The sequence below is a fragment of the Pseudomonas sp. C11 genome (genome assembly GCF_034683865.1).
Classification (GTDB): Bacteria; Pseudomonadota; Gammaproteobacteria; order Pseudomonadales; family Pseudomonadaceae; genus Aquipseudomonas.
The window spans coordinates 1-113,218 of the sequence record NZ_JAWIIP010000005.1 but is presented as its reverse complement, the minus strand read 5'-3'; the positions used below and the strand labels follow the sequence as shown (position 1 = coordinate 113,218).

The window sequence follows — 113,218 nt, the reverse complement described above, 5'->3', positions numbered from 1 at the left end:
TCGCTTAGTTTGAAGCTGCAGGCTGCAAGCCACAAGCTGCAAGTAAAAGCGAAAGGCCGGGTGGACGTGGGTGGCTTCTGAGGCTTGCGGCGGCGCCGTCAATTGCTCGAGAGGCGGTCGCCGCGCTCGAAGCGCCAGGTGCGAATGATCTCCAGCCGGTCGATATCGGCCAGGTCACCGGTAAACGGGGCGTAGGGCGCAGCCAGGCGCACGATACGCTGGGCAGCCTGGTCGAGAACTGGCTGTCCGGAGGATTCCAGCACCTGTACTTCGTACAGCGAGCCATCACGGTTGATCGACACCAGTAGGCGCAGGCTGCCATAGATGCGCTGGCGGCGGGCTTCGTCCGGATAATTGAGGTTGCCGATGCGCTCGACCTTCTTGCGCCATTCGTCCTTGTACCAGGCGCCCTTGTCGCGCATGGTCGAGGCGGCGTTGAGGCGATGGATCTTCGGCCGCTTGGCGTAGGCCTGAACTTCCTGGGCCAGCTCGGCCTCCAGGCTGGCGATCTCAGCTGACAATTGTGCCGAGTCGAAGACCGGTGCTGGCGGTGTCTTGGGCGTGGGTTTGCTTTCCTCACGCTTGACTGGAGTTTTCTGTGGCTGCGGCGCGCGCGTGGCGACGGCGGCCTTGGGCGCTTCCTGCTTGGTCGCGGGTTGCTGTGGCGTGGCGGGCGGGGTGACCTTGCGCACCTCGCTGTCCTGGAAAATCGCCTGCTCGGTGGTCTTCGGCGCGGCGGCATGTTCGAGGGTGCCGCTACCTTGCTGGTTGTCCTGGGCGAGGAAGTCGGCTTCCTTGGGCTTCTCCTCGCTCTTGAAGGTCGACAGGGTGATTTCCAGCGTCTTGCTGATCTGCGGAGGCGGCTCCAGGGTGAAGCCCACGCCAAGAATCACCGCGACATGCAGCGCGGCCGCGATGAACAGCGTGAAGCCCAGACGATCCGCCGGGCGGACGGCGGCGGAGGGCGTGACGGGAGGCGTGGCTGCTGCGTTCATCGCGTATCGGGTCTGCTTTGGGTGACGCGCAGTCTGCGGCGCGGCGCTTCAGGCTGCAAGCCTGAAGCGCCAGGCTGTAACCTGCGTCAAGCTTTTGCGCCGAGTTTGCCGGCGATGCACTCCATCAGGCGTTCGCCGATGCGCGTGTCGAAGGCCGCATCGATCTCGCGGATGCAGGTCGGGCTGGTGACGTTGATTTCCGTCAGGTGCTCGCCGATCACATCCAGGCCGACGAAGATCAGCCCTTTCTCGCGCAGAGTCGGGCCTACGGCTGCCGCGATCTCCTTGTCGCGCTCGGTCAGCGGGCGTGCCTCGCCTCGGCCGCCGGCGGCCAGATTGCCGCGCGTCTCGCCTGCGGCGGGAATGCGCGCCAGGCAATAGGGGATCGGCTCGCCATCGATCATCAGGATGCGCTTGTCGCCATCCTTGATTGCCGGCAAATAACCCTGCGCCATGATCTGTTGTCTGCCATGCTGAGTGAGGGCTTCCAGAATCACCGAAAGGTTGGGGTCGCCTTCGCGGTGACGAAAGATCATCGAACCACCCATGCCATCCAGGGGTTTGAGAATGATGTCACGGTGCTCATCGGCAAATTGGCGCAGAATATCCGCTCGCCGACTGACCAGGGTTGGCGGCGTGTATTGGGCAAACTGGGTGGCGAAGAACTTCTCGTTGCAGTCACGCAGACTTTGCGGGCGGTTGACCACCAGCACACCATCGCGCTCTGCCTGCTCCAGCAGGTAGGTGGAATAGATGAACTCGTTATCGAAGGGTGGATCCTTGCGCATCAGGATCACGTCCAGTTCAGCAAGGGGGGCGTCCTGTTCGGCGTCCAGTTCGAACCAGCGCTGAGGGTCGTTGAAGACTTTCAGCGGGCGCATGCGGCCACGAGCCTGGCCACGCGCCTGATAGAGATCCTGCTGCTCCATGTAGAACAGTGACCAGCCGCGAGCCTGGGCCGCCAGCAGCATGGCCAGCGAGCTATCTTTCTTGAAGGTGATGTCTGCGATGGGATCCATGACGATCCCGAGACGAAGGCTCATGGGGTGACTCTCCGCGAGAAAAATACAGGCGTCGGCCGCATCGGCCGGGCCCAACAAGGGTTGTCAGGGTGGCGCCAGGCGGGGCCGTGGTCAAGGGCGAAAAGCCGCCGGGCGGGCTTATAGCTTGCATGTGGAGAGTGTGCTAAAAAGGCCCGACGGTGGGCCGCAGGCCTACCGGAAACTGGGCCTCAGGCATACTGATAACGCGTAAATAACGACTCACCGAGGCGATGGTAGGGCGAACATGGAACAGCATTCCGACGGTTTGAAAGTGATGGTGATCGACGATTCGAAAACGATTCGTCGCACCGCGGAAACTCTGCTGAAGAAGGTGGGTTGCGAAGTCATCACTGCGGTCGACGGCTTCGATGCCCTCGCCAAGATTGCCGACACTCATCCCCGCATCATCTTTGTCGACATCATGATGCCGCGTCTCGATGGCTATCAGACCTGTGCCCTGATCAAGAACAACAGTGCTTTCAAATCCACCCCGGTGATCATGCTGTCCTCCAAGGACGGCCTGTTCGACAAAGCCAAGGGCCGTATCGTGGGTTCCGATCAGTACCTGACCAAGCCTTTCAGCAAGGAAGAGCTGCTCGGGGCGATCAAGACCCATGTGCCGGACTTCACCCCGGTGGAACAAGCCTCCTGACGTCGTGGCCCTAGGGCTCCTACGCTTCTTCTGTATTGGGATAGACCATGGCTCGAATTCTGATTGTTGATGACTCCCCGACCGAGATGTACAAGCTGACCGCCATGCTGGAAAAGCACGGCCATCAGGTACTCAAGGCGGAAAATGGTGCCGATGGCGTCGCCTTGGCTCGCCAGGAAAAGCCCGATGCCGTGCTGATGGATATCGTCATGCCGGGCCTCAACGGTTTCCAGGCGACCCGTCAACTGACCAAGGACGCCGAAACCAGCCACATTCCGGTGATCATCGTCACCACCAAGGATCAAGAAACCGACAAGGTCTGGGGCAAGCGCCAGGGCGCCAAGGACTACCTGACCAAGCCGGTTGATGAAGACACGCTGCTGAAAACCCTCAATTCGGTTCTGGCCGGCTGACGCCGGGCTGTCCGCTTACTCGATAAGAAGAAGGCCACGGCGGCATGTCGGACGTACTGACTCCCTTCCAGATTCTCCGTGAGATCGACCAGCGCTGTCGTGCGCTGGCGGCCGGCCTGCCCTCTCAGCAGGCTGCGGTGCAAACCTGGAGTGGTATCGGTTTTCGCATGGGCGAGCGCCTGTTCGTGGCGCCGATGGGGGAGGTTGGCGAGGTGTTGCACGAGCCTCGCTACACGCAGTTGCCGGGGGTCAAGGGCTGGGTCAAGGGTGTGGCGAACGTACGCGGGCGCCTGCTGCCGGTCATGGATCTGTGTGGCTTCTTCGGCAATGAACTGTCGCCGCTGCGCAAGCTGCGGCGGGTTCTGGTGGTCGATCACCAGGACATCTTCGCTGGCCTGACGGTCGACGAAGTCTTCGGTATGCAACATTTCCCCGTGGATACCTTTTCCGAGCAGTTGCCGCCTCTCGAGGCGAGCATCGCGCCCTTCATCCACGGTGTATTTCAGCGTGAGCAACCCTGGCTGGTATTCAGCCCGCATGCCTTGACGCGGGATCAGGTGTTTCTCGATGTCGCTTATTAGAAGAATTTCGGTTGGGTCGGTTCTGCCGGCCCTTTGGCGTTATACGGGAACCGTAGTGCGGTCGGTCCAGGCGGGGGCCAGATAATGAAGAAACTCAATGCAAGCAATCTGTTGGGCGGGACACGTAGCAGCACGCTGATTGCGGGGCTGTTCGTCGTGCTGATCGTCTCCATCGTGTTGGAGTTCGCCAACTTCGCGTACATCAATACGCAATCGAACTACGACACCGAGTACATCAGTCACTCCGGTGAGCTGCGCGTACTGTCGCAGCGTATCGCCAAGAACGCCACGGAAGCCGCGACGGGCAAGGCAGAGGCCTTCGGCCTGCTGCGTGATGCGCGTAACGACTTCCAGCAGCGCTGGAGCTTCCTCACCGATGGTGACGCCAGCACCGGCCTGCCGCCGGCGCCCGAGGCGGTTCAGCCGCAGATGGCTGCCGTGCAGAAAGACTGGGATGGCTTGCGGCAAAACGCCGACGCCATTCTGGCCAGCGAGCAGACCGTACTGTCGTTGCACCAGGTAGCCGCCACTCTGGCCGAAACCATCCCGCAACTGCAGGTCGAGTACGAGGAAGTCGTCGACATCCTGCTGGAAAGCGGTGCGCCGGCCGCTCAGGTCGCCGTGGCCCAGCGTCAGTCGCTGCTGGCTGAGCGTATTCTGGGTTCGGTTAACAAGGTACTGGCCGGTGACGAAGACTCGGTGCAGGCCGCCGACATGTTCGGTCGCGATGCCAGCCTGTTCGGGCGTGTACTCAACGCCATGCTCGAAGGCAACGCCGCCATGGAAATCACCAAGGTGACCGACACCGAGGCGCTGGAGCGCCTGTCGGAGATTTCCGAGCTGTTCGAATTCGTATCCGGTTCCGTGGACGAGATTCTGGAAACCTCGCCGGAACTGTTCCAGGTGCGTGAGTCCGCCAACTCCATCTTCACCGTTTCGCAAACGCTGCTGGACAAGGCTTCCGCCCTGGCCGTCGGTTTCGAGGATCAGGCTGCCGGGCGTACCGTCAACACCCTGTTCGGTTATGTCCTCGGTGCTCTGGCATTGGCGTCGATCATCCTCATCGGTCTGGTAATGGTGCGTGAAACCAACCGCCGTCTGACCGAGACCGCCGAGAAGAACGAACGTAACCAGGCGGCGATTCTGCGACTGCTCGACGAAATCGCCGACCTCGCCGACGGTGACCTGACCGTGGCCGCGACGGTAACCGAAGACTTCACCGGTGCCATCGCCGACTCCATCAACTACTCCATCGACCAGCTGCGCGACCTGGTAGAAACCATCAACCAGACCGCCGTGCAGGTGGCCTCGGCTGCTCAGGAAACCCAGGCGACCGCCATGCACCTGGCCGAGGCTTCCGAGCACCAGGCGCAGGAAATTGCCGGCGCCTCTGCGGCGATCAACGAGATGGCCGTGTCGATTGACCAGGTATCGGCGAACGCCAGCGAATCGTCCGCGGTAGCGGAACGTTCCGTAGCCATCGCCAACAAGGGCAACGAAGTCGTACACAACACCATCACCGGCATGGATAACATCCGTGAGCAGATCCAGGACACTTCGAAGCGGATCAAGCGTCTCGGTGAATCGTCCCAGGAGATCGGTGACATCGTTAGCCTGATTAACGACATTGCCGACCAGACCAACATCCTCGCCCTGAACGCCGCGATCCAGGCATCCATGGCCGGTGATGCGGGCCGCGGCTTCGCCGTGGTAGCGGACGAGGTACAACGCCTCGCAGAACGTTCCTCGGCGGCGACCAAGCAGATCGAGGCGCTGGTAAAAACCATTCAGACCGACACCAACGAAGCCGTTATCTCCATGGAGCAGACGACTTCCGAAGTGGTGCGTGGTGCCCGTCTGGCGCAGGACGCCGGTGTGGCACTGGAAGAGATCGAGAAGGTATCCAAGACCCTCGCAGCCCTCATCCAGAACATTTCCAACGCCGCCCGCCAGCAGGCCTCCTCGGCCGGCCACATCTCCAACACCATGAACGTGATTCAGGAGATCACCTCGCAGACGTCCTCGGGTACCACCGCTACCGCACGCAGCATCGGTAACCTGGCCAAGATGGCCAGTGAGATGCGCAAGTCGGTGTCGGGCTTCACCCTCCCGGACAGCCGCGACCCGGTCTGATAGAGGAGTGCGGAGGTCGCTCGCGGCCTCCGCTGGATAGCCATGACTCAGGGCGAGGGGCAGGGTATGCAGGCAGCCGGCATCTGGGCGTTGACGCCTACGGCCGAGATGTCGCAGACGGACTTTCACGACTGGCAGACGCTCCTCGAAGAGCGTACCGGCGTGGTCGTCAGCGAACAGCGCCGGGCATTTCTGCAGACCAATCTGAGCGCGCGCATGCGCGAATTGGGCGTCACGGACTACGCCAGTTACTACCGTCAGGTGACCGATGGGCCACGTGGCGCGGTGGAGTGGTCGACCCTGCTGGATCGTCTGACCGTGCAGGAGACGCGTTTCTTCCGCCACCTGCCGTCGTTCGACGTGTTGAGCCGTTATCTGCAGGAGCGTCTGACGGCCGGGCTGGGTAAGCCCTGGGAATTCTGGAGCGTAGGGTGTTCCAGTGGCGAGGAGCCGTATTCGCTGGCCATCCTGGCCGCCGAAGCATTGCAGGGTAGCGAGTCGCCGGAACATTTCGCCGTGACCGGTACGGACATCAGTCAGGGCGCATTGAGCAAGGCCCGCGAGGGCTGTTACTCGACGCGAAGGCTGGAGCAGGTGAGTGACGAGCTGCGCGAGCGTTATTTCCTCGCCCAGGCCGATGGACGCTTCAAGGTGGTACCGAGCCTGGCTGCGCGCGTGTGCTGCGCCAGGCTCAATGTGCTGGAACTGGCCAAGGCGCCGATGTCCGGCATGGACGTGATTTTCTGTCAGAACTTGCTGATCTACTTCCGCCGCTGGCGCCGCCGCGACATCCTCAATCGCCTGGCCGAGAGCCTGGCACCGGGTGGCTTGCTGGTGGTGGGTGTGGGTGAAGTAGCCGGTTGGCAGCATCCGGAGCTGGTGCCGGTAGCCGACGAGCGTGTTCTGGCGTTTACCCGCAAGGGATAAGGCCAAGTTTATGAGTGGAGTGGCTATGGGTGATCGGCATGATTATGTCGCCCTGGAGTGGGTCAAAGGCGAGATCGCGGAAACCCTGAAGCAGGCGCGCCAGGCCCTGGAGGCGTTCGTCGAGAACCCGCAGGATCCGACGCGCATGCGCTTCTGCCTGACCTACGTGCACCAGGTGCATGGCACCTTGCAGATGGTCGAATTCTACGGCGCCGCTCTACTGGCCGAGGAAATGGAGCAACTGGCCAAGGCGCTGATGGAAGGCCGCGTGGCCAACCAGGGCGAGGCGCTGGAAGTGCTGATGCAGGCCATCCTGCAGTTGCCGGTGTACCTCGACCGTATCCAGACCGCGCGCCGCGACCTGCCGATGGTCGTGCTGCCGCTGCTCAACGACCTGCGTGCCGCCCGTGGCGAGAAGCTGCTGTCGGAAACCAGCCTGTTCTCGCCGGACATGTCCGTTCGCCAACCGGCGTTGCCGGAGGGTGGCCTGGAACGTCTGCGCACCGCCGAGCTGCCGGTGTTGCTGCGCAAGCTGCGGCAGATGCTGCAGATGGCGCTTGTCGGGGTGATCCGCAACCAGGATCTGGCCACCAATCTCGGTTACATGGCGCGGGTTTTCGCGCGCCTGGAAAACCTGTGCAAGGAGGCCCCGCTCGGTGGCCTGTGGCAGATTGCTTCCGGCATGGTCGAAGGCCTGGCCAATGGCAGCGTGGTCAACGGCACTTCGGTGCGAACCCTGCTGCGCCAGGTCGACAAGGAGCTCAAGCGTCTGGTCGAGCAGGGCGCCGACGGTATCAACCAGGCCGCGCCTGATGAATTGACCAAGAATCTGCTGTTCTACGTGGCCAAGGCGCCGGCGCAATCGCCGCGCATCCGCGCCCTGAAGGAACAATACCGCCTGGACGAGGCACTGCCGGACACCGAAGTGGTGGACGAGGAACGCGCCCGCCTGGCCGGTCCCGACCGCGATGCCATGCGCTCGGTGGTGGCCGCCCTATGCGAGGAGCTGGTGCGGGTCAAGGACAGCCTGGATCTGTTCGTGCGCAGCGACCGCAATCAGCCCAGCGAACTGGATGCCCTGCTGGCCCCGCTCAAGCAGATCGCCGATACCCTGGCCGTGCTGGGCTTCGGCCAGCCGCGCAAGGTGATCCTCGACCAGATCGATGTGATCCATGGCCTGTCTCTCGGTCAGCGCGAGCCAAACGATGCGGTGCTGATGGATGTTGCCGGCGCGCTGCTCTATGTCGAAGCGACGTTGGCCGGCATGGTTGGCCCGAGCGAGGACAGCCAGAGCGAGCAGAGCCGCCTGCCGACCACCGATGTCGGGCAGATTCACCAGTTGGTGATCAAGGAAGCGCGCAACGGCCTGGAGCAGGCCAAGGACGCGATCATCGAATTCATCGCTTCGCAGTGGAATCACGAGCACCTGGCGCGTGTGCCCGAGCTGCTGACCCAGGTGCGTGGCGGTCTTGCGATGATCCCTCTGCAGCGCGCTGCCGACCTGCTCAGCGCCTGCAATCGCTACATTCAGGAGCAACTGCTGGCACGCAAGGCGGTGCCTAACTGGCAGAGCCTCGACACCCTGGCCGATGCCATTACCAGCGTCGAGTACTACCTCGAGCGCCTGGCCGAAGATCACGGCACCCAGGGTGACCTGATTCTCGACGTCGCCGAGGAAAGCCTGGAGGCGCTTGGCTATCCGCTGCAGGAAAAACCTTCGATTCTCGACACTGTCGAACCGCCGCTGGAAACGCCGGCACCGCTTGCCGATCCGCTGCAGGAGATCGAGCTGCTCGGTGCCGAGGACAGCGAGCTGGAGCAGCCGCTGGATGAGCCACTGATCGACGAGGTCGAACCGACCACGCCAGTGGAGGACGAATGGCTGCTGGATGCCGAGCCGCTGGTCGAGCCGGCGAACTTCGAGGCGCTGCCGGCCGAAACCGTCACCTTCGATCTCGAACCCCTCGAAGACTTGCCTGCCGTGCAGCCGGTAGCGCCCGCTGCGGATGAGTACCGGCTCGACGAAATCGAGCTCGACCTCGACGAACAGGCCGCTGCGCCGCAATGGGACGAACTGGAACTGGCCGACCTGGATCTGCCCGAAGTCGAGCTGCCCAGCGCTGTAGAGCCGGAGCCCGTGGTTAACCCCGTCGAGGTGGACAAGCCGCTGTCCATGGCCGACGTCATGGCTGCACCGGTGCAGGCCATCAATCCACCTGCCGCCGACGTGCCGCCCAGTTTGCTACCGCCGCCTGCCGACGAAGAGCCGGTGGACGATGAGCTGCTCGAAGTCTTCATCGAGGAAGCCGGCGAGGTGCTGGAAACCATCGCCGAGTACCTGCCGAAGTGGCAGGCCAATACCGAGGACAAGGATGCGCTGATCGAGGTTCGTCGCGCTTTCCATACCCTCAAGGGCAGCGGGCGCATGGTGCGTGCGCTGGTGATCGGCGAGCTGGCCTGGTCGATCGAGAATCTGCTCAACCGCGTGCTCGAACGCAGTATCGAGCCCGGCGAGGCCGTGCAACAGGTGGTGGTGGACGTGGTCGCGCTGATGCCGGCGCTGGTCGACGAATTCGCTGCCAAGGCTCAGCGCCAACGCAATGATGTCGACCTGCTGGCGGCCACGGCGCATGCCCTGGCCAAGGGCCTGACGCCCCCAAAATCTGACGCCCCGGTCGCCGCACAGGTAGCCGAGTCCGTGGGCGACGCCGAGGCTACCGATAGCACCGTGCAAGACGAGCCGGCCGTCGAAGCCCTGGTCGAGGAAGTCGAGGTCGGCGCGCCGATCGGTGCTGAATCGCTCGATGACGAGCCTGGGGACAGCGAACCCCTCGATGGCGAGCCCCTCGACCCACAACTGCTGGAGATTTTCCGCAACGAGGCGGAAACCCACCTGGATACCCTGGTCGGTTTTCTCGCCGATTGCGCGCAGGAATTGCCGCAACCGGTGACCGATGACCTGCAGCGGGCGCTGCATACCCTCAAGGGCAGTGCATACATGGCCGGCATTCTGCCGGTGGCGGAAATCGCCGCGCCGCTGGAGAAGTTGGTCAAGGAGTTCAAGACCAACCTGATACCGGTCGATCTGGCTGCCGCCGAGCTGCTCAGTCAGGCCGAGAAACTCTTCCGCGCCGGCCTTGAGCAACTGGAAAGCCGGCCGCTGGCCCCCATCGACGGTGCCGAAGCCTTCCTGGCCCGCGTACAGACGCTGCATCAGGAGCGCCTCGAGCAGGCCGAAGGCGAACGCCACGGCGAACGCGGTGAAGTCCGTGATCCACAACTGATCGGCATCTTCCTCGCCGAGGGCATGGATATCCTGCTCGATGCCGAGGATCTGCTGCGCAAATGGCGCGAGCACCCCGCCGAGCGCCAGGAGCTGTCGGCCCTGCTGGACGAACTGACCACCCTGGGCCGTGGTGCCGAGATGGCCGAGCTGCCGCAGATCGACGAGCTGTGCGAAGCGTTGCTGGATCTTTATGGTGCGGTCGAAGAAGGCAGCCTGGCGGTCAGCGAGCGCTTCTTCGATGAGGCGGAAAAGGCTCACGAAGCGCTGATCGGCATGATGGATCAGGTGGCTGCCGCGCTGGAGGTCACGCCACAGCCCGAGCGGGTCGATGCCCTGCGCGCATTGCTCGACGAAGCGCTGGGTCCGGCCACGCTGGCCCTGCTGACACCTGGCGCCGAGGGTTTTGAAGTCCTCGATCTGGATGCTGCCACCGAAGCTCTGCAGGCCGATATTGAAGAGCCGTCAGGTGAGGACGAGCCGCTGCCACAGCCTGCCGAGCAGGCACCGGAACTCGCGGTTTCCTCGCAGGTGCTGGATGCCGATCTCGACGACGAGATGGTGGAGATCTTCCTCGAAGAGGCGGTGGATATCCTCGAGAGCGCCGGTCAGGCTCTGGAACGCTGGCTCAGCGAACCGGACAACACCCTGCCGCTGTCTTCCCTGCAGCGCGATCTGCACACCCTCAAGGGCGGCGCGCGCATGGCGGCGATTCGTCCTATCGGGGACCTCGGCCATGAGCTGGAGTCGCTCTACGAAGGCCTGGTGGATCGTCGCTACGCGTATTCCACGCAGCTCGGCGACCTGCTGCAGCGCAGTCATGACCGACTTGGGCTGATGCTCGACCAACTGCAGGCGCGCCAGCCGCTGACGCTGGGTGATGACCTTATCCAGGCGATTCGCCAGTTTCGCCAGGCCGGTGCCGGGCAGGGCCTGGCTCCGGCCGTCGTACAGCCCGAGTCGGTGATCGACGAGACTCCGGATGAAGAGCCTGCATTGGCTGGCGAAGAAATCGCCGAGTCCTTGCCAGCCTTGGCCGAGGTCGAGGAACTGCCCGATGCCCAGAGCGAGCCCGATGAACCCGGTATGGACATCGAGGCGCTGACGCTCGACACACTGCCGGTGGAGGACGATCCTGTTGCCGAGCCCGAGCCCGAGCCCGAGCCCGAGCCCGAGCCCGAGCCCGAGCCCGAAGTCGAGGCGCAGCCTCAGTCCGACTGGCATGACGAACGTGACCCCGAACTGGTGGAAATCTTCCTCGAGGAAGGTTTCGATATCATCGACAGCGCTGGGGCCGCCCTGCAGCGCTGGATGGCGGATGTCGACAACAGTCTGGAGCTCGAAGCCCTGCAGCGCGATCTGCACACCCTCAAGGGTGGTGCGCGCATGGCGGAGATTCGCGAGATCGGTGATCTCGCCCATGAACTCGAATTTCTCTACGAGGGCCTGGGTACCGGCCGAATGCGCGCCAGCCCGGAGCTTTTTACCCTCCTGCAAGCCTGCCATGACCGTCTGGCAGAGATGCTCGACGCGGTACGTGCCAGGCGCACCGTGCCGCAGGGCGACGCCCTGATCGAGGCGATCAAGCGCTTCCGCGCCAACCCGGACGAGCAGGTCAGCATTCCCTCTGCCATACAGCTCAAGGCAGTGGTCGAAAGTGGCGCTGACCACGAAGCTGACAGCGACATTCTGGAAATCTTCCTCGAGGAAGGTGACGACCTGCTGGAAGCGATGGAAGCCGCCATCGGGCGCTGGGAACAGCAGCGCGACGACGCCTCCGCCATCGACGAGATGCTGCGTATCCTGCACACCCTCAAGGGCGGTGCACGCCTGGCCGGGCAGAAGCGTCTCGGGGACATGAGCCACGCCCTGGAGCAGCACCTGAGCGAGGCCCTGCAGCAGGGCGCGCCCTGGCCGGAAAGCCTGTTCCTCGATGTGCAGTCCGGCTTCGAGGGGCTGCAGAAGGAACTCGATCAACTGCGCCTGCGTCTGGACGAAAGTCTGGAGGACGAAGCACCCGTCGAGACGGTCGCCGCGCCGGAGCCTGCGCGTGCCGCCTCGACCTCGATCGTGGCAGCCAGCGAGCAACCGGCGCAGGTGCAGGTCGACAAGATCCTGCCCTTCGTACAGCGTGCGCGCGAAGCCGCCGATGAGGCTGCCGCGCGCCGCGCACCGCAGGAACTGGTCAAGGTTCCGGCGGAACTGCTCGAAGGGCTGGTCAACCTGGCCGGCGAAACCTCGATCTTCCGTGGCCGTGTCGAGCAGCAGGTGAGCGATGTCAGCTTCACCCTGAGCGAGATGGAAGCGACCATCGACCGCGTGCGCGACCAGTTACGCCGCCTCGACACCGAAACCCAGGCGCAAATTCTCAGCCGCTACCAGGCCGAAGCCGAGCGTGCCGGCTACGAGGATTTCGACCCGCTGGAAATGGATCGCCACTCGCAACTGCAGCAGCTCTCGCGCGCGCTGTTCGAGTCGGCCTCCGACTTGCTCGACCTGAAGGAAACCCTGGCGGCGAAGAACCGCGACGCCGAGACGCTGCTGCTGCAGCAGGCGCGGGTCAATACCGAGCTGCAGGAAGGCCTGATGCGGACGCGCATGGTGCCGTTCGACCGCCTGGTGCCACGCCTGCGTCGGATCGTCCGGCAGGTGGCCGGTGAGCTGGGCAAGCAGGTGGAATTCCTCGTCGGCAACGCCGAGGGGGAAATGGATCGTACCGTGCTCGAACGTATCGTCGCGCCGCTGGAACACATGCTGCGCAACGCCGTCGACCATGGCATCGAGCCCGCCGAGGTGCGCCGCGCCGCAGGCAAGCCGGACACCGGCACCATCCGCCTCAATCTCGGCCGTGAGGGCGGCGATATCGTCCTCACCCTGGATGACGACGGGGGTGGCATTCGCCTCGATGCCGTACGGCGCAAGGCCATCGAACGTGGGCTGATGGACGAAGGCAGCGATCTCAGCGATCACGAGGTGCTGCAGTTCATTCTCGAAGCCGGCTTCTCCACCGCCGAGAAGGTCACGCAGATTTCCGGGCGTGGCGTCGGCATGGATGTGGTGCACTCGGAGGTCAAGCAGCTCGGCGGCTCGATGAGCATCGACTCGAACGTCGGCCAGGGCACGCGCTTCACCATTCGCCTGCCGTTCACCGTCTCGGTCAACCGTGCGCTGATGGTGTACTCCGGCGAAGACCTCTACGCCATTCCGCTCAATACCATCGAGGGTATCGTGCGCGTCTCGCCTTACGAACTGGAAGCCTACTACGCGCCTGATGCGCCGCGCTTCGAGTACGCCGGGCAGGCCTACGAGCTGAAGTACCTTGGCGACCTGCTGAACAACGGTCAGCATCCGAAGCTCGTTGGCCAAAGCCTGCCGCTGCCGGTGATCCTGGTGCGTTCCAGCGAGCACGCCGTGGCGGTGCAGGTCGACAGCCTGGCCGGTTCGCGCGAGATCGTGGTGAAGAGCCTGGGCCCGCAGTTCGCCGGGGTGCACGGTATTTCCGGTGCGACCATCCTCGGTGACGGTCGCGTGGTGGTGATTCTCGATCTGCTGGCGACCATCCGCACTCTGCATGCGCGCCTGCTCAACCAGCTCACGCCGCGTCAGCTGGGCCGCGCCGAGGTCGTCGCCGAAGAGGTCGAGGCCGTGCGCCCGACGCTGGTCATGGTGGTGGACGACTCGGTCACCGTGCGCAAGGTCACCAGCCGTCTGCTTGAGCGCAACGGCATGAACGTGATGACCGCCAAGGACGGGGTCGACGCCATCGCTCAGTTGCAGGAGCACAAGCCCGACATCATGCTGCTGGACATCGAGATGCCACGCATGGACGGCTTCGAGGTCGCGACCCTGGTGCGTCACGACGAAAATCTCAAGGATCTGCCGATCATCATGATCACCTCGCGTACCGGTGAGAAACACCGCGAGCGGGCCATGGCCATCGGCGTCAACCAGTACCTCGGCAAGCCTTATCAGGAGTCCCTGCTGCTCGACAGCATCACGCAACTGGTGAGTGGTCAGCGAGGGAATGAAGCATGACGGAAAGAACCGCAGCTCGTATCGCGGTCATCGCCGACACCTCGCTGCAGCGCCATGTGCTGCAGCAGGCACTGATCGGTGGCGGCTACAACGTGGTGCTCAACAGCGACCCGGCGCGCCTCGATGAAGACGCCCTGGCCGCCTGCGAGACCGATCTGTGGCTGGTGGATCTGGCCCAGTCCGAAGACTCGCCGCTGGTCGACAGCCTGCTCGAACACGCCAGTGCACCGGTGTTGTTCGGCGAAGGCCATGCTCCCGAGCGGCATTCGGAGAACTACCCGCGTTGGGAGCGCAGCCTGTTTGGCAAGCTCAAGCGTCTGGTTGGCGATCCAACCCAGGCGGTCGGCCCGAGCCTGCAGGCGCTGCTCGACGAAGGGCAGCGCCCGTCACGCCTGGAATTGCCCCAGGCGCTGGCCGATACGCCGCTGAAAGCCGGCGAGCCCGCGCGCCAGGTGTGGTTGCTGGCGGCTTCGCTGGGCGGGCCGGCGGCGGTCAAGGCCTTCCTCGATGCGCTGCCGGGCGGGCTGCCCATCGGCTTCATCTATGCCCAGCACATCGATGCCAGCTTCGAAGCGGCATTGCCGCAAGCGGTTGGCCGGCACAGCCAATGGCACGTCAACAGCGCCCGCCATGGTGACCCGGTACGCTGTGGCGAAGTGGTGGTCGCGCCGATCAACCATGAGCTGGGTTTTGCCGAAGACGGCACCATGCAGATCGCCGAGCGCGGTTGGCCCGAGCCTTACAGCCCCTCGATCGACCAGATGATGCTCAACCTGGCGCAGCAGTTTGGCGCCCAGTGCGGGGTCATCGTCTTCAGTGGCATGGGCAGCGATGGCAGCGCCGCCGCCGCCTACGTCAAACGCCAGGGCGGGGTGATCTGGACGCAGCGTGCCGACAGTTGCGCCAGCCCGAGCATGCCCGACAGCCTGCGCGAGGGTGGCTACAGCGTCTTCAGTGCCGATCCGCGCGAGCTGGCCGTGGCCCTGGTCAATCACATCGCCGAACATTGCAGTTAAGGACGTTTCCATGAGCCAAGCCGTTGCCACCCAGAACAGTGCCGCCAGCCTTACCGGCCTGCTGGTGCCGCTGGCCGACCGTACCCTGCTGCTGCCCAACGTCGCTGTCGCCGAGCTGATTCCCTACCGCGCACCGCAAGCGGGTGAGGGCATGCCGGACTGGTATCTCGGTCAGATCGCCTGGCGTGACCTGCGTCTGCCGCTGTTGTCGTTCGAGGCTGCCAGTGGCGCCCAGGCGCAACTCGGCGGCAGTGCCCGGGTAGCCGTGCTCAACGCCCTCGGTGGGCGTGCCAAGGTCAAGTTCATTGCCTTGCTGGTGCAGGGTATTCCGCGTTCGTTGAAGGTCGAGAGCGACCTGCCAGCCGCCGATGTGGCGTTGGCTCCGCTGGAACTGGGCGCAGCTCGGGTCGGTGAGGACGTGGTGCGTATTCCCGACCTGATCGGCCTCGAGCAGTTGCTCGAAGATGCCGGAATCATCTGACGGCCGCTTGCGCCTGGCGCGTCTGGGCGATCTCGAGGTCGCCAGTTGCGCGTCGTCTGGCCAGCACTTCGACAAGCACAGCCACGACGAATTCGTCATCAGCGCCAACCTGCTGGGCGAAGAGCAGGTGTGGCTGGATGGTCGTACCTTCACGGCTCCTGCCGGCTGCATCACCACCTACAATCCCGGCGAAATCCAGGGCGGCGGCGCAGCCGAGGGGCAGCCGTGGCGCTATGTCGGGGTCTATCTGCCGGTGGAGAGTCTGGCGGCCAGCCTGGGCTTGAGTGCCGTGCAGTTCGAGCGCCCCTGGCAGGATGATGCACTGCTGGCGAACGAGCTGGGTCGCGCCGTCGAGGCCTGCCTGAGTGAGGATATGCTCTGGCGCGAGCGCGGCGAGGAGCGCCTGACCCTGCTCCTGGCGCGGGTAGCCGCCGGTGCTGGTGTCGGTCTGGTGTCACGCCGCGAGGTAGGGCATGCCGCCGTGCGTCGCCTGCAGGAGTTGCTGGCTGCCAATCTGCAGCGCAGCCCTAGCCTCGAGGAAATGGCCAGCGAACTGGGTCTGTCGAAATTCCATCTGCTGCGCAGCTTCCAGAAACACACCGGCCTCAGCCCCAGGCAGTGGACCATGCAACTGCGCACGCGTCGTGCACAGGGGCTGTTGCGTCAGGGCAGGCCTGCCGGCGAAGTGGCTCATGCGCTGGGCTTTGCCGACCAGAGCCATCTGAACCGACACTTCCGCGCTGCCTACGGCATCAGCCCCGGGCGCTATCAGGCCTTGCTGCGCTGCTGAGCAATCCGGTTCAAGCGTCTCCCTTGGCGCCACGCCATAATCGGCGCCATCTTTAGAGGGGGAGTCGAGTCATGTTGACGGTCTTTATCGCTGCCGTGCTGTTCGGTCTGGCGTTCGTCATCTCGCCAGGGGCGGTATTCAGTGAAACCTTGCGTCGTGGTCTCAGTGGCGGCTATCGCCCGGCATTGCTGGTGCAGCTTGGCTCGTTGATCGGTGATGCGCTGTGGGCGTTGATCGGCCTGAGCGGCCTGGTGTTGCTGCTCGGCCAGGACAGCGTACGCGTGCCGTTGACGCTGGCCAGCGCCGCCTATCTGGCCTGGCTGGGCGTGCAGGGCCTGCGCGATGCCTGGCAGCCGCCACAACAGGAGGAAGAAGGCGACGCACAGGCTCGCAGCGCCTTTGCCGCTGGCGCGTTGCTGTCGCTATCCAACCCGAAGAACATCGTGTTCTGGGGCGCGTTGGGCAGTGCGCTGGCCGGGATCGTCGAGGGCACGCCGACGAGCGAACAGATGCTGGTGTTCTTCGCCGGCTTCATGCTCGCTTCGCTGGTCTGGTGTTTCGTTTGTGCGGCGCTGGTGGATTGGCTGCGGCGCAATACTTCGTTGCTCTGGCATCGTCTGAGTTATGCCGGGTGTGGGGTGTTGTTGCTGGCGCTGGCGGCGCTGACCTTGCGTGGGTTGGGGTGATTTTCAGGGAGATTCTTTGCGGGGTATCAAGCCAGCCATGCGGCGCTTCGATCCGCCCTACTGCTGCCGAGTGAAACCGATAGTTCCAGATGCAGGAAACCGCCTTACCCAATACACCAGAAACAAAAAATCCGATGCCGCCATGGCGACATCGGATTTCTAGGGTGCTGCCAGTGTCACCCAGGGCTCAGCCCGGGCGACTCTGTAGGCGCATCAGCGCTGCGATTGCTGCGCTTCTTCAGCCTTCTCGGCGGCGAGGTTGTCTTCCGAGGTGTGATTGCCCCAGTAGTCGGCATTCTTGATGCCGAGTTTCTCGGGGTGGAACACCGGATCCTTGCCCTGATCCTGCTGCTCTTCGTAATCCTTCAGACACTTGTAGGCAACCTTGTGCATCAGGATGATGGCGATGATGTTCAGCCAGGCCATCAGGCCCACGCCGAGGTCACCCAGATCCCAAGCGAAGGTGGCGCTGTGCACGGTACCGTAAACGGTCGCAGCGATGATGCCGAACTTCAGCAGCAGGGTGAGGATGGGGCGGTTCACCTTGCGGTTGATGTAGGCGATGTTGGTTTCGGCGATGTAGTAGTACGCCAGGATGGTGGTGAAGGCGAAGAAGAACAGGGCAATGGCGACGAAGGCGTTGCCGAAGCCGGGCATCATGTTCTCCATGGCCGTCTGCACGTAACCCGGGCCAGCGGCGACACCGGCGATACCGGTGAACAGCGCGCTACCGTCCGGCGCCTGCACGTTGTACTGACCAGTGATCAGCAGCATGAAGGCGGTGGCCGAGCAGACGAACAGGGTGTCGACATAGACCGAGAAGCCCTGCACCAGGCCCTGCTTGGCCGGGTGGCTTACAGCCGCGGCGGACGAGGCGTGCGGGCCGGTGCCCTGGCCAGCTTCGTTGGAGTAGACGCCGCGTTTCACGCCCCACTGGATGGCCATACCGAGAATGGCGCCGAAACCAGCGTCCATACCGAAGGCACTCTTGAAGATCAGCGCGAGCACATCCGGCAGTTGGCCGATGTTCAGCAGGATGATCACCAGGGCGACCAGGATGTAGCCCAGCGCCATGAACGGCACCACCACCTGGGTGAAGTGGGCGATGCGCTTGACGCCGCCGAAGATGATCAGGCCGATCAGCACGGCCAGTGCGGCTGCGGTGACGTTCGGGTCGATACCGAAGGCGGTGTTGGCGCTGGAGGCGATGGAGTTGGCCTGCACGCCCGGCAGCAGCAGGCCGCAGGCGAATACGGTGACGATGGCGAACAGCCAGGCGTACCACTTCAGACCCAGGCCGCGCTCGATGTAGAAGGCCGGGCCGCCGCGGTATTCACCGTTGAGCTTCTCCTTGTACACCTGGCCGAGGGTGGATTCGACGAATGCCGAGCTGGCGCCGAGGAAGGCGACCATCCACATCCAGAACACGGCGCCCGGGCCACCGAAGGTGATGGCGGTGGCCACACCGGCGATGTTGCCGGTACCGACGCGACCGGCGAGGGTCATGGTCAGTGCCTGGAACGAGGTGATGCCGTGTTCGTCGGTACGCCCGGCGAACATCAGGCGAATCATTTCCTTGAAGTGACGGACCTGGAGAAAGCGACCGCGCAGAGAGAAGTAGAGACCCACGCCGAGACAGAGGTAAATCAGCGCCGGGCTCCAGACCAGACCGTTGAGGGTCGAGACCAGTTCGTTCATGCAATGCTCCTGGGCTTGCGGTCGCCTTTTGGGCGGAGCCGTTACCCGTTGATTTGTTATTGGAAGAGGGGCGACGCAGCTCAGGCGCCGGCCTCAGCCGGGCGCAGGTTGCTGGTAAAGCAGGTCGCGCACGCGGCGCGCAGAGCATGACAAAGACTGCCCGGCTTGCAATCTCTTGAGGTCACATTTTGTTACGTCGAGGCGACATTTCCTGCCTACAAGTCGCCCCACAGCTGCTGTGCGATGCTAAGCGCCACCACGGGGGCGGTCTCCGTACGCAGGACGCGCGGCCCCAGGCGGGCGGCGTGGAAGTCTGCGCCCTTGGCCTGGTCGACTTCGGCATCGCTCAAGCCGCCTTCCGGGCCGATCAGAAACGCCAGTGAACGCGGCGGAACGTGACTGGCCCAGGGTTCTGCAACCGGGTGCAGCACCAGCTTCAAATCGGCCTCGACCTGTTGCAACCAGGCCGCCAGTTCCAGCGGCGGATGAATCACCGGCGGCACCGAGCGCCCGCACTGCTCGCAGGCGCTGATCGCCACCTGGCGCCAATGGGCCATGCGCTTGTCGGCGCGCTCGTCCTTCAGACGCACCTCGCAGCGCTCGGAAACGATCGGGGTGATCTCGCTGGCACCCAGCTCGGTGGCTTTCTGAATGGCCCAGTCCATCCGCTCGCCACGCGACAGGCCCTGGCCCAGATGGATGCGCAGTGGCGACTCGGCCAGGCCGGTGAACGCCTCGCGCAACTCGACCCTTACGTTCTTCTTGCCCACCTCGATCAGTTCGCCGAGGTATTCCTGGCCACTGCCATCGAACAGTTGCACGGCGTCGCCGACTGCATGGCGCAGCACGCGGCCGATGTAGTGGGCCTGAGCCTCGGGTAGTTCGTGTTGGCCGAGGGAGAGTGGAGCGTCGATGAAGAAACGGGATAGGCGCATAGGGCTTCAGGCTACAGGCAGCAGGCTTTAGGCGCGCAGTCTAACGCCTGCAGCGTACGGCCTGAAGCCTGTGGCCGTTTCAGCCCGGATCGCGATGATCGGGGTAGCGGTTGTCCACCGCCACGCTGATCGATTCGCGGGTAGCGATGTCGATGCCTTCGCTGGCCACCTCGGCGAGAAAGTCGATCTCTTGCGGGGTGATCACGTACGGTGGCAGGAAGTACACCACGCTGCCCAGCGGGCGCAGCAGCGCGCCGCGCGACAGGGCGTGCTGGTAAACCGCCAGGCCGCGGCGCTGCTGCCAGGGATAGGCGGTCTTGCTCGCCTTCTCGGCGACCATCTCGATGGCCAGGGCCATGCCGGTCTGGCGTACTTCGGCGACATGCGGGTGGTCGACCAGGTGCGCCGTTGCGCTGGCCATGCGCGCAGCCAGTGCCTTGTTGCGTTCGATCACATCGTCATCACGGAAGATGTCCAGGGTCGCCAGGGCAGCCGCGCAGGCCAGCGGATTGCCGGTGTAGGTGTGTGAATGGAGGAAGGCGCGCAGCGTGGCGTAGTCGTCGTAGAAGGCGCTGTAGACCTGATCGGTGGTGAGCACGGCGGCCATCGGCAGGTAACCGCCGGTCAGCGCCTTGGACAGCACCAGGAAATCCGGGGTGATGCCGGCCTGTTCGCAGGCGAACATCGTGCCGGTGCGACCGAAGCCAACGGCGATTTCGTCATGGATCAGGTGCACGCCATAGCGGTCGCAGGCCTCGCGCAGCAGCTTGAGGTAGATCGGGTGGTACATGCGCATGCCGCCCGCGCCCTGGATCAGCGGCTCGACGATCACGGCGGCGACTTCGTGGTGGTGTTCTGCCAGCGCCTGCTCCATATGGGCGAACATGACGCGCGAATGCTCCTCCCAGCTCACGCCCTCGGGGCGCAGATAGCAGTCCGGGCTGGGCACCTTGAGGGTATCGAGCAGCAGCGCCTTGTAGGTGTCGGTGAACAGCGACACGTCGCCGACCGACATGGCCGCCACCGTTTCGCCGTGGTAGCTGTTGCTCAGGGTGATGAAGCGCTTCTTGTTCGATTGGCCGCTGTTGAGCCAGTAGTGGAAGCTCATCTTCAGCGCCACTTCGATGCCCGAGGAGCCGTTGTCGGCGTAGAACACCTTGTTCAGCCCCTCCGGGGTGATCTGCACCAGGCGTTCGGACAGTTCGACCACGGGCTCATGGGTGAAGCCGGCGAGCATCACGTGCTCCAGGCTTTCCAGTTGCTCACGGATGCGTGCATTGATACGCGGGTTGCCGTGACCGAAGACATTGACCCACCAGGAGCTGACCGCATCGAGGTAGCGCTTGCCGTCGAAGTCTTCCAGCCACACGCCCTGGCCGCGTCGAATCGGGATCAGTGGCAGGCGTTCGTGATCCTTCATCTGGGTGCAGGGGTGCCACAGCACCTCGAGGTCGCGCTGCATCCACTGGTCGTTCAGGCTCATGACGGTTCTCCCAATTCTCGGCCGCACAGCCTAGCAGATGCTCGCCCGGTTTCACCCATTGCCACCCATCCCTCTAACCGAGCCGCCTGGCGGCAGGCGAGCAACTTTGTCATCCCGTTTGTCACTAACGAGGTCGCGCTGGAATGAGGCATTTAGTTATCGTATTTCTCGATATTTCCAAGCGAAAAATTCCCCTTTAATTCGATGCTTTTATCGATAACCTTTCTCCACTTCCTTATCAGGGATACATGGCATGCAGTGGCGCAACTCTCCCGCTCGTTATGGTCTGGTCAGCATTTCGCTGCACTGGCTGGTGGCTCTGGCGGTCTTCGGGCTTTTCGCCCTCGGTTACTGGATGGTGGGCTTGAGCTACTACGATCCGTGGCGGCAAGAGGCGCCCGACCTGCACAAGAGCATCGGCCTGCTGCTGTTCGGTCTGATGCTGCTGCGGGTGCTCTGGCGTCTGCTCAATCCCTCGCCGGCAGCGCTGGCCAGCCACGGTGCCATGACCCGTCTGGCCTCCAAGCTCGGCCACGGGCTGCTGTATCTGGGCCTGTTCGGCGTGATGATCACCGGTTACCTGATTTCCACCGCCGATGGCCGTGGCATCGAGGTGTTCGGCCTGTTCACCGTGCCCGCCACGTTCACCGGCATTCCCGACCAGGAAGACGTGGCTGGCGATATTCATCGCATTCTTGCCTGGGGCCTGGTGATCTTTGCCGGTGTCCACGGCCTGGCGGCGCTCAAACATCACTTCATCGACCGCGACAGCACGTTGCTGCGCATGTTCGGACGTTGAATCCATCTCGGGCAAACGGCTTGCCCCACTTTCGATACGACCTGCAAGGAGACTCAAGATGCTGAAGAAAACTCTCGCCGCGCTGGTGCTCGGTTCCGCTCTGATCGGCGCTCAGGCCATGGCTGCCGATTACGTGATCGACAAGAAGGGCCAGCACGCCTTCGTCAACTTCAAGATCAGCCACCTGGGCTACAGCTGGCTGTACGGTACCTTCAAGGATTTCGACGGCAAGTTCAGCTTCGATGCGGCCAAGCCCGAGGCCAGCAAGGTCAGCGTGACCCTGAAGACCGCCAGCGTCGACACCAACCACGCCGAGCGTGACAAGCACATCCGCAGCGCCGACTTCCTCAACGTCGCGGCCCACGACACCGCGACTTTCGAGTCCACCTCGGTCAAGTCCACCGGTGAAGGCACCGCTGACGTCACCGGTAACCTGACGCTGAACGGCGTGACCAAGCCGGTCGTATTCGCGGCCAAGTTCATCGGTGAAGGCAAGGATCCGTGGGGCGGCTACCGCGCCGGCTTCGAAGGCACCACCACCATCAAGATGAAGGACTTCGACATTTCCATGGATCTCGGCCCGGCTTCGGAAACCGTCGAGCTGATCATCTCCATCGAAGGTGTTCGTCAGTAAAGAAAGCGGCCGCTTGCGGCCTGGCTGATGACCCTCTCCCCCATATGGGAGAGGGCTATTCAGCCGTTCATCCGCTTGCCTCTGGCAATAACGAAAACGCCGCCCCTAGGGGCGGCGTTTTCGTTGCTGCTACGCGTGCTTATTCATCGCGGTTGCGCGTCAGCAGGGCCGGCTTCTCGCCACGCGGACGGCTGCTGGTGGCCAGTTCGTCGAGCTGTTCCGGCGTCGGGAAGCGATCCAGGCGCGAGCTCTTGTGCACGATGACCGGCTGACGTTCGCGCGGGTTGCGCACGGCTGCTTCAGAGCGTGGCAGCTCATCACGATCCAGCGAGGTAACGCGGCCATCGTGAGCGGGGCGACGTGCCCCACCGCCGTTGCGGCCCTGTCCGCCGCTGCCTGCGCCCTGGCGACGGTTCTTGCCACCCTGGCCTTGGCCTGCTGGCTTGGCGCCGCCATTGTTGCGCGGTGGTTTGTTGGCCGGGCGCGGAGCACCTTGGGCTGCACCCGCTGGGGCGCCGCCACGACGGCCACGCTGCGACTTGTTCTGGTTGGGGCTGACGTAGTCGACGCGGTTACCGAAGTTGTCGATCTCGTCGTCGAGAAACTCCTCCGGGTCACGGTTCGGCGGCAGTGCCGGCGCGGCCGGGCTGGCCGTTGCACCGTCGCTCTTGGGCGCGCGGCGCTTGCGGTCGCGGCGCGGTTTGGCTGGCTGCTCCTTGCCTGCGTCCTTACCCTTGTCCTTGCGGCCGCCATTGTCATGTTCGGCCTTGGCTTTGCCTTCGCCGCCGTTCTGGGCTTTCTGCGGTTTCTGGCCGCGTTGCCCGCCACGCGGCTGGCGTGGCTCGCGCACTTCCGGACGTTCCGCTTCCACGGCGCTGGCGTCGAAACCCAGCAGATCGCCGTCGGGGATCTTCTGCTTGGTCATCCGCTCGATGCTCTTGAGCAGTTTCTCCTCGTCCGGAGCGACCAGGGAAATGGCCTCACCGCTGCGGCCGGCACGACCGGTACGGCCGATGCGGTGTACGTAGTCTTCCTCGACGTTGGGCAGCTCGAAGTTGACCACATGCGGCAGTTGATCGATATCCAGGCCGCGTGCGGCGATATCGGTGGCGACGAGGATACGCACCTTGTTCGCCTTGAAGTCGGCCAGGGCCTTGGTGCGCGCGTTCTGGCTCTTGTTGCCGTGGATCGCGGCAGCCGGCAAACCGTGCTTGTCGAGGTATTCGGCCAGGCGGTTGGCGCCGTGCTTGGTACGGGTGAACACCAGCACCTGTTCCCAGGCGCCCTGGGTGATCAGGTGGGCGAGCAGCGCGCGCTTGTGGCTGGCTGCCAGACGGAACGCGCGCTGTTCGATGCGCTCGACCGTGGTGTTCGGCGGCGTGACCTCGATGCGTTCCGGGTTGTGCAGCAGCTTGCCGGCCAGGTCGGTGATGTCCTTGGAGAAGGTCGCCGAGAACAGCAGGTTCTGGCGCTGGGTGGGCAGCTTGGCCAGCACCTTCTTGACGTCGTGGATGAAGCCCATGTCGAGCATGCGGTCGGCTTCATCGAGCACGAGAATTTCTACATGCGACAGGTCGATGGCTTTCTGGTTGGCCAGGTCGAGCAGACGACCGGGGCAGGCGACGAGCACGTCGACGCCCTTGGCCAGGGCCTGCACCTGCGGGTTCATGCCGACACCGCCGAAGATGCAGGCGCTGACGAATTTCAGGTCACGGGCGTAGATCTTGAAGCTGTCGTGCACCTGGGCGGCCAGCTCGCGGGTCGGTGTCAGCACCAGTACGCGCGGTTGTTTCGGGCCGTGACGTTGTTCGCGATCCGGATGGCCGCCCGGGAACAGGCGCTCGAGGATCGGCAGGGCGAAGCCGCCCGTCTTACCTGTACCCGTCTGGGCCGCCACCATCAGGTCGCGACCTTGCAACACGGCGGGAATGGCCCGCTGTTGCACCGGAGTGGGTTGGGTGTAGCCGGCGGATTCGACCGCACGGACTAAAGCCTCGGAGAGACCGAGGGAGGCAAAGGACATGAGCAATCCTGTACTAGTGAGGGCGTGGCCCTGGGGGTGTAGAGCCTGGCTTGAATCACGCATTGGGGGGCATGATCCCGTCCGGTACTGCTGATTTCCGAGAACCAGCATCCGGGCGCAAGCCTGGCGGGAAGGCCCGAGTATAACAGAGCATGCGGCTTGCGCATCCCTCAGCCTGTCGGATAGGTCACGGCCTGAGCGTTCAGGGGTGCTCGAGCGACTCGAGGTAGCGTTGCCGCAGGCGCTGGTAGCTCGGTTCAGTCTTGAAGCGACGCAGCTCTCGGGCGAATGCTCCGGCCATCTGCCGCAGCTCGGGTGTCTTGCGCAGCGCCAGAAACAGGCGATCGCGCCCCAGTACCGTGGCGTTGTAACCGATTTCCGTCTCCAACCCCATCTGCTGGCTCAGCATGAGTCCCGTGCGTCGGTCATTGACTACCAGATCGATGCGATGCCGCACCAGCTTGCCGAAGTTGGCTTCATGGGTGGGGGCTTCTTCGAGGATGAATGCGCTGGAAGTCTGGAAGGCGTCGTTGTGGTACCAGTAGCCGGGCGAGGTGCCGATCACCCGACCGTGCAGATCCGCCAGATCACGAAACGGGAACGGACGACTGCGGGCGAAGAACAGCACGAACTCGATATCGCTGAGTGGCTCGTCGACGAACTGCATGTGCGCTTCGCGTTCCGGCTTGCGGAAGATGTCGAGAATGCCATCGGCCAGGTCTTGATCCATGGCCAGCAGGCAGCGCTTCCAGGGCATGAACTGCAACTGCAGATCGATGTTCAGGCGCTTGAGCACCTCGCGGGTGACTTCGTAGTCCAGCCCCGCAGGCTGGCCTTCCTGCTCGAAGACGTAAGGCGGCCATGCCTCGGTGACCAGGCGAAGGGTTTTCGCCTGGGCGCAGAGGCTGAGTCCCCACAATAGAAGTGTGGCAATAATTTGGCGCTGAAATACTGGCATCGCGCCAGATTAACCACTTTGCCGATCCGGTGAAAGCGTTCAGCGGGTTTGTCCGCTGAACGACCGGCGATCAGGAGACGATGCGGTAGCAGGGTTCGTAGGCGCTGCCGCCCGGGAGTTTCATGCGGTGTTGCTCGACGAAGGCCTGCAGCAGTCGATCCAGCGGTTGCATGATGCCGGGCTCGCCCTTGATCTCGTAGGGGCCGTGTTCCTCGATCAGGCGAATGCCGTTCTCCTTGACGTTGCCGGCGACGATGCCGGAGAAGGCGCGGCGCAGGTTGGCGGCCAGCTCATGGAGCGGCTGCTGGCGGGTCAGGTTGAGTCCGGCCATGGCTTCGTGGGTCGGTTCGAAGGGATGCTGGAAGCCCTCGTCGATCTTCAGCAGCCAGTTGAAGTGGAAGGCGTCGTTGCGCTCGCGGCGGAAGCGCTCCACTTCACGGATGCCGGCGTGCATCGCACGCGCCACCTCGGCTGGGTCGTTGAGGATGATGCGGTAGCGCTGCTGCGCCGCTTCGCCCAGTGCAGCGCCGATGAATGCATGTAACTGCTCCATGTAGGCAGCGGCACTCTTCGGCCCGGTGAGGATGACCGGGAAGGGCAGATCCTGGTTGTCCGGGTGGGTGAGGATGCCCAGCAGGTAGAGAAACTCCTCGGCCGTGCCGGCACCGCCAGGGAAGATGATGATGCCGTGGCCGACGCGGACGAAGGCCTCCAGGCGCTTCTCGATGTCCGGCAGGATCACCAGCTCGTTGACGATCGGGTTTGGCGCCTCGGCGGCGATGATGCCCGGCTCGGTCAGCCCCAGGTAGCGGCCCTTGAGGTTGCGCTGCTTGGCGTGGCTGATGGTGGCACCCTTCATCGGCCCCTTCATCACGCCTGGGCCGCAACCTGTGCAGATGTCCAGGCCGCGCAGGCCGAGCTCGTGGCCGACCTTCTTGGTGTATTTGTATTCCTCGGTGCTGATCGAGTGGCCGCCCCAGCACACCACCATCTTCGGCTCGACGCCGCTGCGCAGGGTGCGGGCGTTGCGCAGCAGGTGGAAGACGTAATCGGTGATGCCTTCGGAGCTGTCCAGGTCGATGCGCTTGTTCTCCAGCTCGCTCTGGGTGAAGACGATGTCGCGCAGGGCGCTGAACAGCATCTCGCGGGTGCTGGCGATCATCTCGCCATCGACGAAGGCGTCCGCCGGTGCGTTGAGCAGTTCCAGGCGGATGCCGCGATCTTGCTGGTGAATCTTCACCTCGAAATTCGGGTAGGCCTCGAGGATGGTCTTGGCGTTGTCGCTGTGCGAACCGGTATTGAGGATCGCAAGGGCGCACTGGCGGAACAGGCGGTAGACGCTGCCGGAACCGGTTTCGCGCAGTTGCTGCACTTCGCGTTGGGAGAGGGTTTCCAGGCTGCCCTTGGGGCTGACGGAGGCATTGATCGTGGAGCGTTTGAGCATGTAGGAGAGTCCTTGATGGCAAGGTTGCGCCGAAAGCTGGCGCGGAGGAATTTCGACTGCTTTATCGGTTGTTCAGGGACGCCGTTGGCGGTCAGTGAGTGTGCTTTCGCTTTCGCTCGGGTTCAGCAGAAATACCACATAGCCGCGAAACCATGGGCTGCTTTGTAGATAATCCGGCGCCTGCCACTGGCCGTTTTGTATCAGGCCGATGCGGAACGGCAGCTGCAGCCGCGCGATGCTCGGCAGATAGCGCGCGTGGTCGGTGATGCTGTGGCGGCTTTGGTAGGTCTGCATCACCACTTCGTCGATCACGCCGCTGAGCCGGTTCAGTGCCGCCGGGTCGGCGTTGCCAGCCCAGTCGAGCAGGCCAGTGATGCCCAGGCGGTAGTGCGCTGGTAGCCGTCGACGCAAATCCTCGAGAAAAGCCGCGTAGCGATCCAAGTGCAGGGTCTGTGCATCGAAGTCGATCTGGATGCCTGCAACTCGGTTGCCCGCACGCTGCCAGCGTTGCAACTGCTCCAGCAGCAGGGCGTGGACGGCCTCGTTCCAATCCAATGTGTGAGCGCGATATACCAGCCACACCTCGATGTCTTTCGACAGCCTGGGCATGGCTGGGTTCTGCGCCTGCATGCGCGCGGGCGGATCACCGGCGCGGCGCGGGCCGTCGATCTGCCCTTGCAGCACGTACAACGTGTGGGCCTGCGCCAGTACCGGCTGTGGCCTGACGCCTGCCCAGAGCCAGAAGGCCTGGTAGTCGGCGGCGTCGACGCGCCCGGCCTCTGCCGGCAGGCAGGTGGCGAGCAGCAATAACCCTACCAGTAGTACTTGAGCTGCTGCGCCCACGGGGTGTCCGCATATTGCCGCTTGAGGGTCTGGAACCACTGCTTGCGCTCGCTCTTGGCAATGTCCTGAGCGTCACAACCGTTGTAGCCGCTGGGGGCGTAGCAGTTGATGGCGCGAAACAGCGCATAGGCTTTGTCGTCGCGGCTGGCCTGGGGTGCTTTCATCAGCGTCTGGTAGCCGGCCAGGCGGGAATGGGGCGAGCCCTGGAACTGGCTGGGCGCGCTGCCCAGTTCGCCGGCGCGCGGCGGTTGATCGAGGCTGTGACCGTCGAGGCCGTTGACGCGGATGAAGTCGCCCAGGCACAGCAGGCCTTGTGCGTCTTCGGCGTTGGCCGCCAGGCGCTCGACGACCTTGGTTAGCGCCGGGCAGGCATAGCCGGCGTCGTTGCCGCCTGCCCAGGTGAACAGATTCGGGTCGAACTGCTGCGGTGGTTGTGCCGGCTTGTAGGGGAGGCGGGCGACATCGCGCAGGAAGTCGGCGTAGAGGCCGTCGTTCAGGTCGCGATAGAGCAGGGTGTACAGCGCCGTTTCGCGCTCGCCAGGCGCGGCCTGTTCGCTGTCAGCCCGCTGACGCAGCAGGTCGGCCCCGGCACCGTAGGCCAGCAGGCGTTCGCGGATGGGCGCGGTGGTGATCGGTGAGTGGGCGGCAAACACCTTGTCCAGTTGGCCACTGCGCTCGTAGTTCAGGGCCAGGGCCAACTGCAACTGGGCTTGCTGTAATGGATCCTCGCTGCGTGCGAGCAGGGCCAGCCAATGCTGCTGCGCACCCGGCAGATCGCCCTTGGCTTCCATGGCCAGGCCGCGCAGGGTTTCCTGGCTGAAGACGAGGACGTTCATCGGCCCGTCAGTAGCCTTCGGTAAGGTTGCCAGAGCCTGCTCGGCATTGCCGCCGCGATAGAAATGCCAGGCAGCCATCAGGTAGGCATGCAGGCCAGGCTGGCTGGCGAAGCTCGGTTGCTGAGCCTGCAACTCTTCCAGGCTGAGCCGTGGGGGTTCGCTGCCTGGATTGCGCAGGCGAACCAGATCAACCATGGCCAACAGCAGGGGATCTTCCACCGCTTCGGGCGCAAGGCCGGGAAGCAGCTTGCCGTCCAGTTCTTCGATCAGGGCGTGCAGGTCGGTCGGCTGGGGGCGCTGGCTGAACGCTTCGGCGAAAGCCTGCGCGAAGCGCCGGGTATCGCCCGCAAGCCAGTAGACGCGGCGCAGCAGGCCGCGTGCCGAGTCGCTGTAGAGTCCCTGTGGGTAGTTCTGCAGGTACTGCTCGAAGGCTTTCTCGCTGCTTGCCAGGTGCGTCTTGTCGACCTGCTCTGGGCTGAAGAAGCCGTATTCATCGAACGCGTTCAGTTGCGCCTGATTCAGTGCGACACGGCCGAGCAGGTAATGCGCGGTTTCCCGCAGCCAGGGCTGTTGGTTGTCCGTCAGTGCGCTGAAACTCTGCTGGGCGGCGTCGAGGTCGCCGCGATAGAACGCGTCTGCGCCACTCAGGTAGTGGCCGAAATCCTGGCTGGCGGCTGACTGCAGCTGCGTCGCCGGCGGCAGGATGTCTTGTGGCTGCGGGTCGCCTTCGCCGCACAGGCTCAGCAGGTTGAGGCGCGAGCGGGCCAGCGCCTGGGCTTCGCTCGCGGCCAGTTGCGGCGTTGCATCGAGCGCATCGATGAAGCCGCGTACGGACGGCAGGTCGTTGCTGCGGCAGCGGTTACCCTCGCCATCGGCGAACTGCTGTACGGCGAAGGTATCGGCCTCGCTGGGGATGCCAAGACGCTGCAGGGCTTCGCTCAGGTAGGTGACATCCGGATCAGGTGCCGGCTGCCCATCCACGTCGCTCGCTGGCGTCTCCTGGCGGCCCGGGTCGAGCATGCCGAGGCTGAACGGTACTCGGCCATAGCCATATTCGTAGCCATCGATGGCCTGTGGTTCGCGGTTCAGATGCAGGTAGCCGGCATCGTCGAGCAGCAGTTGCAGGTTGACGCGGCTGTCGTTGCCAGGGCTGAGAAAAGCCAGGTTGTTGCACGTCGAGAAGTCGTCGGAAATCAGCTTCCAGCTCGGTGTGCAGGTCATGTCGGCGCTGGCCAGTGCAGTCGGCGCGTACAGGCCGGCGAGCAGGGCGAGGGGGAACAGGCGTTTGATTGTCATAGGGCTCGTCCTTGAGCGTGGGAGCCGCTGTGCGGCTCCCTGCCCGTTAGCGTTTGAGACCGAGGTTGTTCCAGATGGCCAGGCTGGGGCCGGCCAGGTTCATGCTGTAGAAGTGCAGGCCCGGCGCGCCGCCTTGCAGCAGGCGTTCGCACATCTCGGTGATCACCTGTTCGCCGAAGGCGCGAATGCTGTCGCTGTCGTCACCGTAGGCTTCCAGCTGCTTGCGCACCCAGCGCGGGATCTCCGCGCCACAGGCGTCGGAGAAGCGCGCCAGCTTGCTGTAGTTGGTGATCGGCATGATGCCCGGCACCACGGGGATATCCACGCCGAACTTGCGCACGCGTTCGACGAAGTAGAAGTAGCTGTCGGCGTTGAAGAAGTACTGGGTGATGGCGCTGTCGGCGCCGGCCTTGGCCTTGCGCACGAAGTTGGCGACGTCGCTTTCGAAGTTGCGTGCCTGCGGATGCATTTCCGGGTAGGCGGCGACTTCGATATGGAAGTGATCACCGGTTTCGTTGCGGATGAACTCGACCAGCTCGTTGGCGTAGCGCAGCTCGCCGCTGGCCATGCCCATACCGGACGGCAGGTCGCCACGCAGGGCGACGATGCGCTTGATGCCGGCGTTCTTGTACAGGTTGAGCAGCTCGCTCAGCTCGGCTTTTGTATCGCCTACGCAGGACAGGTGCGGTGCGGTCGGCACCTTCACTTCGCCATCGAGTTGCAGCACGGTGTTGAGTGTACGGTCGCGGGTCGAACCGCCTGCGCCATAGGTGCAGGAGAAGAAATCTGGGTTGTAGGTCGCCAGTTGGCGCGCGACTTCCATCAGTTTTTCATGCCCGGCTTCGGTCTTGGTGGGGAAGAACTCGAAGCTGTAACGGCGTTCTTGAGACATGGGAAATTCCTTCGGGCGGCAGGCTACAGGCTGCAGACGAAGCGACTCGCCTGCAGCCTGCGGCCTGAAGCTTGTGGCCTTAGTAGCGGTAGGTGTCCGGCTTGAACGGGCCTTCCACGGACACGCCGATGTACTCGGCCTGCTGCTTGGTCAGTTGGGTGACCACGCCACCGAAGCCCTTGACCATTTCCAGCGCGACTTCTTCGTCGAGCTTCTTCGGCAGCACTTCGACGGTCAGGCGCGCGGCCTTCTTGTCGGCCGGCATGTCGGCGAATTTCTGCTCGAACAGGAAGATCTGCGCCAGCACCTGGTTGGCGAACGAGCCGTCCATGATGCGGCTCGGGTGGCCAGTGGCGTTGCCCAGGTTCACCAGACGGCCTTCGGCCAGCAGGATCAGGTAGTCATCGTTGGCCGGATCGAAGCTGCCGGCGCCGGTGCGGTGGATCTTGTGCACCTGCGGCTTGACCTCTTCCCACGCCCAGTTCTTGCGCATGAAGGCGGTGTCGATCTCGTTGTCGAAGTGGCCGATGTTGCACACCACGGCGCGCTTCTTCAGGGCCTTGAGCATGTTGGCATCGCAGACGTTGACGTTACCGGTGGTGGTGACGATCAGGTCGATCTTGCCCAGCAGTGCCTTGTCGATGCTGGCTTCGCTGCCATCGTTGATGCCGTCGATGTAGGGCGATACCAGTTCGAAGCCGTCCATGCAGGCCTGCATGGCGCAGATCGGGTCGACTTCGGTGACCTTGACGATCATGCCTTCCTGACGCAGCGACTGTGCCGAGCCTTTGCCCACGTCGCCGTAGCCGATGACCAGCGCCTGCTTGCCCGACAGCAGGTGGTCGGTGCCGCGCTTGATGGCGTCGTTGAGGCTGTGACGGCAGCCGTACTTGTTGTCGTTCTTGCTCTTGGTGACCGCGTCGTTGACGTTGATCGCCGGGACTTTCAGGGTGCCGGCCTTGAGCATGTCGAGCAGGCGGTGCACACCGGTGGTGGTTTCTTCGGTGATGCCGTGAATGCGCTCGAGCATCTGCGGGTATTTCTTGTGCAGGATCTCGGTCAGGTCACCACCGTCGTCCAGCACCATGTTGGCGTCCCACGGCTGGCCATCCTTGAGGATGGTCTGCTCGATGCACCACTCGTACTCCTGCTCGGTCTCGCCTTTCCAGGCGAATACCGGGATACCGGCGGCGGCGATGGCGGCAGCGGCCTGATCCTGGGTGGAGAAGATGTTGCACGACGACCAGCGCACTTCGGCGCCCAGGGCGGTCAGCGTCTCGATCAGCACGCCGGTCTGGATGGTCATGTGGATGCAGCCGAGGATCTTCGCGCCTTTCAGCGGCTGGCTGGCAGCGTACTTGCGGCGCAGGCCCATCAGTGCCGGCATCTCGGATTCGGCGATGGTCAGTTCTTTGCGGCCCCAATCGGCCAGGGAAATATCGGCGACCTTGTAGTCGTTGAAAGCGCTCATAAAAGCTCTCCATTCGTTGTCTGCGAATGGGCGCCGTTGATGCGTTTGGATAACGCCCCATCCGAGCCTGACAGCCTGGAAGGCTGGTTCGAATCTGCCGCGAAGCATTGCTGGAATGCCGGGCTTGGGATTCGAAACAAATCTTCCAGGTTGCTGCAGCGCCCCTCGGACGGGTGGCGGGAGCGACCGGAGCGGTGCCGGTCGCGTGAAACGTGTGGATTATAGCGAGCCGAACGGCGGCGCCCAAGGTTTTCCGTCGCATTCAGCGGGCTATCGAGCCGATAACCGGCGATGCCGCGACAAGCGCAGCGTTGGCGGCGCATCATGGGCACCCCATCTGGCACGGAGGACGTTGCATGAACTTCCACACTCGCAAGTGGATCAAGCCCGAAGACCTCAACCCCAATGGCACCCTGTTCGGTGGCAGCCTGTTGAAATGGATCGATGAAGAAGCGGCGATCTACGCCATCGTCCAGCTCGACAATCAGCGCGTGGTGACCAAGTTCATCTCCGAGATCAACTTCGTCAGTTCGGCGCGGCAGAGCGACATCATCGAACTGGGCATCACTGCCACCGAGTTCGGTCGTACCTCCATCACCCTGTGCTGCGAGGTGCGCAACAAGGTCACCCGCAAGAGCATCCTGACCATCGACAAGCTGGTGTTCGTCAACCTCGGCGAGGACGGCTTGCCGGCGCCTCACGGCAAGACGGCGATCACCTACGCCAAGGATCGTTTCCCCGGCTGAGCCGCGCTGGCAAAGATGGCCGCAGGCTTGGCCGAAGCGCCGGCATCATCGGTGACGGCAGTCATGGAGGTGGGCGGGGTGCTCGCGCAGGCTTGGTTTCCCGTTCCCAACCGTGAAAGCCCGTCATGACCCTTGCCTACTGGTGCGTACTGATCGCCATCTTCCTGCCCTACCTGGGCACCGCTGCCGCCAAGTTTCTCGGCCCTGGCTACGGGCCGCGGGCCAACCAGGATCCACGCGCCTTTCTGGGTACGCTGGAAGGCTGGCGCAAGCGGGCCAACAACGCTCAGCTCAATGGCTTCGAAGTCACCCCGGCTTTCGCAGCGGCGGTGATCATCGCCCATCTGGCCGGTGGCGCCGAGCAGGCGCTGCTCGATCAGTTGGCGATGGCCTTCATCGCCAGTCGGGTGCTGTACTTCATCTGCTACCTGGCCGGCTGGGGAGTATTGCGCTCGCTGCTGTGGTTCGCCGGCATGGGGCTGATCGTCACGTTGTTCGTAGTGGCCGCCTGAGTCATCGGGCTAGCTGAACCCGAGCTGACGCGGTGCGGCCGCGGACGCTCGTGCGACATTTGCGTGCTTGGCCTGGCTGCGGCAAGTGGCGATACTGGCGCCCCCTTCTCGCCGGGAAGTCGTATCGATGACGATGAAGAAGTTCCTGTTGGTCGCCTGTGCCTGCCTGACGCTGGCCGCCTGTGGCGGTGTCGACCCCAATTCGCCGCTGGGCAAACGCCAGGCGCTGTTCAAGCAGATGCTCAAGGTCAGCGAGGATCTGGGCGGCATGTTGCGCGGGCGCATTCCTTACGACGAAGCGGCCTTCATTGCTGGCGCCGCAAAGTTGGACACGCTTTCCCGCGAGCCCTGGCAGCACTTCCCGCAGGTGCGTGACGACGAGCGCAGCCAGGCAACCGACGAGGTCTGGCAGCGCCAGGAGCGCTTCCAGCAGATGGCGCGCGATCTCGAGGCGTCCACGGCTGCGCTGGTGCAGGTCACCACCGCGCCGCCGCTGAGTCGCTCGGCGCTGGAGCCGGCGGTGCAGCGTGTCGAGGACAGCTGCGAGGCCTGCCACAAGGCGTTTCGCGCTTACTGAACAGCGCGGGCTTCGGCCTCGGCCTGTTCCAGCTCGGCGCGCGCCTCAGCCAGTTTGGCCTGGTGCTTGGCGATCTTCTCCGGGTCGCCCTGGCCCATGGCTTCGCGCAGATCCAGCTTGCGCTGCTCGACCTCCTGGCGCGCCTCTTCCACGCTGGCCAGGCGCTGCCGATGCAGCGAGACGTCGTTGCAGTAGGCGTCCACGTTGCCCAGGGCGCGGTGCAGCCCATCCAGTTCGGCCGTATTGCCCTGTCGCTGGGCGGTTTCGATTTTTTCCTGCAATACCCGGCGCTTGTCGTTGCAGTCCTTGTCGGCTTCGGCGGCCAGGGGCAGGGTGACGTTCAGCGTTGCAGTGAGCAGCAGGCCGAGCGCGGTCGCTTGACGGATCATGTCGCTTCCTCGTGAGTGCCTATTGCGAAGTGACTCCGTCAGACGCTCGAGGTTCGGCCGAGGCGGCAACGCTCCGATCGGGAGCCGGTGCGTTTTGGCGTGACTGAAAGGCAGCTACGCCAGCTTTTTGCAGTTGCCTGGCCAGGCTCTGCACCTCGGGATGACTGAAGAATGCCAGCAGTTGCTCGGCGCGCTTCTGGCCGACGCCCGGTTGCCGACGCCAGTTGTCCAGATCGCGCTCGGTGAGGCTCTGCCAATCATCGAGTGTGCCGCTGTCGAAACCCGGTGGCGCGCCGAGCGCGTGCAGCCATTGCCGCAGCGGTTTCTCCCTGGCTTGGTGGAAGGCCTGCTGCAACTGTTCTGCGCGCTGTGCGCCGATGCCGGGCAGGCTCTGCAATTGGCCTGCATCCAGTTCCAGCCAATCGAGCAGGCCATGCAGGCCCAGGCTACCCCAGAGACCGGGGCCGACACCGCTCATCGCCAGGCCCTGTTTGCCGCTCAGCCAGGCCAGGCGGGCCTGGAATTGTTGCTGGCACGGCGGGCTGCTGTGCCAGCAACTCAGCGCGTGGTAATCCTCGGCATGCGGTACGTCCACGTCGGCGCGTTGCTGGCTGCGCCAGATCACCTCGTCGAGACGCGGGATGGTCAGGCCGGAGAGGCGAATGGCGACCTGATCGCCGGGACGGATGTCCAGCGCTTGCCAGCGTTGCAGCGATCCGACAGCGACGCGGCTGATGCGCCGGTCGTCGAGCAGCACCGGTTGCAGTTCCAACACCGGGTTGATGCGACCGGTGCGACCAATGTTGAAATGCACCCGCTGCACCACAGCCAGCGCCTGGCTGGCCGGGTATTTCCAGGCCACCGCCCAATGCGGCGGTTCGGCCTGCCAGCGTTCGCCCGCAGGCCGTTGGCCCTGACGCAGCACCACGCCATCGCTGGCGAAGGGCAGGGCGCTGCGATACCAGCGCTGCCGCCATTCAGCTGCTTGCGCCAGGTTTTCCACTGGGCGGCTGTAGATGCGGCTGTCCTCCAGGCCCAGGCGCTGCAGTCCGGCCAGACGTGCTTGCATATCGGCCGGGCCATCCGGCCAGTCCCAGACGAACAGGCCGATACCTGCTGCTTCCTCGGCGTTGATTCTCTGCCGTGCCATCAGGCCGGCTACCTTGCCGCGTGCGCCGGCACTGCCGTCACGGGCCTGCTGGTGGTTGTCCAGGCGCCAGTACAGCTCGCCCTGCAGGATGGCGTCCAGCGGCTGGGGCAGTTGCTGGGGTATGGCCGGCAACTCAAGCGCGCGCGCTGTCCAGTCCTGCCCGCTGCGTCCATCGCCGCGGCTGATGGCCTGCTGCAGGCGGCCTTGGCGATAGACCAGGGTCACCGCGACGCCGTCGACCTTGGGTTGAATCCAGATATCGCTACGGCCGGCGAGCCACTGACCGATGCCTGCTTCGTCGAGCTTGCGCAGGCCGGTTTGGGCGATCGGATGAGGCCGCTCGGTACTCGCGCCTACCAGGGCGTCGCCGGGTGCCTGTTGCGCTTGACCGAAGCACGTCTGCCACTGGCTCAGGCGAGCGCGGGCCTGGTCGTAGAGCTCGTCGGCTACCAGGCTGCGGCCCTGATTGTGGTAAGCGTCATCCCAGTTGGCGAGCTGATCTTGCAGGGCAGTCAACTCCTGCGCGGCTTGTGCGCTGGACCAGTCGGGACAGGGTGCGGCCAGGCTCGACATGGAGCCGAGCAGGGCGGTGAGTGCCAGAGCGTTGCGCATGGTTCCTCCTTGAACCCTTCCGTGCTGTTGCTTTTCCTGGGGGCTGATATATTTCGCGCCCCAACTTCTACTCTAGCCAAGGAACGGTAAATGGACGTGATCGGTTTTCTCCTCGCGTTGGTAGCCTGGATCTGGTCTGTAGCGCGTGGCATCCAGGTGTCGCTGATCTGCGTCGTGCTCAACTTCCTGTTCCCGCCCGTCTCGCAGGGGATTTTCGCCCTGTATGAGCCGCCCATGCGTGCGCCGTTGCTGTTCATGGGCATTGGCCTGGGGATGATGTATATCGGCGGCGGCCTGAAGATTTCCTGAGGCGCATAAAACGAAAAAGCCCCGCACAGCTCACGCTGGCGGGGCTTTTTTGTGGGCGCTGATTACAGGCCAGCGGCGGCGCGCAGGGCCTCGACCTTGTCGGTCTTTTCCCAGGTGAAGCTGGTGAAGCTGTCGTCGCCGACGGTCTTCTGCACCGGGGTGCGGCCGAAGTGGCCGTAGGCGGCGGTGTCGCGATACATCGGGTGGAGCAGGTCGAGCATCTTGGTGATGGCGTACGGACGCAGGTCGAACACCTCGCGCACCAACTGGATGATCTTCTCTTCGGCGATCTTGTGGGTGCCGAAGGTGTTGATCGAGATGGAGGTCGGCTGGGCCACGCCGATGGCGTAGGAAACCTGAATCTCGCAGCGCTCGGCCAGGCCGGCGGCGACGATGTTCTTGGCCACGTAGCGGCCGGCGTAGGCGGCGGAGCGGTCGACCTTGGACGGGTCCTTGCCGGAGAAGGCGCCGCCGCCGTGACGGGCCATGCCGCCGTAGCTGTCGACGATGATCTTGCGCCCGGTCAGGCCGCAGTCGCCCACCGGGCCACCGATGACGAAGTTGCCGGTCGGGTTGATGTGGAACTGGGTGTCCTTGTGCAGCAGCTCGGCTGGCAGGCTGTGCTTGATGATCAGCTCCATCACCGCTTCACGCAGGTCTTTCAGCGACACGTCCGGGTTGTGCTGGGTGGACAGCACCACGGCGTCGATGCCGGCGACCTTGCCGTTCTCGTAACGGCAGGTGACCTGGGATTTGGCATCCGGGCGCAGCCACGGCAGCAGGCCGGACTTGCGCGCCTCGGCCTGGCGCTCGACCAGGGCGTGGGAGAAGCGGATCGGTGCCGGCATCAGCACGTCGGTCTCGTTGCTGGCGTAACCGAACATCAGGCCCTGGTCACCGGCACCCTGGTCTTCCGGCTTGGAGCGGTCGACGCCCTGGGCGATGTCCACCGACTGCTTGCCGATGATGTTGATCACGCCGCAGGTGGCGCCGTCGAAGCCGACGTCGCTGCTGGTGTAGCCGATGTCGTTGATCACGTCGCGGACGATCTGCTCGAGGTCGACCCAGGCGCTGGTGGTGACTTCACCGGCGACGATGGCCACGCCGGTCTTGACCAGGGTTTCCACGGCCACGCGGGCGTGCTTGTCCTGGGTGATGATGGCGTCGAGCACGGCATCGGAAATCTGGTCGGCGATCTTGTCCGGGTGCCCTTCGGACACGGACTCGGAGGTGAACAGGGAATATTCGCTCATGGGTGGGTTCCTTGTGTGCCGTAACGTGGAGCGCTTCGCTCGCCAGGTTGGGCGAAGTGCCGTAACTGGATCTGAAAACCGTTCTTCAGACCGATATAGAGACTTTCGCCGGGAACCAGCCCGGCGGCGCTGGCCCAGCGCGACAGATCGTCCTGCTCGAAGCCTAGCCAAAGATCGCCGCAGGCTTCGCGCGCCCAGCTCTGGTCGTGGCTGCACAGCTCGCTGATCAGCAGGCTGCCGCCCGGCGCGACGTGCCGCGCCAACTGGCGGAAGGCTTCGGCGGGCGTGGCGAAATGGTGCAGCACCATGTTCAACACCACGCAGTCGGCTCGGTGCGGCTGCGCTTCGTCGAGGGCATCGGCCAGATGCAGCTCGACGTTGCTCAAGCCCTCTGCTGCACAGCGCTGGCGCGCCAGCTCGAGCATCGCCTCGCTGTTGTCCAGCGCGGTGACGCGGGCAAAGCGCCGGGCCAGCTCGGGCAGGAAGGCGCCATCACCTGGGCCGATTTCCAGCGCGCTGGCCGAAGCCGGCAGGTGCAGGGCATCGAGCAGGGCGAGGAGGCTGTCGCGGTACTGCGGCAGGCCGGCGATCAGATCCTGCTGGGCCTGGAAGTTGTCAGCGATACGGGCAAAGAAGTCGCGGCTGACGGCTGCGCGCTGGCGATGCACGGCAGCGATGCGCGCCTGCAGGGCATCGGCCAGCGGCAAACCATCGATTTCTTCCAGCAGAGCGGCGTGCAGCACGCCAGCAGGTAGGGCGCGGCGATAGAAGATCGCGTTGCCTTCGCGGCGCGTGGCCACCAGGCCGGCCTGGGCCAGTACCTTGAGATGATGGCTCATGCCCGACTGGCCGATGGCGAAGATCTGCGCCAGCTCCAGCACGCCGAACGAATCGTTGCTCAGCACGCGCAGTACGTTCAGGCGCAGCGGGTCGCCGCCGGCCTTGCACAGGGCGGCGAGCTCGTCGCAGGGGTCGAATGCCAACTCGGATGCGCGCAGGGTCATGGTGGCGCAGTCTAGTCGGTCATTTTTCGTACAGCAACAGCAATATCAAAAAATATTGATATTGGCTTTGAGGTCAGGCCGGCGATTCGCTCAACGCCAGGAAGGCCGCCGGTGCCGGGCTCAGGCTGGCGCCCTGGCGCCAGAGCACGTGCAGCTCGCGCTCGATCTGCAAGTCCGACACCGGCAGGTGGTGCAGTTCGCCGCTGAGCAGTTCGCGCTCCACCACCCGTTGCGACAGCCAGGCGATGCCCTGGCCGTCGGCGAGCAGGCGTTTGAGGGCCTCGGTGCTGCCGATGGCCATATGGGCCTTGGCTTCGAGACCGTGGGCGCTGTAGGCCTGCTCGATGCTGCTGCGCGCGCCGGAGCCGGGTTCGCGCATGTACAGCGGGTAAGCGAGCAGCTGTTCCGCTCCGAGTCTGTCGAGGCGGGCCAGCGGATGCGTCGGGGCCACCACCGGCAGCAGCGCGTCGCGAGCCAGTAGACGATGCTCGTAGGCATCGCGGTCGAAGGCCCCCTCGACGAAGCCCAGGCTGATTTGTCCTTCATTCAACAGGCGGGTCACCGCGTCGGTGTTGCTGACTTCCACGCTGACGAAGATGTGGGGGTGAGCGTGGCGGAAGCGGCGGATCAGCGGCGGCAGCAGGTACGAGCCCAGCGTGGCACTGGCGCCCAGCTGCAGTTCGCCCTGTTCCACCTGGGCGAAATCGCGCAGGTCGCGCTCGGCGGCGCGTTCCAGGGTAAAGATGCGCTGGGCGTAGTCGAGCAGGCGCAGGCCGCCTTCGGTCAGTTGCACGCCGCGCGGCAGGCGGTCGAACAGGCGCAGGTCGAGGCTGGCTTCGAGGTCGCGAATTTCCCTCGTCACCGCCGGCTGGCTGATGTGCAGGCGTTCGGCCCCGGCGCTGATGCTGCCGGCTTCGGCCACGGCGAGAAAGACCTTGAGGTGATGGAGATTCATGCTGCTCTTGTATAGATGAAAGGCATGCTTTGGATGCTGAATATGTATTTTTAATATGGCAAGGCACTTTTTAAGCTGGGCGCGTCTTTCATGTCACGGGATCACCCGACCATGCCGCGCCCTTTCAGTCGCCTGCCCGAGCCGCTGGCTTTCATCCGTCACTTCACGCCCAACTGGTTCGCCGTGACCATGGGCACCGGCGTGCTGGCGCTGGTGCTTGCCCATCTGCCCTGGCAGTTGCCCGGGCTGGCGCTGCTGGCCGAGGGCTTGTGGCTGTTCGGCGTGCTGCTATTCGCGTTGTTCAGCCTGTTGTTCCTGCTGCGCCTGGCCGTGTTTCGGGAAACCCTGTGGCCGATGCTGCTGCATCCGGTGCAGTCGATGTTCCTTGGCGCGATCCCGATGGGGCTGGCGGTGCTGATCAAGGGGCTGTTGCTGTTCGGTGCGCCGCGCTGGGGCGAGGGGGTTTATGCCCTGGCCCACGCGCTGTGGTGGCTGGATGCGGCGCTGGCACTGCTCGGTGCGTTGCTGGTGCCTTACCTGATGTTCACCCGGCAGAATCATGCGCTGGAAAAACTCACCGCCGTCTGGCTGCTACCGATAGTCGCACCGGAGGTGGTCGCCAGTGCGGCTGGTGCGCTGGCGCCTCATCTGCCCGTCGATGCTGCGCGGCAGCTAGTGGTCACGGGCTTCGTGCTGTGGGGGCTGTCGCTGTCACTGGTCTTCCCGTTGATCACCCTGGTGCTGCTCCGCCTGGCCCTGCACAAACTGCCGGATACCGATTTCGCCGCCACCAGTTGGCTACCGCTGGGGCCGGTGGCCACGGGCTGCCTGGGCCTGCTGAGTCTGGGGCAGGCAGCGCCGGCTGCTTTCGCCGGTACGCCCCTGGCCGGTGCTGCCGAACTGGCTCAGGACTTCGGTCTGGTCGGTGGTCTGGCGCTATGGGGTGCGGGGCTCTGGTGGCTGGTGATCGCCACCCTGTTCACGCGCCATTACATTCGCGACAACATGCCGTTCAACCTGGGCTGGTGGGGCTTCATCTTCCCTCTGGGCGTCTTCACCCTGGCCACCTTCGAGCTGCAGCACCTGACCGGGCTGGCCATTTTCGGTCTGACTGGCCTGGTACTGGCCGTGCAACTGGCGGCGGTGTGGTCGTTGGTGCTCACCCGTACCTTGGTTGGCGTCTGGAATGGCGAGCTGTTCCAGGCGCCCTGTCTGGGCGGCCCTGGCAGTCCGGCCGTCAGCGTGCTGAGCGAGCGTCCCAGCTGATTTGCCTTCTACGACTATCTGTCATTGCCCCGCAGGGGGCGGCTGGGCGAAAATGGCGGCCTTTTTCGCCCCCCTTCATTCGTGAAGCAGCCCCCGTAGGAGATTTCAGCGATGCCCAGCCGTCGTGAGCGAGCCAATGCCATTCGTGCCCTCAGCATGGATGCCGTGCAGAAAGCCAACAGCGGCCACCCCGGTGCCCCCATGGGCATGGCGGACATCGCCGAAGTGCTGTGGCGCGATTACCTGAAGCACAACCCGCAGAATCCGAACTTTGCCGACCGTGACCGCTTCGTGCTGTCCAACGGCCATGGTTCGATGCTGATCTATTCGCTGCTGCACCTGACCGGCTACGACCTGTCGATCGACGATCTGAAGAACTTCCGTCAACTGCACAGCAAGACGCCGGGTCACCCGGAGTACGGCTACACCCCGGGCGTGGAAACCACCACCGGCCCGCTCGGCCAGGGCATCGCCAACGCTGTCGGTTTCGCCATCGCCGAGAAGGTGCTGGGCGCGCAGTTCAACCGTGACGGCCACACCATCGTCGACCACAACACCTACGTGTTTCTCGGCGATGGCTGCATGATGGAAGGCATTTCCCATGAGGTCTGCTCGCTGGCCGGTACTCTCGGCCTGGGCAAGCTGATCGCCTTCTACGACGACAACGGCATCTCCATCGACGGTGAAGTCGAAGGCTGGTTCACCGACGACACGCCGAAGCGCTTCGAAGCCTACGGCTGGCAGGTGATCCGCAATGTCGACGGCCATGACGCCGAAGAAATCAAAATGGCCATCGAGACCGCGCGCAAGAGCACGGATCAGCCAACCCTGATCTGCTGCAAGACCACCATCGGTTTCGGTTCGCCGAACAAGGGCGGTAAGGAAGAGTGCCACGGCGCGCCGCTGGGCAATGACGAGATCGCCCTGACTCGCGCCGCCCTGGGCTGGAACCATGGCCCGTTCGAAATCCCCGCCGAGATCTACGCCGAGTGGGACGCCAAGGCCGCCGGTGCTGCCGCCGAAGCCGCCTGGAACGACAAGTTCGCTGCCTACGCCGCTGCCTTCCCCGAACTGGCTGCCGAGTTCAAGCGCCGCATCGCTGGCGAGCTGCCGGCCGACTTCGCCGAGAAGGCCGCCGCCTACGTGCGTGAAGTGGCCGAGAAGGGCGAAACCATCGCCAGCCGCAAAGCCAGCCAGAATGCGCTGAACGCCTTTGGCCCGCTGCTGCCGGAATTCCTCGGCGGCTCGGCTGACCTGGCCGGCTCCAACCTGACCCTGTGGAAGGGCTGCAAGGGTGTGTCCGCTGAAGACGCATCCGGCAACTACATGTTCTACGGCGTGCGCGAGTTCGGCATGAGCGCGATCATGAATGGCGTGGCTCTGCATGGCGGCTTCGTGCCGTACGGCGCGACCTTCCTGATCTTCATGGAATACGCGCGTAACGCCGTGCGCATGTCCGCACTGATGAAGAAGCGCGTGCTGTATGTGTTCACTCACGACTCCATCGGCCTCGGCGAAGACGGTCCGACCCACCAGCCGATCGAGCAACTGGCCAGCCTGCGCGGCACGCCGAACCTCGACACCTGGCGTCCGGCCGATGCCGTGGAATCCGCCGTGGCCTGGAAACACGCCATCGAGCGCGCCGACGGCCCCAGCGCCCTGGTGTTCAGCCGTCAGAACCTGCCGCACCAGCCGCGCGACGCTCAGCAGCTGGCGGATGTCGCCCGTGGTGGTTACGTGCTCAAGGACAGCGCCGGTGAGCCGGAACTGATCCTCATCGCCACCGGCTCGGAAGTCGGCCTGGCCGTCGCCGCTTACGACAAACTGACCGCTGCCGGCCGTAAGGTGCGCGTGGTGTCGATGCCGTCCACCAGCGTGTTCGATCAGCAGGACGCCGCCTACAAGCAGGCCGTGCTGCCGGTCGAAGTCGGTGCGCGTATCGCCATCGAAGCCGCCCATGCCGACTTCTGGTACAAGTACGTCGGCCTGGAAGGGCGCATCATCGGCATGACCACCTTCGGTGAGTCGGCGCCGGCTGCTGCGCTGTTCGAGGAGTTCGGCTTCACCGTCGACAACGTCGTCGGTACCGCCGAAGAACTGCTCGACGCCTGAGTCAGAGCGACGCCGTAGGGCGGGTGACGCTCTTCTCGCCCGCCGTCATGCCGACGGCGGGTCGATGAAGTGCGATCCACCCTACGGTTCATACGAGACCACCCATGTCCAACCGCCCTTATCGCGTTGCCCTCAACGGCTATGGCCGTATTGGTCGCTGCGTGTTGCGCGCACTGCATGAGCGGGGTGATGGGCTGCCTCTGGACATCGTCGCGCTCAACGACCTGGCCGATCAGGCCAGCATCGAATACCTCACCCGCTTCGACTCCACCCACGGGCGCTTTCCTGGCGAGGTGAAAGTCGACGGTGATTGTCTGCACATCAACGGCGACTGCGTGAAGGTGCTGCGTCAGTCCGAGCCAGAGGCCATCGACTGGGCGGCGCTGGATATCGATCTGCTGCTCGAATGCTCCGGGCAGTACACCACCCGTGCCGATGCCGAGCGCTTTATCGCTGCCGGTGCGCCGCGCGTGTTGCTGTCGCAGCCGATGGCCAGCGAGGCGGATATCGACGCCACCATCGTCTACGGCGTCAACCAGGATTGCCTGACGGGCAGTGAGCGTCTGGTGTCGAATGCGTCCTGCACGACCAACTGCGGCGTGCCGCTGTTGAAACTTCTCGATGAGGTGGTGGGTCTGGAGTACGTCTCCATTACCACCATCCACTCGGCGATGAACGACCAACCGGTGATCGATGCCTACCACCACGAAGACCTGCGCCGCACGCGCTCGGCCTTCCAGTCGGTGATTCCTGTGTCCACCGGCCTGGCTCGTGGTATCGAGCGCCTGCTGCCGGAACTGGCAGGGCGCATCCAGGCCAAGGCCATCCGCGTGCCGACAGTCAACGTTTCCTGCCTGGATATCACCTTGCAGACTGCCCGTGACACCTCCGCAGAAGAGATCAACCGCGTACTGCGCCAGGCGGCAGACAGTGGCCCGCTCAAGGGGCTTCTGGCCTACACCGAACTGCCGCACGCCAGCTGCGACTTCAACCACGACCCGCACTCGGCCATCGTCGACGGCAGCCAGACCCGCGTGTCCGGCCCGCGCCTGGTCAACCTGCTGGCCTGGTTCGATAACGAATGGGGCTTCGCCAATCGCATGCTCGACGTGGCCGAACACCTGCTCGCTGTTTCCACCTCCTCCAAACAACCAGCCTCCGTGAAGGACTGATGCCATGACCGTTTTGAAGATGACCGACCTCGACCTCGCCGGTAAGCGTGTGCTGATCCGCGAAGACCTCAACGTTCCGGTGAAGGACGGCGTGGTCAAGAGCGACGCGCGCATCCTCGCCTCGCTGCCGACCATCAAGCTGGCGCTGGAGAAGGGGGCTGCGGTGATCGTCTGCTCGCACCTGGGCCGTCCGACCGAGGGCGAGTTCTCTGCCGAGAACAGCCTGGCGCCGGTCGCCGCTTACCTGTCCAAGGCCCTGGGCCGTGAAGTGCCGCTGCTGGCCGACTACCTCGATGGCGTCGAAGTCGCGCCGGGCGAGCTGGTGCTGCTGGAGAACGTGCGCTTCAACAAGGGCGAGAAGAAGAACGCCGACGAGCTGGCCCAGCGCTACGCCGCGCTGTGCGATGTGTTCGTCATGGACGCCTTCGGCACCGCTCACCGCGCCGAGGGTTCGACCCATGGCGTGGCCAAGTTCGCCAAGGTGGCCTGCGCCGGCCCGCTGCTGGCTGCCGAGCTGGACGCGCTGGGCCAGGCGCTGGACAAGCCGAGCCGGCCGATGCTGGCCATTGTTGCCGGCTCCAAGGTGTCGACCAAGCTCGACGTGCTCAACTCCCTGGCCGAGATCTGCGACTCGCTGATCGTCGGCGGCGGCATCGCCAACACCTTCCTCGCCGCTGCCGGCCTGCCGGTGGGCAAGTCGCTGTATGAGGCCGACCTGGTCGACACCGCCAAGGCCATCGCGGCCAAGGTTGCGGTGCCGCTGCCGGTGGACGTGGTGGTGGCCAAGGCCTTCGCCGAAGACGCCGAAGCCACCGTCAAGGCCGTCGCTGACGTGGCCGAGGACGACATGATCCTCGACATCGGCCCGCAGACTGCCGCGCAGTTCGCCGAAATGCTCAAGGCCTCGCAGACCATCCTGTGGAACGGCCCGGTCGGCGTGTTCGAGTTCGATCAGTTCGGTAACGGCACCAAGGCCCTGGCCCTGGCCATCGCCGAGAGCCCGGCGTTCTCCATCGCCGGTGGCGGTGACACCCTGGCGGCCATCGACAAGTACGGCGTAGGCGAGAAGATCTCCTACATTTCCACCGGTGGCGGTGCCTTCCTCGAGTTCGTCGAGGGCAAGGTTCTGCCGGCAGTCGAGGTGCTGGAGCAGCGCGCCAAGTGATCGCGGCGGGGCGGATGGATGCCGTTCGCTCCGTTGGATAAAACCCTGGCGTGATCGAGTGGTCTGTTGAAACTGAACCCTCGAACAAGGAGTCATGTCATGGGCAAGCTGGCGACGTTGGGATGTATCACGCTGGTGCTGGCCGGTTGTGCCGGTGGGCGGGAATCGGCTTGCGAGGTGCTCAGCCCCGCGCCGATCGAAGTGCCCACCACGCAGAACGACCAGCGAATCGAGCAGAAAAGCGGTCAACCTGCGGGTGAGCCGGTAGAGCAGCGTTGCTGACGAGGACACGAAATGATGGCAAGACTGGCGGCCCTGACCGCCACGGCATTGCTGCTGGCTGCCTGCAGTCAGCAGCAGACAGCGCCGGAGCAGTGGACTCGCTGGGTCTGCGATAGCCAGGCCGAGGTGCTTTGGCGCGTGGCCGATGGCAAGGGCGAGCAGGTGGACGTACGTCTGGGTGGCGACGACATCGTGCATCGCCTGAGCCTGGAACCAGCGGCTTCCGGTGCGCTGTACAGCGACGGTAACCTGTCTTTCCACACCAGGGGTGACGAAGGGCTGGTGTACTGGACGGCCACCGACGACCTGATCGGCCGTGGTTGCAAGGCTCCGTAATACCCTCGGCGAAACCGGGGAGAGCCGTTGGCGCAGCCTCGGCTAGACGAAACTTGAACAACGCCTGCCCCTGCGGCAGGCTTGCACATTAAACAACCCATATCGGGAGCTTCAAAAGATGGCACTTATCAGCATGCGCCAGATGCTCGACCACGCCGCCGAATTCGGCTACGGCGTGCCGGCCTTCAACGTCAATAACCTCGAGCAGATGCGCGCCATCATGGAAGCCGCCGACAAGACCGATTCGCCGGTCATCGTCCAGGCCTCCGCAGGTGCCCGCAAATACGCCGGTGCGCCGTTCCTGCGTCACCTGATCCTGGCGGCCATCGAAGAATTCCCGCACATCCCGGTGTGCATGCACCAGGATCACGGCACCAGCCCTGACGTCTGCCAGCGCTCCATCCAGCTGGGTTTCAGCTCGGTGATGATGGATGGCTCGCTGAAGGAAGACGGCAAGACTCCGGCCGACTACGACTACAACGTCCGCGTGACCCAGCAGACCGTGGCGTTCGCCCACGCCTGCGGCGTGTCCGTGGAAGGCGAGCTGGGCTGCCTGGGTAGCCTGGAAACCGGCATGGCCGGTGAAGAAGACGGCGTCGGCGCAGAAGGCGTGCTCGATCACAGCCAACTGCTGACCGACCCGGAAGAAGCCGCTGCCTTCGTCAAGGCCACCCAGGTCGATGCCTTGGCCATCGCCATCGGCACCAGCCACGGTGCCTACAAGTTCACCAAGCCGCCAACCGGCGACGTGCTGTCGATTCAGCGCATCAAGGAAATCCATGCACGCATCCCCAACACCCACCTGGTGATGCACGGATCTTCTTCCGTGCCGCAGGAATGGCTGAAGGTGATCAACGAATTCGGTGGTGACATCAAGGAAACCTACGGTGTGCCGGTCGAGGAAATCGTCGAAGGCATCAAGCACGGCGTGCGCAAGGTCAACATCGACACCGACCTGCGTCTGGCTTCCACCGGCGCCATCCGCCGCATGATGGCCGAGCACCCGAGCGAGTTCGACCCGCGCAAGTTCTTCGCCAAGACCATCGTCGCCATGCGTGACATCTGCATCGCCCGCTACGAAGCCTTCGGCACCGCCGGCAACGCCTCGAAGATCAAGCCGATCTCCCTGGAAGGCATGTACCAGCGTTACGCCAGCGGCGAGCTGAACGCCAAGGTCAACTGATCCGCTGCGGGCCCAGGCCCGCAACGCTCAGCCGAAAGCCGCGACTGCGCAAGCGTCGCGGCTTTTTCATGCCTGGTGTTTGGGGTTCAGGGCGCTGCGCTGAGCAGGGCGCGGTGTTCGATGCTCAACTGGTCGAAGCGGGCTGCGCCAGCTTCGGTTTCGTAGCCGGTGTTGTCCTGGGTGTAAACGCCGGCCTTGAAGTACAGCGGCTTCGGCGCCCAGGACGGATCCAGATGAGTGCTCCAGCGGATGTTGTCGAGCTGGATCGCCAGGGTGCCGTCTGGCTGCAGATTGATCGCATAGGTGAAGGCCTGGTTCAGCGCGATGCCACTGGCGATGGTCACGGTGTCGATCTCGGCATCCGGTGTCATGCGCACCTTGGCGACGATATTGCCGGTGGCCGTCTTGGTCTTGTACTGGTACTCCAGCTTGAGCAGCGGCATCGAGCTTTTATAGGCGTGAATCTGGCCAATGACGATCTTGCCGGTAGACGGCACCTGGCTGACGCTCAGGGCTGCACGCAGGAAGTGGTCGGCGCCAGGATAGGTCCAATTGCGCAGGCTGCCGTCGGCATAGGTTTCGCGCAGCTCGCAGCGCGGGTATATGGCGCTTTCGGTGGTAGTGCCGTTGACCGGCGACCAGAAGAAGATCGCACCGTTCTTGGACTGGAAGTAGTGATCCTGATAACCGCCGGCGAGGATGCGGGTCTCGATGGTGGTCGCGGGGACGCCGACTGGAATGCTCAGGTTCCACATAGCGAGTTCGATCATGCTCAAAGCTCCTGAAAAACGGAAACTTCAGTCGGGGGCACATCTCGTCCGGGAGTCAGTAACGGCTTACTTGGCGTTCCAGCGGGTGACACGCGAGCTAGAAGGTGGCAGGGCTGCCTGTCACGAGCGACGACTGTGCTCGTGGCGCGCTTTATAACGGCAATTCCGAGCCATACGTGAGCACCGTTCGTCGTTTTATTGGCGTCAATAAAATGTATTTCTGCGGTGGCGTATCCTCCCGATGCGGCCCGCAGGCTCAGGTAAAACCCTGTAAAACACCTGGGGCGTGGTAAATGCCGGCCTACGCCATAATCCGGGCACTACCGTTCCGGAACTGTTTTTCATGTCCAGCCTGCCGCGCCTGCTGCTCGCCTTCGTTCTCGCCGTACTGCTGGCCAGCGCCTTCGCGTCGATCTTTCAGACGCAGAGCAATCTCGCTGCGCTGCAGGCACTGGGCGCGCCGATGCCACTTGCTGTCAGGCTGGGCACGACTGGCCTCGACCTGCTCGGGTTTGCGCCCACCTTCGCGTTACTGGCCGGCGCCGGCTTCGCCTTCGCCCTGCCGCTGGCTCTGTTGTTGGCACGGCGTCTGCGCCCACTGCGCTGGGCGATCTTTCTGGCGGCCGGTGCTGCCGCCGTCTGGTTGGCACTGACGCTGGCCAATGCCCTGGCGCCGATGCCGACGCTGATCGCCGCTGATCGCACCCCGCTGGGCACTTTGGGGTTGATGGCCTGTGGCAGTGCCGGTGCGCTGCTCTTCGGTTTGTTCGCCCGGCGAGCGCGCTACAGGGCTCAGCCCCCTCAACCTAATTCGCCGTGAACAGGTTTTTGCCATGCTGAACACCTTCCGCACATTGCTCGGTGCTGCGCTGCTGCTGAGCATTCCGGCGTTGGCCAATGATTACCGTATCGAAACCCTCACCGAGGGGCTGGAGCACCCCTGGTCTCTGGCTTTCCTGCCGGATGGGCGCATGCTGGTCACCGAGCGGGTCGGGCGCCTGCGTCTGATCGAGGCGGATGGTCGCCTGCTGGAAGAGCCCATCGCCGGGTTGCCGCAGGCGTTCATCGCCGCCCAGGCGGGGCTGATGGAGGTGGCGCTCGATCCGGATTACCCGGATAACCGCTGGCTGTACCTGAGCTATGCCCATGGCGATGCCGAGGCCAACAATACGCGGCTGATCCGTGCCCGGCTGGTGGGGGATGAACTGCGTGACGTCGACGTGCTGTTTACCGCCCAGCCACTCAAGGCGGGCGCGGCGCACTACGGCGGGCGCATCGCCTTTCTGGCCGACAAGACCCTGGTGCTGACCCTGGGCGATGGCTTCGACTGGCGCGAGCAGGCGCAGAATCCGGGCAACCACCTGGGCAAGATCGTGCGCCTCAACCGCGACGGCAGCGTGCCGCCGGATAATCCGCTGCTGGCCCTACAAGGCGCTGCGCCGGAGGTCTACAGCCTTGGCCACCGCAACGTGCAGGGCATCGTCTTCGATGCCGAGCATGATCGGCTGTACAGCCACGAGCATGGCCCGCGTGGGGGGGACGAGTTGAACCTGATCCAGGCCGGGCAGAACTACGGCTGGCCGCTGGCAACTTTCGGCGTCGACTACACCGGGGCGCGCGTCAGCCCTTACACCCAGTTGCCTGGCCTGGTGGCGCCCCTGCTGCACTGGACGCCCTCGGTGGCGCCGTCGAGCCTGGCTCTGTATCGCGGTGCGCTGTTTCCTGACTGGCAGGGCGATCTGTTCGCCGCCACCCTGGCCGAGCGCAGCGTGCGCCGCATCCGCGTGCGTGACGGCATGCTGGCCGGTGAGGAGGTGTTGTTCGAGGAGCTTGGCGAGCGCATCCGCGATGTGCGCAGCGGGCCTGACGGCGCGCTCTACCTGCTCACCGACAATGCCGAAGGGCGGCTGTTGCGGGTCGTGCCGGCGAAGTGAGGCGCGTTACACTGCCAGCTCCTTTTTTTGCAGTGGGCATCTGTCGTTGAAATACCTTCAGGGCTATCCCGTGGCCATCCAGCAGCAGGTGCGCCAACTGATCGCCGATGACCGCCTCGGCCTCTACCTGGCCCAGCGCTACCCCGGGCGCCATGATGTGCAGAGCGACAAGGCGCTGTACGCCTACGTCATGGCACTCAAGCAGGAGCACCTGAAGAACGCGCCGGGCATCGACAAGGTGCTCTACGACAACCGTCTCGATCTCACCCACCGCGCCCTTGGGCTGCATACGGCGATTTCGCGCATGCAGGGCGGCAAGCTCAAGGCGAAGAAGGAAATCCGCGTGGCCTCGCTGTTCCGCGATGCCGCGCCGGTCTTCCTGCAGATGATCGTGGTGCACGAGCTGGCGCACCTGAAAGAATCCGAGCACAACAAGGCGTTCTACAAGCTCTGCGATTACATGCTGCCCGGTTATGCGCAGATCGAGTTCGATCTGCGCATGTACCTGACCTGGCGCGAGATGAGTGCTTAGAGCACCTCGACCACTTCGAAATGCTGCTGGCGGCCCTCCAGGTTCAGGCTGATCTCATCACCCGGCTGCTTGCCCAGCAGCAGGCGGCCGAGCGGCGCGGCGCTGCCAATCACCTGGATGAGGTGGTCGCCCGCCTGTAGCTTCATGCTGGCGCCCGGTGGGCCGAGCAGCAGCCACTGTTGCCTGTCCTCTGCGTCCACCAGTTGGATCAATGCGCCGAGGGCGGCTCCCTGCGCCGGGTCGAACGGCCGTGGGCGCAACTGGCGCCAGGTGATCAGCGTCTGCCGCAGTTCCTCGACCCGACGTGCCTGGCCGCTGGCCAGGTAGGCCGCCTCCAGGCCCAGGGTGTCGTACTTGTTCTCGGCGATGTTCTCTTCGTGGGTGGCCGTTTCATGGGCGCTGAGCGCGGCCTGGTGGGCCTGGTCGAGATCGGCTTGCAGATGGGCCAGCACCTGCTGCAGCAACTGGGTTTTGTCCATGGTCGGTGTCGCGAGCGGGAAAGCCGCGTTTATCCCAGGCTGCTGCTGCGCTGTCCAGGCCGTCAGGCTTCTTCGCTGACCATGCGCACGCGATTGCGCCCTTCGGCCTTGGCCTGGTACATGGCGGCGTCGGCGCGGCGGATCAGACTGGTCGCCGCGTCGCGGCCATGGCTCAGGGCGATGCCGATGCTGGCGCCGACACGCACGGTGCGGCCTTCAATGCATATCGGCGTATCCAGGCCTTCGAGCAGGCGCTTGGCCAGTTGATGAGCATCTTCAGCCGATTGCAGGCGCTCGCAGATGGCGACGAATTCGTCGCCGCCCAGGCGCGCCGGCAGATCCATCTCGCGCAGGTAATGGCGCAGGCGCTGCGCCACTTCCGCCAGCACCAGGTCGCCGAAGGCATGGCCATGCTGGTCGTTGATCGGCTTGAAGCCGTCGAGGTCGATCAGCATCACCGCCAGCAGCTCGTTGCCGCGCTGGCTGCGGCTCAGTGCCTGGTCGAGATGCTGCTGCAGGGCGTTGCGGTTGGCCAGGCCGGTCAGCGGGTCTTGCAGGGCCAGTTGGCTGAGGCGCCGGTTGGCCTGCTCCAGGGCTTCGGTGCGTTCGGCGACGCGTCTTTCCAGGGTGCGCTCACTGAGTTGCAGGGCGGCTTCGCGTTGGCGCTTGTGCGCGTTGAAGCGGGCGGCGAGGGCGAAGGACAGCAGGATCATCTCCAGACCGGAGCCGATCTGCATGGCATAGAGGGTCATGAAGTTCGACGGGATCAGGGCGAAATTACGCAGCGCCAGGGCCACTGCGCCGCTGAGTAGCATCATCCAGGCCAGCGCGAACAGGCGGGCTCCGGGCACGCGGTAGCCCACGCAGACGAAGCTGGTGAGCAGCAGCATAAGGGTGACGCTCAGCCCGGTGATGGACATGGTCTGCAAGGCCCGCTGCACGGGCAGCAGCAGGGTGGCGATCACCGCCAGCCCCGTGGCGAAGCACAGCACCTGCAGCACGCGATCCCAGCGCGGTAGCCATTTGCCGGTGTCGAGGAAGCTGCGTGCGAACACCGTCGACAGCAGCGCCGCCATGGTCAGGCTGACCGGCAGCATGCGGTTGGTCCAGGGCGCCGCCTGTGGCCACAGGTACTGCGCGCCGAGGCCGTTGAGCGAAAGCACGGCGAGGGCGAAGGCGACCATGAACAGCACGTAGTTGAGGAAGGGGCGTTCACGCAGGGCGAGGAACAGCAGCAGGTTGTACAGGCCCAGGGCAATCAGTACGCCGCAGTAGATGGCATGCACCAGGTAGCCGTTCTGGCTGTGCTGCTCGAAATCGTGTTCCGACATCAGCCCGCCACTGAGGGTCATGCTGCCCCGTGAGTCCGCGCGCAGGTACAGGGTGCGCTGCTCGCCGGGTTGCAGAACGACTTCGAACACCGGATAGCGATGGCCGATGGCGCGCTCGGCATAGGGCACGGTGTCACCGCTGCGCGATTCACGCACACCCTCTGCGCCCACATCGTACAGGCGCACTTCATCCAGCGAGGCATAGCTCAGTTCCAGACGCCAGTGCAGTACGCGCTGTGCTTGAGACTGCAGATTCAGGCGCAACCAGACCACACCGGAGACATAGCCAAAACTCAGGTCGCGGCGCGCGTGCGCAGAGGTGAAGGGGGCATCGGTGGCGCGCACCTGATCCAGGGTCAGGCTGGCTTGCGGGTCGAGGAGAAAATCGACCGTGTCATACAGATCCAGCGGTGCACTGGCGTCGTTCAGTAGCGTGGCGGCCCTGACGCTGGGCAGCAGCAGGCACAGGAGCAGCAGTAGCCAGACGGGTGAGGCGCGGACGGATCTGTGAGGGATAGGCATCGGGTGGCCCCGAATTATTGGCGTTTTACTCATACTGGCAGAAAGCCGTCGCCTACCGCTACCGTGTGATAAAAAAATCAGGAAGCGTCAATGATGTGGCGTCATCATCCCTTCAGTCTGCTGGCTGTTTCGTGGTGTTCTGCTGCTTGTGCAGGTGCGCGCCGAGGGTGCGCAGCGGCGCCAATTGTCGGCAGATCAGCGCCAACTGGGTCTGTACCAGACGCTGGCGTTCGTCGGCATCCTCGGCGATCTGTTCCAGCGCCTCGGCCAATTGCTGTTCGCTGTCGCTGTGGATGGCCAGCGGTTGCTTGTCGAGCAGGCCGGCGGCGATATCGTCGAGGCTGCAGGCAATCCGTTCGGCATGTTCCAGCAGGCGCGCCTGCTCGGCCTCGGGCAGGCGCTCGCCGCGATGGGCACCGAGTGCCGAGAGGTAGCTGAGCAGGGTGTGCGACAGCACCAGGAAGCGGAAGCCCAGGTCGGCATCCTTACGGAAGTGCCCCGGCTCCATCAGCATATTGCCGAGCGTGGTCGACAGCGCGGCATCGGCGTTGTGCGCGTTGCGCCGCGCCAGGCGATAGCCGAGGTCATCGCGCTTGCCCTGGGCGTACTGGGCGATAATCTGCCGCAGGTAGGCGCTGTTGCAGCTCAGGGTACCGGCGAGCATGCGCCCCAGGCGCCGACCCTGCCAGTCCGGCAGGATCAGGAACACCGCCAGGCCGGCGATCAGGCTGCCGAGCAGGGTATCGACCAGGCGCGGAATGAACAGGCTGTAGCTATTGCCCACCTGATTGAAGCAGAACAGCACCAGCAAGGTGATGGCGGCGGTAGCCAGGGTGTAGCGGGTGGCGCGGGTGGTGAAGAAGACCACCCCGGCGACCACGGCGAACAGCGCCTGCACGCGTGGATCGGGGAACAGGTCGAACAGCACCCAGCCCAGCGCCAGGCCCAGCACGGTGCCGGCGATCCGCTGCACCAGCTTGATGCGGGTGGCGCCGTAGTTGGGCTGGCAGACGAACAGCGTGGTGAGCAGGATCCAGTAGCCTTGCGCCGGATGGATCAGGTGCAGCAGGCCGTAACCGGCGGCCAGGGCCACGGACAGGCGCAGGGCGTGGCGGAACAGCAGCGAGGTCGGGGTGAGCTGCTGGCCGATGCGCTCGACCACTTCGCGCAGTGAATGAGGCTCGCGGTCGAGCAGGCTGCTGTCCTGTTCCTCGGCCAGGGCATCCGGGTTGCTGGCGTTACCCAGGAGCTGATCGAGTGTGGCCAGGTTACCGGCCAGGGCGCCGAGCGAGCGCAGCAGGCGGCGCCAGGCCGGGTTGCTTTGCAAGTGCAGGTGATCGAGCGAGGCGTGCAGGTCTTCCAGCGCCTGGCTGCACAGTTCGCGGTACTCGAATGGCTGGCGCAGCTCGATGGCCCCGGCCAGGCGCTCGCAGGCCTCGCCGTGCAGGCGCAGCAGGCGCTGGCAGCGAAACAGCACGTCGCTGTGGAAGAACGCCTCTGCCAGTTCGTTGTACGGGTAGTGCGACGAACTGGCGCGCTCGTGGATGTCCTGCGCGAGGAAGTAAAGCTTGAGGTAGCGGCTGACCTTGGGGCCGGGGCGGCCATTGCCGACCCGGTGCAGGATGATTTCCTTGGCCGCGTTGAGTGCCGACACCACCCGGCCGTTCTGCTGCGCCAGGGCCAGGCGGCGGGGTTCCACGTCGAGCTGGCGCAGCGGTTCGAACAATGCGGCCTTGAGCTTGAGGTACTTGCCCAACTCGCGGAACAGCCGGGCCAGTGCCAGTTGCACTGGCTGATGGGCGAACAGGCCATGCCAGATCACCGAGAGCAGGCCGTACCAGGCCGCGCCGGCCACCAGCAGCAAGGGTTCCAGCCACAGGCCAGCGACGCCGCCGCGCTGTTCGACACCGATCATGCTGTAGACGGCGAGGATCAGCGTGCCTGAACCGAGGGTGGCGAAACGCTCGCCCAGCGAGCCGAGCATGGTCAGGGAAAAGGCGGAAAGCGCCAGGGCAATGACGAACAGCCATGGATAGGGGAAGAGCGCTTCCACCGCATATGCGGCGGCGCTGAAGCACAGTAGCGTCACCAGCACGGTGCCCAGGCGGCCTTGCCAGCTGTCGTCGGTTTCGGTCAGGGCGCAGGCGATGACGCCGAGGAACAGCGGGATCAGGCCATGCGTCCAGTCCTGCCACCAGCACAACGCCAAGGCCCCGGCCAGGGCAATGAACACCCGCAGGCCGCTGCTGAACTTGTCCAGTGCCCAGAGGCGGCGAAGGGATTGGCGAAGACTGGGGCGGGGCATACGAGGTCTTGTCTGAAACGATGCGAGCAGACTACCCGAGTCGGGCGCCTCTAAGAACTACCTGCGTTGCCATTACGGCGTTTAAACAGGCTCAAGATAGAGGCCCTCGAGGTTGTCAGGCTGGATATCGGACTGGTGAGTTTGTGAGTTTGTGAGTTGTCTTGTTGGCTGTTCTGGACGCCGCTGCTGTGTGTTCAGCGATTCCGGGTTTCGCCCCCTCGGGCGACTCACTTTTCTTTGAAATGCGCAAAGAAAAGTAAGCAAAAGAAACGCACCCCCGCCATCCGGGTCTCGCTGCGCTCGACTTCCCTCACTCCGGCACCGCTCCGGGGTCGGCGTACATGGGCCATCCTTGGCCCATTACGCCTCTCGCGGCATCCATGCCGCTCGCCCCCTGCGCAATGCCTGCGTTCGGCCTCCTGAAGGGGGCATCTGCGCGCCTGAACGAACCGGCATTCCATAGATTGCTCGGCGTGTTCTAGTAGCGATGAAGTTGCGATTGGGTTGTCGAGTTAAACCAATAGTTTCATTAGCCGGCACCCCGGTCAGCCCTAAGGCTGACATATGTACAAGCACTCCACGCTAATTCTGGTTTACCTAGGTTTCAGGCGCGTGCAGAGCCCGCCCAGGAGGGCGAACGGAATCGTCGTGGAAGAGGTTGAGCGACATGGATGTCGCGAGAGCCACGATGGGCCAGGGATGGCCCACCGTGGCGGGCCTCTGGAACGATGATGGAGTGAGCGAACCCTGGCGTAGCCAGGGCCGGATGAACGGGCGGAGGGTTTTGGTTACTTTTGCCCGCAAAAGTTACTCGCCCGGGAGGGCGAAACCAAAAACATCAGTCAGAACGCGGCAATTCGGAACAAGCACCCATAAAACGACAACCGTATTGCCAGTCCAGTATCAAGACTTCGAGCTTTTCACTCACCGCGTTCGCTTTGGGGAGAGATTTGTCGAGCAGGTGATCACTTCGCCGGTTGCACGATCAGTCCGCGATATGTTCTTTGCCAACGAAGAACCGTTCGCTCTGCACATCGAGGAGAAGACCATGCGAGAGCTATATGAACTGTGCGGTGCTGACCGTGAGTTGCTGTTTTCCCCCTACTGCTGGCGAGTACGCCTGGCCCTGGCGCACAAGGGGCTGGATTTCCACAGTCGGCCGATTCGCTTCGGAGAGAAGGCGGCAATCGAGTTCTCCGGGCAGAAGCTCGTACCGGTGCTGGTCGACGACGGTCAGTCGGTACACGACAGCGTCGTCATCTTCGCCTACCTCGATGCGCGCTATCCGCAGCGGCCGCTGCTGGGTGACGGCGCGGCGGCCGAACGCGCGCGTCTGGTCGAGCGTCTGAGTTTCCATGCGCTGCGCATGCCGCTGCTGAAGATCCTGCTGTTGCGCGCCTACCAGGCCTGCGCTGAGGAGGATCGTGACTACTTCCGCAGTAGTCGCGAGCAGGCCTTCGGCATGCCGTTGGAGGAAATGGCCGATCCGCAGGGCGGCGAGCAGCAGTTGCGCCAGGCGCTGGCACCGCTGGAAGCCTGGCTCGGCGACAAGCCGTACCTGGAGGGCGATGAGGCGGGCGCCTGCGATTATCTGGTGGCTGGCATGCTGCTCTGGGCCTGGTGCCTGGGCGTGCAGCCCTGGGCCGAGGAATCCGCCGTTGGCGTCTGGTTCACGCGCATCCGCCAGGCTTATGAGCGCAACCACGGCCCGATCAAGCGGGCCTCATTCTGAGGAGGCAACCTGCTGTTTGGGCAGGGCAGCTAGCTAGACGTACTGGGCGGCTGCATAACCCGACGCCCAGGCCCACTGGAAGTTGAAGCCGCCCAGGTGGCCGGTGACGTCCAGTACCTCACCGACGAAGTACAGCCCCGGCACCTTGAGCGATTCCAGGGTCTTGGATGACACCTCGTCGGTATTCACCCCGCCCAGGGTGACTTCGGCGGTGCGGTAGCCCTCGGTGCCGGCCGGCACCAATTGCCAGTCGGACAGCCTCTCGGCAATCGCCTTCAGCTCGGTCGGGGTGTACTGCTTCAGCGGCTTGTTGCTGAACCAGGCGTCGACCAGCAGCGTCGCCATCTTCTTGGTGAACAGCTCGGCGAGCAGCGTCTTCAGCTCGCTGTTGCCGCGTTCGTGCTGCTGCGTGGCCAGCCACTGCGGCAGGTCGATATGTGGCAGCAGGTCGATGTGCACGGTATCGCCCGGCTGCCAGTAGGACGAGATTTGCAGGATCGCCGGGCCGGACAGGCCGCGGTGGGTGAACAGGATGTTCTCGACGAAGCTCTGGCCATTGCAGCTGACCCGGCAGTCTTCCACCGAAGTGCCGGACAGCTCCGTGCACAGCGTCTTGAGCTGCGGATCGGTGAGGGTGAAGGGCACCAGGCCGGCGCGTGTCGGTAGTACCTCGTGGCCGAACTGCCTGGCCACCTGATAGCCGAAGCCTGTCGCGCCGAGGGTGGGGATCGACAAACCGCCTGTGGCGATCACCAGCGACTGGCAGTTGATCGCGCCGATATCGCTGTCCAGGCGAAAGCCGCCTTCGACTTTCGCGATGCTCTGCACTGCTGTGTTCAGGCGAATCTCGGCGCCGGCCTCGCTGCACTCGGCCAACAGCAGCTCGAGGATGTCGCTGGACTTGTTGTCGCAGAACAGCTGGCCAAGTTTTTTCTCGTGGTAGGGTACGCCATGCTTGGCCACCAGGCCGATGAAGTCCCACTGGGTGAAGCGCGCCAGCGCCGACTTGCAGAAGTGTGGGTTGCCCGAGAGGAAGTTGCCCGGCTCGCAGTACATGTTGGTGAAATTGCAGCGTCCGCCGCCGGACATGAGAATCTTCTTGCCGGCCTTGTTGGCGTGATCGAGCACCAGGACGCGTCGACCGCGTGCTGCCGCAGTGGCGGCGCACATCAGCCCGGCGGCGCCGGCGCCGATGATCAGTACATCGATTTGCAACACGTTATTTCCCCAGACGGTATGCCGGCAGGACTGCCGGGCTAAGCTGGGGCGCATCTTACCTGAAGCCGTCGCAGACCGATCAGGCAGCGTCGGCCTGGATTGCCGAGCATGACTTATGGCACGGCCCCTGCTATGACTTACAGGCCAACACTGGCCGATAAGGGATCAGACCTGAACAATGCCCAACGTGCGTGCGTGGTTCCTGCTCCTGCTGTTATCCCCGTCCTTGGGGGCGGCAGAGCTGTTGCGTCTGGTAGCCGACCCCTGGCCGCCATTCAATGATCACACGCTACCGAACAACGGCGTGGCCAGCGATCTGGTGGTGCAGGCACTGACTCGTGCCGGCTATCGCACCCGTTACGTCGAGGTGCCCTGGGAGCGGGCCGTGCTCGGTCTCAAGCGCGGCGAGCACGATGTGTTGATCAACGCCTGGTACAGCCAGGAGCGCACTTATTTTGGTCACTTTTCGCAGCCCTACCTGTTCAATCGCATCCGCTTCCTGCAGCGCAAGGGCGCGGGCATCGATTTCGACCAACTTGCCGATCTGTATCCGTATCGCATCGCAGTCGTGCGGGGCTACGCCTATAACCCGGCCTTCGACCACGACGAGAACCTGAGGCGCGTGGGCGTCAGTGGCTTCGAGATCGCCGCGCGCATGTTGCACGCCGGGCGGGTGCAACTGGCGCTGGAGGATGAGCTGGTGGTGCGCTATCACCTAGCGCGTGAGCTGGCGCCGCTACGTGATGAGCTGGAGTTGCTGCCCAAGCCACTGAGCGAGAACGGCCTGCATATCCTGGTGCGTCTGAGCCATCCGCACCACCGCGAGATCACCCGTCGCTTCGACGAGGCGATCCAGGCCATGCAGGCCGATGGCAGCTACGAGGAGACCCTGCGCCGCCACGGCATGGCACCCTGATCAGGCCAGTACGGTGCGTGCTCGACCGCTCTGCTTGGCCTGGTACAGGCGCTGATCGGCCTCGTGCAGAAGGCTTTCCAGGTCTTCCGCTTCGCCCCGGTAAATGCCTGCGCTGAACGACAGCGGCGGTGCGCCGTTGGCGTAGTACAGCGTGGCACAGCGCTGGCGCAGGCTGTCGATGGTGGCGCTGAGGTCGGCTGCGTCGAGGGGGCTGAGCAGGGCGAACTCCTCGCCGCCCAGACGACCGATCAGGGTGTCGGGGAAGGCGCTGGCGAAGGCCTTGGCGAATACCACCAGCGCACTGTCGCCACTGGCATGGCCGAAGCCATCGTTGATGTGCTTGAAATGGTCGATGTCGAGCATGGCCACGCTCAGGTGCTGGCCGCTCTGTTGTGCCTGCTGGATCATGCGCATGCCGCGCTCATAAAAGGAGCGGCGATTGCGCAGGCCGGTGAGGGCATCGTATTCCGCCGCCTTCTTCAGCGCCTGCAGCAGGTCGCGGCGTTCCAGGGTGTTCATCACCCGGCAGTTCAACTCTTCGGGGCAGAAGGGTTTGCGCAGGAAGTCGTCGGCGCCGTGCTTGATGAACTGCGCGCTGAGCGAGCCCTTGGGGTCGGCTGATACGCCGATGATGATCAGCTCGTTGAGCTTGAATTTCTGGCGCAGCAGCTTGACCAGATCGAAGCCGCTGACACCGGGCATGGAGTGGTCGAGGATCAGCAGGTCGATGTCTGGCTGTTCGGCGATCAGACGCAGGGTTTCCCGGCCGTCGCTGGCTTCGAGTATCTGGTAGTGATGCGGCTCGATGATGTGGCGGATGTAGCGCCGCTGCGCGTTGGAATCATCGGCGATGAGAATCTTGATATGGCTGTTGTGATCGAGGCGGTGCAGCAGGCGGAACGCGTACTCGTAGGAGTGCTGGCTTTCCTTGAGCACGTAGTCGACCACACCTTTCATCAGCAGCTCGTCGCGGCGTTGCTCGTTGTAGCTGCCGCTGAGGACGATGCAGGGCAGGCGGTGACGCATCACCAGATCGACACTCTCACCGTCGGGGGCGTCCGGCAGGTGCAGGTCGACGATGGCGGCGAAGAACAGCCCGGCCGAGGTTTCCAGCATGACTTCCGCTTCGGCCAGCGAGGCGCAGAACACGGGCTCCAGATCCGGTTCCTGGCGGAACAGGTGGGCCAGGATCTTCAGCACCAGAGGGCTGTCCTCGATGACCAGGATATTGCGCATGGAGCGACTCCGACCTCTGTGGCCCTTGCTAGAGACTAGATCATGCGCACGCGCAGCGAGCGGCCCTTGATCTTGCCTTCCGTTAACCGTTGCAGTGCTTTGCGGGCGACGTCACGTTGCACGGCGACGTAAGCCTGGAACTCGAACAGGGCGATCTTGCCCACCTGATCGCTGCTCAGGCCCGCATCACCGGTCAGTGCGCCGAGGATGTCACCAGGGCGCAGTTTGTCCTTGCGCCCGGCGCCGATGCACAGCGTGTGCATCGGTGGCAGCAGGCTGACGCTGGTGTTGTCGGCCGGTAGCGGGTACCAGGCCATTGTCTGCCCCTGCAGGGCCTCGATGGCTTGGGCGCGCCCGGCTTCGGCCGGTGCCACCAGGCTCACGGCAAGGCCCTTCTCGCCTGCGCGACCACTGCGACCGATGCGGTGAATGTGCACCTCCGCATCACGCGCCAGTTCGACGTTGATCACCAGTTCCAGCCCAGCAATATCCAGGCCACGAGCGGCCACGTCGGTGGCGACCAGCACGCTCAGGCTGCGCCCGGCGAACAATGCCAGCACCTGGTCACGATCGCGCTGTTCCAGATCGCCATGCAGCGCGGCGGCGGAAATCTTCTCGGCTTCCAGGCGCTCGACCAGCTCCGTGCATTGCTGGCGCGTGGCGCAGAAGGCTACCGCCGGCTGCTTGCGAAAGTGCCGTAACAGCGCAGCGACGGCGTCCAGGCGCTGTGTTGGGGCAATCTCGTAGAAGCGTTGTTCGATCTGCCCGTCATCGTGCAAGGCCTGCACTTCGACGCGTTCGGGGCTGCGCAGAAAGCGTGCGGCGAGTTGCTCGATACCGCTCGGATAGGTGGCGGAGAACAGCAGGGTCTGCCGGCGTGCCGGGGTCTGCTCGATGATTTCGGCGATGCTGTCGAAGAAGCCCATGTCGAGCATGCGGTCGGCTTCGTCGAGCACCAGGGTGTTGAGGCCATCGACCTTCAGCGTGCCCTTGCGCAGGTGTTCCTGCACGCGGCCAGGCGTGCCGACGATGACATGCGCGCCATGTTCCAGCGAGCCGATCTGCGGGCCGAAGGGCACACCGCCGCACAGGGTCAGTATCTTGATGTTGTCGGCGGCACGGGCCAGGCGGCGCAGTTCCTTGGTGACCTGGTCGGCCAGCTCGCGGGTCGGGCACAGCACCAGCGCCTGGCAGCCGAAGTAGCGCGGATTGAGGGGATGCAGCAGGCCGATGCCGAAGGCGGCGGTCTTGCCGCTGCCGGTCTTGGCCTGGGCGATCAGGTCACGGCCCTTGATGATCAGCGGCAGGCTGGCAGCCTGGATGGCGGTCATCTCGCTGTAGCCGAGGGCGGCGAGGTTGGCCTGCATCGGTGCGGACAGGGGTAGGCTGGAAAAGGCGTTGACGCTCACGGCAAAAGAGTCCGGCTGGAAGGATTGGGGCGGCAGTGTAGCAGGCCGCCTCAGTGTTCCGGTGGCACCTCGACCAGACGGCTGCTGCGGCCGTCCATCGGATCGAGCTGGAGGAAGATCGCTGCCGCCAGCATCGACAACAGGCCGACGCAAATGAAGGTCGCCTGAAACGCCTGCTGCACCTCACCCAGCTCTGCGCTGAAACCGCTGAGCAGCGCTGCCGCCGCGGCCACGCCGAGGCTCATGGCCAGTTGCACCACCACCGACAGCAGGCCATTGCCGCTGCTGGCCTCGTTGTTGTCCAGGTCGATCAGGGTCACGGTGTTCATCGCGGTGAACTGCAGCGAGTTGCAGGCGCCGATCAGGCTCAACTGCACCACCAGTTGCAGCATCGCGGTGTCTTGATCGACCAGCGCCAGGCTGGCGATCAGGGCGCCGAGCAGCAGGGTATTGCTGGTCAGGATGCGGCGATAGCCAAGGCGGTCGATCAACGGTTTGGCCAGCGGCTTCATCGCCATGGCAGCGAGCGCCAGGGGAATCATGCTCATGCCGGCCTGTGCCGGGGAATATCCCATCGCCAGTTGCAGCAGCAGTGGCGTGAGAAAGGGCAGGGCGCCGCTGCCCAGGCGGGCGAAGAGGTTGCCGAGGATGCCGGTGGCGAAGGTGCGGGTGGCGAACAGGCTGGGCGAGAACAGCGGCTCGGCGATACGCGCAGCGCGCAGCCAGTACACCGCCAGACAGGCCAGGCCACCGACCAGCAGCAGGGTCACGCGCAGGGCCGGCAGCTTCAGCTCGCCGAGGCCTTCCAGGGCCACGGTGATCAGCAGCATGGCGGCGCCGAACAGGAGGAAGCCGGGGGTATCGAAACGGCTGCGCTGCGGGCCGCGCAGATCCGGCATGTAGCGCATCGCCGCCCAGCAGCCGATCAGGCCGACCGGTAGGTTGATGAGGAAGATCCAGTGCCAGCTGGCCGCCTCCACCAGCCAACCGCCGAGGGTCGGGCCGATCAACGGGCCGAGCAGGCCGGGCAGGGTGATGAAGCTCATGATCCGCACCAGCTCGGTTCGCGGGTAGGCGCGCAGTACCACCAGGCGCCCTACCGGCATCATCAGCGCGCCGCCCAGACCCTGGATCACTCGCGCGCCGACCAGCATGGCGAGCGACTCGGACAGCGCGCAGAGCAGCGAGCCCAGGCTGAACAGGGCGATGGCGCCGAAGAAGATGCGCCGCGTGCCGAAGCGGTCGGCGATCCAGCCCGAGGCCGGAATCAGCAGGGCCACGGTCAGCATGTAGGCGATCACCACCGACTGCATGCGCAACGGATCTTCACCCAGATCATGGGCCATCGCTGGCAGCGCAGTATTGAGGATGGTGCCGTCCAGCGTCTGCATGAAGAAGGCGATGGCGACGATCCAGGGCAGCAGGCGGGCGGTGCGTGGGTCGAGCGGTGGTGGCGTGGTGTGCATGAGGCGTCCGGCTTTGGGTGGCGGCTTTGACCTGTGCGTCATTATCGCTGGCTGTGCTCACCTTCGACGGTTGCGACGTAAATAAATTCGCAGTGACGATCTGGCAGCCACTGCTTAGGGGCTGGGCAGACTGGTAGGAGCGGATTCATCCGTGAAGGGGGCTGGCAGAGGAGCTGGGCTGATCCGCGAATGAAGCGCAATGCTGCCCGTTCGCTCCTCACAAGAGCCAGTCCCGCAACGAGGATGTCTGGACGCACGCTCGCTAGGCGCGGATTTATCCGCGAGAGGACTGGCACAGGTACCGCGAGGGTCGCGAGACCCTCGTCATCCGCTCAGGCTGCCGATATCGCCCGCTGAGGCTGCCCACGCACTGGTCGATCACCGGCCACGAAATAGCTGGCGGTACTGCGCGGCAGCGGTTGGCGCCCACGAATCCGGTCGGCGATCTTCTCCGCCATCATGATGGTGGTGGCGTTGAGGTTGCCGGTGATGATCTCCGGCATGATCGACGCATCCACCACGCGCAGACCCTGCAGACCATGCACGCGGCCCTGGCCGTCGACCACCGCCATCTCGTCTGCGCCCATCTTGCACGAGCAGGACGGGTGATAGGCGGTTTCGGCGTGGTTGCGGATGAACTCGTCCAGCTCGGCATCGCTCTGCACATGGGCGCCCGGGCTGATCTCGCGGCTCCGGTACTTGTCCAGGGCCGGTTGCGCCATGATCTCGCGGGTGATGCGGATGCCGTCGCGGAATTCCTGCCAGTCCTGTTCATGGCTCATGTAGTTGAACAGGATGCTCGGATGTTCGCGCGGGTCGCGGGACTTGAGGCGAATACGGCCACGGCTCGGCGAGCGCATCGAGCCCATGTGCGCCTGGAAGCCGTGTTCCTGCACGCCCTTGCTGCCGTTGTAATTGATCGCCACCGGGAGGAAGTGGTACTGGATGTTAGGCCAGGCGAACTCCTCGCGGGTGCGGATGAAGCCGCCCGCTTCGAACTGGTTGCTGGCGCCCAGGCCCTTGCCGAGGAACAGCCAGTTGGCGCCGATGGCCGGCTGGTTCCACCACTTGGTGGCCGGGTAGATGGACACCGGCTCCTTGCAGGCGTACTGCAGGTAGAGTTCGAGGTGATCCTGCAGGTTCTCGCCGACGCCGGGCAGATCATGCACCACGGGGATGTCGAATTCGCGCAGCAGGGCGGCTGGGCCGACGCCGGAGCGCTGCAGGATCTGCGGCGAGGCGATGGCGCCGGCGCACAGCAGCACTTCGCGGCGGGCATGGGCCGTGAGGGTGGCATTCGAGCTGCCGACCAGGTAGCTGACGCCGCTGGCACGCTTACCGTCGAACAGGATGCGGTCGGTGGTGGCGTGGGTGACGATGGTCAGGTTCGACCGCTCGCGGGCCTGATCCAGATAACCGCGGGCGGTGCTGGAGCGTCGACCCTGCGCGGTGACGGTGCGATCCATCGGGCCGAAGCCTTCCTGCTGGTAGCCGTTGAGGTCGTCCGTACGCGGATAACCGGCCTGTACGCCGGCTTCGACCATGGCATGGAACAGTGGATTGTTGTCGACCTTGGGCGTGGTCACGCTGACCGGGCCGTCGCCACCGTGGTAGTCATTGGCGCCGATGTCACGGGTTTCCGCCTTGCGGAAATATGGCAGGCAGTCGAGGTAGCTCCAGTCTTCCAGACCCTTGCCCTTGGCCCAGCTGTCGAAGTCCATGGCGTTGCCGCGGATGTAGCACATGCCGTTGATCAGCGAGGAGCCGCCCAGGCCCTTGCCGCGCCCACATTCCATGCGGCGGTTGTTCATGTAGGGTTCGGGATCGGTCTCGTAGGCCCAGTTGTAGCGCCGACCCTGCAGCGGGAAGGCCAGGGCGGCGGGCATCTGGGTACGAAAATCCAGGCGATAGTCCGGGCCCCCGGCTTCCAGCAGCAGCACGCTGACGTCTGCGTCTTCGGTCAAGCGGGTGGCCAGCACGTTACCGGCCGAGCCGGCACCGATGATGATGTAATCGTATTCCTGGGTCATGCTTCCTCCTGTTGCCCGGCTGTTATCCGGGAAAACGCGAGTGACTGTTCCCGGATTGCATCCGGGCTACGAGGCGGCTTTCTTTGTGGGAGCGGATTCATCCGCGATGCTTTTCGCGGTTAAAGCCGCTCTCACGCTAGGGGACTCAGAACACCGAGGCGTAATCGCCCATTTCCAGCTGCACCGACTTGATGCGGGTGTAGTGGCCGAGGGTGACCAGGCCGTTCTCGCGGCCAACGCCGGACTGCTTGTAGCCGCCCACCGGCATTTCGGCCGGCGATTCGCCCCAGGTGTTGATCCAGCAGATGCCGGCTTCCAACTTGTGAATGACCCGGTGCGCGCGATTGAGGTCGCGGGTCACCACGCCGGCAGCCAGGCCGTAGGTGGTGTCGTTGGCGCGGCGGATCACTTCTTCCTCGTCGTCATAGATGAGGATGCTCATGACCGGGCCGAAGATTTCCTCGCGGGTGATGGTCATGGCATCCGTGCAGTCGGTGAATACGGTGGGCGCGACATAGGCGCCCTTGGCGTAGTCGCCGTCGCTGACCCGCGCACCGCCGATCAGCAGGCGTGCGCCTTCGCTGCGGCCCTTGTCGATATAGCCGAGTACGCGCTCCATGTGCGCGAAGCTCACCAGCGGGCCGAAATTGGTGGCGTCAACCAGCGGGTCGCCGAGGCGGATACGTTTGACCCGCTCCAGCACCTTGGCCTCGAAGCGTGCCTGCAGCATGCGCGGCACGAACACGCGAGTGCCGTTGGTGCACACCTGGCCGGAGCTGTAGAAGTTGGCCATCACCGCGATGTCGGCGGCGCGCTCGAGGTCCGCGTCCTCGAAGATGATCAGCGGCGACTTGCCGCCCAGCTCCATGGTCACCTCCTTGAGGCTGGAGCTGGAGGCACTGGCCATCACCTTCTTGCCGGTGACGGTACCGCCGGTGAAGGAAATCTTCTCGATGCCCGGATGCTCGGTGAGCCATTGGCCCACAGTGCTGCCCAGCCCGGTCACCACGTTGAATACGCCTGCGGGCAGGCCGGCCTCGGTGTAGATCTCGGCCAGCTTCAGCGCGGTTAGCGAGGTGACTTCGCTGGGCTTGAAGATCATCGCGTTGCCGGCGGCCAGGGCCGGTGCGGACTTCCATAGGGCGATCTGGATCGGGTAGTTCCACGCGCCGATGCCGGCGACCACGCCCAGCGGTTCGCGGCGGGTGTAGACGAAGGAGGTTTCGCGCAGCGGGATCTGCTCGCCCTCGATGGCCGGGATAAGGCCGGCGTAATACTCCAGCACGTCGGCGCCGGTGACGATATCGACATAGCGGGTTTCGGAAAGCGGCTTGCCGGTGTCGAGGGTTTCCAGCTCGGCCAGCTCATCGTTGCGCTCACGGAGGATGTCCACCGCCTTGCGCAGAATGCGCGAGCGCTGCATGGCGGTCATCGCCGCCCACACCTTCTGCCCCTCGGCGGCGCTGGCCACGGCGCGATCCACGTCTGCCTGGCTGGCGCATTGCACCTTGGCCAGCACCTCGCCGGTGGCGGGGTTGATGCTGTCGAAGGTCTCTTCACTGCTGGCGGCGACGTACTGACCACCGATGTAGAGCTGCTGTTCGGCGAAACGGGGCATGGGCTGTCCTCTGTCTTCGATTTGCTTAGAGAACAGCCTATTTTATTTAAATTGAACGATCAATCAATAAAAACGACGGAGCGCACTCAATCACGACATAGCCAGACGGTCATTGGCCAAAGGAGTGAACGGGTAGGGCGGGTGAAACCCGCCGTCTTGGGTGGCGGGTTACACCCGCCCTACGCTGTTCGTAGGGTGGGCTTTAGCCCACCAATGGTCATGCGCGTCAGGCCTTGCCATCGGCAAACCTCTAACGGGCCTTGGCCAATTGCAGGTCGAAATAGTCGTAGGCGATGCGGCGGGCCTGCGCGGTGTCGAAGGCCTCGCCGGACTGTCAGGTAGGGCGGGTGAAACCCGCCGTCTTGGGTGGCGGGTTGCACCCGCCCTACGCCGGTCGTAGGGTGGGCTTTAGCCCACCAAGGTCATGCGCGTGAGGCCTTGCCGTCGGCAACCCTCTAACGAGCCTTGGCCAATTGCAAGTCGAGATAGTCGTAGGCGATGCGGCGTGCCTGTGCGGTGTCGAAGGCCTCGCCGGACAGCGCGCCGCGCAGCCAGAGTCCATCGATCAGCGAGGCCAGGCCACGGGCGGCGAGGCGTGCCTGATCCTGCGGCAGGGCGCGGCGGAACTGGCCGCAGAGGTTGGAGTAGAGGCGGTGATCGTTGACCCGCTGCAGGCGCTGCAGGGCAGGCTGATGCATGCTGCTGGCCCAGAACGCCAGCCAGGTCTTCATCGCCGGGCCGCTGACCTGGCTGTCGTCGAAGTTACCGTCGATCATCGCGCGCAGGTGGGCCCGTGGGCCGTCATCGGCCAGCGCTTCACGTCGCCCGGCCACAGCCTCGCGCAGTGCCTTCATGAGGTGGCGCATGGTTGCTTCCAGCAGGCCGTTCTTGTCCTTGAAGTAGTGGCTGATGATGCCATTGGACACCCCGGCCAGGCGGGCGATATAGGCGATGCTGGCGTCGGCCATGCCGACCTGGTCGACGGCTTCCAGGGTGGCAGCGATGAGTTGCGAACGACGAATGGGCTGCATGCCGACCTTGGGCATTGCACTCTCCATGGCGAGACAGGAGGGCGCAGTCTAGGCGGATTTTGATCGTCCGATCAATTAAACGGGCGCGCCGGGCGAACAGCAGAAACGACGAAGCGGGCCGCAGCCCGCTTCGTCTTGAGGTTGGATAACCTTATTTCAGCCACTCGGCGACGCGATCCGGGTTCTTGGCGATCCAGGCCTTGGCGGCTTCGTCCGGCTTGGCGCCTTCGCGGATGGCCAGCATGACCGAACCGACTTCTTCGCCGCTCCAGGAGATCTTGCTGAGGAAGGCAGCCGCGTCGGCAGCCTTGGTTTTCAGATCAGGGTTGGCCACGGTGTCGACGTGCTCGTCATCACCGAAGACTTTCTTCGGATCTTCCAGGAAGCGCAGTTTCCATTTGGCGAACATCCAGTGCGGAATCCAGCCGGTGACCACGATGGCCTTCTGGCCTTTTTCGGCGCGGGTCAGGGCGGTTGCCATGGCCGGGCCGGAGCTCGGCATCAGCTTGATGCTGGCGAGGTTGTATTCCTTGATGGCGTCTTCGGTGCGGCGCATGACGCCGGCGCCGGCGTCGATACCGGTGATCTTGCCGTCGAAGTCCTTGGCGTATTTCTCCAGGTCTTCGATGCTCTTGGCTTGCACATAGTCCGGCACGATCAGGCCGATCTTGGCGCCTGCGTAGTTGGTGCCGAGGACTTCCACCTTGTCCTTGAGCTTCTCGTAGTACTCGCCGTGGGTGGCGGGCAGCCAGGCGGAGAGGGTGACGTCGAGGTCGCCACGGGCCACACCCTGCCACATGATGGCGGGTTCGACCGGCTTCAGTTCCACCGTGTAGCCCAGTTTGCTTTGCAGGATTTCACCGGCGACATGGGTGACGGCGACGCTGTCATCCCAGCCGTTCACATAGCCGATTTTCAGGGTGGGTTTGTCGGCAGCGAAAGTGCTGCCCATGCCGATGGCCAGGGCGGCAGCGCCGAGGCAGAGTTGCTTGAGTACGCGCATGTTTGTTGTGCTCCGTCAGTTGAGTGGCAGTTGCAAAATCGTTGACTGGCTCGTTCTCATTGCGGGCCTTGCGAAACCGTGTTGCGCAGCAGATTGCCGGTTCGCGGGCAAGGTCTCCCCATCACGGCCGAAAATGGGCCGCTAGCGTTAAGCGAGGAGGTTTCCGGGCTCGCCCCCTGAGGAGCAAGCCCGAATCGGGGCGCGGCTTGTTACAGCCCGACGTGTTTCTTCACGGCGGCTACGCCATCCTGACCATCGAAGGTGGTCACGCCGCTCAGCCACTGATCCAGAACGCCCGGGTTGGCCTTGATCCAGGCCTTGGCGACGTCCTGCGGATTTTCCTTCTCCAGCACTTTCTCCATCAGCTGGCTTTCCTGAGCGACGGTGAACTGCAGGTTGTTCAGCAGTTTGCCGACGTTACCGCAGCGTGCTTCGTAATCCGGCGGTACCACGGTGTAGACCTTGGCTGCGCCGTAGTCTGGGCCGAACACATCGTCACCACCGGAGAGGTAGGTGATGTCGTACTGAGTGTTCATCGGGTGCGGCGCCCAGCCGAGGAACACCACCGGCTCCTTCTTCTTGATGGCGCGCGAGACCTGCACCAGCATGCCGGCTTCACTGGACTCGACCATGCGGAAGCCGCCGAGGTCGAACTGGTTCTTCTTGATCATGCCGTCGATCAGCAGGTTGCCGTCGTTACCCGGCTCGATGCCGTAGATCTTGCCGCCCAACTGATCCTTGAACTTGGCGATGTCCTGGAAGCTCTTCAGCCCAGCCTCGGCCGCGTAGGTCGGCACGGCCAGGGTGTATTTGGCGCCCTCGAGGTTGGCCTTGGGCAGTACCTTGACGCCGTTATCCTTGAGGAAGGGCTCGATGACCGAGTCCATCGACGGCGCCCAGTAGCCGAGGAAGACGTCGACCTGGCCACTCTTCACGCCGGTGAAGGCGATCGGTACCGAGGCCATGATCTTGCGTGGCTGATAACCCAGGCCTTCGGTCAGAGTCATGGCCACGCCGGTGGTGGCGGCGATGTCGGCCCAACCAATTTCGGCGAAACGCACTTGCTTGCAGCTCGCTGGCTCCGCGGCCATGGCGCCCTGAATCATTGCGCACGACAGCAGGCCGATGACGGCGGTGGTCTTGAACGATTTCATCTGCGGTTCCCTGTGAAGTGAAAAAGTGGTTATTGGCGCTGCAGCTTGCCGCTGAACCAGGCGAACACGCCACGCTTGACGGGCTGCTTGGTGCCGAAGCTTTCGGTGATGCGGTCGAGGATGATGGCCAGCAATACCACAGCCATACCACTCTCGAAGCCTAGACCGATATCCAGACGCTGGATACTCGCCAGTACGTCGTTACCCAGGCCGCCGGCGCCGACCATGGAGGCGATGATCACCATCGACAGGGCCATCATGATGGTCTGGTTGACCCCGGCCATGATCGACGGCATGGCGTTGGGCAACTGCACCTTGAACAACAGCTGGGAACTGGTGCAGCCGAAGGACTGACCGGCCTCGACGATTTCCTTGTTAACCTGGCGAATGCCCAGGCTGGTCAGGCGCACGGCGGGCGGCATGGCGAAGATCACCGTGGCGATGATGCCGGGCACGCGGCCCAGGCCGAACAGCATCGCGGCCGGGATCAGGTAAACGAACGCCGGCATGGTCTGCATGAAGTCGAGGATCGGGCGGATGATGGTGGCCACGCGTTCGCTGCGCGCCGCCCAGATACCCAGCGGGATACCCAGCAGCAGACTGATCAGCGTCGAGGAGAAGGTCAGCCCGAGGGTGACCACGGTCTGCTCCCAGAAGCCGGTCATGACGATGAGGATGAAGGCCACGGCAGTGAAGACCGCGAAGCGCACACCGATGCGCCACAGGCCGAGGCCGACGAAGATGGCAATGAGCAGCCAGGCCGGCGGCAGCATCAGCAGGCTTTCGATGCCCTCGGAGAAGCCACTGACCACTTTGCCGATGTTGTCGAACAAGCCGCTGTAGTTATCCAGCAGGTGCTGAACGACGTCGTTGACCCAGCTGCCCAGGTCGAGTTTCTTGTCACTCATAGGATTCTCCCTGCAGGCGGGTCAGCAGACGCCCCTTGCTGATGGCGCCGCAATAGTGACCTTCGGCGTCCACCACCGGGATTGGCCCTTCGTTGTCGACCAGGCGGCTGATGACGTCTTCAAGCGGCATGTCTTCCGGAACCGGGACGACCTGTTTGAGCGCATTGGCCTCGAGTGGTTTGGGATCGTCGCCATCGACCATCAGGGCGATCTTCTCCAGGCTGATGGAGCCCTGGAAGTTGTTGTGCTCGTCGACGATGAAGGCGTAGTGCTTGTCCAGCGCCTGCAGCTCCTTGCAGATGCGTGTGGCATCCGGTGCCTTGCCGTTGTACACGTAGGTCGGCACGCTGTCGGACTTGAGCTGGCCTGCTGTGAGGTAACGGCTGGTGTCGACGGTGTCGAAGAAGTTGCGCACGTACTCGTTGGCTGGGCTTTCGATCAACTCTTGCGGGGTGCCAACCTGGATCAGCTTGCCGCCTTCCATGATGCCGATGCGGCTGCCGATACGCATGGCTTCTTCGATATCGTGGGAGACGAAGATGATGGTGCGGCGATGGGTCTTCTGCAGCTCCAGCAGCACGTCCTGCATCTCGCGGCGCTTGAGCGGGTCGAGGGCGGAGAACGCCTCGTCCATGATGATCATCGACGGGTTGACCGCCAGGGCCCGGGCCAGACCGACGCGCTGCTGCATGCCGCCGGACAGTTCGTTCGGATACTTGCTGGCGAAGGGCGCCAGGCCGACCTGCTCGAGCACTTCCATGGCGCGCTGCTCGCGTTCCTTGCGGCCGATACCGGCCACTTCCAGGCCGAAGGCGGCGTTGTCCAGCACGCTGCGCGAGGGCATCAGGGCGAAGGACTGGAAGACCATGCTCATGTCGCGGCGACGCAGGTCGATCAGTTGCGACTGCGGCAGCTTGGCCACGTTCTGCCCATCGATATAAACATCGCCAGCGCTGGGCTCGACCAGGCGATTGATCAGGCGAATAAGGGTGGATTTGCCAGAACCGGACAGGCCCATGAGAACGAAGATCTCGCCCTCTTCGACGCTGAACGACACATCACTGACGCCGATCACTGCGCCTTTCTCGGCAAGGATCTTCTCCTTGCTCCAGCCTTCCTTGAGCAGGTCGATGGCTTCTTGTGGGTTTGAGCCGAAGACCTTGTACAGGTGCTCGACCACGATCTTTCCAGACTGCATGGGACGTTTCCCCTTCAAACGATATCCTTTCGGCACGGGCACGGCTGGGCACGCATCAGCGAAGCGTAGAACAGCTGCGGCAGGGCTCTGATACCTGTGTGGGTGTTTGCTGAAAGTCGAGGTAGGTAAGTGTTTCGCTGCGCTGGCGGAGGCGACACTCGGGCACAGGCTGTCGACACGCTGGCGGTCGAGCGTGCTGACCGTAGCGCCGTTGAATCCTGTAAATGAGTGAGCATTGCCTTGCCGTGCTGCAAACCGCTTTCCAAACCCTCTGGCAGTGTTTCGAAATCCAGTCCGTTGGAGGTTCATGTTCCTTCCTGGAACATGCGTACATCCGAAATTTCTTGTTGGGCTGGCGCCCGCAAAGTTGGTGGGCCAGCGCTTATCTGTTCTTCGGTCCGGGGTTGTGGGGCCCCGGTCTGCCGCTCCCCCTGGGAGTCGGCAGCGACGTCATCGGCTGACTCAACGATATAGCCTTGGAGTCTGCGTAGTTATCGGTTTACGACTCTGACGTGTTGGGCGACGACATAGCGCTGTCCTCTGCATGCACCAATTTTTCATCGGGTCGCCGAGTGAGGCCAAATTCCTCTCTGCACGAGATTTCGAATGGGGTGATTGGGTACACGCGTAAAAACCTTAACAGACCTTTTTACCCTCAGGTCAAGTCTGAAAGCCGCGCGCGGCGCGGTTCTCCGTCTTTCGATGACGCTCCAAGCGCCGTCTCATGGGGGCTACGCTTGTGTTGAAAAAAATTGACAGGAGACCGCCGGCAGGGTTCATTTTTTACCCAAAAGCGCCGTCTGCCGGTTTTGAAGTGTGGGTTTTTTGTGCGTCACCTGGGGGCGCGCGCACCCTTGTCGAAGAATGCCGTTATAGGCTGAAGACCTTTCTTTGTTTTCAGCTTATTTGTCTGGTTTTTTCCGTTATTTCGAAGATTTTAATGATTTTTCATTACTGACGCTTGCTGATGCCCTGAATCCAGCCGTTGACCAGCTCGGGATTGTTCTCTATCCACTGCTTGGCCACCCGTCGACGGTTGGTATTGCCTTCGAGTACGCCGCTCATGAGCTGGTTTTCGGCAGCGATGGTGAAGGTCATGTTGCGAAACAGCTGGGCCACGTTCGGGCATTCTTCGGCAAATCCACCGCGCGCCACGGTGTTGACCTGCGCAGCGCCATAGTTGGGGCCGAAATACTTGTCGCCGCCGGAGAGGTAGAACATGCGCAGTTTGTCGTTCATCGGGTGCGGTTCCCAACCCAGGAACACGGCCGGACGTCCCATCTGCTGGGCGCGCTCGACATGGTTGAGCATGCCCTTCTCGCTGCTTTCAACGAGGGTAAAGTCGCCCAGGCCGAAGACGTTCTCCTTGATCATGGTCTTGACCATGCCATTGCCCTCATTGCCTGGCTCGATGCCGAATATCTGGCCACGAAGCTGATCCTTGAAACGATGGATGTCGGCGAAATCATGCAGGCCGGCGTTATAAGCCGGCTCCAGTACGGCGAGGGTGTAGCGCACGGTTGGCAGGTTGGTCTGCAGCTTCTCGATGCGCCCGGTTTTCAGATGCGGATCCAGCAGTTGTGTCTGTGCCGGCATCCAGTTGCCGAGGAAGACATCGACCTGGCCATCGGCCAGGGACTGGTAGGTATCCGGTAGTGACAGCCTCTTCACCTGGGTGCGGTAACCCAGGTCGGTGAGCACCAGGCGGGCAACGGCGGTGGTCATGGTGATGTCGGTCCAACCGACATCGGCCAGTGTGATCAGCTCGCAACGTTGCGCCTCGGTAGCCTGTGCGCTGGCGCCATACAGGAAACCAAACGCGAGCAGCCAATGAGCGAGCCTTTTCATGTGCGCGTACCTGCCTGTTCTGAAGTGAGTGGTCGAATCACGGACTACAAAGCAATTGACGGGCCGCCTGCCTGAGGAAAAGCGACCTCGGCATATCCAGAACTGACGTTATGCCGCCGATCCTGTCCCGATGAACCGGGTGATGAGGTGGCGACGAGCGCGATTGGCTGTTTTTCGGCGAGCGTGCCACCGGCACTTTGTGGGCGACTTGGCAACTGCGTTCTCAGGGTTGCTGATATGGCCGTTGGTGCCGCCCGACGGAGCCCCTGAAATGCCCGAAGCAGAGGCGGCGCCGAGCATTTTTTCGGTGTCGCGACCTATCTGTGCCGAGCTGGGGCAGGAGCGTCATTTGCGCCAACTTTTGGTGCGCTCGAATCCGCTGGCGAACAGGGCTTGATGGCAGCTGTTACCGCCCATCCGTTACTGCCTCCAGCCGGCTACGACGCGCTATCTTTGACAGTGCTACCGAAATGCACAGACCCCCTTGAGACCGGGCCTCTGCGGGGGATCGAAGTTGTGTTACGGCAGCCTGGAAAGCCCGCATGGCGCGTGCGTCATTTTTTATTGAAGGGCCGATCAACTTAGGCATGGGCTTTGCCTGGGTTTAGTGACCAGCTGGTCTCGAATCAGCGCCATAACAAAACCACGATCCGCTCACCGTCGGGTCGATACCGTGCTTAGCGTGAGGGCTTCACCAATGTCGCAGTTCAGCCAAGGGGCGCAGCCCCAGAACCGTGTCCCACAGTCCGTCGGCTTCTTGCTGTTGGACAACTTCACGCTGATCTCGCTCGCATCGGCGGTAGAGCCCCTGCGTATGGCCAACCAGTTGTCCGGCAAGGAATTGTATCGCTGGCATACCATCACTCTGGACGGCCAGCCGGTGGTTGCCAGCGACGGCCTGCAGATCACCCCTGACGCCGGTATCCACAGTGCGCCGGTTCTGGATGCGGTGATCGTCTGTGGTGGCGTGGATATTCAGCACACCGTCAAGCGCGAGCATGTCAGCTGGCTGCAACTGCAAGCGCGCCAAGGCCGCCAGCTCGGTGCGGTATGCACTGGCAGTTGGGCGTTGGCCAAGGCTGGGCTACTCGATGGTTACGATTGCAGTGTGCATTGGGAATGTCTGGCGTCCATGCAGGAAGCTTTCCCGCGTGCCGCCATCACCACTCGCCTGTTCTCCATCGATCGCAATCGCCACACGTCGTCCGGCGGCACCGCGCCGATGGACATGATGCTGCACCTGATTGGCCAGCAGCATGGTCGCGAACTGGCAGCCGGCATCTCCGAGATGTTCATCTACGAGCGCATCCGCAACGAGCAGGATCACCAGCGCGTACCACTCAAGCACATGCTCGGCAGCAACCAGCCGAAACTGCAGGAAATCGTCGCGCTGATGGAGGCCAACCTGGAGGAGCCGATCGATCTCGACGAACTGGCCTGCTTCGTCGACATCTCGCGTCGCCAGCTCGAGCGCCTGTTCCAGAAGTACCTGCACTGCTCGCCATCGCGTTACTACCTGAAGCTGCGCCTGATTCGTGCACGCCAGTTGCTCAAGCAGACCAGCATGTCGATCATCGAAGTCGCCTCGGTCTGTGGCTTTGTCTCGACGCCGCACTTCTCCAAGTGCTACCGCGAGTACTTCGGTATTCCGCCGCGCGATGAACGTGCCGGCCAGCAGGGCAACAACCTGGTGGTGTTGCTGCCGATTCCGGAGCAGCAGGTCAATTCCAGTGCGGTGTTGGCACTCAATCGTGCCCAGGGCGAGTCGACCTTCGCCAGCGTACGAATCTGACTCGAACCGCAATGAAAACGGGGCGCCAGTGGCGCCCCGTTGTGTTTGTAGTCGGTGTAGGGTGGGCTTTAGCCCACCAAGCTCTGCCTTGCAGGCCTTTGGTAGGCCGAGGCGGATCGCTCCCGGCTCACCCGGCAAGTCTTAAGCGGATCAAGCCGGTTTCGGCACCAACGCCGGTAGCAGATGCTTGCTGATGGCTTCGCGTACGTTTGGTAGCAACGTGGCGCTGCCGCCAAGCAGCTCTTCCACCAGGCGGCGCAGGGCTACCGCGCGCTCGGCGCTGAGGCCGCTGACGGCCAGCTCGCAGGCCTGCTCGGGCGAGGAGCCCGATGGAATGCTCAGGCCCAGCGCTACCAGGCGCTCGCGGAAATCTTCCTGGTCGATCAGATCGGTATGCATCATGGTCTTAGCTCCTCGGCTTGAGGCGTCAACGCAGGACGCCTTCCTCAATCAGTAGCTTGAAGATAGCTTCCGCGCCGTCTTGTGGCGAGACATCCTTGAGCACTTGGCCGCCACCACCGCTGGCTTTGGCCGTCGCCGCCTTCATCCGTTCCGCACCGGTCTTGGCCTTGATCACCTTGAGGCGCTTGGGTCGTGGCTTGGCGGGCTGCAGGCTGGCCTCGGCCAGCAAGGTGTCATCCACCACGGTGACTTCATGGGCTTCGATCTGCCCGCGACGGGCCGGGCCGAAAGCGCTCTGGCGGGCGACCGGGGCGGCGTTGTCGACGCTGGCGACGCACGGCAGGCGCACCTTGAGACGACGGCGCTGACCGCGTGGCAAGGCTTGCAGCACCTGAGCCACACCGTTTTCCACCTTTTCCACCTCAGCCAGGCCGACGACCATCGGCCAGCCCAGGCGCTCGGCCAGCAGGAAGGGCAGCATGCCCGAACCTTCGCCGGTTTCCGCCTGGCTACCGGTCAGCACCAGCTGCGTACGGCTGCCTTGCAGGTAATCGACCAGCAGCGGCAGGGCGTCGGCGCCTTCCGGTTGTTCCAGTACGTCAAGCTGCTCCAGGCCCATGCCCAGATAACCTCGCAGGGCTTCGGCCTGTGGGTCGCCGGCGTGCAGCAGTTGCAGATTCTGACCGCCCAGGCGCAGGCCAAGCTCCACCGCGCGGGCGTCCTGCTCGGCGCGGCGTGGGCGGCCCGAGGTCGGGTGGGCGCCGACCGAGACCAGAGCGACGATATTCAGATCAGTCATGGTGTCCCCGTAGCCCGGATGCAATCCGGGAAAGCTGGTGGTGAACCCGGATGGCATTCGGGTTACGCCGCATCACGTTTTCCTTCCTGGCGCCAGGCAGCAACGCGTTCGATCAGTGCGGCAAGGATTGCCGCCGAGTCGCCAATCACCGAAAGGTCGGCGCGTTTGATCATGTCGCAGCCGGGATCCATGTTCACCGCCACCACCTTGTCGCAGGCGCCGATGCCCTGCAGGTGCTGGATGGCACCGGAAATACCGACGGCCAGGTAGACGCGGGCGGTGACCCAGGTACCGGTGGCGCCGACCTGGCGATTACGCGGCATGAAGCCATCGTCGACCGCGACGCGCGAGGCGCCTTCGGTGGCACCGAGGGCAACGGCGGCCTGGTGGAACAGCTCCCAGTTCTTCACGCCGTTGCCGCCGGAGAGGATGAACTCGGCTTCGGCCATGGGAATCTGCGCCGGATCCACGGCCACCGGGCCGAGATCCTCGATACGCGGCAGGCTGTGAGCGATCTTCTCGCCCAGATCCAGACTGCGCGCTTCATGGCGTGTGTCGCTGACCGGCTCGGCGCATTCGGCCGCGGCCAGTATCAGACGTGGCAGGGCGCGCTGGATATCCTGCTGGCCACTGCCGGCACGGCCAGTAGCTTGTTCGCCAGCGACTTGCCAGACGCGTGTCGCCGGGCGCTCACCGAGCTTGGCGGCCAGGCGGCGGCCCAGTTCGCCACCACCGGTGCGGCTGTCGGGCAGCAGCCAATGGCGGGGTGCCAATTGGCTCTCCACGGCACTCAGTGCGAGTACGCGAGCTTCCGGGGCGTAGCCGTCGAAGGCATCGCCGACGATACGCAGCAGACGGTCGACGCCGGCCGTGTCGAAAGCGCTTTCCTTGTCTTCACCGAAGATCACCGCGACTACGGCACCGCTATCGCCGGCCAGCTTGCGCGCCAGACCGAGCAGATCCTTGTCATGGCTGGACAGACGGCCACCGACCATGTCCGGCACCACGCAGATGTGGAACGCGGGTTGCTCGACGACGTGCAGCGGCAGTTGCACCTCGACACTGGCGCTGCTGCGTTTGCCGCTGGTGCCCTGCTGGGCGCCGCTGCGGTCGATACGTTTGAGCCCGGCCGGGCCGATGAAGCCTGCGGCGATGGCATGCGGGTTCTTGCGGATGATGCCGTTGGGCCCCATCCAGCTGGTTTCGGCCTTCTGCATCGACGCATGCAACGGGTGCAGGCGGTTGCGGGCGATCCACTCGGCGCGTGGGTCGCGGCGGATGATGTCGCTCATTGCACAGCCTCCAGGGTGAGCGTAGGGCGGGTGCAACCCGCCGTACAGGTGTTGGCGGGTTGCACCCGCCCTACGTCCTTTGCTGTATGCAGTCGCTTCATCACTGCACCTCTGCCATTTCGCGCTTGGCGGCGGGCCGCTTGGCCGGTACTTCAGTGGCTTCGATCAGCACTTCTGCAACCAGCTCGGCGATGTCCTTGATCTCCGGACGCGGTGCGACCACACCTTCGAGCATCGCGGTGCACTGCGGGCAACCGACGGCGACCAACTCGGCGCCCGTTTCCTTGATGTCGACCATGCGCATATCGGGGATACGTTGCTTGCCGGGGATGTCGGTGATCGGTGCGCCGCCACCGCCGCCGCAGCAGCGCGACCGGAAGCCCGAGCGTTCCATCTCCTTGACCTCGATACCGATGGCCTTGAGCACCGCGCGGGGCGCTTCGTACTCGCCGTTGTAGCGGCCGAGGTAGCACGGATCGTGGTAGGTGACGCTGGCGGCCTTGCTCTGGCCGAGATTCAGCGAGCCCTTGCGCACCAGCTCTTCGATGAAGGTGCTGTGGTGCAGAACCTGGTAGTTGCCGCCGAGTGCGCCGTATTCGTTCTTCAGCACGTGGAAGCTGTGCGGATCGCAGCTGACGATGCGCTTGAAGCGGTACTTGGCCAGTGTGGCGATGTTGCGTTTGGCCAGGTTCTGGAAGGTCGCCTCGTCACCCAGGCGGCGCGCCACGTCGCCGCTGTCGCGTTCTTCCAGGCCAAGTACGGCGAAGTCGACGTCGGCAGCCTTGAGGATCTTCACGAAGGCGCGCAGGGTGCGCTGGTTGCGCATGTCGAAGGCGCCATCACCGACCCAGAACAGCACGTCGGTCTCTTTCTTGTCCGCCAGCAACGGCAGGTTCAGGTCGGCGGCCCAGTTCAGGCGACCGCCCGGGTTGAAGCCGCCCGGGTTGTCGGTGGCGATCAGGTTGTCCAGCACCTCGGCGCCTTTGTTCGGCGTGGCGCCCTTTTCCAGGGTGAGATGACGGCGCATGTCGACGATGGCATCGACGTGCTCGATCATCATCGGGCATTCCTCGACGCAGGCACGGCAGGTGGTGCACGACCAGAGGGTCTCGGCATCCACCAGGGCCTTGCCTTGCAGCGACACGATCGGCTGATGCGGGCCTCCGCTGTGTTCGCCCAGTGGCTTGCCGGGGTAGGGCGATCCGGCGAAGTTGGCGTCATTGCCACCGGCCAGGCCGATGACCATGTCCTGGATCAGTTTCTTCGGGTTCAGCGGCTGGCCGGCGGCGAAGGCCGGGCACATGGCCTCGCACTTGCCGCACTGTACGCAGGCGTCGAAGCCGAGCAACTGGTTCCAGGTGAAGTCGGTGGGCTTTTCCACACCCAGCGGCGCTTTCGGGTTGTCCAGATCGAGGGCTTTCAGGCCGGTCGAGCGACCGCCGCCGAAACGCTCGGCGCGGCGGTGCCAGGCCAGGTGCAGGGCACCGGCGAAGGCGTGCTTCATCGGGCCGCCCCAGGTCATGCCGAAGAACAGCTCGGACACGCCCCAGGCCACGCCAACGGCGAGGATGATGGCCAGCACCCAGCCACCGAAGTTCTCCGGCAGGATGCCGGCAACCGGCAAGGTGGCGATGAAGAAGCTGGCGGCGAACATCAGCAAGCTTTTCGGCAGGCGCATCCACGGGCCTTTCGACAGGCGCGAAGGCGGATCCAGGCGCCGCTTGGCGACGAACAGAGCGCCGACGAACATCAGCACCGTGGCGGCCAGCAGGGCGAAGCCGAGGATACGGTTATGCAGGCCGAAACCGTGCACGACGATGGCCAGCACTGCCGCCAACACGAAACCACCTGCGGTGGCCACGTGAGTCTTGGACATGTACTTGTCGCGCTCGACCACGTGGTGCAGATCCACCAGGTAGCGACTCGGCATCTTCAGCAGGCCGCCGATCCAGTCGACCTTGGCAGGACGACCGCGACGCCACATCAGGAAGCGCTTCAAGGCGCCCAGCACGGCGAGTGCCAGGGCAGCGAAGAGCAGAATGGGAAGAATGGTTTGCAGCATGAGCGTTGGTCTCCGTTGATCGCTGCCGCGCGCTGCGTAGCAACGATTCGCCGGACGCTAGGCGTCCGGCGCGTGTGACGCAGAGCGTCACGAGTCGGGGGTTCCCACGCGGGCGGTTGTACGCCGCGACGTGGGAGCCATCAGTCGACCGTTGTCAGATCAGAAGTCCTTGCACAACCGCAGGGCGTCGTAGATCGCCGCATGGGTGTTGCGCTGAGCCACGCAGTCGCCGATGCGGAACAGCAGGTAACCCCCTGTCTCGCTCAGGCAAGGTTGCGGCTTGATCGCAAACAGTGCGTCGACATCGATCTGGCCCTTGTTGCGCGAACCGTCCTTGAGCGCGTAGTAGAGGCCTTCGTCCGGACGGACGCCGTTCTCCACCACCACCTGATCGACCACTCGCTCTTCCTTCTGGCCGGTGTACTCGTTCTCGAGCACAGCAACCAGCTTGTCGCCTTCGCGGTAGACCTTCTCCAGCATCATGTCCCCGGTCATGATCACTTCTTTCGGGTACAGGCTGCGGTAGTAGGTGGGGAAGGTGGTGCCGCCCATGGCCACGCCCGGCTTGATGTCGTCGGTGACGATCTCGACCTGCGCGCCCTTGTCGGCGAGGAAGTCGGCGACCGACATGCCGGTGAATTCGCAGATGGTGTCGTACACCAGCACGTTCTTGCCCGGTGCGACCTTGCCGGCCAGTACGTCCCAGCTGCTCACCACCAGACCTTCGGCGGCGCCCCAGTGCTCGTTCTGCTCGAGGAAGGAGTGACCACCGTTGGCCAGCACCACGACGTCGGGCTTGAGGTCGAGGATGGTGGCTTCGTCGGCCGGAGTGCTCAGGCGCAGGTCGATGCCCAGGCGTGCCAGCTCCAGCTGATACCAGCGGGTGATGCCGGCGATCTGGTCACGCTGCGGGGCCTTGGCTGCCAGGGTGATCTGGCCACCCAGTTGATCCTGCTTCTCGAAGAGGGTCACGTCGTGGCCACGCTCGGCGGCGACGCGTGCCGCTTCCATACCTGCCGGGCCTCCACCGACGATCACCACCTTGCGCTTCGGCCCGGTGGATTTCTCGATGATGTGCGGCACGCCCATGTATTCACGGGACGTCGCGGCGTTCTGGATGCACAGCACGTCCAGACCCTGGTACTGACGGTCGATGCAGTAGTTGGCGCCGACGCACTGCTTGATCTGGTCGATCTGGCCCATCTTGATCTTGGCGATCAGGTGCGGGTCGGCGATGTGCGCGCGGGTCATGCCGACCATGTCCACGTAGCCGCCTTCGAGGATGCGCGTAGCCTGGTTCGGATCCTTGATGTTCTGCGCGTGCAGCACCGGTACCTTGACCACTTCCTTGATGCCGGCCGCCAGGTGCAGGAAGGGCTCCGGCGGGTAGCTCATGTTCGGAATGACGTTGGCCAGGGTGTTGTGGGTGTCGCAGCCCGAGCCGACCACACCGATGAAGTCGATCATGCCGGTGGCGTCGTAGTAGGCGGCGATCTGCTTCATGTCCTCATGGGACAGGCCGTCCGGGTGGAATTCGTCGCCGCAGATACGCATGCCTACGCAGAAGTCGTCACCGACTTCCTTGCGCACGGCCTTGAGCACTTCCAGGCCGAACTTCATGCGGCCCTCGAAGGTGCCGCCCCATTCGTCGGTACGCTTGTTGACGCGCGGCGACCAGAACTGGTCGATCATGTGCTGGTGCACGGCGGACAGCTCGACGCCGTCGAGGCCACCTTCCTTGGCACGACGCGCTGCTTGCGCGTAGTTGCCGATCACACGCCAGATTTCCTCGACCTCGATGGTCTTGCAGGTGGCGCGGTGCACGGGTTCACGGATGCCGGACGGCGACATCAGGGTCGGCCAGTGGAAGCCGTCCCAGCGCGAGCGACGGCCCATGTGGGTAATCTGGATCATGATCTTGGCGCCGTGCTTGTGCATGGCGTCGGCAAGATTCTGGAAGTGCGGAATGATGCGGTCGGTGGACAAGTTCACCGAGCTCCACCATTGCTGCGGGCTGTCGATGGCCACTACCGAGGAGCCGCCACAGATGGCCAGGCCGATGCCGCCCTTGGCCTTTTCCTCGTAGTACTTCACATAGCGCTCGGTGGTCATGCCGCCATCGGTGGCGTAGACCTCGGCGTGCGCCGTGGAGAGCACGCGGTTGCGGATGGTCAGCTTGCCGATCTGAATCGGCTGGAACATTGCTTCGAAGGCCATTACGGCATCCTCACGGTAGGCGCTCTAGCGAGTGGGAGGTGTTGCCGGCGCGACCGAGAGGGTTCGTGCGCCGGCCCTTCCACCGTTTTCTTATGGTTGATTCAGAGTGGGCGGGTGACGAACAGGCCGTCGTCATGGCCTTCTTCGGAACCGCTGTATTCCTGCACGGTCACGGTGCGGATCGGGCTGCCCTTGGCGGCCAGGATCTGGTCGATGGCGCCGGAGAACCAGCCGGTGAACATGTAGTCGACCTTGCGGTTCACCTTGCCGTACACGTAGACGAAGGCCGAATGCTTGAGCTTGACCTCGGCATAGCCGGTTTCCAGATCCAGCTTCTGCGTTTCGAACAGGCCCCAGCCGCGCTGCGACAGGCGCTTCATGTAGTGCTCGAATACCGCTGCGCCTTCGATGCCGTGGCACTCGGCTTCCTTCTCGCACCAGTGCCAGGCGGACTTGTAGCCGGCCTTGTAGAGGATCTCGGCGTACTTCTCGGCGCCAAGCACTTCCTCGATGCCCATGTGGTTGTTGACGAAGAAGTGACGCGGCACGTACAGCATCGGCAGGGCGTCGGTGGTCCAGACGCCGGTTTCGTCGTCGACCAGGATGGGCATTTCGGGGGCATGGGTGGACATGTTGGGTAACTCCTGAGTTTGTGTCGTAGGAGCGGCTTCAGTCGCGAAGCCTTCAGGTGTGCCGCCCCTTGGGGCGGCTCGCGGCTGAAGCCGCTCCTAGATGAATTGGATTGGAAAGGGCTTACTCGCCCCAGACGTCGGCCAGAACCCGTACCCAGTTCTCGCCCATGATCTTGCGTACCACGCGCTCGGAATGGCCGCGCTTGAGCAGGGTTTCGGTGAGGTTGGGGAACTCGCCTACGGTACGGATGCCCAGCGGGTTGATGATCTTGCCGAAGTTGGTCAGGCGACGGGCGTAGCCCTTGTCGTGGGTCAGGTACTCGAAGAATTCCTTGCCGTGACCCTGGGTGAAGTCGGTACCGATACCGATGGCGTCCTCACCGACGATGTTCATCACGTACTCGATGGCTTCGGCGTAATCGTCGATGGTCGAGTCGATGCCCTTGGCCAGGAACGGCGCGAACATGGTCACGCCGACAAAACCGCCGTGATCGGCGATGAACTTCAGTTCCTCGTCGGACTTGTTGCGCGGGTGCTCTTTCAGACCGGAAGGCAGGCAGTGCGAGTAGGTCACCGGCTTCTTCGATTCGAGGATGACTTCCTCGGAGGTCTTGGAGCCGACGTGCGACAGGTCGCACATGATGCCGACACGGTTCATCTCGGCGACGATCTCGCGACCGAAGCCGGACAGGCCGCCGTCACGCTCGTAGCAGCCGGTGCCGATCAGGTTCTGGGTGTTGTAGCACATCTGCACGATGCCCACGCCGAGCTGCTTGAACACTTCGACGTAGCCAATCTGGTCTTCGAACGCATGGGCGTTCTGGAAGCCGTAGATGATGCCGGTCTTGCCCTGTTCCTTGGCCTTGCGGATGTCGGCGGTGGTGCGCACCGGCATCACCAGGTCGCTGTTCTCGCGGATCAGCTTGCTGCTGGCAGCGATGCTGTTGACGGTGGCCTGGAAACCTTCCCATACGGACACGGTGCAGTTGGCAGCGGTCAGGCCACCCTTGCGCATGTCTTCGAACAGTTCACGGTTCCACTTGGCGATGATCAGACCGTCGATGACGATGCTGTCGGCGTGCAATTCGGCTGGGCTCATCAGGCTTGTCCCCTATGCGGATGCACCACGTCGATTGGTGGCGCTTTGGGGGAGAGCTTATCCCTGGGGGGCAGGGCGACCCGATGCAAAAACGACTGGGGGTTTGCCGAAAGCGTCAAGCCGGTCGCGTATAGACATGTGGGCTTCGGTGCGCCGCTTTTCTCGTGGTAAGCGCCAGAGGCCAGTTGCTAAGGCGTCGCGTTTCGGCAAATTCACCTGTGAGCGCCTATAAAGGATGGGGCGGGCGTGTTCTTCGGCGGCGTCGGTTTCAGTATGCACGGCGTCGCTGGAGTGCAATTTCTCCGGTGTGGGGATGGCAAGCTCCGCTAATGACCGGGCGCGTGCGCGCAGATGCGCCGCCCAGGCCATTTTCGATGGCGATTCGCCCAGCAACCGTGACGGGCAGAATCGCCACAGCTGCAACCTCCAGGCCCAGAAAACTACAACGGCCTGTGACAGAGGAACGCTGTAATGCCTGATGAGACGCTTCACCTGCCTTTGATTCGAGGCGTGCTGGACGAGCACAAGGACACCGCCGGTGCCCTGCTGCCGATTCTGCATGCCATCCAGGAGGGCATCGGCTACGTACCCGATGTCGCCATCGCCGAAATCGCTCATGCACTGAACCTGACCCAGGCCGAAGTGCGCGGGGTGATCAGCTTCTACCATGACTTCCGCACCAGCGAACCGGCCAAGCACATCCTGCGCCTGTGCCTGGCCGAGTCGTGCCAGAGCCGAGGTGCCAAGCAACTGGCCGCCCAGGTACGCGAGCACCTCGGGCTGGATGACCACGGCACCAGCGAGGACGGCCAGATCAGCCTGCGCCCGGTCTATTGCCTGGGCGCCTGTGCCTGTTCGCCGGCCCTGGAACTCGATGGCCAGCTACACGCCCGGGTCACCCCCGAGCGCCTGCAGCAACTGGTCGAGGGTTGCCTGGAGAAAACGCCATGCTGAAGCTCTACGTACCCTGCGACTCCATCGCTCGCGCCGTGGGCGCCGACCAACTGGCCGAGGCCCTGCGCAGCGAAGCCGAGCGCCGTCAGTTGCCGGTCGAGATTCAACGCACCAGCTCGCGCGGCATGTACTGGCTGGAGCCCCTGCTGGAAGTCGACAGCACCGAGGGCCGCCTCGGCTTTGGCCCGCTGAGCGCCGACCAGGCCGGTAGCCTGCTCGATGCGCTGACCAATGGTGGCAATCAGCATCCGAGCGCCGTCGGTCTGGTGGAGGCACTGCCGTTCATCAAGAGCCAGCAGCGCCTGATCTTCGCCCGTGCCGGCATCACCCGTCCCACTGCGCTGGACGATTACCGCACCACGGGCGGCTTCGAGGGTCTGACCCGCGCCATCGGCATGGACGGCGATGCCATCGTCGCCGAAGTGCTGGAATCCGGCCTGCGTGGCCGTGGCGGCGCCGCCTTCCCGGCCGGCATCAAGTGGCGCACCGTGCGCGGCGCGCAAGCCGCGCAGAAGTACGTGGTGTGTAACGCCGACGAAGGTGACTCCGGCACCTTCGCTGACCGCATGCTGATGGAAGGCGACCCCTTCGTCCTGATCGAGGGCATGGCGATTGCCGGCCTGGCGGTCGAAGCGACCATGGGTTACGTCTATATCCGTTCCGAATACCCGCAGGCTGTGCAGGCGTTGCGTGAGGCCATCGAGGTCGCCCGTGCGGCCGGCCTGCTCGGCGCCAATGTGGCCGGCAGTGGCCGTGCCTTCGACATGGAAGTGCGGGTCGGCGCCGGTGCCTATATCTGCGGTGAGGAGACCTCGCTGCTGGAATCGCTGGAAGGCAAGCGTGGCACCGTGCGCGCCAAGCCGCCGCTGCCGGCCCTGCAAGGCCTGTTCGGCCAGCCGACCCTGGTGCACAACGTGCTCACCCTGGCCTCGGTGCCGGTGATCCTGGCGCGTGGCGCAGTGTTCTACCGCGACTTCGGCATGGGCCGCTCGCTGGGCACCATGCCCTTCCAGTTGGCCGGCAATATCCGCCAGGGCGGCCTGGTCGAACGTGCCTTCGGCCTGACCCTGCGCGAGCTGGTGGAAGGCTATGGCGGTGGCACCGCCAGTGGTCGTCCGATCAAGGCGGCACAGGTCGGTGGCCCGCTGGGCGCCTGGGTGCCGCCTTCGCAGTTCGACACTCCGCTGGACTACGAAGCCTTCGCTGCCATGGGCGCGATGCTCGGTCACGGCGGCGTAGTGCTGGCCGATGACAGCCTGGACATGGCGCAGATGGCGCGTTTCGCCCTGGAGTTCTGCGCCGAGGAATCCTGCGGCAAGTGCACCCCCTGCCGCATCGGCTCGACCCGTGGCGTCGAGGTGGTCGACCGCCTGCTGGCGGCGCCCGATGACGCGGCACGCGACGAGCAGGTGATCATCCTCAAGGATCTCTGCGACACCCTGACGCACGGTTCGCTGTGCGCGCTCGGCGGCATGACCGCCTTCCCTGTCAGCAGTGCGCTCAAGCACTTCCCTGGCGACTTCGGGCTCAAGACCTCGGAGGCAGAACAATGATCAGCTATTTCGACCCCGCCACAGATACCGACTTCGGCACCCCCGCTCGCGAGAGCGAGGTGCAGGTCAGCCTGAGCATCGACGGGCGCAGCATCAGCGTGCCGGCCGGCACCTCGGTGATGCGCGCTGCCGCAATGCTCGGCACCACCATCCCCAAACTCTGCGCCACCGACAGCCTGGAAGCCTTCGGCTCCTGCCGCATGTGCCTGGTGGAGATCGACGGCATGCGCGGCTACCCGGCTTCCTGCACCACGCCGGTCAGCGAAGGCATGGTGGTCCGCACCCAGACCTCCAAGCTGGCCACCCTGCGCCGCAACGTGATGGAGCTGTACATCTCCGACCACCCGCTGGACTGCCTGACCTGCTCGGCGAACGGCAACTGCGAGCTGCAGACCGTCGCCGGCCAGGTTGGCCTGCGTGAGGTGCGTTACGGCTATGACGGCGCCAACCACCTGAGCGAAGCCAAGGACGTCTCCAACCCCTACTTCGACTACGACCCGAGCAAGTGCATCGTCTGCAACCGCTGCGTGCGTGCCTGCGAGGAAACTCAGGGCACCTTCGCTCTGACCATCGAGGGGCGTGGCTTCGAGTCGCGCGTGGCGGCTGCCGGCGGCGACGATTTCCTCAGCTCCGAGTGTGTGTCCTGCGGCGCCTGCGTGCAGGCCTGCCCGACCGCCACGCTGATGGAAAAGAGCGTGGTCGAGAAAGGCCAGCCCGAGCGCAGCGTGATCACCACCTGCGCCTACTGCGGTGTCGGCTGCTCGTTCCGCGCCGAGATGAAGGGCAACGAACTGGTGCGCATGGTGCCGGACAAGAACGGCCAGGCCAACCACGGCCACTCCTGCGTCAAGGGCCGCTTCGCCTGGGGTTACGCTACCCACCCGGATCGCATCACCAAGCCGATGATCCGCAAGAGCATCAACGACCCCTGGCAGGAAGTCAGCTGGGACGAGGCGGTGACCTACGCCGCCAGCGAGTTCCGCCGCATCCAGCTCAAGTACGGGCGCGATTCCATCGGCGGTATCACCTCCAGCCGTTGCACCAACGAAGAGGTGTATCTGGTGCAGAAGCTGGTACGCGCCGGCTTCGGTAACAACAACGTCGACACCTGTGCCCGCGTCTGCCACTCGCCGACCGGCTATGGCCTCAAGCAGACCCTGGGTGAGTCCGCCGGCACCCAGAGCTTCGACTCGGTGATGCTGGCCGACGTGATTCTGGTGATGGGCGCCAACCCCACCGACGCGCACCCGGTGTTCGGCTCGCAGCTCAAGCGCCGCCTGCGCCAGGGCGCACGGCTGATCGTCATCGACCCACGCCGCATCGACCTGGTGGACTCGCCGCATGCCCGCGCCGACTACCACCTGGCACTGCGTCCGGGCACCAACGTGGCCATGCTCAATGCCCTGGCCCACGTCATCGTCACCGAGGGCCTGGTCAACCAGTCGTTCGTCGATGCGCGCTGCGAGCCGGCCGATTTCGCCCGCTGGAGCGCCTTCGTCAGCCAGGCGGAGAACTCGCCGGAAGTGCTCGGCCCGATCTGTGGGGTCGACCCGCAACTGATCCGCGAAGCCGCGCGCCTCTACGCCACCGGCGGCAACGCGGCCATCTACTACGGCCTGGGCGTCACCGAACACAGCCAGGGCAGCACCACCGTCATGGGCATCGCCAACCTGGCCATGGCCACCGGCAACATCGGCCGTGAAGGCGTGGGCGTCAACCCGCTGCGCGGGCAGAACAACGTGCAGGGTTCCTGCGACATGGGCTCCTTCCCGCACGAGTTGCCGGGCTACCGTCACGTCTCCAACAACGAAGTCCGTGCCCAGTTCGAGCAGGCCTGGGGCGTGACCCTGCAGCCTGATCCGGGTCTGCGCATCCCCAACATGTTCGAGGCGGCGCTCGGCGGCACCTTCAAGGCGCTGTACTGCCAGGGCGAGGACATCGCCCAGAGCGACCCCAACACCCAGCACGTCACCGCCGCCCTGTCGGCCATGGAATGCGTGGTGGTGCAGGACATCTTCCTCAACGAAACCGCCAAGTTCGCCCACGTGTTCCTGCCGGGCAGCTCGTTCCTCGAGAAGGACGGCACCTTCACCAACGCCGAGCGCCGTATCTCGCGCGTGCGCAAGGTGATGGAGCCGCTGGCCGGCAAGTCCGACTGGGAAGCCACCATCGCCCTGGCCAATGCCCTGGGCTACAAGATGGACTACCGGCATCCGTCGCAGATCATGGACGAGATCGCCAGCCTGACGCCTACCTTCACCCGCGTCAGCTACGCCGAGCTGGACCGCCACGGCAGCCTGCAATGGCCGTGCAACGACGAGGCCCCGGACGGCACGCCGACCATGCACATCGAAGAGTTCGTGCGCGGTAAGGGGCGCTTCATGCTCACCGGCTACGTGCCGACCGAGGAGAAGGTCAACAGCCGCTTCCCGCTGCTGCTCACCACCGGCCGTATCCTCAGCCAGTACAACGTCGGCGCGCAGACGCGGCGCACCGAGAACGTCGCCTGGCACGAGGAGGACCGCCTGGAGATCCACCCGACCGACGCCGAAAGCCGTGGTATTGCCGACGGCGACTGGGTTGGTGTGGGCAGCCGCTCCGGACAGACTGTGCTGCGCGCACGGGTTAGTGAGCGCGTGGCACCGGGTGTGGTGTACACCACCTTCCACTTCCCCGAGTCGGGCGCCAACGTGATCACCACCGACAACTCCGACTGGGCGACCAACTGCCCCGAGTACAAGGTCACGGCGGTGGAAGTCACGCGTGTGTACCAGCCGTCGGAATGGCAGAAACGCTACCAGGCCTTCAGCGACGAGCAGCAGCGTCTGCTCAGCGAGCGCCGTAAACAGGAGAAAGCCGAGGTGCGTCGATGAGTGCGGAAAACCTGGTCAAGATGGCCAATCAGATCGCCCAGTTCTTCGCTACCGAGCCTGATCCGGTGCTGGCGGTCAAAGGCGTTCAGCAGCACATTCAGAGCTTCTGGACGCCAGCGATGCGCATCGAACTGATGGCCTGGCAACTGGAGCGTCGGGGGGAGAATCTGCACCCCCTGGTGCAGTCTGCACTAACCGAAATGGGCCGTTCGGCCTGATGCCAGTGCGTGCCCGGTTCCGGGCACGCCTCTTTCAGCCGTGGGGCAGGCGTTCGTGCCTGTCCTCGCTCGGCGTCACGCCGAAATGCGCCTTGTAGCTGCGCGAGAAATAACTCGGCGACTCGAAGCCGCAGGCCAGGCTCACCTCCAGCACACTCAGATCGCTCTGGCGCAGCAATTGGCGCGCCTTGTCCAGGCGTAGGCCGAGATAGAAGGCTGACGGCGTGCTCTCCAGATGATGACGAAACAGCCGCTCCAGCTGACGCACGCTGATGCCCACCTTGTTGGCCAGCGCCTCGCTGGATAATGGTTGCTCGCATTGACGCTCCATTTCGCCGATCACCCGTACCAGCTTCTTGTTGTGCAGGTCGTAGCGGCTGGCTACCTGCATGCGCTGGTGATCCAGGCGGGTGCGGATGCGGCCGACCACGAACTGCTCGGACACCTGCACCGCCAGCGGCTCGCCGTGCGCCTGGCCGATCAGCCCCAGCATCAGATCCAGGCTGCTGGTGCCGCCGGCGCTGGTGATGCGCTTGCCGTCGATCTCGAACAGCTCCTGGGTGACCAGCAGCGCCGGGTAGCGCTCGCGAAAGGCATCAATGGCCTCCCAATGCAGGGTCAGACGTTGGTGCTGGAACAGCCCGGCCTCGGCCAGCACGAAGCTGCCGGTATCGATGCCGCCGAGCACCGCCAGTTCGGCGTCGCGGCGTTGCAGCCAGTGCGCCAGGTGGTGGTCGTAATGGGCCAGCGGCTCGAAGCCGGCCACCACGAACAATGCGTGGGTGTCATCCGGCAGTGCCAGGCCGCCGTCGACGTTGAGCGACATGCCATTGCTGGCCTGCACGGCATTGCCGTCCTGGCTGAGCAGGCGCCAACGGTACAACTCGCCGCGAAAACGGTTGGCTACACGCAGCGGCTCGATGGCCGACATCAGGCCCATCATCGAGAAGCCGGGCAGCAGCAGGAAACAGAAGGTCTGGGGCATACCTGTATGAACCGTTGCAGGGGGGGGGCGGGATTCCCGGATTGCATCCGGGCTACGCAGGCCGAGAGATTAATTGGCCGGCATGGCTTTCATGCAAGCAGAAAGTCGGCATAGGTCAACAAACAGTCGTTCAAGTGCGAATTCTGCTTAATGGTCGAGCGTAAGGTGTTTTCATCGGGAAGCAAAAATCCCGAGCACGGTGGGGGCTGTTTGAGCCTCTAGAAAAACGAAATAAAACCGCTGTGACACGATGAGGAGCACCCAGATGAAAGGTCTTACCGCGCTGGCCGCGTGCTGCACCCTGAGCCTGTTCAGTACCTCCCTGCTGGCCGACGACGCCAGTTGCAAGAGCGTCCGCATCGGCGCCGTCGGCTGGACCGACGTAGTCGCCACCACCGCTGTCGCCAGCGAACTGCTGCATGGCCTGGGCTATGAAACCAAGCAGACTCAGGCGTCGCAGCAGATCATCTTCGCCGGTATCCAGAAGGGCCAGGTCGATGCCTTCCTCGGCTACTGGAAGCCGATCATGGACGACAACATCAAACCCTTTCTCGACGCCGGTGCTGTGAAAGTTGCCGCCGAACCGTCGCTGAGCGATGCCGTGGCAGTGCTGGCGGTGCCCAGCTACACCGCCGACAAGGGGCTCAAGACCCTGGCTGATATCGCTCAATTCAAGGACGAGCTGGACGGCAAGATCTATGGCATCGAGGCCGGCTCCGGCGCCAACACGGCAATCCAGAAGATGATCGACAGCAACCAGTTCGGCCTGGGCGGCTTCAAGCTGGTCGAGTCGAGCGAGGCCGGCATGCTCGCGGCCGTGGGGCGTGCGGTGAAGAATCAGAAACCGGTGGTGTTCTTTGGCTGGAAGCCGCATCCGATGAACCTGTCCATGCCCATCACCTACCTGACCGGCACCGAAGACGTCTTTGGCCCCAATGATGGCGCCGCTACGGTGTCCACCGTCACCTCGCCGGATTACGCCGAGCGCTGCCCCAACGCCAACCGTCTACTGACCAGCCTGCGCTTCACCAGCGAGCAGGAGGCCGCACTGATGCAGCCGATCATGGAGCGCAAGGCGCCGGAGCAGGTCGCGCGTGAGTGGATCAAGGCCAACCCGCAGGTGGTCGACGCCTGGCTGCAAGGTGTGACCACCCTCGACGGCAAGCCGGCCAACGCTGCGCTGGTCGCCGGTAACTGATACCCGGGCGCCGGGGTGATCCGGCGCCACCTTTCTCCCATTCAAAATCTGCGGCCATGCCGTCGGATCCCGTTCGCCCCTGGAAAGGACAGTCGAAGATGAATTACGAAGTTATCGTCACCTGCGCGGTGACCGGCGCTGGCGACACCGTCGGCAAGCATCCGGCGATCCCGGTCACGCCGAAGGAGATCGCCGCCGCCGCCATCGAGGCCGCCAAGGCCGGCGCCACCGTTGCCCACTGTCACGTGCGTGACCCGCAGACCGGCAAGCCGAGCCGCGACGTGGCGCTGTACCGCGAGGTGGTCGAGCGTATCCGCGAAAGCGACACCGACGTGATCATCAACCTCACCGCCGGCATGGGCGGTGATCTGGAGATTGGCCGCGGCGAGCAGCCGCTGGAGTTCGGCGCCGGCACCGATCTGGTCGGGCCGGTCACTCGTCTGGCGCATGTCGAAGAGCTGCTGCCGGAAATCTGCACCCTGGACTGCGGCACGCTGAATTTCGGCGACGGCGACTTCATCTACGTCTCCACCCCGGCGCAACTGCGCGCCGGCGCCAAGCGCATCACCGAGCTGGGGGTGAAGGCCGAGCTGGAAATCTTCGACACCGGCCACCTGTGGTTCGCCAAGCAGATGATCAAGGAAGGCCTGTTGGACGACCCGCTGATCCAGCTGTGCCTGGGCATTCCGTGGGGCGCGCCGGCCGACACCACCACCATGAAGGCCATGGCCGACAACCTGCCGCCGGGCATCACCTGGGCCGGCTTCGGCATCGGCCGCATGCAGATGCCCATGGTGGCCCAGGCCATGCTGCTTGGCGGCCACGTACGCGTCGGGCTGGAGGACAACATCTGGCTAGACCGCGGTGTGCACGCCAGCAACGGACAACTGGTCGAACGCGCCATCGAGATCATCGAGCGCCTCGGCGGCCGCGCCCTGAGCCCAGCTGAAGGACGCGAGAAGATGAAGCTCAAGCGCCGCGGCTAACGCACAACGCCCCGTGGGAGGGGCTTAAGCCGCGACAACTCTAGCCCGGATGCAATCCGGGGCATGCCCTAACGCCAATTCCCCGGATTGCATCCGGGCTACCGGAGTTCAACCATGACCTTCGTCACCCATATCAAGACATTCGCCGCCCTCGGCACCGGCGTCATCGGCGCAGGCTGGATCGCCCGCGCCCTGGCCCATGGCCTCGACGTGATCGCCTGGGATCCGGCTCCCGGCGCTGAGCAGGCGCTGCGCACCCGCCTGGCCAATGCCTGGCCCGCCTTGGAGAAAAAGGGCCTGGCGCCCGGCGCCTCGCTGGAGCGCTTGCGCTTCGTCAGCAGCATCGAAGACTGCGTGCGCGATGCCGATTTCATCCAGGAAAGCGCGCCCGAACGCCTCGACCTCAAGTGCGAGTTGCACGCCAGGATCAGCGCTGCCGCGCGCCCCGACGTGCTGATCGGCTCCAGCACCTCAGGTCTGTTGCCCAGCGAGTTCTACGCAGATGCCACGCATCCCGAGCGCTGCGTGGTCGGTCATCCGTTCAACCCGGTGTACCTACTGCCGCTGGTGGAGGTGGTCGGCGGCGCGAAGACCGCGCCCGAGGCAGTGCAGGCGGCCATGCAGGTATATGAATCCCTGGGCATGCGCCCACTGCACGTGCGCAAGGAAGTGCCAGGCTTTATCGCCGACCGCCTGCTCGAAGCGCTATGGCGCGAGGCCTTGCATCTGGTCAACGACGGCGTGGCGACCACCGGCGAGATCGACGACGCGATCCGCTTCGGTGCCGGCCTACGCTGGTCGTTCATGGGCAGCTTCCTGACCTATACCCTGGCCGGCGGGCCGGCCGGTATGCGCCATTTCATGGCTCAGTTCGGCCCGGCGCTGAAACTGCCCTGGACCTATCTTGAGGCGCCGGAACTGACCGATGGGCTGATCGACGCGGTGGTCGAAGGTACGGCGGAGCAGCAGGGCGAACGCAGCCTGGATGCTCTGGAACGCTACCGCGACGATTGCCTGCTGGCGGTGCTGGAGGCGATTCGCCAGACCAAGGCCAAGCACGGCTTCGAGTTTGCCGAGTAAGCAGCTTCGGACTTTTGCGGGCGGCCGTGATGCTTGCGTTATCGCGGCTAAAGCCCCTCCCACAACCTAGGGAACCACAGGCATGCTCACCACCTACCAAACTCGTGTCGGCAGCGACTGGGTCGACTACAACGGCCATCTGCGCGACGCCTTCTATCTGCTGATCTTCAGCCACGCCACCGACGCGCTGATGGACATGCTGGGTCTGGATGAAGCCGGTCGCGCACGCACCGGCCACACCCTCTACACCCTGGAGTGCCACCTCAACTTCCTGGCGGAAGTGAAGGAGGGCGAACAGGTCGAGGTGCGTACCCAAGTGCTGGCGTATGACGCCAAGCGCCTGCATATCCACCATGGTCTTTATCGGCCGGGCGAGGACGCCAGCCTGGCGGAAAGCGAGCAGATGCTGATGAATATCGACAGTGCCGCTGGTCGAGCGGCGTCTTTCGACGCAGTCGTTGCAGGCAAGGTCGTGCAGCTCGCTGCAGAACATCAGGGGTTGCCACAGCCGGTATGCGTTGGCCGAGTTATCGGCTTGCGCCGCTAGCAAGCTTCGCCCCGGGGCGCTTGCGTAGGAGCCGCGCCCCGCGGCGAATGCGGTATATCAGGCGAGCTGGACGCCAGATCCGCCCGGCAACTTTTCGACTACTTGGGCTTGTACGCGCAATACCCTGGCCGTGGGCCGACCTTGGGGTGATGGCGGCAGGTGTCTGGACGCTTCTCGTAGACGGTGCACAGGCGCGTCTTGCGGTCGAGGAACAGGCAGTCGTTATTGGACATGCGCGTCAGGGTGAAGATGCCCGACTTCTGGTTGAAGCGCTCGACGATGCCGTCCTTCTGCAGGCGCTTGGCGATGTTCTTCGGCGGCTCGCTGCGTTCGAACTCGTCCACCAGTTCCAGGCGGATCAGGTCGTTCAGGCGCACTTCCACCGGTAGGGTGCAGCAGCTGGAGATGCAGCTGTGGCACATGTCGGCGGTGTATTTGGCCCAGGTTTCCAGGCGGTCGATCTCTGCAGCGGCTATCAGGCGGGGTTTGATCATGATGCTTGGCTAGGCCTGTCTTGTCGGCGGACTGTTCGCTTCGCGCGCGAGTCCGCCCTACGGTCACGGGGCGGCGATGATAGCGGGCGCGGGGCGTTTGTGAAGCACCGGCTGGCGGCTGATCGCTTTGCGTTGTGCCTGTGAACGGTTTGGCAGACGTCTCTCTGGGTGTTGGTCGATGCGACTCCTATACTGTGTGCCCGTCTCGGGCGTCCTGATAGGCGCGCGAGACGATCTCTCTCAGGGTTGGGATATACGCATGCAATGGATCTTCATGCTGGTCGGTTTGGTGCTCGGGGCGGGCGCTGGCGAATCGGTCACGGGCGCATTACTGGGTGGCCTGATCGGCCTCAGTATTGGCCAGGCGCTGCGGCTGCAAGGGCTGGAGTCGCGCAACGCGCAGCTGACTGCGCAGCTCAAGGATTTCGCCGAACGCTTCGAGCGTGGCACACGTGCCATGCACGAGCGTCTGCTCAAGGTGGAGCAGGGGGAACGCAGCGAGCCCGAGCCGGTTGCTGCGCCTGCCGAGCCCGCCGTCGATCTGCCCCCCGAACCTCAGTCCGACCCCATCATTGCCGAAGAGCCCTTGCCTGAGCTGGACTGGACGCTCGAACCCTTGCCGGAAGTCGAGCCGCAGCAGCCTGTCGAAGAACCCGAACCTCTGGCCGCGCAGGTCGTCCACGAAGCACCAGTGGCCGCGCAGCAAAGCGCCTGGCGCGAGCCGGTACCGCGTGAGCCGAACCTGATCGAGCGCGGCATCGCGGCGGCCAAGGCCTGGCTGTTTGGCGGCAATACCGTGCTGCGGGTCGGTGTGGTGCTGCTGTTCCTTGGTCTGGCCTTTCTTCTGCGCTACGCCACCGAAGGCGTCGAGGTACCGATCGAGCTGCGCTACATGGGCGTGGCGGCTAGCGCCCTGGCGTTGCTCGGTCTGGGCTGGTGGCTCCGCCGACGCAATCGCGGGTACGCCCTGGTGCTGCAGGGCACCGGTATCGCCGTGCTGTACCTGACGGTGTTCGCCGCCATGCGCCTGCATCCGCTGCTCGATCCGGGCATGGCCCTCGGCCTGCTGGTGGCGGTGACAGCGTTCTCGGCCATTCTCGCTGTGCAGCAGGATGCCCTCGGCCTGGCCGCTGCGGCCGCGCTGGGTGGTTTCGCCGCGCCTATTCTCACCTCCACCGGCAGCGGCAATCATGTAGCGCTGTTCTCCTATTTCGCCCTGCTCAATGCCGGCATCTTCGCTATCGCCTGGTTCAAGGCCTGGCGCCAGCTCAACCTGATCGGCTTCGTCGGTACGTTCGGCATCGGCTTCGCCTGGGGGCTGCGCTCCTACACGCCGGAGCTGCTGTGGAGCACCGAGCCGTTCCTGGTGCTGTTCTTCCTGATGTACGTGGCCATCGGCCTGCTGTTCGCCCGCCGCACCCTGCGCGACGCGGCGGATGCGCCCGAGGCACGGGACGAGCTGCTGCGCTGGTCGCTGCGCCGTGGTGATTACGTCGATGCCACCACGCTGTTTGGCCCGCCGCTGGTCGGCTTCGGTCTGCAGGTCGCGTTGGTGCGGCATATCGAGTTCGCCGCCGCCTTCAGTGCTCTGGGGCTGGGGCTGTTCTATCTGCTGCTGGCGCGGGTGCTCAAGGCACGTGCCGGCGAACGGGCATTGCTGTTGGTGGAAACCTGCCTGGCGCTCGGCGTGGTATTCGCCAGCCTGGCCATCCCGCTCGGCCTCGATGCACGCTGGACGAGCGCGGCCTGGGCCGTGGAAGGCGCCGGCATCTTCTGGCTGGGCCTGCGCCAGGGACGACCGTTGGCGCGTGCGTTCGCCCTATTGCTGCAGGTGGGCGCGGCATTGGCCTTCGTCATGGGGCTGGGTTTCGGCTACGACAGCCTGCTCGATGGCTCGCCGTTGGGCGCGCTGATGCTCGGTGCGGCGCTGCTGTTCAGCTATTGGCAACTGCGCCAGGCGCCGCAGCTCGCCAGTGCCAGGGAAAACCGCCTGCTGCCCTGGTTGGGGCTGGCCGGGTTGGCTTTCCTCTATCTGATCGCGCCGCTGCTGTTCGAGGCGCCCGGTACGGCGATTGCTTGGGCGCTGGCCGGGCTGGCAACGCTGTTCATCGGCCTGCGCCTGGCTGCGCCGAGCTTCGTCTACTGTGCCTTTGCCATCCAGTTGCTCGGCGGTCTGCTGTTCCTCGGCCAGATGGCGCTGGATTCGTTGTTCGACCGTGGCGGCTTCAGTGCCGGCTGGTTCGGCCTGCTGGCGGCATCGATGGTCGGCCTGGGGCTGATCGCGGGTATGCTGCTGGCGGCGCGTGATCCGCTGATCCGCGAGAATCGCCGCCTGCTCGGCGCGCTGTCGATGGTGATGCTGGTGGGCCTGGTGTTCATCAACCTGGCGGTGCTGTTCGTGCTGCCCTGGGTGGCGGCTGCGGCGGTGTGGGGCGGCACGGGGCTGCTGATCATGTGGCTGGCGCTGTATCTGCAGCAGCGCGCGGCGTTCCTGTTCAGCCTGGTGCTGCAGGTATTCGCCGGCCTGACCTTCCTCGCCGCAGGGCCGCTATTGCTGGCGGGTATCAGTAGCGAGGGCCTGTCGCCATTGGCGCACACCGGTTTCTGGACGCCCGCCGTGCTTGGCCTGGCCGCGCAAGTCGGTGCCTGGCGCCTGCATAGCCTGGCACGTAGCGGGCGAGAGACGGGCATCGATGCTGTCAGCCTGCAGCGTCTGGGCCAGTTGCTGTTGGCGTGGGGCGCCGGCTGGTGGGCGCTGGCTGTGAGCAGCGAGGTGCTGCGCTTCGTCGCGCCGGAGCTGCAGGCCAGTGCGTTGCTGGGGCTGGCGGCAGTGTCGGCGCTGCTCTGGATGCTGCTGGCCCTGCGCACCCGCTGGCGTGAGTTGGCACTGTTGAGCAGCCTGCTGGCGCCTGTGGCGGGATCAATCCTGGCCTTCGCCTGGCATGGCTACTATCACCCGGCGGCGCATTTCGGCTGGCTGGGTTGGGCTGCCGTGCTGGTGGTGCATCTGTTGGCGTTGAAGCGACTTGCCGAGCTGCTACCGAGCAGGGCGGCCAGTGTCGCCCATGTGCTCGGCTGCTGGCTGCTGATCGGTGTGCTGGCCTTGGAGTTGCGCTACTTGCTGTTGAGCCTGGCCGAGCACTACAACGCCTGGCGCTGGCTGGGCTGGGCACTGTTGCCGACCGCCTATCTGTGGGCCATGGCCCAGGCCCGCCGCCTGCCTTGGCCGGTGGTCAGCTTCGAGCGTGAGTACCGCTTGTGGGCAGCCGCACCGCTGGCGGCACTGATGCTCGCCTGGTTCTGGCTGGCCAACGCCAACAGCGCCGGCGACAGTGATCCGTTGCCCTACTTGCCACTGTTCAACCCCTTGGAGCTGGGCCTGCTGCTGTGTCTCGGTGCGTTGCTGGCCTGGGGCCGTTTCGCCCTGCCGCGCTTTGGCCTGGAGCCTGGCCGTGCGCTGCAGGTGGTACAGGTCGTGGCGGGAGCGTCGTTGTTCGCCCTGCTGACGGTGATGGTGATGCGCACCGCCCACCACTGGGGCGGCGTGCCCTGGCAGAGCGCCACGCTGTTCGAGTCGATGCTGGTGCAGGCCGGCCTGTCCATCGTCTGGACGCTGATCGCCCTGGCACTGATGCTGTTCGGCCACCTGCGTGCGCGGCGTGAGCTGTGGCTGGTGGGCGCTGCACTGATTGCCCTGGTGGTGGCCAAGCTGTTCTTCATCGAGTTGGGCAACCGCGGTGGGCTGGAGCGCATCGTGTCGTTCATCGGCGTCGGCGTGTTGCTTCTGGTGGTGGGCTATTTCGCCCCGTTGCCGCCGCGCCAGACCGAGGAAGCCCCTGCGAGCAAGGAGTCGTTGTCGTGAGATTCATCGTCACCGTTGTGTCCCTGATCCTGGCCTGGGCTGCCGTCGCACAGGCCGAGGAGGGGCTGCAGGATTATCGCCAGCATCTGCCGCTGACCCTGAGCGGAGAAGGCCCCTGGTACCGGGTGGAACTGCCCATGGCCGTCTACTACGCGGCTGAGCATGGCGATCTACGGGATCTGCGCGTGTTCAACGGCCAGGGCCAGGCCATGGCCTATGCGCTGCTGCCCGGCCAGCGTGAGTCGCGCGACGAGGAGCAGGAACATGGCGTGCGCTGGTTCCCGCTGTATGGCGATACCGAGCAAGGCGGCGTGCCACGCCTGCGTGTGCAACGCAACACCGATGGCACCCTGATCGAGTTGAGCGACGAACAGCCGACGCAGACGCAGCGCCAGTTGCGTGGTTGGCTGCTCGATGCCAGCGCCATCGATGCGCCGCTGGTACGCCTCAATCTGAACTGGAGTGGCGGCGAGGAGGGTTTTCAGCGTTTCACTATCGAAGCCAGCGATGATCTGCAGCACTGGCGCAGTTGGGGCGATGGGCAGGTGGCGCGTCTGAGTTTCGCCGATGAGCGTATCGATCAGCGTCAGGTCGAACTGCCTGGCGAGCCGGCGCGCTATCTGCGCCTGCTCTGGCGCAGCCCCCAGCAGGCACCGCAACTGGACGTGGTCACCCTGCGTAGCCGGCGCCAGGCGAGCAGCCCTGCACCCTTGGTGTGGTCCGAACCGCTGGAAGGCAAGGCTGGAGCCTACGGGCACTACCAGTGGCAGTTGCCGCAGGCCTTGCCGCTGGAGCGTCTGCGCATCGCGCTGGACGAGCCCAATACCCTGGCGCCGGTCTGGTTCACGGCACGCACGCGCGAGCAGGAGCCCTGGCAGGCGTTGGCCAGCGGGGTGTTCTACCGCCTGCCTCAGGAGGGACGAGAGGTGCGTCAGGATGAACTGGCCCTGCCAGGCTGGCCGGTGCGTCAGCTCAGCCTGCGCGTCGATGCGCGTGGCGGTGGCCTGGGCAGCCAGGCGCCGCGTCTGCAACTGGCCGTGCGTGCCACGCAACTGGTGTTCCTTGCGCGCGGCGAGCCGCCCTATCAGTTGGCATTGGGCCGTGCGGGGGCAGGTTCGGCAGCGCTGCCGATCACCACGCTGATCCCCGGCTACCAGCCCGAGCGCCTGGCTGAATTGCCCAAGGCCGAGGTGGCTGTCGATGCGCTACAGGTCAGTGCGCCGGCCGCGTCCGCCGCTGCACCTCGCAACTGGCAGCGCTGGGGGCTTTGGGCGCTGCTTCTGGTCGGCGTGGCAATGCTCGCGCTGATGGCCGCCAGCCTGTTGAAAAAATCCGATCCAAGTTGACTCGGCAGGCGTGGCCAGGGGCGTCATGTCCATGCAAATCGGGTATCTTAGGCGGCGTTCACGGTTTCGCGGTTCAGGATGTGCAGCCGCGTTGTGAAGCGTGAGCAGGTTCGGGCGCCACGCGCTCTCTATCCTGGTCAGGACGGCTCCTTGCATACCTCGACTTCTCCGATCAACTCGGCCGCTATCGCCCATCACGGGGAGCGCGGCTGATGTACGCCTGCATGGCACCTGGCTGGTCGCCTTCGCCGCCGGTGCTGGTCACCCTGCTGGTGTGTTTCGGCGCCATCGCGCTGGCGCACTGGATGAGTCGCCAGCGCGACTTTCCCGGGCGTGACAGCTTCATCCTCCTGCACCTGTCCAGCCTCTGGTGGATGGCCTGTGCCTCGCTGGAACTGAGCGTCCAGGCCGCCGACTGCAAGATGTTCCTGGCCGGCATGGCCTGGTTGGGCATCATGTTCACCCCGACCTTCTGGGCGGTCTTTCTCTGGCAGTACGTGCACAGCGTGCGCGCGCCCATGCCGCGCGCCGGAGTCGTGGCCCTGAGCCTGATGCCGCTGCTGGTATGGATCACCGCGCTGAGCAATCCCTGGCATCACCTGTTCTACCTGGCCGGCAGCGCTCCCATCGATGACAGCCCTGGCGCGCCCGTGGACTACCAGCATGGCCCGCTGTTCTACGCCACCGCCGCCTATGTCTATTTGCTGATGACCTTCTGCATGGGCGTGGTGGTACGCGCCGCGCTGCTCAGTCAGGGCGTGCATCGCCGCCATTACCTGGGCTTCGTGTTGGTTACGGCCGCGCCCTGGGCGGCCAATATCGCCTACGTGGTGTTCGGCTGGACGGTCTTCGGCATCGATCCCACCTCATTTTGCTTCGCCTTTACCCTGGTGGCCTTCGCCTGGCTGATCGTCGGTGCGCGCCTGTTCGATCTGCTGCCGGTGGCGAAACACCTGCTGCTCGAGGCTCTGATCGACCCGGTGCTGGTGGTCGATCCGCGGGGGCGGGTGATCGAGGCCAACCCGGCCGCGCTCAAGCTGGCCGGCCTGCAGCAGGGGTGGCAGGGACGCGCGCTGGTCGACTGGCCGGTATTCGGCAGCGACCTGCAACACCTGCTCGACACGCATGACGAGGACTCAGCCGAGCAGATGCTGACGCTGACCTGCGCCGCCCGCTATTACGAGGTGCGCGTACGCGCTATCGAGCGCACCACGCGCAACGGGTCGATGCGCCTCGGACGCATGCTGTACGTGCGTGATGTGACCCAGCGCCACCTGGCCAAGCTCAAGTTGGCCGAGGCCCTGGCGCTCAGCGAGGAGCGCCTGCGCACCATTTCCCAGCTGCATGAGCAACTGCGCGAGCAGGCGCTGTGCGATCCGCTTACCGGGCTGTACAACCGTCGCTACCTGAACGAGTTCTTCGACCGCGAGATCGCTCGCATGCAGCGTGAACAATTGCCGCTGGCTCTGGCCCTGATCGACCTCGACCACTTCAAACGCCTCAACGATGAGTGCGGGCACCTGGTTGGCGACGACGTGCTCAAAGAGGTTGCGCGGCATCTGCTGGAGAACTTGCGCAGCACCGATGCGGTCTTTCGTATCGGCGGTGAGGAGTTTCTCCTGATCCTGCCTGGGGTCGACCCAGGCGAAGCCACCAGCCGCCTGCATCTGATCTGCTCGCAGCTGGCGAGCCGTGACCTTCCGACCTGTGGTGGCGATCAGCGTGTCACCCTGTCTGCCGGCCTCGCCTGTTGGCCGCAGCAGGGGCAGCAACTGGATGAGTTGCTGCAAGCCGCCGATGCCGCCTTGTACGAGGCCAAACATGCCGGGCGCAATCGCGTCTGCTCCCTGCTGCCGGAGGCGGACAGCCGCCATCCATCCCAGCAGGCAGCAATGCGCGGCGACTCGGGTTAAACTGCGCGCAATTTTTTCCTATCCGGAGCTGTCCATGTCCCGCGTCACCCTCAGCCGCTACCTGATCGAACAGACTCGCAGCCATAACACGCCGGCTGATCTGCGCTTCCTTATCGAAGTTGTGGCACGGGCTTGCAAGGCCATCAGCCACCAGGTGTCCAAAGGCGCCCTCGGTGGCGTGCTGGGCAGCCTGGACAGCGAGAACGTACAGGGCGAGGTGCAGAAGAAGCTCGACGTGATCTCCAACGAGATCCTGCTCGAAGCCAACGAGTGGGGCGGCCACCTGGCTGGCATGGCCTCCGAGGAAATGGACAACGCCTACCAGATCCCCGGCAAGTACCCGAAAGGTGCCTACCTGCTGGTGTTCGACCCGCTGGACGGCTCCAGCAACATCGACGTCAACGTTTCGGTCGGCACCATCTTCTCCGTGTTGCGCAGCCCCGAGCGCAATGGCGAGACCGGTGACCTGGGCGAGGAAGCCTTCCTGCAGCCGGGTACCGAGCAGGTCTGTGCCGGTTATGCCATCTACGGCCCGCAGACCATGCTGATGCTGACCCTGGGTAATGGCGTCAAGGGCTTCACCCTGGATCGCGAACTGGGCAGCTTCGTGCTCACCCACGACAACATCAAGGTGCCGGAATCCACCAAGGAATTCGCCATCAACATGTCCAACCAGCGCCACTGGGAAGCGCCGGTGCAGCGTTACGTCTCCGAGCTGCTGGCTGGCGAGACCGGCCCGCTGGGTCGCAACTACAACATGCGCTGGATCGCCTCGATGGTGGCTGACGTGCACCGCATCCTCACCCGTGGCGGCGTGTTCATGTACCCGCGTGATGCCCGTGAGCCGGAAAAACCCGGCAAGCTGCGCCTGATGTACGAAGCCAACCCGATGTCGATGATCATCGAACAGGCCGGTGGCGCTGCCACCGACGGTAATCAGCGCATCCTAGACATCCAGCCGACCTCGCTGCACCAACGCGTGCCGGTCTTCCTCGGCTCGAAGGAAGAAGTGCTGCGCATCACCGCCTACCATCGCGGTTGATGAACGCCTGGCAGCCGCTGCTCGATTGGTGGTTCGGTGCCGATCATGGCACCGCCAGCGAGGTAGCAGCGGCGCGTCAGAGGTTATGGTTCGGCAAGCGCGACAGCCAGGATCGTGAGGCCGAGGCGCGTTTCGGTGCGCTGGTCAAACAGGCGCTGGCTGACCAGTTGCACGGCTGGGCGCAAGACCCTCAAGGCTGGCTGGCGCAGTTGATTTTGCTCGATCAACTGCCGCGCATGATCTTTCGCGATACGCCGCAAGCCTTTGATGGCGACAGTCAGGCCCGCTTGTTGGTGCAAACGGGCCTCGACCGTGGCTGGGATCGTCAGCTGGCGCCGATCCAGCGGGTCTTTGCCTATCTGGTGCTCGAGCATGCCGAGGATCTGCACATGCAGAGCCGTGCAGTGGACTTGTTTCGTGCGCTGCTGAGCGAAGCAGCTGCAGAGGAACGTGCGCTGTTCGCCGACTTTCTCGACTTCGCCGAGCGCCATCAGCGGGTGATCGCTCGTTTCGGCCGTTTCCCTCATCGCAATGCCATTCTCGGCCGCGCTTGCAGTGACGACGAGCAAGCCTTCCTGCGGGAACCTGGCTCGCGTTTCTGAACTCCAAGCGAGCAAGTCGTCGCCGGCTATGCCAAGCTTGCTGGCATCTTCCCATCAGGAGTTGCACCCCATGAAGATGCGTTTTCTTGCTCTGTTCGCCTGCGCCCTGCTGGCCGCCTGCAGCAAGGTCAATCAGGAGAACTATTCCAAGCTCGCGGCCGGCATGAGCAAGGCCGAGGTGGAAAGCCTGCTTGGCGCGCCGGGCGAGTGTGCCGGGGCGCTGGGGATGACCAGTTGCACCTGGGGCGACGACAAGGCCTACATCAGCGTCCAGTACGCCGGGGACAAGGTCATGCTGTTCTCCGGCAAGGGACTCAAGTAACAGGAGCTTCCATGCGTTCGATTCTTCTCGCCGGCGCCATTCTTGCCCTCGCGGGCTGTGCCAACTCCGGTACCGGCAATATTCCTCAGGAACCGCCGCACACCATGCAGGTCGACCTGCAGCGCTACCAGGGCACCTGGTACGAGCTGGCGCGGCTGCCGATGTTCTTCCAGCGCAATTGCGTGCAGTCCGAAGCGCATTATGGGCTGCGTGACGATGGTCGCATCGACGTCACCAACCGCTGCCGTGACAAGGATGGCGAGTGGATCGAGGCCAAGGGGGTAGCCGAACCTCAGGTCGAAGGGAAAACCGACAAACTGTGGGTGCGCTTCGACAACTGGGCCAGCAAGATCCTGCCGATCAAGGGTGACTACTGGGTGATCTACCACGACGAGGATTATCGCGTGGCGCTGGTCGGCCATCCTGAGCACAAGTACCTGTGGCTGCTGTCACGCACCCCGGAAGTCGATCAGGAAACCCGCGACAAGCTGTTGAGCGTCGCGCGTGAACAGGGTTACGACACCTCCGAGCTGATCTGGCGCAAGGCCGACTGACGCGCCCGTAGCCCGGATTGCATCCGGGCTACGCCTTCACTGCCAATCCAGACGCGCAAGCTTCCATTCGTCGCCGTCGAGCCACCATTCAAGCTTTACCGAATAGTGCCGCGCGCTGTCGGGGATCAATCCTTCGGCACCGCTCAGGCCGACCTGTGCCTCGGTGTAGCCCTTGCTGGAAATTGCCGCGTCGATCCAGCTGTTCTTGCCCAGCGCGATCACCTGGATGTTCTTGTGGCGCAGGAACAGCAAGGTCATGGTGCGCTTGGCCCAGTCCCGATCCAGTTCCTGACGGGCTAGGAAGTCGTCATGCAACTGATCCATCACCGCGCCGGTGCGCTTGCCTTCGATATTGTCCTGCAGCTGCTGCACGGCGGCTTCGAGGGCGGCTTGTGGGTCGTCGCGAGCGCCACAGCCGATCATCGAAAGACTGAGCGCGACGAACAGCGACCAAACCAGATGACGCATCGACATGCTGAACTTCCTTTTCATGGTTATGATGCCGGGCAGAGCGGACACGGCAGTTGTAGCCCAGCCAACAGGAGCCAACCATGCAGACTTTGTATCCGGAGATCAAACCCTACGCCCGCCATGAGCTGGCAGTCGAGCCGCCGCACGTGCTGTATGTCGACGAGAGCGGCTCGGCGGACGGGTTGCCGGTGCTGTTCATCCATGGCGGCCCGGGTGCTGGCTGTGATGCTGCCAGCCGTCGCTACTTCGATCCGGCGCTGTACCGCATCGTCACCTTCGACCAGCGTGGGTGCGGCCGCTCGACGCCGCACGCGAGCCTGGAGAACAACACCACCCAGGCGCTGATCGCCGATATCGAGCGCATCCGCGAACACTTGGGGATAGACAAGTTCGTGCTGTTTGGCGGTTCCTGGGGGTCGACCCTGGCGCTGGCCTACGCGCAGACGCATCCGCAACGCGTTCACGGCCTGATTCTGCGCGGTATCTTCCTGTGCCGACCGCAGGAGTTCAGCTGGTTCTATCAGGAAGGCGCCAGCCGCCTGTTCCCCGATTACTGGGAAGACTACGTGGCGCCCATTCCCGTTGAAGAGCGTGGCGACCTGATGCAGGCCTTCTACAAGCGCCTGACCGGTGCCGATCAGATCGCCCAGATGCACGCGGCCAAGGCCTGGTCGACCTGGGAGGGGCGCACCGCCACGTTGCGCCCCAATACCCAGGTGGTCGATCGCTTCAGCGAGGCGCATCGGGCGCTGTCCATCGCTCGTATCGAGTGCCATTACTTCGTCAACGACGCCTTCCTCGAGCCGAACCAACTGCTCCGCGACATGCCGAAGATCGCCCATCTGCCGGGCATCATCGTGCATGGTCGTTACGACGCCATCTGCCCGCTGGACAACGCCTGGGCGCTGCATCAGGCCTGGCCCAACAGCGAGCTGCAGATCATCCGCGACGCCGGCCACTCGGCGGCCGAGCCCGGCATCACCGATGCGCTGATGCGCGCCGCCGAGCAGATGGCCCGACGCCTGCTCGATATGCCGCCGGAGGATGCATGAAGCTGCTGATCCAGCGCGTCAGCGCTGCCCGAGTGGAAGTCGACGGTGAAGTGGTGGGCAGCATCGATCAGGGCCTGCTGGCGCTGGTCGGCATCGAGCCGCAGGACGACCAGGCCAGCATTGGCCGCGCCCTGCACAAGCTGCTCGGTTATCGCGTGTTCAGTGACGAGGCGGGCAAGATGAACCGCTCGCTCGCCGATGTGCAGGGTGGTCTGTTGCTGGTTTCACAGTTCACCCTGGCTGCCGACACCAAGAGCGGCATGCGCCCCAGTTTCTCCAGTGCTGCACCGCCTGCGCAGGGCGCGGCGTTGTTCGACGCCTTGGTGGGGCAGGCGCGCGCTCAGCATCCGCAGGTCGCTACTGGGCGCTTCGGCGCCAATATGCAGGTGCACTTGGTCAATGATGGGCCGGTAACCTTCCTGCTGGAGGTATAGCGGTAGCTCGCTCCTACAGGTTGATCGTTCGTGCTTAGAACAACCTGGCCAGCAGCACCGGTACTGCCGTCTCCACCCGCAGAATACGCTCGCCAAGCTGCACTGGCTGTAGGCCTGCGGCTTCGCGCAGCAGCTCTATTTCATAGGGAATCCAGCCTCCCTCCGGGCCGATGGCCAGCGTCACCGGCTGTTCGACGGCGCGTGGGCAGGCCGGGTAGTCGCCGGGGTGGCCGACCAGGCCAAGGGTGCCGGTTGCCAGCGCTGGCAGGCGATCCTCGACGAAGGGTTTGAAGCGTTTTTCGATGCTCACTTCGGGCAGCACCGTGTCGCGCGCCTGCTCCAGGCCGAGGATCAACTGTTCGCGAATTTCTTCTGGCTGCAGGAAGGGGGTCTGCCAGAAGCTTTTCTCCACCCGATAGCTGTTGACCAGCACCAGGCGCGGCACGCCCATGCTGGCGATGGTCTGCAGGGTGCGCTTGAGCATCTTCGGGCGGGGCAGGGCGAGGATCAGGGTCAGCGGCAGCTTGGCCGGCGGCGCCTGGTTCAGTTCCACCGCGAGTTCGGCGCTGTCGGCATCGAGGCTGAGCAGATGCCCTTCGCCCATCTGGCCACCCAAGCGACCGACGCGCAGGCGGTCACCCGCTTCGGCCCGGTGCACTTCATGCAGATGCTTGAGACGCCGGCCCGTCAGGCGAACCCGATCGACGCCGATGAAGTCGGCGTCTTCCAGTAGCAGGAGATTCACGACAGCGGCGCAGGCGGCTGATCTTCGGGCTCGGCTTCTTCCTCGGCCTGTTGCTCATCGCGCTTGCGCTTGACCATTGCACCGGCGATCACGCCGCTTTCGAACAGCAGCCACATCGGCACGGCCAGCAGCGTCTGCGAGAAGACGTCCGGGGGCGTCAGCACCATGCCGACCACGAAGCAGCCGACGATGACGTACGGGCGGCTCTTGCGCAGCGTGGCCACGTCGACCAGGCCGATCCAGATCACCAGGAAGGTGGCGATGGGAATCTCGAAGGCCACGCCGAACGCGAAGAACAGGGTCAGGACGAAGTCCAGGTACTGGCCGATGTCGGTCATCATCGCCACCCCTTCCGGGGTCACGCTGGCGAAGAAACCGAACATGATGGGGAACACCACGAAATAGGCGAAGGCCATGCCGGCGTAGAACAGGAAAATGCTGGAAATCAGCAGCGGCACGGCGATGCGCTTTTCATGGCTGTACAGCCCTGGCGCGATGAAGCCCCAGGCTTGGTGCAGGATCACCGGCATGCCGAGGAACAGAGCGCACATCAGGGTCAGCTTGAACGGTGTGAGGAACGGCGAGGCGACGCCTGTGGCGATCATCGTCGCGCCTGCCGGCAGGTAGGCGCGCAGCGGTGCGGCCACCAGGGCGTAGATATCCTGAGCGAAATAGAACAGGCCGGCGAAGATCAGCAGGATGATGACCACGCAACGCAACAGACGCGTGCGCAGTTCGGTCAGGTGCGAGACCAGGGGCATTTCCTGGTCGGATTCCGGGATGCGGCTCATGGCTGAGGATTCTTGTCCTGAGGCGGCTGGGGCGCGTCGGCTGCGGTTTTGCCAGCCGGGTCTTCAGGCTTGCCGAGCGCGGTGCCGGTCAGCTCCTGTTTCATCGCCTTCATTTCCCGCTCCAGTTCGAGGATCCGTTCGTTATGCAACTGACGACGGATTTCGTCGGCACCGATTTCGCGCTCCACCTCGGCCTTGATCGAGTTGAAGCTGCGCTTTATCCGGCCGATCCACAAACCGGCGGTACGCACGGCACCCGGCAAGCGTTCAGGGCCCAGCACCACCAGGGCGACCAGGCCAACCAGCAGTAACTCGGTAAAACCGATGTCGAACATGGCGTGGCGCTCTTAGTCTTTCTTCGCCGGCTCTTCGACCTTGCGTGCCTGGGCGTCGATGGTCTGGCCCTTGGGCTCTTCCACCGCCGGCTTGTCAGCCTCGGCGTTGTCCATCGATTTGCGGAAGCCCTTGACTGCGTCACCCAGATCCGAGCCCAGGTTCTTCAGGCGCTTGGTGCCGAACAGCATGACCACGATGAGCAGGATGATCAGGAGTTGCCAGATGCTGATACCGCCGAGACCCATGATGCGTTCTCCGTTGTGAAGGTTATTCGGATTGCGGCCGCGCGGCTTTTTCCGCGTGGCCGGAAAGGCCGAAACGGCGATCCAGTTCGTCCAGTACGGCCTGCGGGTGCTGGCCGAGGGCGGCGAGCATCACCAGGCTGTGGAACCACAGGTCGGCAGTTTCGTAGATCAGATCCGTGCTATCGCCGCTGACGGCGGCGTCCTTGGCGGCGAGGATGGTTTCCACCGATTCCTCACCGACCTTTTCCAGAATCTTGTTCAGACCCTTGTGATACAGGCTGGCGACGTAGGAGCTATCGGGCGCTGCGCCTTTGCGCGCCTCCAGTACTTCGGCCAGGCGGCTCAGGGTGTCACTCATGGCTGTGTCCTGCATAGATGGCGTGCGGATCTTTGAGCACGGCGTCGACGGTTTTCCAGGCGCCGTTCTCGTACACGCGATAGAAGCAGCTCTCACGGCCGGTGTGGCAGGCGATGCCGCCCAGTTGCTCGACCATCAGCACGATAACGTCGGCGTCGCAGTCCAGGCGCAGTTCGTGCAGTTTCTGCACATGGCCGGACTCTTCGCCCTTGCGCCATAGCTTGCCACGCGAACGTGACCAGTAGATGGCACGCTGTTCGCTGACGGTAAGGGCGAGGGATTCGCGGTTCATCCAGGCCATCATCAGAATGCGGCCGGTCTGGTGATCCTGGGCGATGGCCGGCACCAGGCCGTCTTCGTTCCAGTGGATTTCGTCGAGCCAATCGTTCATCGGTGTTCCAAGTCTGCCGGGCGTGCCGGACTGTCAATTCGCCAAGTGTGCCAGTGCCGTCGCTGGCTGGCTATCGGCGCAGCACCAGATAGAGTCCGCCGCCGACCATCAGCCAGGCGGGCCAGGTGGCCAGCAGCGGTGCCAATCCCTGCATGGCGCCGGCGCCTATCAGTGCGGCGCCGAGTAGACGCAGCGGCCACTGAGAACCTTGCGCGGTGGATTGGGGCGCGGGTTGCTGTTGCAGACGCTCGAGGGTGTCGCGGGCGATCTGCGACAGGTGCGGCACTTGCTCGGCCTGTTGCTGCAGGTTGCGCAGCAGGTGCAGCGGGCTGATGCGCTCGCGCATCCAGCGTTCGAGGAAAGGCTGGGCAGTGCTCCACAGGTCGAGATCCGGATAGAGCTGACGGCCAAGGCCTTCGATGTTGAGCAGGGTCTTCTGCAGCAGCACGAGCTGCGGCTGCACTTCCATATTGAAGCGCCGCGCGGTCTGGAACAGGCGCAGCAGCAACTGACCGAAGGAGATGTCTTTCAGCGGCCGCTCGAAGATCGGTTCGCACACGGTACGGATGGCCGCTTCGAACTCGTTGACTTTGGTATCGGCCGGCACCCAGCCCGAGTCGATGTGCAACTGGGCGACCTTGCGATAGTCGCGCTTGAAGAAGGCCAGCAGGTTGCGCGCCAGGTAGTCCTGATCCTCGTCGGTGAGGCTGCCGACGATGCCGCAGTCGATGGCGATGTATTGCGGGCTCCACGGCGTGCGGGTGCTGACGAAGATGTTGCCGGGGTGCATGTCGGCGTGGAAGAAACTGTCGCGGAACACCTGGGTGAAGAAGATTTCCACGCCGCGCTCGGCCAGCAGCTTCATGTCGGTGCGCTGGTCGGCCAGGGTAGCGAGGTCGGTGACTGGGATGCCGTAGATGCGCTCCATCACCAGTACCTGGTGGCGGCACAGATCCCAGTACACCTGCGGCACATACAGCAGCGGCGAGCCATCAAAGTTGCGCCGCAGTTGGCTGGAGTTTGCTGCCTCACGCAGCAGGTCGAGCTCGTCGTAGATGGTCTTCTCGTAATCGCTGACTACTTCCACGGGGCGCAGGCGGCGCGCATCGGCCGAGGCCTTCTCGGCGATGCGGGCGATCAGGAACAGCCAGGCCAGATCCTGACGGATCACCGGCTTGAGGCCGGGGCGTACCACCTTGACCACCACTTCTTCGCCGCTTTTCAGCCGTGCAGCGTGCACCTGGGCCACCGAGGCCGAGGCCAGCGGCTGGCTGTCGAAGCGGGCGAAGACTTCGCTCACCGGCGCGCCGAGTTGGCGCTCGATCAGGGCGATGGCCTGATCTTCTGGGAAGGGCGGCACGCGATCCTGCAGATGCGCCAGCTCGTCGGCGATATCCGGCGGTAGCAGATCGCGGCGGGTGGAGAGCAACTGGCCGAACTTGATGAAGATCGGCCCCAGATCCTCCAGCGCCAGGCGCAGACGCGCACCGCGCGACAGCTCCAGTGGCTTGCGCGGCAGCCAGCGCCAGGGCAGCAGGCAGGACAGTGCGCGCAGCCAGAAGGGCAGCGGTAGTTCGAGGAGCAGGTCGTCCAGTTGATAGCGGATGACCACGCGTTGGATGCGCAGCAGGCGGCGAACGGCAAGCAGCTTCATGCGTCGGGCTTATGGGCAGAAGTGAGGCGCTCGATGCGTGCTTCCAGGCGGTCGAGGGCGAGTTTGAGGTGATCCAGCTCGGCGAAGCGCACATCGGCTTCGCGTTGGCCGACCAGGGTACGTGACTCTTCGGCCAGGTAGTCGGCCAGATCCTGTTTGAGGCTGGCAGCACCCTGAGTGGCCAGGTTCACGCGGCTGCGCAGATGGCTGGCGAACAAGGTGGTGGCCACCGGGCCGAGCCAGCGCGAGACTTCGTATTCCCAGTCCAGCTCCAGATCCTGAAGGATACCGGCCAGTTGCAGGAGCACACCGCTGTCGCCATCGAGCGACACCTCGGGGCTGTGCAGCACGGCGGTCTTGTCGCGGCTCAGGGCCAGGCGAACCAGGCTGGCGGCCGGCGCCGTCAGGGTGCAGTCGGCGGGCGCATGCCACTGGGATGCCAGTTGCAGGCCCTCGCCGCTGGGCAGGATGAACAGCTCCAGCGCCGGGCTCTGGCAGTTCACGGCGATGACCTTGCCGGCCAGTGCATGCAGGCGTGGCAGTGCCGTGCCGTCGAGGCGCAGGACACGATTGAGCCCCGTTTCGACGCCTGCCAGCAGTCCCGTTATGAGCATTAAGGCTTGATGCCGCGATGCAGGGCGACGATGCCGCCGGTCATGTTGTGGTAGGTGACGCGCTCGAAGCCGGCGTCGACCATCATCGCCTTGAGGGTTTCCTGATCCGGGTGCATGCGGATCGATTCGGCGAGGTAGCGGTAGCTGTCCGAGTCGTTGGTGATCAGCTTGCCGGCCAGCGGCATGAAACTGAACGAATAGGTGTCGTAGATCTTCGCCAGCAGCGGGTTGCCGGGCTTGGAGAACTCCAGCACCAGCAGGCGGCCACCGGGCTTGAGCACGCGCAGCATGGAGCGCAGGGCGTCTTCCTTGTGGGTGACGTTGCGCAGGCCGAAGGCGATGGTGACCACGTCGAAGTGGTTGTCGGGGAACGGCAGCTTCTCGGCATCGGCCTGAACGAACTGCACATTGCCGGCCACGCCCTTGTCCAGCAGGCGGTCACGGCCGACCTTGAGCATGGAGTCGTTGATATCGGCCAGAACCACCTGGCCAGTGGGGCCGACGATGCTGGAGAACTTGCGGGTCAGGTCACCGGTGCCGCCAGCGATATCGAGCACGCGATTGCCTGGGCGCACGCCAGAGAGCTCGATGGTGAAGCGCTTCCACAGGCGATGCAGACCGCCGGAGAGCACGTCGTTCATCAGGTCGTACTTGGCGGCTACCGAATGGAAAACCTCGGCCACTTTTTCCGCCTTCTGGCTTTCCGGTACGTCCTGGAAGCCGAAGTGGGTGGTGGGTTCCTGCTCCTGGGCCTTGCGTGGATCGCTCATGTCGCTCTCACCGGGTAGAAAACCGCACCATTCTAAAGCTGCGTGCGGCCTTTGTCTTGCCTGGGTGCCAGGTGGCTTGGCGGGCTGTTAGAGTGCTGTGACTTCATGCCGCAGCATTGCGGCGCCTGCCTGACTGAGGAGCTGTCATGTCCCGCATTCGTGTCGAACGATCCCATTCCCTTGGCCGTGAGGCCGCCCGCGAGAAGGCCGAACGCCTGGCCGAGCGCCTGGCCAGCGAGTACGACGTGCGCTACCGCTGGAACGGCGACACCCTGGAGTTCAAGCGCAGCGGTGCCGATGGCCAGATCGAGGTGGGCGATGATCATGTGCGGGTCGAGGTCAAGTTGGGCCTGCTGTTGTCGGCCATGGGCGGGATGATCCAGCGCGAGATCGAGCAGGTCTTGGATAAGTCGTTGGTCTGAACCTGCAGGCGGGTTGTGGCTAGCTGTGTAAACCCAGCACGTTGTTCAGTGGAAGCGGCGCTCTGCTGATCGGGGGCAGGTATCCGAGGCTGGCGTGCAGT

The 113,218-nt window shown here is 64.2% G+C and carries 98 protein-coding genes, 1 pseudogene and 1 riboswitch; of the genes and pseudogenes, 47 read left to right on the top strand and 52 right to left on the bottom strand.

Going from position 1 to position 113,218, the window contains the following annotated elements; translation table 11 throughout:
* Positions 1-98: 98 nt before the first annotated feature.
* Both VC352_RS10025 and gshB read right to left on the bottom strand, forming a co-directional pair.
* Entirely contained in the window at positions 99-995 is an 897-nt protein-coding gene (locus VC352_RS10025) for an energy transducer TonB (RefSeq protein WP_322979422.1), read from the bottom strand.
* Positions 996-1,081: 86 nt separating this feature from the next.
* Entirely contained in the window at positions 1,082-2,038 is a 957-nt protein-coding gene (gene gshB, locus VC352_RS10020; RefSeq protein ID WP_322979421.1) for a glutathione synthase, read from the bottom strand.
* A 244-nt stretch (positions 2,039-2,282) separates the two neighbouring features.
* Between gshB and pilG the strand changes: the two genes are divergently transcribed.
* From pilG to VC352_RS09970, 10 genes are all read left to right on the top strand, one after another.
* On the top strand, positions 2,283-2,690 hold the full coding sequence (pilG, locus tag VC352_RS10015; protein WP_159969955.1) for a twitching motility response regulator PilG: 408 nt from the start codon (positions 2,283-2,285) through the stop codon (positions 2,688-2,690).
* A gap of 47 nt (positions 2,691-2,737) precedes the next feature.
* Positions 2,738-3,103 (top strand): twitching motility response regulator PilH, encoded by a 366-nt coding sequence (gene pilH, locus VC352_RS10010; protein WP_220802053.1) that lies wholly within the window; start codon positions 2,738-2,740, stop codon positions 3,101-3,103.
* Between the two features lie 44 nt (positions 3,104-3,147).
* The gene (locus VC352_RS10005) at positions 3,148-3,684 is read left to right on the top strand and encodes a chemotaxis protein CheW (RefSeq protein WP_322979420.1); all 537 of its coding nucleotides are present in this window, start codon (positions 3,148-3,150) and stop codon (positions 3,682-3,684) included.
* A gap of 84 nt (positions 3,685-3,768) precedes the next feature.
* The gene (locus tag VC352_RS10000; protein WP_322979419.1) at positions 3,769-5,817 is read left to right on the top strand and encodes a methyl-accepting chemotaxis protein; all 2,049 of its coding nucleotides are present in this window, start codon (positions 3,769-3,771) and stop codon (positions 5,815-5,817) included.
* A gap of 66 nt (positions 5,818-5,883) precedes the next feature.
* Positions 5,884-6,744, top strand: a complete 861-nt coding sequence (locus VC352_RS09995) for a protein-glutamate O-methyltransferase (RefSeq protein WP_322979615.1) — start codon at positions 5,884-5,886, stop codon at positions 6,742-6,744.
* Positions 6,745-6,769: 25 nt separating this feature from the next.
* A complete protein-coding gene (locus VC352_RS09990) occupies positions 6,770-14,062 on the top strand; it encodes an Hpt domain-containing protein (protein ID WP_322979418.1) in 7,293 nt (2,430 codons plus the stop codon).
* Entirely contained in the window at positions 14,059-15,078 is a 1,020-nt protein-coding gene (locus tag VC352_RS09985) for a chemotaxis protein CheB (protein WP_322979417.1), read from the top strand. The genes VC352_RS09990 and VC352_RS09985 overlap by 4 nt, the downstream gene beginning before the upstream one ends.
* A gap of 10 nt (positions 15,079-15,088) precedes the next feature.
* The gene (locus VC352_RS09980; protein ID WP_322979416.1) at positions 15,089-15,559 is read left to right on the top strand and encodes a chemotaxis protein CheW; all 471 of its coding nucleotides are present in this window, start codon (positions 15,089-15,091) and stop codon (positions 15,557-15,559) included.
* Complete coding sequence (locus VC352_RS09975) at positions 15,543-16,349, top strand: AraC family transcriptional regulator (protein WP_322979415.1); 807 nt, start codon at positions 15,543-15,545, stop codon at positions 16,347-16,349. Before VC352_RS09980 ends, VC352_RS09975 begins: the two co-directional genes overlap by 17 nt.
* A gap of 71 nt (positions 16,350-16,420) precedes the next feature.
* Positions 16,421-17,035, top strand: a complete 615-nt coding sequence (locus VC352_RS09970; protein WP_159969964.1) for a LysE family translocator — start codon at positions 16,421-16,423, stop codon at positions 17,033-17,035.
* Positions 17,036-17,248: 213 nt separating this feature from the next.
* On the opposite strand, the gene VC352_RS09965 is transcribed toward VC352_RS09970, so the two are convergent.
* The 3 genes from VC352_RS09965 to VC352_RS09955 all read right to left on the bottom strand — a co-directional run bounded on the left by VC352_RS09965 (position 17,249) and on the right by VC352_RS09955 (position 21,151).
* Positions 17,249-18,733, bottom strand: a complete 1,485-nt coding sequence (locus VC352_RS09965) for an alanine/glycine:cation symporter family protein (protein ID WP_322979414.1) — start codon at positions 18,731-18,733, stop codon at positions 17,249-17,251.
* A gap of 215 nt (positions 18,734-18,948) precedes the next feature.
* Entirely contained in the window at positions 18,949-19,668 is a 720-nt protein-coding gene (locus tag VC352_RS09960) for a 16S rRNA (uracil(1498)-N(3))-methyltransferase (RefSeq protein ID WP_322979413.1), read from the bottom strand.
* A gap of 79 nt (positions 19,669-19,747) precedes the next feature.
* Positions 19,748-21,151, bottom strand: coding sequence for an adenosylmethionine--8-amino-7-oxononanoate transaminase (locus tag VC352_RS09955; RefSeq protein ID WP_322979412.1), 1,404 nt, complete (start codon positions 21,149-21,151; stop codon positions 19,748-19,750).
* 253 nt (positions 21,152-21,404) lie between these two features.
* Between VC352_RS09955 and VC352_RS09950 the strand changes: the two genes are divergently transcribed.
* Positions 21,405-21,950 (top strand): cytochrome b, encoded by a 546-nt coding sequence (locus VC352_RS09950; RefSeq protein WP_322979411.1) that lies wholly within the window; start codon positions 21,405-21,407, stop codon positions 21,948-21,950.
* A gap of 58 nt (positions 21,951-22,008) precedes the next feature.
* The gene (locus VC352_RS09945; RefSeq protein ID WP_322979410.1) at positions 22,009-22,584 is read left to right on the top strand and encodes a YceI family protein; all 576 of its coding nucleotides are present in this window, start codon (positions 22,009-22,011) and stop codon (positions 22,582-22,584) included.
* Between the two features lie 139 nt (positions 22,585-22,723).
* On the opposite strand, the gene VC352_RS09940 is transcribed toward VC352_RS09945, so the two are convergent.
* The 7 genes from VC352_RS09940 to ahcY form a co-directional block, all read right to left on the bottom strand.
* On the bottom strand, positions 22,724-24,607 hold the full coding sequence (locus tag VC352_RS09940; protein WP_322979409.1) for a DEAD/DEAH box helicase: 1,884 nt from the start codon (positions 24,605-24,607) through the stop codon (positions 22,724-22,726).
* 202 nt (positions 24,608-24,809) lie between these two features.
* Complete coding sequence (locus tag VC352_RS09935) at positions 24,810-25,565, bottom strand: substrate-binding periplasmic protein (protein ID WP_416340135.1); 756 nt, start codon at positions 25,563-25,565, stop codon at positions 24,810-24,812.
* Positions 25,566-25,635: 70 nt separating this feature from the next.
* Positions 25,636-27,009 (bottom strand): nucleotide 5'-monophosphate nucleosidase PpnN, encoded by a 1,374-nt coding sequence (gene ppnN, locus VC352_RS09930; RefSeq protein ID WP_322979407.1) that lies wholly within the window; start codon positions 27,007-27,009, stop codon positions 25,636-25,638.
* 72 nt (positions 27,010-27,081) lie between these two features.
* The gene (locus VC352_RS09925; protein ID WP_416340134.1) at positions 27,082-27,852 is read right to left on the bottom strand and encodes a DUF3142 domain-containing protein; all 771 of its coding nucleotides are present in this window, start codon (positions 27,850-27,852) and stop codon (positions 27,082-27,084) included.
* A complete protein-coding gene (locus VC352_RS09920) occupies positions 27,822-29,984 on the bottom strand; it encodes a hypothetical protein (protein ID WP_322979405.1) in 2,163 nt (720 codons plus the stop codon). The genes VC352_RS09925 and VC352_RS09920 overlap by 31 nt, the downstream gene beginning before the upstream one ends.
* 46 nt (positions 29,985-30,030) lie before the next feature.
* Complete coding sequence (metF, locus tag VC352_RS09915) at positions 30,031-30,876, bottom strand: methylenetetrahydrofolate reductase [NAD(P)H] (RefSeq protein WP_322979404.1); 846 nt, start codon at positions 30,874-30,876, stop codon at positions 30,031-30,033.
* A 79-nt stretch (positions 30,877-30,955) separates the two neighbouring features.
* A complete protein-coding gene (ahcY, locus tag VC352_RS09910; protein WP_322979403.1) occupies positions 30,956-32,347 on the bottom strand; it encodes an adenosylhomocysteinase in 1,392 nt (463 codons plus the stop codon).
* A 21-nt stretch (positions 32,348-32,368) separates the two neighbouring features.
* Positions 32,369-32,520, bottom strand: a riboswitch (S-adenosyl-L-homocysteine riboswitch).
* Positions 32,521-32,703: 183 nt separating this feature from the next.
* Between ahcY and VC352_RS09905 the strand changes: the two genes are divergently transcribed.
* The 3 genes from VC352_RS09905 to VC352_RS09895 all read left to right on the top strand — a co-directional run bounded on the left by VC352_RS09905 (position 32,704) and on the right by VC352_RS09895 (position 34,182).
* Positions 32,704-33,093 carry an acyl-CoA thioesterase gene (locus VC352_RS09905; RefSeq protein ID WP_116617730.1) on the top strand — a complete coding sequence of 130 codons (390 nt, stop codon included), beginning with the start codon at positions 32,704-32,706 and terminating at the stop codon, positions 33,091-33,093.
* Between the two features lie 125 nt (positions 33,094-33,218).
* On the top strand, positions 33,219-33,605 hold the full coding sequence (locus VC352_RS09900) for an MAPEG family protein (protein WP_322979402.1): 387 nt from the start codon (positions 33,219-33,221) through the stop codon (positions 33,603-33,605).
* A 127-nt stretch (positions 33,606-33,732) separates the two neighbouring features.
* Positions 33,733-34,182, top strand: coding sequence for a cytochrome c (locus tag VC352_RS09895; RefSeq protein ID WP_322979401.1), 450 nt, complete (start codon positions 33,733-33,735; stop codon positions 34,180-34,182).
* On the opposite strand, the gene VC352_RS09890 is transcribed toward VC352_RS09895, so the two are convergent.
* Positions 34,176-34,571 carry a DUF1090 domain-containing protein gene (locus VC352_RS09890; RefSeq protein ID WP_322979400.1) on the bottom strand — a complete coding sequence of 132 codons (396 nt, stop codon included), beginning with the start codon at positions 34,569-34,571 and terminating at the stop codon, positions 34,176-34,178. The genes VC352_RS09895 and VC352_RS09890 overlap by 7 nt on opposite strands.
* 106 nt (positions 34,572-34,677) lie before the next feature.
* A pseudogene (gene ligB, locus VC352_RS09885) lies at positions 34,678-36,333 on the bottom strand (NAD-dependent DNA ligase LigB); the annotation flags it as partial.
* Positions 36,334-36,423: 90 nt separating this feature from the next.
* On the opposite strand from ligB, the gene VC352_RS09880 reads away from it, so the two are divergent.
* On the top strand, positions 36,424-36,642 hold the full coding sequence (locus VC352_RS09880; RefSeq protein ID WP_322979399.1) for a hypothetical protein: 219 nt from the start codon (positions 36,424-36,426) through the stop codon (positions 36,640-36,642).
* A 62-nt stretch (positions 36,643-36,704) separates the two neighbouring features.
* Here VC352_RS09880 and metK read toward each other — a convergent pair whose 3' ends face one another.
* The 3 genes from metK to VC352_RS09865 all read right to left on the bottom strand — a co-directional run bounded on the left by metK (position 36,705) and on the right by VC352_RS09865 (position 39,854).
* Entirely contained in the window at positions 36,705-37,895 is a 1,191-nt protein-coding gene (metK, locus tag VC352_RS09875; protein ID WP_322979398.1) for a methionine adenosyltransferase, read from the bottom strand.
* A complete protein-coding gene (locus tag VC352_RS09870; RefSeq protein WP_322979397.1) occupies positions 37,892-38,899 on the bottom strand; it encodes a metalloregulator ArsR/SmtB family transcription factor in 1,008 nt (335 codons plus the stop codon). Before VC352_RS09870 ends, metK begins: the two co-directional genes overlap by 4 nt.
* 73 nt (positions 38,900-38,972) lie before the next feature.
* On the bottom strand, positions 38,973-39,854 hold the full coding sequence (locus tag VC352_RS09865) for a LysR family transcriptional regulator (protein WP_322979396.1): 882 nt from the start codon (positions 39,852-39,854) through the stop codon (positions 38,973-38,975).
* Between the two features lie 111 nt (positions 39,855-39,965).
* Between VC352_RS09865 and VC352_RS09860 the strand changes: the two genes are divergently transcribed.
* The 7 genes from VC352_RS09860 to fba all read left to right on the top strand — a co-directional run bounded on the left by VC352_RS09860 (position 39,966) and on the right by fba (position 47,370).
* A complete protein-coding gene (locus VC352_RS09860) occupies positions 39,966-41,120 on the top strand; it encodes a TDT family transporter (protein ID WP_322979395.1) in 1,155 nt (384 codons plus the stop codon).
* A 111-nt stretch (positions 41,121-41,231) separates the two neighbouring features.
* Positions 41,232-43,232, top strand: coding sequence for a transketolase (tkt, locus tag VC352_RS09855; RefSeq protein WP_322979394.1), 2,001 nt, complete (start codon positions 41,232-41,234; stop codon positions 43,230-43,232).
* A gap of 104 nt (positions 43,233-43,336) precedes the next feature.
* Positions 43,337-44,404: an erythrose-4-phosphate dehydrogenase gene (epd, locus tag VC352_RS09850; RefSeq protein WP_322979393.1), complete on the top strand. Its 1,068-nt coding sequence runs from the start codon at positions 43,337-43,339 to the stop codon at positions 44,402-44,404.
* 4 nt (positions 44,405-44,408) lie between these two features.
* The gene (locus VC352_RS09845) at positions 44,409-45,569 is read left to right on the top strand and encodes a phosphoglycerate kinase (protein WP_322979392.1); all 1,161 of its coding nucleotides are present in this window, start codon (positions 44,409-44,411) and stop codon (positions 45,567-45,569) included.
* Between the two features lie 99 nt (positions 45,570-45,668).
* Positions 45,669-45,851, top strand: a complete 183-nt coding sequence (locus VC352_RS09840; protein ID WP_322979391.1) for a hypothetical protein — start codon at positions 45,669-45,671, stop codon at positions 45,849-45,851.
* Between the two features lie 15 nt (positions 45,852-45,866).
* Positions 45,867-46,187 carry an MliC family protein gene (locus VC352_RS09835; protein ID WP_322979614.1) on the top strand — a complete coding sequence of 107 codons (321 nt, stop codon included), beginning with the start codon at positions 45,867-45,869 and terminating at the stop codon, positions 46,185-46,187.
* A 118-nt stretch (positions 46,188-46,305) separates the two neighbouring features.
* A complete protein-coding gene (fba, locus tag VC352_RS09830) occupies positions 46,306-47,370 on the top strand; it encodes a class II fructose-bisphosphate aldolase (RefSeq protein WP_159969988.1) in 1,065 nt (354 codons plus the stop codon).
* A gap of 86 nt (positions 47,371-47,456) precedes the next feature.
* Here fba and VC352_RS09825 read toward each other — a convergent pair whose 3' ends face one another.
* Entirely contained in the window at positions 47,457-48,140 is a 684-nt protein-coding gene (locus VC352_RS09825; RefSeq protein WP_322979390.1) for a polysaccharide lyase family 7 protein, read from the bottom strand.
* Between the two features lie 343 nt (positions 48,141-48,483).
* Here VC352_RS09825 and VC352_RS09820 point away from each other — a divergent pair, with 343 nt between their 5' ends.
* The 3 genes from VC352_RS09820 to VC352_RS09810 are packed head-to-tail and all read left to right on the top strand — an operon-like array spanning position 48,484 to position 50,606.
* Positions 48,484-48,960 carry a hypothetical protein gene (locus tag VC352_RS09820; RefSeq protein WP_322979389.1) on the top strand — a complete coding sequence of 159 codons (477 nt, stop codon included), beginning with the start codon at positions 48,484-48,486 and terminating at the stop codon, positions 48,958-48,960.
* A gap of 13 nt (positions 48,961-48,973) precedes the next feature.
* Positions 48,974-50,074, top strand: a complete 1,101-nt coding sequence (locus VC352_RS09815) for a PQQ-dependent sugar dehydrogenase (protein WP_322979388.1) — start codon at positions 48,974-48,976, stop codon at positions 50,072-50,074.
* Between the two features lie 40 nt (positions 50,075-50,114).
* Positions 50,115-50,606: a M48 family metallopeptidase gene (locus VC352_RS09810; RefSeq protein ID WP_322979613.1), complete on the top strand. Its 492-nt coding sequence runs from the start codon at positions 50,115-50,117 to the stop codon at positions 50,604-50,606.
* On the opposite strand, the gene VC352_RS09805 is transcribed toward VC352_RS09810, so the two are convergent.
* The 3 genes from VC352_RS09805 to yccS form a co-directional block, all read right to left on the bottom strand.
* A complete protein-coding gene (locus tag VC352_RS09805) occupies positions 50,603-51,085 on the bottom strand; it encodes a GreA/GreB family elongation factor (protein WP_322979387.1) in 483 nt (160 codons plus the stop codon). The genes VC352_RS09810 and VC352_RS09805 overlap by 4 nt on opposite strands.
* Before the next feature lie 62 nt (positions 51,086-51,147).
* Positions 51,148-52,938, bottom strand: coding sequence for a diguanylate cyclase (locus tag VC352_RS09800; RefSeq protein WP_322979386.1), 1,791 nt, complete (start codon positions 52,936-52,938; stop codon positions 51,148-51,150).
* Positions 52,939-53,050: 112 nt separating this feature from the next.
* Positions 53,051-55,243, bottom strand: coding sequence for a YccS family putative transporter (gene yccS, locus VC352_RS09795; RefSeq protein WP_322979385.1), 2,193 nt, complete (start codon positions 55,241-55,243; stop codon positions 53,051-53,053).
* Positions 55,244-56,291: 1,048 nt separating this feature from the next.
* Here yccS and VC352_RS09790 point away from each other — a divergent pair.
* Positions 56,292-56,975 (top strand): glutathione S-transferase, encoded by a 684-nt coding sequence (locus VC352_RS09790; RefSeq protein WP_322979384.1) that lies wholly within the window; start codon positions 56,292-56,294, stop codon positions 56,973-56,975.
* Positions 56,976-57,008: 33 nt separating this feature from the next.
* Here the strand turns inward: VC352_RS09790 and VC352_RS09785 are convergent, their stop codons facing one another.
* Positions 57,009-58,193: an NAD(P)/FAD-dependent oxidoreductase gene (locus VC352_RS09785; RefSeq protein ID WP_322979383.1), complete on the bottom strand. Its 1,185-nt coding sequence runs from the start codon at positions 58,191-58,193 to the stop codon at positions 57,009-57,011.
* Positions 58,194-58,371: 178 nt separating this feature from the next.
* Here VC352_RS09785 and VC352_RS09780 point away from each other — a divergent pair, with 178 nt between their 5' ends.
* Positions 58,372-59,109 (top strand): substrate-binding periplasmic protein, encoded by a 738-nt coding sequence (locus VC352_RS09780; RefSeq protein WP_322979382.1) that lies wholly within the window; start codon positions 58,372-58,374, stop codon positions 59,107-59,109.
* Here VC352_RS09780 and VC352_RS09775 read toward each other — a convergent pair whose 3' ends face one another.
* From VC352_RS09775 to VC352_RS09720, 11 genes are all read right to left on the bottom strand, one after another.
* Positions 59,110-60,345: a diguanylate cyclase domain-containing protein gene (locus VC352_RS09775; RefSeq protein ID WP_322979381.1), complete on the bottom strand. Its 1,236-nt coding sequence runs from the start codon at positions 60,343-60,345 to the stop codon at positions 59,110-59,112.
* Between the two features lie 35 nt (positions 60,346-60,380).
* Positions 60,381-61,754 (bottom strand): ATP-dependent RNA helicase DbpA, encoded by a 1,374-nt coding sequence (gene dbpA / locus VC352_RS09770; RefSeq protein WP_322979380.1) that lies wholly within the window; start codon positions 61,752-61,754, stop codon positions 60,381-60,383.
* Between the two features lie 50 nt (positions 61,755-61,804).
* Positions 61,805-63,220, bottom strand: coding sequence for a multidrug transporter subunit MdtD (mdtD, locus tag VC352_RS09765; RefSeq protein ID WP_322979379.1), 1,416 nt, complete (start codon positions 63,218-63,220; stop codon positions 61,805-61,807).
* 332 nt (positions 63,221-63,552) lie between these two features.
* On the bottom strand, positions 63,553-65,250 hold the full coding sequence (gene betA, locus VC352_RS09760; RefSeq protein ID WP_322979378.1) for a choline dehydrogenase: 1,698 nt from the start codon (positions 65,248-65,250) through the stop codon (positions 63,553-63,555).
* A gap of 145 nt (positions 65,251-65,395) precedes the next feature.
* Positions 65,396-66,868 (bottom strand): betaine-aldehyde dehydrogenase, encoded by a 1,473-nt coding sequence (gene betB, locus VC352_RS09755; protein ID WP_322979377.1) that lies wholly within the window; start codon positions 66,866-66,868, stop codon positions 65,396-65,398.
* Positions 66,869-67,323: 455 nt separating this feature from the next.
* Positions 67,324-67,914: a transcriptional regulator BetI gene (gene betI, locus VC352_RS09745; RefSeq protein ID WP_322979376.1), complete on the bottom strand. Its 591-nt coding sequence runs from the start codon at positions 67,912-67,914 to the stop codon at positions 67,324-67,326.
* 136 nt (positions 67,915-68,050) lie between these two features.
* Positions 68,051-68,902, bottom strand: a complete 852-nt coding sequence (locus VC352_RS09740) for a glycine betaine ABC transporter substrate-binding protein (protein WP_322979375.1) — start codon at positions 68,900-68,902, stop codon at positions 68,051-68,053.
* A gap of 209 nt (positions 68,903-69,111) precedes the next feature.
* Entirely contained in the window at positions 69,112-70,056 is a 945-nt protein-coding gene (locus tag VC352_RS09735; RefSeq protein ID WP_322979374.1) for a choline ABC transporter substrate-binding protein, read from the bottom strand.
* A 29-nt stretch (positions 70,057-70,085) separates the two neighbouring features.
* Positions 70,086-70,964, bottom strand: coding sequence for a proline/glycine betaine ABC transporter permease (locus VC352_RS09730; protein WP_322979373.1), 879 nt, complete (start codon positions 70,962-70,964; stop codon positions 70,086-70,088).
* Entirely contained in the window at positions 70,957-72,162 is a 1,206-nt protein-coding gene (locus tag VC352_RS09725) for a glycine betaine/L-proline ABC transporter ATP-binding protein (protein ID WP_322979372.1), read from the bottom strand. Before VC352_RS09725 ends, VC352_RS09730 begins: the two co-directional genes overlap by 8 nt.
* 951 nt (positions 72,163-73,113) lie before the next feature.
* Positions 73,114-74,010 (bottom strand): glycine betaine ABC transporter substrate-binding protein, encoded by an 897-nt coding sequence (locus VC352_RS09720; protein WP_322979371.1) that lies wholly within the window; start codon positions 74,008-74,010, stop codon positions 73,114-73,116.
* A 697-nt stretch (positions 74,011-74,707) separates the two neighbouring features.
* Between VC352_RS09720 and VC352_RS09715 the strand changes: the two genes are divergently transcribed.
* Positions 74,708-75,802, top strand: coding sequence for a GlxA family transcriptional regulator (locus tag VC352_RS09715; protein WP_322979370.1), 1,095 nt, complete (start codon positions 74,708-74,710; stop codon positions 75,800-75,802).
* A gap of 150 nt (positions 75,803-75,952) precedes the next feature.
* Here the strand turns inward: VC352_RS09715 and VC352_RS09710 are convergent, their stop codons facing one another.
* The 7 genes from VC352_RS09710 to VC352_RS09680 form a co-directional block, all read right to left on the bottom strand.
* The gene (locus tag VC352_RS09710; RefSeq protein ID WP_322979369.1) at positions 75,953-76,204 is read right to left on the bottom strand and encodes a hypothetical protein; all 252 of its coding nucleotides are present in this window, start codon (positions 76,202-76,204) and stop codon (positions 75,953-75,955) included.
* Between the two features lie 25 nt (positions 76,205-76,229).
* The gene (locus VC352_RS09705) at positions 76,230-77,003 is read right to left on the bottom strand and encodes an electron transfer flavoprotein subunit beta (RefSeq protein WP_072423760.1); all 774 of its coding nucleotides are present in this window, start codon (positions 77,001-77,003) and stop codon (positions 76,230-76,232) included.
* Between the two features lie 62 nt (positions 77,004-77,065).
* Positions 77,066-78,295 (bottom strand): electron transfer flavoprotein subunit alpha/FixB family protein, encoded by a 1,230-nt coding sequence (locus VC352_RS09700; RefSeq protein WP_322979368.1) that lies wholly within the window; start codon positions 78,293-78,295, stop codon positions 77,066-77,068.
* Between the two features lie 100 nt (positions 78,296-78,395).
* Positions 78,396-80,357 carry a dimethylglycine demethylation protein DgcB gene (gene dgcB, locus VC352_RS09695; RefSeq protein ID WP_322979367.1) on the bottom strand — a complete coding sequence of 654 codons (1,962 nt, stop codon included), beginning with the start codon at positions 80,355-80,357 and terminating at the stop codon, positions 78,396-78,398.
* A gap of 159 nt (positions 80,358-80,516) precedes the next feature.
* Positions 80,517-82,574: a dimethylglycine demethylation protein DgcA gene (gene dgcA, locus VC352_RS09690; RefSeq protein ID WP_322979366.1), complete on the bottom strand. Its 2,058-nt coding sequence runs from the start codon at positions 82,572-82,574 to the stop codon at positions 80,517-80,519.
* Between the two features lie 101 nt (positions 82,575-82,675).
* A complete protein-coding gene (locus VC352_RS09685) occupies positions 82,676-83,206 on the bottom strand; it encodes a DUF5943 domain-containing protein (RefSeq protein ID WP_322979365.1) in 531 nt (176 codons plus the stop codon).
* A 121-nt stretch (positions 83,207-83,327) separates the two neighbouring features.
* Positions 83,328-84,305 (bottom strand): dipeptidase, encoded by a 978-nt coding sequence (locus VC352_RS09680; protein ID WP_024306596.1) that lies wholly within the window; start codon positions 84,303-84,305, stop codon positions 83,328-83,330.
* A gap of 471 nt (positions 84,306-84,776) precedes the next feature.
* Between VC352_RS09680 and VC352_RS09675 the strand changes: the two genes are divergently transcribed.
* From VC352_RS09675 to VC352_RS09660, 4 genes are read left to right on the top strand one after another with little or no spacing between them, the layout of a single operon-like run.
* Positions 84,777-85,259, top strand: a complete 483-nt coding sequence (locus VC352_RS09675) for a formate dehydrogenase subunit gamma (protein WP_322979364.1) — start codon at positions 84,777-84,779, stop codon at positions 85,257-85,259.
* Positions 85,253-86,812 carry a formate dehydrogenase beta subunit gene (locus VC352_RS09670; RefSeq protein WP_322979363.1) on the top strand — a complete coding sequence of 520 codons (1,560 nt, stop codon included), beginning with the start codon at positions 85,253-85,255 and terminating at the stop codon, positions 86,810-86,812. Before VC352_RS09675 ends, VC352_RS09670 begins: the two co-directional genes overlap by 7 nt.
* Positions 86,809-89,685: a formate dehydrogenase subunit alpha gene (fdhF, locus tag VC352_RS09665; RefSeq protein WP_322979362.1), complete on the top strand. Its 2,877-nt coding sequence runs from the start codon at positions 86,809-86,811 to the stop codon at positions 89,683-89,685. The genes VC352_RS09670 and fdhF overlap by 4 nt, the downstream gene beginning before the upstream one ends.
* Entirely contained in the window at positions 89,682-89,903 is a 222-nt protein-coding gene (locus VC352_RS09660; protein ID WP_322979361.1) for a formate dehydrogenase subunit delta, read from the top strand. The genes fdhF and VC352_RS09660 overlap by 4 nt, the downstream gene beginning before the upstream one ends.
* Positions 89,904-89,937: 34 nt before the next feature.
* Here VC352_RS09660 and VC352_RS09655 read toward each other — a convergent pair whose 3' ends face one another.
* Positions 89,938-90,888 (bottom strand): GlxA family transcriptional regulator, encoded by a 951-nt coding sequence (locus tag VC352_RS09655; RefSeq protein ID WP_322979360.1) that lies wholly within the window; start codon positions 90,886-90,888, stop codon positions 89,938-89,940.
* Between the two features lie 265 nt (positions 90,889-91,153).
* On the opposite strand from VC352_RS09655, the gene choX reads away from it, so the two are divergent.
* The 4 genes from choX (at position 91,154) to VC352_RS09635 (ending at position 94,699) form a co-directional block, all read left to right on the top strand.
* A complete protein-coding gene (gene choX, locus VC352_RS09650; protein ID WP_322979359.1) occupies positions 91,154-92,086 on the top strand; it encodes a choline ABC transporter substrate-binding protein in 933 nt (310 codons plus the stop codon).
* Positions 92,087-92,184: 98 nt separating this feature from the next.
* On the top strand, positions 92,185-93,072 hold the full coding sequence (locus VC352_RS09645) for a 3-keto-5-aminohexanoate cleavage protein (RefSeq protein ID WP_322979358.1): 888 nt from the start codon (positions 92,185-92,187) through the stop codon (positions 93,070-93,072).
* Between the two features lie 114 nt (positions 93,073-93,186).
* A complete protein-coding gene (locus VC352_RS09640) occupies positions 93,187-94,152 on the top strand; it encodes an L-carnitine dehydrogenase (protein ID WP_322979357.1) in 966 nt (321 codons plus the stop codon).
* Between the two features lie 82 nt (positions 94,153-94,234).
* Positions 94,235-94,699, top strand: coding sequence for a thioesterase family protein (locus tag VC352_RS09635; protein ID WP_322979356.1), 465 nt, complete (start codon positions 94,235-94,237; stop codon positions 94,697-94,699).
* A gap of 98 nt (positions 94,700-94,797) precedes the next feature.
* Here VC352_RS09635 and VC352_RS09630 read toward each other — a convergent pair whose 3' ends face one another.
* On the bottom strand, positions 94,798-95,193 hold the full coding sequence (locus VC352_RS09630; protein WP_322979355.1) for a YkgJ family cysteine cluster protein: 396 nt from the start codon (positions 95,191-95,193) through the stop codon (positions 94,798-94,800).
* A gap of 259 nt (positions 95,194-95,452) precedes the next feature.
* Between VC352_RS09630 and VC352_RS09625 the strand changes: the two genes are divergently transcribed.
* From VC352_RS09625 to VC352_RS09595, 7 genes are all read left to right on the top strand, one after another.
* The gene (locus tag VC352_RS09625; RefSeq protein ID WP_322979354.1) at positions 95,453-99,055 is read left to right on the top strand and encodes a DUF2339 domain-containing protein; all 3,603 of its coding nucleotides are present in this window, start codon (positions 95,453-95,455) and stop codon (positions 99,053-99,055) included.
* Positions 99,052-100,401, top strand: a complete 1,350-nt coding sequence (locus VC352_RS09620; protein ID WP_322979353.1) for a DUF3999 domain-containing protein — start codon at positions 99,052-99,054, stop codon at positions 100,399-100,401. The genes VC352_RS09625 and VC352_RS09620 overlap by 4 nt, the downstream gene beginning before the upstream one ends.
* Positions 100,402-100,613: 212 nt before the next feature.
* The gene (locus VC352_RS09615) at positions 100,614-102,314 is read left to right on the top strand and encodes a histidine kinase N-terminal 7TM domain-containing protein (RefSeq protein WP_322979352.1); all 1,701 of its coding nucleotides are present in this window, start codon (positions 100,614-100,616) and stop codon (positions 102,312-102,314) included.
* 34 nt (positions 102,315-102,348) lie between these two features.
* Entirely contained in the window at positions 102,349-103,356 is a 1,008-nt protein-coding gene (locus tag VC352_RS09610; RefSeq protein ID WP_322979351.1) for a class 1 fructose-bisphosphatase, read from the top strand.
* Positions 103,356-103,958, top strand: coding sequence for a DUF924 family protein (locus tag VC352_RS09605; RefSeq protein ID WP_322979350.1), 603 nt, complete (start codon positions 103,356-103,358; stop codon positions 103,956-103,958). The genes VC352_RS09610 and VC352_RS09605 overlap by 1 nt, the downstream gene beginning before the upstream one ends.
* Before the next feature lie 70 nt (positions 103,959-104,028).
* Complete coding sequence (locus VC352_RS09600; protein WP_322979349.1) at positions 104,029-104,280, top strand: hypothetical protein; 252 nt, start codon at positions 104,029-104,031, stop codon at positions 104,278-104,280.
* Between the two features lie 11 nt (positions 104,281-104,291).
* Complete coding sequence (locus VC352_RS09595) at positions 104,292-104,834, top strand: lipocalin family protein (RefSeq protein ID WP_322979348.1); 543 nt, start codon at positions 104,292-104,294, stop codon at positions 104,832-104,834.
* Positions 104,835-104,870: 36 nt separating this feature from the next.
* Here the strand turns inward: VC352_RS09595 and VC352_RS09590 are convergent, their stop codons facing one another.
* Complete coding sequence (locus VC352_RS09590) at positions 104,871-105,308, bottom strand: hypothetical protein (RefSeq protein WP_322979347.1); 438 nt, start codon at positions 105,306-105,308, stop codon at positions 104,871-104,873.
* A gap of 77 nt (positions 105,309-105,385) precedes the next feature.
* On the opposite strand from VC352_RS09590, the gene pip reads away from it, so the two are divergent.
* Together pip and dtd are read left to right on the top strand one after the other, a co-directional pair.
* Positions 105,386-106,357 (top strand): prolyl aminopeptidase, encoded by a 972-nt coding sequence (gene pip / locus VC352_RS09585; protein ID WP_322979346.1) that lies wholly within the window; start codon positions 105,386-105,388, stop codon positions 106,355-106,357.
* Positions 106,354-106,791 (top strand): D-aminoacyl-tRNA deacylase, encoded by a 438-nt coding sequence (gene dtd / locus VC352_RS09580; protein WP_322979345.1) that lies wholly within the window; start codon positions 106,354-106,356, stop codon positions 106,789-106,791. The genes pip and dtd overlap by 4 nt, the downstream gene beginning before the upstream one ends.
* 34 nt (positions 106,792-106,825) lie before the next feature.
* Here the strand turns inward: dtd and VC352_RS09575 are convergent, their stop codons facing one another.
* The 9 genes from VC352_RS09575 to ubiE form a co-directional block, all read right to left on the bottom strand.
* On the bottom strand, positions 106,826-107,536 hold the full coding sequence (locus tag VC352_RS09575) for a 16S rRNA (uracil(1498)-N(3))-methyltransferase (RefSeq protein ID WP_322979344.1): 711 nt from the start codon (positions 107,534-107,536) through the stop codon (positions 106,826-106,828).
* Complete coding sequence (gene tatC / locus VC352_RS09570; protein ID WP_322979343.1) at positions 107,533-108,327, bottom strand: twin-arginine translocase subunit TatC; 795 nt, start codon at positions 108,325-108,327, stop codon at positions 107,533-107,535. The genes VC352_RS09575 and tatC overlap by 4 nt, the downstream gene beginning before the upstream one ends.
* Positions 108,324-108,662: a Sec-independent protein translocase protein TatB gene (gene tatB, locus VC352_RS09565; RefSeq protein ID WP_322979342.1), complete on the bottom strand. Its 339-nt coding sequence runs from the start codon at positions 108,660-108,662 to the stop codon at positions 108,324-108,326. The genes tatC and tatB overlap by 4 nt, the downstream gene beginning before the upstream one ends.
* Before the next feature lie 12 nt (positions 108,663-108,674).
* Positions 108,675-108,908, bottom strand: a complete 234-nt coding sequence (gene tatA, locus VC352_RS09560; protein ID WP_322979341.1) for a Sec-independent protein translocase subunit TatA — start codon at positions 108,906-108,908, stop codon at positions 108,675-108,677.
* Positions 108,909-108,930: 22 nt separating this feature from the next.
* On the bottom strand, positions 108,931-109,266 hold the full coding sequence (locus VC352_RS09555; RefSeq protein WP_322979340.1) for a phosphoribosyl-ATP diphosphatase: 336 nt from the start codon (positions 109,264-109,266) through the stop codon (positions 108,931-108,933).
* Positions 109,259-109,657, bottom strand: a complete 399-nt coding sequence (gene hisI / locus VC352_RS09550) for a phosphoribosyl-AMP cyclohydrolase (RefSeq protein ID WP_322979339.1) — start codon at positions 109,655-109,657, stop codon at positions 109,259-109,261. The genes VC352_RS09555 and hisI overlap by 8 nt, the downstream gene beginning before the upstream one ends.
* 70 nt (positions 109,658-109,727) lie before the next feature.
* Positions 109,728-111,311, bottom strand: coding sequence for a ubiquinone biosynthesis regulatory protein kinase UbiB (gene ubiB, locus VC352_RS09545; protein ID WP_322979338.1), 1,584 nt, complete (start codon positions 111,309-111,311; stop codon positions 109,728-109,730).
* Entirely contained in the window at positions 111,308-111,925 is a 618-nt protein-coding gene (locus VC352_RS09540; protein WP_322979337.1) for a ubiquinone biosynthesis accessory factor UbiJ, read from the bottom strand. The genes ubiB and VC352_RS09540 overlap by 4 nt, the downstream gene beginning before the upstream one ends.
* On the bottom strand, positions 111,925-112,695 hold the full coding sequence (gene ubiE / locus VC352_RS09535; protein ID WP_159970036.1) for a bifunctional demethylmenaquinone methyltransferase/2-methoxy-6-polyprenyl-1,4-benzoquinol methylase UbiE: 771 nt from the start codon (positions 112,693-112,695) through the stop codon (positions 111,925-111,927). Before ubiE ends, VC352_RS09540 begins: the two co-directional genes overlap by 1 nt.
* Positions 112,696-112,841: 146 nt before the next feature.
* Here ubiE and VC352_RS09530 point away from each other — a divergent pair, with 146 nt between their 5' ends.
* Positions 112,842-113,117 carry a polyhydroxyalkanoic acid system family protein gene (locus VC352_RS09530; RefSeq protein WP_322979336.1) on the top strand — a complete coding sequence of 92 codons (276 nt, stop codon included), beginning with the start codon at positions 112,842-112,844 and terminating at the stop codon, positions 113,115-113,117.
* Positions 113,118-113,218: the final 101 nt, after the last annotated feature.

Coding starts and splice junctions, on each gene's coding strand:
- VC352_RS10025 (WP_322979422.1), bottom strand. CDS start 995: ATGAACGCAGCAGCCACGCCTCCCGTCACGCCCTCCGCCGCCGTCCGC.
- gshB (WP_322979421.1), bottom strand. CDS start 2,038: ATGAGCCTTCGTCTCGGGATCGTCATGGATCCCATCGCAGACATCACC.
- pilG (WP_159969955.1), top strand. CDS start 2,283: ATGGAACAGCATTCCGACGGTTTGAAAGTGATGGTGATCGACGATTCG.
- pilH (WP_220802053.1), top strand. CDS start 2,738: ATGGCTCGAATTCTGATTGTTGATGACTCCCCGACCGAGATGTACAAG.
- VC352_RS10005 (WP_322979420.1), top strand. CDS start 3,148: ATGTCGGACGTACTGACTCCCTTCCAGATTCTCCGTGAGATCGACCAG.
- VC352_RS10000 (WP_322979419.1), top strand. CDS start 3,769: ATGAAGAAACTCAATGCAAGCAATCTGTTGGGCGGGACACGTAGCAGC.
- VC352_RS09995 (WP_322979615.1), top strand. CDS start 5,884: ATGCAGGCAGCCGGCATCTGGGCGTTGACGCCTACGGCCGAGATGTCG.
- VC352_RS09990 (WP_322979418.1), top strand. CDS start 6,770: ATGGGTGATCGGCATGATTATGTCGCCCTGGAGTGGGTCAAAGGCGAG.
- VC352_RS09985 (WP_322979417.1), top strand. CDS start 14,059: ATGACGGAAAGAACCGCAGCTCGTATCGCGGTCATCGCCGACACCTCG.
- VC352_RS09980 (WP_322979416.1), top strand. CDS start 15,089: ATGAGCCAAGCCGTTGCCACCCAGAACAGTGCCGCCAGCCTTACCGGC.
- VC352_RS09975 (WP_322979415.1), top strand. CDS start 15,543: ATGCCGGAATCATCTGACGGCCGCTTGCGCCTGGCGCGTCTGGGCGAT.
- VC352_RS09970 (WP_159969964.1), top strand. CDS start 16,421: ATGTTGACGGTCTTTATCGCTGCCGTGCTGTTCGGTCTGGCGTTCGTC.
- VC352_RS09965 (WP_322979414.1), bottom strand. CDS start 18,733: ATGAACGAACTGGTCTCGACCCTCAACGGTCTGGTCTGGAGCCCGGCG.
- VC352_RS09960 (WP_322979413.1), bottom strand. CDS start 19,668: ATGCGCCTATCCCGTTTCTTCATCGACGCTCCACTCTCCCTCGGCCAA.
- VC352_RS09955 (WP_322979412.1), bottom strand. CDS start 21,151: ATGAGCCTGAACGACCAGTGGATGCAGCGCGACCTCGAGGTGCTGTGG.
- VC352_RS09950 (WP_322979411.1), top strand. CDS start 21,405: ATGCAGTGGCGCAACTCTCCCGCTCGTTATGGTCTGGTCAGCATTTCG.
- VC352_RS09945 (WP_322979410.1), top strand. CDS start 22,009: ATGCTGAAGAAAACTCTCGCCGCGCTGGTGCTCGGTTCCGCTCTGATC.
- VC352_RS09940 (WP_322979409.1), bottom strand. CDS start 24,607: ATGTCCTTTGCCTCCCTCGGTCTCTCCGAGGCTTTAGTCCGTGCGGTC.
- VC352_RS09935 (WP_416340135.1), bottom strand. CDS start 25,565: ATGCCAGTATTTCAGCGCCAAATTATTGCCACACTTCTATTGTGGGGA.
- ppnN (WP_322979407.1), bottom strand. CDS start 27,009: ATGCTCAAACGCTCCACGATCAATGCCTCCGTCAGCCCCAAGGGCAGC.
- VC352_RS09920 (WP_322979405.1), bottom strand. CDS start 29,984: ATGACAATCAAACGCCTGTTCCCCCTCGCCCTGCTCGCCGGCCTGTAC.
- metF (WP_322979404.1), bottom strand. CDS start 30,876: ATGTCTCAAGAACGCCGTTACAGCTTCGAGTTCTTCCCCACCAAGACC.
- ahcY (WP_322979403.1), bottom strand. CDS start 32,347: ATGAGCGCTTTCAACGACTACAAGGTCGCCGATATTTCCCTGGCCGAT.
- VC352_RS09905 (WP_116617730.1), top strand. CDS start 32,704: ATGAACTTCCACACTCGCAAGTGGATCAAGCCCGAAGACCTCAACCCC.
- VC352_RS09900 (WP_322979402.1), top strand. CDS start 33,219: ATGACCCTTGCCTACTGGTGCGTACTGATCGCCATCTTCCTGCCCTAC.
- VC352_RS09895 (WP_322979401.1), top strand. CDS start 33,733: ATGACGATGAAGAAGTTCCTGTTGGTCGCCTGTGCCTGCCTGACGCTG.
- VC352_RS09890 (WP_322979400.1), bottom strand. CDS start 34,571: ATGATCCGTCAAGCGACCGCGCTCGGCCTGCTGCTCACTGCAACGCTG.
- VC352_RS09880 (WP_322979399.1), top strand. CDS start 36,424: ATGGACGTGATCGGTTTTCTCCTCGCGTTGGTAGCCTGGATCTGGTCT.
- metK (WP_322979398.1), bottom strand. CDS start 37,895: ATGAGCGAATATTCCCTGTTCACCTCCGAGTCCGTGTCCGAAGGGCAC.
- VC352_RS09870 (WP_322979397.1), bottom strand. CDS start 38,899: ATGACCCTGCGCGCATCCGAGTTGGCATTCGACCCCTGCGACGAGCTC.
- VC352_RS09865 (WP_322979396.1), bottom strand. CDS start 39,854: ATGAATCTCCATCACCTCAAGGTCTTTCTCGCCGTGGCCGAAGCCGGC.
- VC352_RS09860 (WP_322979395.1), top strand. CDS start 39,966: ATGCCGCGCCCTTTCAGTCGCCTGCCCGAGCCGCTGGCTTTCATCCGT.
- tkt (WP_322979394.1), top strand. CDS start 41,232: ATGCCCAGCCGTCGTGAGCGAGCCAATGCCATTCGTGCCCTCAGCATG.
- epd (WP_322979393.1), top strand. CDS start 43,337: ATGTCCAACCGCCCTTATCGCGTTGCCCTCAACGGCTATGGCCGTATT.
- VC352_RS09845 (WP_322979392.1), top strand. CDS start 44,409: ATGACCGTTTTGAAGATGACCGACCTCGACCTCGCCGGTAAGCGTGTG.
- VC352_RS09840 (WP_322979391.1), top strand. CDS start 45,669: ATGGGCAAGCTGGCGACGTTGGGATGTATCACGCTGGTGCTGGCCGGT.
- VC352_RS09835 (WP_322979614.1), top strand. CDS start 45,867: ATGGCAAGACTGGCGGCCCTGACCGCCACGGCATTGCTGCTGGCTGCC.
- fba (WP_159969988.1), top strand. CDS start 46,306: ATGGCACTTATCAGCATGCGCCAGATGCTCGACCACGCCGCCGAATTC.
- VC352_RS09825 (WP_322979390.1), bottom strand. CDS start 48,140: ATGATCGAACTCGCTATGTGGAACCTGAGCATTCCAGTCGGCGTCCCC.
- VC352_RS09820 (WP_322979389.1), top strand. CDS start 48,484: ATGTCCAGCCTGCCGCGCCTGCTGCTCGCCTTCGTTCTCGCCGTACTG.
- VC352_RS09815 (WP_322979388.1), top strand. CDS start 48,974: ATGCTGAACACCTTCCGCACATTGCTCGGTGCTGCGCTGCTGCTGAGC.
- VC352_RS09805 (WP_322979387.1), bottom strand. CDS start 51,085: ATGGACAAAACCCAGTTGCTGCAGCAGGTGCTGGCCCATCTGCAAGCC.
- VC352_RS09800 (WP_322979386.1), bottom strand. CDS start 52,938: ATGCCTATCCCTCACAGATCCGTCCGCGCCTCACCCGTCTGGCTACTG.
- yccS (WP_322979385.1), bottom strand. CDS start 55,243: ATGCCCCGCCCCAGTCTTCGCCAATCCCTTCGCCGCCTCTGGGCACTG.
- VC352_RS09790 (WP_322979384.1), top strand. CDS start 56,292: ATGCGAGAGCTATATGAACTGTGCGGTGCTGACCGTGAGTTGCTGTTT.
- VC352_RS09780 (WP_322979382.1), top strand. CDS start 58,372: ATGCCCAACGTGCGTGCGTGGTTCCTGCTCCTGCTGTTATCCCCGTCC.
- VC352_RS09775 (WP_322979381.1), bottom strand. CDS start 60,345: ATGCGCAATATCCTGGTCATCGAGGACAGCCCTCTGGTGCTGAAGATC.
- mdtD (WP_322979379.1), bottom strand. CDS start 63,220: ATGCACACCACGCCACCACCGCTCGACCCACGCACCGCCCGCCTGCTG.
- betA (WP_322979378.1), bottom strand. CDS start 65,250: ATGACCCAGGAATACGATTACATCATCATCGGTGCCGGCTCGGCCGGT.
- betB (WP_322979377.1), bottom strand. CDS start 66,868: ATGCCCCGTTTCGCCGAACAGCAGCTCTACATCGGTGGTCAGTACGTC.
- betI (WP_322979376.1), bottom strand. CDS start 67,914: ATGCCCAAGGTCGGCATGCAGCCCATTCGTCGTTCGCAACTCATCGCT.
- VC352_RS09740 (WP_322979375.1), bottom strand. CDS start 68,902: ATGCGCGTACTCAAGCAACTCTGCCTCGGCGCTGCCGCCCTGGCCATC.
- VC352_RS09735 (WP_322979374.1), bottom strand. CDS start 70,056: ATGAAATCGTTCAAGACCACCGCCGTCATCGGCCTGCTGTCGTGCGCA.
- VC352_RS09730 (WP_322979373.1), bottom strand. CDS start 70,964: ATGAGTGACAAGAAACTCGACCTGGGCAGCTGGGTCAACGACGTCGTT.
- VC352_RS09725 (WP_322979372.1), bottom strand. CDS start 72,162: ATGCAGTCTGGAAAGATCGTGGTCGAGCACCTGTACAAGGTCTTCGGC.
- VC352_RS09720 (WP_322979371.1), bottom strand. CDS start 74,010: ATGAAAAGGCTCGCTCATTGGCTGCTCGCGTTTGGTTTCCTGTATGGC.
- VC352_RS09715 (WP_322979370.1), top strand. CDS start 74,708: ATGTCGCAGTTCAGCCAAGGGGCGCAGCCCCAGAACCGTGTCCCACAG.
- VC352_RS09710 (WP_322979369.1), bottom strand. CDS start 76,204: ATGATGCATACCGATCTGATCGACCAGGAAGATTTCCGCGAGCGCCTG.
- VC352_RS09705 (WP_072423760.1), bottom strand. CDS start 77,003: ATGACTGATCTGAATATCGTCGCTCTGGTCTCGGTCGGCGCCCACCCG.
- VC352_RS09700 (WP_322979368.1), bottom strand. CDS start 78,295: ATGAGCGACATCATCCGCCGCGACCCACGCGCCGAGTGGATCGCCCGC.
- dgcB (WP_322979367.1), bottom strand. CDS start 80,357: ATGCTGCAAACCATTCTTCCCATTCTGCTCTTCGCTGCCCTGGCACTC.
- dgcA (WP_322979366.1), bottom strand. CDS start 82,574: ATGGCCTTCGAAGCAATGTTCCAGCCGATTCAGATCGGCAAGCTGACC.
- VC352_RS09685 (WP_322979365.1), bottom strand. CDS start 83,206: ATGTCCACCCATGCCCCCGAAATGCCCATCCTGGTCGACGACGAAACC.
- VC352_RS09680 (WP_024306596.1), bottom strand. CDS start 84,305: ATGAGCCCAGCCGAATTGCACGCCGACAGCATCGTCATCGACGGTCTG.
- VC352_RS09675 (WP_322979364.1), top strand. CDS start 84,777: ATGCCTGATGAGACGCTTCACCTGCCTTTGATTCGAGGCGTGCTGGAC.
- VC352_RS09670 (WP_322979363.1), top strand. CDS start 85,253: ATGCTGAAGCTCTACGTACCCTGCGACTCCATCGCTCGCGCCGTGGGC.
- fdhF (WP_322979362.1), top strand. CDS start 86,809: ATGATCAGCTATTTCGACCCCGCCACAGATACCGACTTCGGCACCCCC.
- VC352_RS09660 (WP_322979361.1), top strand. CDS start 89,682: ATGAGTGCGGAAAACCTGGTCAAGATGGCCAATCAGATCGCCCAGTTC.
- VC352_RS09655 (WP_322979360.1), bottom strand. CDS start 90,888: ATGCCCCAGACCTTCTGTTTCCTGCTGCTGCCCGGCTTCTCGATGATG.
- choX (WP_322979359.1), top strand. CDS start 91,154: ATGAAAGGTCTTACCGCGCTGGCCGCGTGCTGCACCCTGAGCCTGTTC.
- VC352_RS09645 (WP_322979358.1), top strand. CDS start 92,185: ATGAATTACGAAGTTATCGTCACCTGCGCGGTGACCGGCGCTGGCGAC.
- VC352_RS09640 (WP_322979357.1), top strand. CDS start 93,187: ATGACCTTCGTCACCCATATCAAGACATTCGCCGCCCTCGGCACCGGC.
- VC352_RS09635 (WP_322979356.1), top strand. CDS start 94,235: ATGCTCACCACCTACCAAACTCGTGTCGGCAGCGACTGGGTCGACTAC.
- VC352_RS09630 (WP_322979355.1), bottom strand. CDS start 95,193: ATGATCAAACCCCGCCTGATAGCCGCTGCAGAGATCGACCGCCTGGAA.
- VC352_RS09625 (WP_322979354.1), top strand. CDS start 95,453: ATGCAATGGATCTTCATGCTGGTCGGTTTGGTGCTCGGGGCGGGCGCT.
- VC352_RS09615 (WP_322979352.1), top strand. CDS start 100,614: ATGTACGCCTGCATGGCACCTGGCTGGTCGCCTTCGCCGCCGGTGCTG.
- VC352_RS09610 (WP_322979351.1), top strand. CDS start 102,349: ATGTCCCGCGTCACCCTCAGCCGCTACCTGATCGAACAGACTCGCAGC.
- VC352_RS09605 (WP_322979350.1), top strand. CDS start 103,356: ATGAACGCCTGGCAGCCGCTGCTCGATTGGTGGTTCGGTGCCGATCAT.
- VC352_RS09600 (WP_322979349.1), top strand. CDS start 104,029: ATGAAGATGCGTTTTCTTGCTCTGTTCGCCTGCGCCCTGCTGGCCGCC.
- VC352_RS09595 (WP_322979348.1), top strand. CDS start 104,292: ATGCGTTCGATTCTTCTCGCCGGCGCCATTCTTGCCCTCGCGGGCTGT.
- VC352_RS09590 (WP_322979347.1), bottom strand. CDS start 105,308: ATGTCGATGCGTCATCTGGTTTGGTCGCTGTTCGTCGCGCTCAGTCTT.
- pip (WP_322979346.1), top strand. CDS start 105,386: ATGCAGACTTTGTATCCGGAGATCAAACCCTACGCCCGCCATGAGCTG.
- dtd (WP_322979345.1), top strand. CDS start 106,354: ATGAAGCTGCTGATCCAGCGCGTCAGCGCTGCCCGAGTGGAAGTCGAC.
- tatC (WP_322979343.1), bottom strand. CDS start 108,327: ATGAGCCGCATCCCGGAATCCGACCAGGAAATGCCCCTGGTCTCGCAC.
- tatB (WP_322979342.1), bottom strand. CDS start 108,662: ATGTTCGACATCGGTTTTACCGAGTTACTGCTGGTTGGCCTGGTCGCC.
- tatA (WP_322979341.1), bottom strand. CDS start 108,908: ATGGGTCTCGGCGGTATCAGCATCTGGCAACTCCTGATCATCCTGCTC.
- VC352_RS09555 (WP_322979340.1), bottom strand. CDS start 109,266: ATGAGTGACACCCTGAGCCGCCTGGCCGAAGTACTGGAGGCGCGCAAA.
- hisI (WP_322979339.1), bottom strand. CDS start 109,657: ATGAACGATTGGCTCGACGAAATCCACTGGAACGAAGACGGCCTGGTG.
- ubiB (WP_322979338.1), bottom strand. CDS start 111,311: ATGAAGCTGCTTGCCGTTCGCCGCCTGCTGCGCATCCAACGCGTGGTC.
- VC352_RS09540 (WP_322979337.1), bottom strand. CDS start 111,925: ATGCTCATAACGGGACTGCTGGCAGGCGTCGAAACGGGGCTCAATCGT.
- ubiE (WP_159970036.1), bottom strand. CDS start 112,695: ATGAGCGATCCACGCAAGGCCCAGGAGCAGGAACCCACCACCCACTTC.
- VC352_RS09530 (WP_322979336.1), top strand. CDS start 112,842: ATGTCCCGCATTCGTGTCGAACGATCCCATTCCCTTGGCCGTGAGGCC.